75 protein-coding genes, 1 pseudogene and 2 riboswitches are annotated in these 87178 nt (G+C 57.6%); of the genes and pseudogenes, 40 read left to right on the top strand and 36 right to left on the bottom strand.

Going from position 1 to position 87178, the window contains the following annotated elements:
- Positions 1-148 precede the first annotated feature (148 nt).
- Positions 149-2173: a M10 family metallopeptidase C-terminal domain-containing protein gene (locus AUC61_RS17835; RefSeq protein WP_243247509.1), complete on the top strand. Its 2025-nt coding sequence runs from the start codon at positions 149-151 to the stop codon at positions 2171-2173.
- 345 nt (positions 2174-2518) lie between these two features.
- On the opposite strand, the gene AUC61_RS17830 is transcribed toward AUC61_RS17835, so the two are convergent.
- Positions 2519-3268: an SDR family NAD(P)-dependent oxidoreductase gene (locus AUC61_RS17830; RefSeq protein ID WP_122664456.1), complete on the bottom strand. Its 750-nt coding sequence runs from the start codon at positions 3266-3268 to the stop codon at positions 2519-2521.
- Positions 3269-3366: 98 nt separating this feature from the next.
- Here AUC61_RS17830 and AUC61_RS17825 point away from each other — a divergent pair, with 98 nt between their 5' ends.
- Positions 3367-3726 carry a winged helix-turn-helix transcriptional regulator gene (locus AUC61_RS17825; RefSeq protein ID WP_122664455.1) on the top strand — a complete coding sequence of 120 codons (360 nt, stop codon included), beginning with the start codon at positions 3367-3369 and terminating at the stop codon, positions 3724-3726.
- 107 nt (positions 3727-3833) lie between these two features.
- Here the strand turns inward: AUC61_RS17825 and AUC61_RS17820 are convergent, their stop codons facing one another.
- Positions 3834-5459 (bottom strand): methyl-accepting chemotaxis protein, encoded by a 1626-nt coding sequence (locus AUC61_RS17820; RefSeq protein ID WP_243247508.1) that lies wholly within the window; start codon positions 5457-5459, stop codon positions 3834-3836.
- Between the two features lie 414 nt (positions 5460-5873).
- On the opposite strand from AUC61_RS17820, the gene AUC61_RS17815 reads away from it, so the two are divergent.
- Complete coding sequence (locus AUC61_RS17815) at positions 5874-6311, top strand: hypothetical protein (protein ID WP_243247507.1); 438 nt, start codon at positions 5874-5876, stop codon at positions 6309-6311.
- Positions 6312-6498: 187 nt separating this feature from the next.
- On the opposite strand, the gene AUC61_RS26665 is transcribed toward AUC61_RS17815, so the two are convergent.
- Together AUC61_RS26665 and AUC61_RS26660 are read right to left on the bottom strand one after the other, a co-directional pair.
- The gene (locus tag AUC61_RS26665; protein WP_422765485.1) at positions 6499-7227 is read right to left on the bottom strand and encodes a methyl-accepting chemotaxis protein; all 729 of its coding nucleotides are present in this window, start codon (positions 7225-7227) and stop codon (positions 6499-6501) included.
- Positions 7228-7356: 129 nt separating this feature from the next.
- Positions 7357-8124, bottom strand: a pseudogene (locus tag AUC61_RS26660) (MCP four helix bundle domain-containing protein); the annotation flags it as partial.
- A 170-nt stretch (positions 8125-8294) separates the two neighbouring features.
- On the opposite strand from AUC61_RS26660, the gene AUC61_RS17805 reads away from it, so the two are divergent.
- Positions 8295-9305, top strand: a complete 1011-nt coding sequence (locus tag AUC61_RS17805; protein ID WP_243247506.1) for an AraC family transcriptional regulator — start codon at positions 8295-8297, stop codon at positions 9303-9305.
- Between the two features lie 225 nt (positions 9306-9530).
- Entirely contained in the window at positions 9531-9836 is a 306-nt protein-coding gene (locus AUC61_RS17800; RefSeq protein ID WP_243247505.1) for a hypothetical protein, read from the top strand.
- Positions 9837-9839: 3 nt separating this feature from the next.
- On the opposite strand, the gene AUC61_RS17795 is transcribed toward AUC61_RS17800, so the two are convergent.
- A complete protein-coding gene (locus tag AUC61_RS17795; RefSeq protein WP_243247504.1) occupies positions 9840-10766 on the bottom strand; it encodes a LysR family transcriptional regulator in 927 nt (308 codons plus the stop codon).
- 159 nt (positions 10767-10925) lie between these two features.
- The gene (locus AUC61_RS17790; RefSeq protein WP_205505096.1) at positions 10926-11615 is read right to left on the bottom strand and encodes a GntR family transcriptional regulator; all 690 of its coding nucleotides are present in this window, start codon (positions 11613-11615) and stop codon (positions 10926-10928) included.
- Between the two features lie 320 nt (positions 11616-11935).
- Between AUC61_RS17790 and AUC61_RS17785 the strand changes: the two genes are divergently transcribed.
- The 3 genes from AUC61_RS17785 to AUC61_RS17775 all read left to right on the top strand — a co-directional run bounded on the left by AUC61_RS17785 (position 11936) and on the right by AUC61_RS17775 (position 15390).
- Complete coding sequence (locus tag AUC61_RS17785; RefSeq protein ID WP_243247503.1) at positions 11936-12613, top strand: DUF2848 domain-containing protein; 678 nt, start codon at positions 11936-11938, stop codon at positions 12611-12613.
- Positions 12614-12618: 5 nt separating this feature from the next.
- Positions 12619-13959: an amidase gene (locus AUC61_RS17780; protein ID WP_243247502.1), complete on the top strand. Its 1341-nt coding sequence runs from the start codon at positions 12619-12621 to the stop codon at positions 13957-13959.
- A 99-nt stretch (positions 13960-14058) separates the two neighbouring features.
- A complete protein-coding gene (locus AUC61_RS17775; protein ID WP_243247501.1) occupies positions 14059-15390 on the top strand; it encodes an MFS transporter in 1332 nt (443 codons plus the stop codon).
- Positions 15391-15838: 448 nt separating this feature from the next.
- On the opposite strand, the gene AUC61_RS17770 is transcribed toward AUC61_RS17775, so the two are convergent.
- Both AUC61_RS17770 and AUC61_RS17765 read right to left on the bottom strand, forming a co-directional pair.
- Positions 15839-17179, bottom strand: a complete 1341-nt coding sequence (locus AUC61_RS17770; RefSeq protein WP_122664441.1) for an MFS transporter — start codon at positions 17177-17179, stop codon at positions 15839-15841.
- A 176-nt stretch (positions 17180-17355) separates the two neighbouring features.
- Positions 17356-18261, bottom strand: coding sequence for a LysR family transcriptional regulator (locus tag AUC61_RS17765; RefSeq protein WP_243247500.1), 906 nt, complete (start codon positions 18259-18261; stop codon positions 17356-17358).
- Positions 18262-18348: 87 nt separating this feature from the next.
- Here AUC61_RS17765 and AUC61_RS17760 point away from each other — a divergent pair, with 87 nt between their 5' ends.
- Positions 18349-18726 carry a carboxymuconolactone decarboxylase family protein gene (locus AUC61_RS17760; protein WP_243247499.1) on the top strand — a complete coding sequence of 126 codons (378 nt, stop codon included), beginning with the start codon at positions 18349-18351 and terminating at the stop codon, positions 18724-18726.
- 355 nt (positions 18727-19081) lie between these two features.
- Here AUC61_RS17760 and AUC61_RS17755 read toward each other — a convergent pair whose 3' ends face one another.
- Together AUC61_RS17755 and AUC61_RS17750 are read right to left on the bottom strand one after the other, a co-directional pair.
- On the bottom strand, positions 19082-20437 hold the full coding sequence (locus AUC61_RS17755) for a dicarboxylate/amino acid:cation symporter (protein WP_243247498.1): 1356 nt from the start codon (positions 20435-20437) through the stop codon (positions 19082-19084).
- A 93-nt stretch (positions 20438-20530) separates the two neighbouring features.
- Positions 20531-21586 carry a tartrate dehydrogenase gene (locus AUC61_RS17750; RefSeq protein ID WP_243247497.1) on the bottom strand — a complete coding sequence of 352 codons (1056 nt, stop codon included), beginning with the start codon at positions 21584-21586 and terminating at the stop codon, positions 20531-20533.
- 136 nt (positions 21587-21722) lie between these two features.
- Here AUC61_RS17750 and AUC61_RS17745 point away from each other — a divergent pair, with 136 nt between their 5' ends.
- Positions 21723-22631, top strand: a complete 909-nt coding sequence (locus AUC61_RS17745) for a LysR family transcriptional regulator (RefSeq protein ID WP_122664436.1) — start codon at positions 21723-21725, stop codon at positions 22629-22631.
- Here AUC61_RS17745 and AUC61_RS17740 read toward each other — a convergent pair.
- Both AUC61_RS17740 and AUC61_RS17735 read right to left on the bottom strand, forming a co-directional pair.
- On the bottom strand, positions 22628-23770 hold the full coding sequence (locus AUC61_RS17740) for a glycerate kinase (RefSeq protein WP_243247496.1): 1143 nt from the start codon (positions 23768-23770) through the stop codon (positions 22628-22630). The two genes, AUC61_RS17745 and AUC61_RS17740, sit on opposite strands and share 4 nt — an antisense overlap.
- A gap of 92 nt (positions 23771-23862) precedes the next feature.
- Complete coding sequence (locus AUC61_RS17735; RefSeq protein WP_243247495.1) at positions 23863-24984, bottom strand: sugar diacid recognition domain-containing protein; 1122 nt, start codon at positions 24982-24984, stop codon at positions 23863-23865.
- 323 nt (positions 24985-25307) lie between these two features.
- On the opposite strand from AUC61_RS17735, the gene AUC61_RS17730 reads away from it, so the two are divergent.
- The 3 genes from AUC61_RS17730 to AUC61_RS17720 all read left to right on the top strand — a co-directional run bounded on the left by AUC61_RS17730 (position 25308) and on the right by AUC61_RS17720 (position 28677).
- Positions 25308-26318, top strand: a complete 1011-nt coding sequence (locus AUC61_RS17730) for a zinc-binding alcohol dehydrogenase family protein (RefSeq protein ID WP_243247494.1) — start codon at positions 25308-25310, stop codon at positions 26316-26318.
- A gap of 23 nt (positions 26319-26341) precedes the next feature.
- Positions 26342-27865: a UxaA family hydrolase gene (locus AUC61_RS17725; protein ID WP_243247493.1), complete on the top strand. Its 1524-nt coding sequence runs from the start codon at positions 26342-26344 to the stop codon at positions 27863-27865.
- Positions 27866-27963: 98 nt separating this feature from the next.
- Entirely contained in the window at positions 27964-28677 is a 714-nt protein-coding gene (locus AUC61_RS17720; protein WP_243247492.1) for a FadR/GntR family transcriptional regulator, read from the top strand.
- 245 nt (positions 28678-28922) lie between these two features.
- Here AUC61_RS17720 and uxuA read toward each other — a convergent pair whose 3' ends face one another.
- The 6 genes from uxuA to kdgK form a co-directional block, all read right to left on the bottom strand.
- Positions 28923-30098 (bottom strand): mannonate dehydratase, encoded by a 1176-nt coding sequence (gene uxuA / locus AUC61_RS17715; protein WP_243247491.1) that lies wholly within the window; start codon positions 30096-30098, stop codon positions 28923-28925.
- A gap of 17 nt (positions 30099-30115) precedes the next feature.
- Positions 30116-31573 carry a mannitol dehydrogenase family protein gene (locus AUC61_RS17710; protein WP_243247490.1) on the bottom strand — a complete coding sequence of 486 codons (1458 nt, stop codon included), beginning with the start codon at positions 31571-31573 and terminating at the stop codon, positions 30116-30118.
- An 11-nt stretch (positions 31574-31584) separates the two neighbouring features.
- The gene (locus AUC61_RS17705) at positions 31585-32883 is read right to left on the bottom strand and encodes an MFS transporter (protein WP_243247489.1); all 1299 of its coding nucleotides are present in this window, start codon (positions 32881-32883) and stop codon (positions 31585-31587) included.
- Positions 32884-32950: 67 nt separating this feature from the next.
- Positions 32951-33982, bottom strand: a complete 1032-nt coding sequence (locus tag AUC61_RS17700; protein WP_243247488.1) for a Zn-dependent oxidoreductase — start codon at positions 33980-33982, stop codon at positions 32951-32953.
- Positions 33983-34042: 60 nt separating this feature from the next.
- Positions 34043-35254: a D-mannonate dehydratase ManD gene (manD, locus tag AUC61_RS17695; RefSeq protein ID WP_243247487.1), complete on the bottom strand. Its 1212-nt coding sequence runs from the start codon at positions 35252-35254 to the stop codon at positions 34043-34045.
- Positions 35254-36261, bottom strand: coding sequence for a 2-dehydro-3-deoxygluconokinase (gene kdgK, locus AUC61_RS17690; protein ID WP_243247486.1), 1008 nt, complete (start codon positions 36259-36261; stop codon positions 35254-35256). Before kdgK ends, manD begins: the two co-directional genes overlap by 1 nt.
- A 150-nt stretch (positions 36262-36411) precedes the next feature.
- On the opposite strand from kdgK, the gene kdgR reads away from it, so the two are divergent.
- The gene (gene kdgR, locus AUC61_RS17685; protein WP_243247485.1) at positions 36412-37194 is read left to right on the top strand and encodes a DNA-binding transcriptional regulator KdgR; all 783 of its coding nucleotides are present in this window, start codon (positions 36412-36414) and stop codon (positions 37192-37194) included.
- A gap of 6 nt (positions 37195-37200) precedes the next feature.
- Here the strand turns inward: kdgR and AUC61_RS17680 are convergent, their stop codons facing one another.
- Positions 37201-38166 carry a LysR family transcriptional regulator gene (locus tag AUC61_RS17680; protein WP_122664424.1) on the bottom strand — a complete coding sequence of 322 codons (966 nt, stop codon included), beginning with the start codon at positions 38164-38166 and terminating at the stop codon, positions 37201-37203.
- A gap of 153 nt (positions 38167-38319) precedes the next feature.
- Between AUC61_RS17680 and AUC61_RS17675 the strand changes: the two genes are divergently transcribed.
- Genes AUC61_RS17675 through AUC61_RS17660 form a run of 4 tightly spaced genes read left to right on the top strand, consistent with a single transcriptional unit; the run spans position 38320 to position 42560 of the window.
- Positions 38320-39630 carry an MFS transporter gene (locus tag AUC61_RS17675; RefSeq protein ID WP_243247484.1) on the top strand — a complete coding sequence of 437 codons (1311 nt, stop codon included), beginning with the start codon at positions 38320-38322 and terminating at the stop codon, positions 39628-39630.
- The gene (locus AUC61_RS17670; protein ID WP_243247483.1) at positions 39627-40382 is read left to right on the top strand and encodes a class II aldolase/adducin family protein; all 756 of its coding nucleotides are present in this window, start codon (positions 39627-39629) and stop codon (positions 40380-40382) included. Before AUC61_RS17675 ends, AUC61_RS17670 begins: the two co-directional genes overlap by 4 nt.
- Positions 40379-41308 carry a 2-hydroxyacid dehydrogenase gene (locus tag AUC61_RS17665; RefSeq protein ID WP_243247482.1) on the top strand — a complete coding sequence of 310 codons (930 nt, stop codon included), beginning with the start codon at positions 40379-40381 and terminating at the stop codon, positions 41306-41308. The genes AUC61_RS17670 and AUC61_RS17665 overlap by 4 nt, the downstream gene beginning before the upstream one ends.
- 22 nt (positions 41309-41330) lie before the next feature.
- On the top strand, positions 41331-42560 hold the full coding sequence (locus tag AUC61_RS17660) for a Zn-dependent hydrolase (protein WP_243247481.1): 1230 nt from the start codon (positions 41331-41333) through the stop codon (positions 42558-42560).
- Positions 42561-42656: 96 nt separating this feature from the next.
- Here AUC61_RS17660 and AUC61_RS17655 read toward each other — a convergent pair whose 3' ends face one another.
- A complete protein-coding gene (locus AUC61_RS17655) occupies positions 42657-43514 on the bottom strand; it encodes an SDR family oxidoreductase (protein ID WP_243247480.1) in 858 nt (285 codons plus the stop codon).
- 331 nt (positions 43515-43845) lie between these two features.
- Here AUC61_RS17655 and AUC61_RS17650 point away from each other — a divergent pair, with 331 nt between their 5' ends.
- From AUC61_RS17650 to AUC61_RS17640, 3 genes are all read left to right on the top strand, one after another.
- Positions 43846-44361: a DUF4142 domain-containing protein gene (locus tag AUC61_RS17650; protein ID WP_243247479.1), complete on the top strand. Its 516-nt coding sequence runs from the start codon at positions 43846-43848 to the stop codon at positions 44359-44361.
- A 69-nt stretch (positions 44362-44430) separates the two neighbouring features.
- Complete coding sequence (locus AUC61_RS17645) at positions 44431-44652, top strand: PLD nuclease N-terminal domain-containing protein (protein WP_243247478.1); 222 nt, start codon at positions 44431-44433, stop codon at positions 44650-44652.
- 399 nt (positions 44653-45051) lie between these two features.
- Entirely contained in the window at positions 45052-45729 is a 678-nt protein-coding gene (locus AUC61_RS17640) for a DUF3313 domain-containing protein (RefSeq protein WP_243247477.1), read from the top strand.
- Positions 45730-45927: 198 nt separating this feature from the next.
- Here the strand turns inward: AUC61_RS17640 and AUC61_RS17635 are convergent, their stop codons facing one another.
- A complete protein-coding gene (locus tag AUC61_RS17635; protein WP_243247476.1) occupies positions 45928-46845 on the bottom strand; it encodes a LysR substrate-binding domain-containing protein in 918 nt (305 codons plus the stop codon).
- A gap of 198 nt (positions 46846-47043) precedes the next feature.
- On the opposite strand from AUC61_RS17635, the gene AUC61_RS17630 reads away from it, so the two are divergent.
- The 4 genes from AUC61_RS17630 (at position 47044) to AUC61_RS17615 (ending at position 51056) form a co-directional block, all read left to right on the top strand.
- A complete protein-coding gene (locus AUC61_RS17630; RefSeq protein WP_243247475.1) occupies positions 47044-47793 on the top strand; it encodes an SDR family NAD(P)-dependent oxidoreductase in 750 nt (249 codons plus the stop codon).
- Positions 47794-47886: 93 nt separating this feature from the next.
- A complete protein-coding gene (locus AUC61_RS17625; RefSeq protein ID WP_243247474.1) occupies positions 47887-49191 on the top strand; it encodes an MFS transporter in 1305 nt (434 codons plus the stop codon).
- Between the two features lie 18 nt (positions 49192-49209).
- Positions 49210-50052 (top strand): transketolase, encoded by an 843-nt coding sequence (locus AUC61_RS17620; protein ID WP_243247473.1) that lies wholly within the window; start codon positions 49210-49212, stop codon positions 50050-50052.
- Positions 50049-51056: a transketolase family protein gene (locus AUC61_RS17615; RefSeq protein WP_243247472.1), complete on the top strand. Its 1008-nt coding sequence runs from the start codon at positions 50049-50051 to the stop codon at positions 51054-51056. Before AUC61_RS17620 ends, AUC61_RS17615 begins: the two co-directional genes overlap by 4 nt.
- 67 nt (positions 51057-51123) lie before the next feature.
- Here AUC61_RS17615 and AUC61_RS17610 read toward each other — a convergent pair whose 3' ends face one another.
- Positions 51124-52068 (bottom strand): LysR family transcriptional regulator, encoded by a 945-nt coding sequence (locus AUC61_RS17610; RefSeq protein WP_243247471.1) that lies wholly within the window; start codon positions 52066-52068, stop codon positions 51124-51126.
- A 128-nt stretch (positions 52069-52196) separates the two neighbouring features.
- Between AUC61_RS17610 and AUC61_RS17605 the strand changes: the two genes are divergently transcribed.
- The 6 genes from AUC61_RS17605 (at position 52197) to AUC61_RS17580 (ending at position 58768) form a co-directional block, all read left to right on the top strand.
- The gene (locus AUC61_RS17605) at positions 52197-52601 is read left to right on the top strand and encodes a RidA family protein (RefSeq protein WP_243247470.1); all 405 of its coding nucleotides are present in this window, start codon (positions 52197-52199) and stop codon (positions 52599-52601) included.
- A gap of 153 nt (positions 52602-52754) precedes the next feature.
- The gene (locus AUC61_RS17600; RefSeq protein ID WP_243247469.1) at positions 52755-55136 is read left to right on the top strand and encodes a TonB-dependent siderophore receptor; all 2382 of its coding nucleotides are present in this window, start codon (positions 52755-52757) and stop codon (positions 55134-55136) included.
- Positions 55133-56191, top strand: a complete 1059-nt coding sequence (locus tag AUC61_RS17595) for a FecCD family ABC transporter permease (protein ID WP_243247468.1) — start codon at positions 55133-55135, stop codon at positions 56189-56191. Before AUC61_RS17600 ends, AUC61_RS17595 begins: the two co-directional genes overlap by 4 nt.
- Positions 56188-56970: an ABC transporter ATP-binding protein gene (locus tag AUC61_RS17590; RefSeq protein ID WP_243247467.1), complete on the top strand. Its 783-nt coding sequence runs from the start codon at positions 56188-56190 to the stop codon at positions 56968-56970. The genes AUC61_RS17595 and AUC61_RS17590 overlap by 4 nt, the downstream gene beginning before the upstream one ends.
- A gap of 74 nt (positions 56971-57044) precedes the next feature.
- Positions 57045-58274 carry an ABC transporter substrate-binding protein gene (locus AUC61_RS17585; protein ID WP_243247466.1) on the top strand — a complete coding sequence of 410 codons (1230 nt, stop codon included), beginning with the start codon at positions 57045-57047 and terminating at the stop codon, positions 58272-58274.
- Positions 58275-58375: 101 nt separating this feature from the next.
- On the top strand, positions 58376-58768 hold the full coding sequence (locus tag AUC61_RS17580) for a YkvA family protein (RefSeq protein WP_243247465.1): 393 nt from the start codon (positions 58376-58378) through the stop codon (positions 58766-58768).
- Between the two features lie 11 nt (positions 58769-58779).
- Here the strand turns inward: AUC61_RS17580 and AUC61_RS17575 are convergent, their stop codons facing one another.
- The 4 genes from AUC61_RS17575 to AUC61_RS17560 all read right to left on the bottom strand — a co-directional run bounded on the left by AUC61_RS17575 (position 58780) and on the right by AUC61_RS17560 (position 63592).
- On the bottom strand, positions 58780-59205 hold the full coding sequence (locus AUC61_RS17575) for a DUF3830 family protein (RefSeq protein ID WP_243247464.1): 426 nt from the start codon (positions 59203-59205) through the stop codon (positions 58780-58782).
- A gap of 57 nt (positions 59206-59262) precedes the next feature.
- A complete protein-coding gene (locus tag AUC61_RS17570) occupies positions 59263-60597 on the bottom strand; it encodes a sensor histidine kinase (protein ID WP_243247463.1) in 1335 nt (444 codons plus the stop codon).
- Between the two features lie 94 nt (positions 60598-60691).
- Complete coding sequence (gene treS, locus AUC61_RS17565; RefSeq protein WP_243247462.1) at positions 60692-62758, bottom strand: maltose alpha-D-glucosyltransferase; 2067 nt, start codon at positions 62756-62758, stop codon at positions 60692-60694.
- Between the two features lie 222 nt (positions 62759-62980).
- Complete coding sequence (locus AUC61_RS17560) at positions 62981-63592, bottom strand: FMN-dependent NADH-azoreductase (protein ID WP_243247461.1); 612 nt, start codon at positions 63590-63592, stop codon at positions 62981-62983.
- A 129-nt stretch (positions 63593-63721) separates the two neighbouring features.
- Between AUC61_RS17560 and AUC61_RS17555 the strand changes: the two genes are divergently transcribed.
- Together AUC61_RS17555 and AUC61_RS17550 are read left to right on the top strand one after the other, a co-directional pair.
- Entirely contained in the window at positions 63722-64660 is a 939-nt protein-coding gene (locus tag AUC61_RS17555) for a LysR substrate-binding domain-containing protein (protein ID WP_243247460.1), read from the top strand.
- Positions 64661-64679: 19 nt separating this feature from the next.
- On the top strand, positions 64680-65024 hold the full coding sequence (locus tag AUC61_RS17550; RefSeq protein ID WP_243247625.1) for an MmcQ/YjbR family DNA-binding protein: 345 nt from the start codon (positions 64680-64682) through the stop codon (positions 65022-65024).
- Positions 65025-65028: 4 nt separating this feature from the next.
- On the opposite strand, the gene AUC61_RS17545 is transcribed toward AUC61_RS17550, so the two are convergent.
- Both AUC61_RS17545 and AUC61_RS17540 read right to left on the bottom strand, forming a co-directional pair.
- Positions 65029-65466 carry a DUF1294 domain-containing protein gene (locus AUC61_RS17545; protein ID WP_243247459.1) on the bottom strand — a complete coding sequence of 146 codons (438 nt, stop codon included), beginning with the start codon at positions 65464-65466 and terminating at the stop codon, positions 65029-65031.
- Positions 65466-66296 carry an undecaprenyl-diphosphate phosphatase gene (locus tag AUC61_RS17540; RefSeq protein WP_243247458.1) on the bottom strand — a complete coding sequence of 277 codons (831 nt, stop codon included), beginning with the start codon at positions 66294-66296 and terminating at the stop codon, positions 65466-65468. Before AUC61_RS17540 ends, AUC61_RS17545 begins: the two co-directional genes overlap by 1 nt.
- A gap of 380 nt (positions 66297-66676) precedes the next feature.
- On the opposite strand from AUC61_RS17540, the gene AUC61_RS17535 reads away from it, so the two are divergent.
- Positions 66677-67204, top strand: coding sequence for an AAA family ATPase (locus AUC61_RS17535; RefSeq protein WP_243247457.1), 528 nt, complete (start codon positions 66677-66679; stop codon positions 67202-67204).
- A gap of 13 nt (positions 67205-67217) precedes the next feature.
- On the opposite strand, the gene AUC61_RS17530 is transcribed toward AUC61_RS17535, so the two are convergent.
- Positions 67218-68546, bottom strand: a complete 1329-nt coding sequence (locus tag AUC61_RS17530; RefSeq protein ID WP_243247456.1) for a sigma-54 dependent transcriptional regulator — start codon at positions 68544-68546, stop codon at positions 67218-67220.
- A 376-nt stretch (positions 68547-68922) separates the two neighbouring features.
- On the opposite strand from AUC61_RS17530, the gene AUC61_RS17525 reads away from it, so the two are divergent.
- The gene (locus AUC61_RS17525) at positions 68923-69189 is read left to right on the top strand and encodes a hypothetical protein (RefSeq protein ID WP_027901210.1); all 267 of its coding nucleotides are present in this window, start codon (positions 68923-68925) and stop codon (positions 69187-69189) included.
- A gap of 171 nt (positions 69190-69360) precedes the next feature.
- On the opposite strand, the gene AUC61_RS17520 is transcribed toward AUC61_RS17525, so the two are convergent.
- The 4 genes from AUC61_RS17520 to cobW form a co-directional block, all read right to left on the bottom strand.
- A complete protein-coding gene (locus tag AUC61_RS17520) occupies positions 69361-69948 on the bottom strand; it encodes a vWA domain-containing protein (RefSeq protein ID WP_279291074.1) in 588 nt (195 codons plus the stop codon).
- 77 nt (positions 69949-70025) lie between these two features.
- A complete protein-coding gene (locus AUC61_RS17515) occupies positions 70026-71042 on the bottom strand; it encodes a magnesium chelatase ATPase subunit I (protein WP_243247623.1) in 1017 nt (338 codons plus the stop codon).
- Between the two features lie 20 nt (positions 71043-71062).
- Positions 71063-74824, bottom strand: coding sequence for a cobaltochelatase subunit CobN (gene cobN, locus AUC61_RS17510; protein ID WP_243247455.1), 3762 nt, complete (start codon positions 74822-74824; stop codon positions 71063-71065).
- Between the two features lie 3 nt (positions 74825-74827).
- Positions 74828-75892 (bottom strand): cobalamin biosynthesis protein CobW, encoded by a 1065-nt coding sequence (gene cobW, locus AUC61_RS17505; protein WP_243247454.1) that lies wholly within the window; start codon positions 75890-75892, stop codon positions 74828-74830.
- Between the two features lie 125 nt (positions 75893-76017).
- A riboswitch (cobalamin riboswitch) is annotated at positions 76018-76243 on the bottom strand.
- Positions 76244-76300: 57 nt separating this feature from the next.
- A riboswitch (cobalamin riboswitch) is annotated at positions 76301-76527 on the top strand.
- Positions 76528-76625: 98 nt separating this feature from the next.
- Between cobW and AUC61_RS17500 the strand changes: the two genes are divergently transcribed.
- The 4 genes from AUC61_RS17500 to cobM are packed head-to-tail and all read left to right on the top strand — an operon-like array spanning position 76626 to position 78722.
- Positions 76626-76811 carry a CbtB domain-containing protein gene (locus AUC61_RS17500; protein ID WP_243247453.1) on the top strand — a complete coding sequence of 62 codons (186 nt, stop codon included), beginning with the start codon at positions 76626-76628 and terminating at the stop codon, positions 76809-76811.
- 11 nt (positions 76812-76822) lie between these two features.
- The gene (locus tag AUC61_RS17495; protein WP_243247452.1) at positions 76823-77533 is read left to right on the top strand and encodes a CbtA family protein; all 711 of its coding nucleotides are present in this window, start codon (positions 76823-76825) and stop codon (positions 77531-77533) included.
- Positions 77517-77942, top strand: a complete 426-nt coding sequence (locus tag AUC61_RS17490) for a cobalamin biosynthesis protein (RefSeq protein WP_243247451.1) — start codon at positions 77517-77519, stop codon at positions 77940-77942. The genes AUC61_RS17495 and AUC61_RS17490 overlap by 17 nt, the downstream gene beginning before the upstream one ends.
- A 33-nt stretch (positions 77943-77975) precedes the next feature.
- Positions 77976-78722, top strand: coding sequence for a precorrin-4 C(11)-methyltransferase (gene cobM, locus AUC61_RS17485; protein WP_243247450.1), 747 nt, complete (start codon positions 77976-77978; stop codon positions 78720-78722).
- A 198-nt stretch (positions 78723-78920) separates the two neighbouring features.
- Here cobM and nfuA read toward each other — a convergent pair whose 3' ends face one another.
- The 3 genes from nfuA to AUC61_RS17470 all read right to left on the bottom strand — a co-directional run bounded on the left by nfuA (position 78921) and on the right by AUC61_RS17470 (position 83193).
- Positions 78921-79514 carry a Fe-S biogenesis protein NfuA gene (gene nfuA / locus AUC61_RS17480; RefSeq protein WP_243247449.1) on the bottom strand — a complete coding sequence of 198 codons (594 nt, stop codon included), beginning with the start codon at positions 79512-79514 and terminating at the stop codon, positions 78921-78923.
- A gap of 70 nt (positions 79515-79584) precedes the next feature.
- Complete coding sequence (locus AUC61_RS17475; RefSeq protein ID WP_340163301.1) at positions 79585-80610, bottom strand: acyltransferase family protein; 1026 nt, start codon at positions 80608-80610, stop codon at positions 79585-79587.
- Positions 80611-80889: 279 nt separating this feature from the next.
- On the bottom strand, positions 80890-83193 hold the full coding sequence (locus tag AUC61_RS17470; protein WP_243247447.1) for a fatty acid cis/trans isomerase: 2304 nt from the start codon (positions 83191-83193) through the stop codon (positions 80890-80892).
- A 165-nt stretch (positions 83194-83358) separates the two neighbouring features.
- On the opposite strand from AUC61_RS17470, the gene metH reads away from it, so the two are divergent.
- Positions 83359-87066 carry a methionine synthase gene (gene metH / locus AUC61_RS17465; protein WP_243247446.1) on the top strand — a complete coding sequence of 1236 codons (3708 nt, stop codon included), beginning with the start codon at positions 83359-83361 and terminating at the stop codon, positions 87064-87066.
- Positions 87067-87178 lie beyond the last annotated feature (112 nt).

Below are 87178 nucleotides of genomic sequence, written 5' to 3'. Positions count from 1 at the left end.
AGAAAATGCATTTCAAATCCACGCTGAACAGATTTCTGGCACATGTTGCGTCTATCGAGGTCAGAGTTTTGCTCGGTCGTCCGACATCTCGACGAGCGCCCTTATTCCACTTCGAGGTGGATCCCATGACGTTTAAAGGATTGGCAACATGGAAGAGCAACGCACGCATACCGTGATCACAGCGCCCGGGCAGGTTTCAGTAGATCCCTCAATCCTGGGTGATAAGGCCAACAGCGTCGCCATGCAGGCGGATGGCAAGATACTGGTTGCAGGCTTCAGTACCTATGTCCTTGGCCGTTTGGGCGATCCTTATGAAGAGCACGAAACACGCGACAATTACTCGGTGATCCGCCTCAATGCGGACGGCACGCTGGACACGACGTTTGGTGACGACGGTGTGTTAATGGTTCAGGCGACGGTAGACCAGGATCAGGGCATCTATATGACGGTGCAGCCGGACGGCCATATTCTGTCAGCCATCGCCGGGCCGATGGGCGTACGTGTTCAGCGATTCAGTGAGGATGGCACCGCGGATACCACCTTTGGTGGCACCGGGGTTGTTGACCTCGATATTCCGCCCGCCGACAACGGCGGACATATTACGGTAAACCCGGACGGGACCCTCTACATCACGGGCATGGAGGGTGACTACCCTGCTGTGGCCAAGCTCAACGCCGATGGTTCAATGGCCACTGAGTTTGGTGAGAATGGCAAGTTCACCTTCACCGGTGGAGGTGAGTTCATCGGGGTTTACAATTCGACGACAGTGCAACCGGACGGCAGCTTCCTGTTCGGTGGAAATTACTCGGCAATGAGTGACTACTCCTACAGCATTGTCAGAGTCACTGCTGACGGCGAACTGGACACCAGCTTTGCTGACAACGGCACCCTGGCGTTCGAAGCGTCGTTCGGGCTACAGGGGCAATCTGCGGTCACTGTGCAGCCCGATGGCAAAATCATCATTGCAGGCACCAGCACGACGTTCGACGCCGCTACCGTAGTGCGCCTCAACGCAGATGGCAGCTTTGATACCAGCTTCGGCGACAACGGCGTCGTTCACCCGGCATTAGGTGCTAATGAAGGCTACTCTGCGCGTGGCGTAACCGTGCAGGAAGACGGAAAAATCGTAGTCGTCGGCCAGGCTGGTTACGCCATTACCCGGCTTAATGCTGATGGCTCTCTGGACACTACATTCGGCAGCCAGGACGGCAATCGCCACATTGATGGCTGGACCGGCGCGGACAATCTGATGGGCAACGATCAGGCTGAAATCATAAAAGGTCTGGGCGGCGATGACGTATTGGAGGGCAACGGCGGGCGGGACGTCCTGATCGGCGGCACTGGCGCTGACATTTTCAGATTCGATGCGGTCAGCGACAGCTTCCGTACCAGCACCACCACTGGCAGCGACCGCATTATTGATTTCGACGCGACTCAAGATCGTATCGACCTGATTGGCCTTGGATTCACCGGCTTGGGCAATGGTCTGGACGGCACGCTTTCACTTCAGGTAAACGATGAAGGCACGCGTACGTACCTGAAAAGTTTTGAAGCCAACACTCAGGGTCAACGCTTCGAACTTGTGCTTGAGGGTAATTACCTCGATCAGTTGAACACCGACAACCTGGTGTTCGGACCTGTGAACATCAAAGGCACCGCAGGCGCTGACGTGATCAACGGCTCGGCTATTGCTGAAATAATCCAGGGCCTGGGGGGTAACGACCATATCAACGGAGGCGGGGGAGATGACGTTATCCAGAGTGGTGCCGGCCGTGACATTTTGGATGGCGGAGAGGGCGCAGACACTTTCCTTTACTCCTCCACCCGCGATAGCTACCGCACGGCCACGGACAGTTTTTCCGACGTCATCGAAAACTTCGACAAGCGGGTCGATCACATTGATGTCTCGGCGCTGGGCTTTACCGGGTTCGGAGATGGTCGCGGCGATACACTCAAACTGAGTTACAACGAAGAGTTGGGCCGCACTTACCTCAAGAACTACGAAACCAACGAGTTGGGACAGCGTTTCGAGCTGGCTCTGGACGAACACTGGCCGTTGACGGAGTTGCAAGATACCGTGATCTTTGCGCCGCAAAACGTCGCCGCCGTTTCTACAGAGGTAGAACTGATAGGCGCGCAACCTGCGCCAGCGCAGGATTGGGCCTTTACCTGAGTTTCTATTTTGGAGCTGCTGTTAGCTCTTGAGGGACATAGATCCCCGGTAGCTTTGCAGGCTGCCGGGGATTTTAGCGACGTGCGTGCGCACAGACGCAAGAAGAACAGATCATCCCAGCGAAGGCATCGCAGGTGCGAAATCCTTTATGGAGGCTCTAACAACGTAAATGTCCTAAGGGGGGCAGCATCCTTGTAGTCGGACCAGGTACTTTGGGGCTGGAGTGAATCAAGGTGTAAGGGAACCTATAATATGATTTAACATAATATACATTATGCGTACCTATATATTGTGTAGCCAGCAGCGATGCCAGCCAGATTTCAGCTGGCAAAACCTCTCCTCAATTCAAACCTGAGCAAAACCGCCATCTACAAACATTTCGCTGCCGGTCATGAAGCTGCTCTCATCCGACGCCAGGAACAATGCAGCTGCCGCAACGTCTTCGGGTTGTCCGATACGGCCTGCCGGTAACAACGCGACCATGCCTTCAACAATGGCATCTGCCTGGCCTGTGGGCGCCAGTGCCAGGTCCAGGCCTGGTGTCGAGATCGGCCCTGGGGAAAGTACGTTGACGCGAATGCCTGTGCCTTTCAGATCCAGTGCCCAGCTTCTTGCGAAATTACGGAGCGCCGCCTTGGTGGCGCTGTACACGCTGAACGCTGGCGTGCCCATGGTCCCTGTCGTCGAGCCAGTCAGGATGATCGATCCGCCGGCACCCATCAGTGGCAACGCTTTTTGCACGGTGAACAGCGAGCCTTTGACGTTGATGCCAAAGGTGCGATCAAAGGACTCCTCGGTAATCGATCCGAGTGGCTCGAAATCTCCCAGCCCGGCATTGGCGAACAGCACGTCAACCCGTCCTGTGTTGGCTTTGATTTGGGCGTAAGCCCTGTCAAGGTCGTCGAGGTTGGAGATATCAGCCTGAATGGCTAAAGCGTCATGACCAATCAACTGTAGAGCGGTGTCCAGCTGCTCCTGGCGTCGACCAATAATAACGACCTGTGCGCCCTCGGCTGCAAAACGTATGGCACTGGCCAAGCCGATTCCACTGTTGCCGCCGGTGATAACCGCCACTTTTCCGTTAAGCCTGCTCATGGTGATGCCCTCAGAATGTGAGGCACAACTGTAGATCCACGCTATTATTTTGAATAGTATGCACCTTTTGGTAAGTACCGCTGGGAGCGGCCCGAATAATGGCAAATGAAACCTTCAAATGCGGGCTAGAAGCCGCCCTGGCTGTGCTTGGCGGCAAATGGAAACCTCTGGTTCTTTATAATCTGACCAGGAATGTTCACCGCTATGGCGAATTGAAACGCGCCATCGGCGGCGTGACCGATAAGGTGCTGATCCAGCAGCTCAAGGAATTGGAGCGCGATGAAATCATTGCGCGTGTGGACTTTCAGGAAATACCGCCAAAGGTTGAATATTCGCTCACGCCTTTCGGGCAGTCCCTGGCAACGGCACTGGGAGCGCTCTGTGCCTGGGGTACAGAACATATGGAGACCGTGGAGCGCATCAGCGAACGACGTGCGTCCGCCCTCGCCCAGCCCTGAACACCCTCCCCGCTATCTATTTATAATGCGAAACGCGCTGAGCAGATTATCTGCCCAGCGCGCTCAAGGTTTTAACCGGCCAATACTTTGGTTCCAACGCTAGCAAATCAAATTACAAAGCGCGCCACCATACCGTTCAGGTCCACAGCCAGTCTCGACAGCTCATGGCTGGCGGCACTGGTCTGATTGGCCCCGGCCGCGGACTGAGTGGCCAGGTCCCGGATATTCACGAGGTTACGGTCCACCTCACGAGAAACCTGAGCCTGCTCTTCGGACGCGCTGGCAATCACCAGGTTGCGCTCGTTGATCTGCGAAATGGCCTCAGTGATCTGCTCCAGCGCCTCGCCTGCCGCCCGGGCGAGTTCCAGTGTGGTTTGGGTACGGCTCGTGTTCAACGCCATTGACTGCACTGCATTGCCGGTGCCGCTCTGAATACCGGCAACCATCTGTTCAATCTCTCGTGTTGACTCCGCGGTGCGATGTGCCAGCGCCCTGACCTCATCGGCAACCACAGCGAAACCGCGACCTGCCTCGCCAGCCCTTGCAGCCTCGATTGCTGCGTTCAATGCCAGCAAGTTGGTTTGCTCTGCGATTGAGCGAATGACGTCCAGTACTTTGCCAATATCCCGGCCCTGTTCGGCAAGGCCTTCGACCAAGTTGGACGTGGTCTGGACGTCCTGAGTCATGGTCTGAATCGCTTGTACGGTTTGCACGACTTTATCGCGCCCCTGACGGGCGGTGTCTGTGGATTGCTCTGAAGCCTGAGAGGTGGACACAGCATTGCGGGCAACTTCCTCTACTGCGGCCGTCATTTCATTCACGGCAGTCGCGGCTTGTTCTATTTCGTCGTTCTGCTGTTGCAAGCCGCGCGACGACTCTTCAGTCACGGCGCTCAACTCTTCTGCAGCGGATGCCAGCTGCGTAGCGGAGCCTGAGATCATTTCAATGGTTGTGCGCAAGTTCTGCTGCATGATCACCAGCGCTTCAAGCAAGCGTGCCGGTTCGTCCTTGCCATCAACTTCGATGTGTTTAGTCAGGTTGCCCGCAGCAATCTCCTGAGCGGCATTCACGGCCCTAGACAACGGCGCCACAATACTGCGCGTCAACAACCACGCCAGCAAGACCGTCATTAATGACGCAATAACCGCGACGGCAATAATGGCGACAGTTGCACCGTCGTACTGCTGGCCTGCTACTTTAGAACCCGCGATAGCGCTCGCCCTATTGATATCAACAAGGGCCTTGAGTTGTTGGGTCATCAAGTCTGAAGTCTGTCTCATGCCGGCGTTGATCATGGCGCGAGTCTCTTCAACTTTGTTATCGCGAGAAAGCTGCACGGCCTGGCTAAGTAAAATCAGGTATTGCCCCAGTGTTCCATCGAACTGCTGATAAACGGCTCTTTCGTCAGCTTCCGCAGGCAATGCACTGTAAGCAGACTTGGCGGTTTGCAACTGGCTGATGATTTCTGCAATGCGCTGATCGCTTTCCTGAAGCATTTCCGGTTCGCGGTTGACCAGCAGACGCAGTGAAAAAACCCTCAAGCGCAGGACGGATTCGTTAACGTTGCCTAACAGCGTGATGCTGGGCAAGGTGTTGGTCTCCATGTCGACTGTGGCCTGACGAATCAAGCTCATGCGATTCAGAGCGAAAAACCCTAACGCGACGACCAATAGAGCAATGAAAGCGAAGCCAAGAAACGCTCGAGGAGCGATGTTCATATTTCTTATCGTCATGGATGTCATCTCATTGAAGTCAATAGTATCGATAGCGCTCCATGCTCTAACCGTTACAAGGCACCCTGCGCTGTTTCTTAACGGAGGGGTGAACCAGAACCACCTTGTTACGACTATCGGCAGTGCATTCGTATTAGTTGAGGGGGAATTAAAATTTATTTTCTGACGCCAGTAGACCGTCTCGGCATGTTTATTACGACAGCCAAAACACGCATAAACGAAGGGTGATTTGTTGGTTATCACCAACTGATTAATACCTGTAAAACCAGTGCATGATTAGTGCATAGTTCATGTCTATCTAGTGCATAAAGGGCATTGCAAGATCGGAGTGCATGTCGTTACGAAGGAAAACTGAAGTGTCGCAGCCTTGCGCCGATAAACAGCACTCAGCCATCCATTCCAGGATTTTTAACGATGCACAAAAAACTCATGGCGGGCGTTTTCATGCTGCTCGGCGGATGCTCGCTGCATCCGTACACCAAGGACGAATTGCTGAGCAAAGGCGTGGCGAGCCCGGAATACTGTTTGGCGCAGGAGCGCAGTCTGGTTGAGGAGCGGGTTCAGCGCTATCTGAATCATTGCTACCACCCGAGAGTGATCGAAGTTTCAACGGGGGGAACGATCGTCAATGCCTTCCAACTGAAGGTCGACAAGCGAACGGAACAAAGCGAGATGTTGCTCTGGGCACCGACCCTCTACGGTAATCAGTACTACCTGGACGTCATCGTCTCGGAAAAGAACCCCGTGTGTAAGACAACCATGACCGCAACTGCCTCAGGCTGGAATTTCGGGCGCAGTTTCCCGAAGATGCTGGAAAGCGCCAATGGCGGGGATCCGTGGTGTCCTTTTTGAAGCCTGTTCACCGATCAGGTTTCACTGCCGAGCAAATGCCAATACTAGCGTCGGCGTCTGATGACGCCCATCGAGCTCTTCGAGCAGGCGACGCGAGAAAACCCGGGACTCGAAGCACCTACTGCCTTGTCAAGCACGAGAACCAGCAGTTGCACCCCATTGCGTGGGGGCAACTGCTGGTAAGCACTCAAAGCTGAAATTGCTGCAGTGATACCCGCAACTCACTGGCGAGCCGAGCGAGGGTTACACTCGCGCTCATGGTTTGATCGGAGCGCACTGCTGACTGCGCGGACAGATCCCTGATCCTGACCAGGTTATGGTCGACTTCCCGGGCAACCTGGGCCTGCTCCTCGGAGGCGCTGGCAATTACCAGATTGCGCTCATCAATACCCGCTACAGCAGAAGCGATCAAGGCCAGCGCCCGGCTGGCGGATTCTGCTTGTTGACGGGTATGGGATGCCTGCTCGGTGCTCGAAGAAAGCGCGCTCACAGTGTCGGCCGTACCCTGTTGAATTTTCCCGATCATGATTTCAATTTCCCGGGTCGATTCGCCGGTACGGTGTGCCAACGCTCGCACCTCATCAGCAACGACCGCGAAGCCGCGTCCAGCTTCCCCTGCCCTTGCTGCTTCAATCGCAGCATTAAGCGCCAGCAGGTTCGTCTGCTCCGACACTGCGCGAATGACTTCCAGCACCCGGCTGATATCTTTGGTGTATGAGGACAGCAGTTGAGCCTCAGTTGAAGCACTGGCAACGTGCTCAGCCAGCTCGGAAACCGATCTCACGGTGCTTTCAAGTTCCTCTTGCCCCTCGCGGGCAGCACGCGTCGACGATCGCGATTCTTCTGAGGTTGCCACCGCATTTCGAGCAACCTCTTCGACGGCGTGACTCATTTCTGTGACCGCAGTAGCCGCCATCTCTATTTCGCCGTTCTGGACGTTGAGATCGGCGTTACTGTCGCGCATCAATGCGTCCATTTCCTCAGCCGCAGAACCCAACTGGTCAGAAGCCCCGCCCACTTGAGAAAGAGTTGATTGCAAGCTTGCCCTCATGCGCTCCATTGACTGCAACAACATCGCCGCTTCGTCGGTCCCGCGGATGTCTTGCGCCAGGCTGCGCAAGTCGCCAGAAGAGACTTTTTCAGAAGCATTCAGAGCCTGACTAATAGGCCCGGCAATACTGCTGGTCAGGCGCCAGGCTAAAAGAATGGTGGCCAGAACCGCCAGTGCAATTACCCAGTAGATAATGATTTCAGCGTCATCGTAAGCGTCACTCGCACGGTCGCTGGCAATCGACTTTTCGTTATCGTTGAAAGCTTCCAGTTCTTTCAGGAGCCTGGTGACCTCCTGGGCGGTAATGGTCATCTCATCCGAGACCAGCCCACGTGCGGCGTCTCTTTGATGCGCTTTCAACAGCTCATACGCGCGGACCGCGCCCGCGCTGTATTGGCGGTACGACGAGGCGATGCCATCGATCAGATCGGCTTCGTTTTTCGAGCCTATCAGTGGCCGGTAAGCAGCTATCGCGGCATTGAATACTTCGAGTTGAGACTGCAGGTTTGCGTACGCAGCCTGCAGATGCTGATCATCAGCAGAAACCAGTTTGACCGCATCAATCCGGGTATTGGAGAACGCCAGCGCAATGTCATCCCCCAGAGCAATACCTGGAAGGGAGCTGTTTTCAATCACCAGGCCTTCATTACGCACGGTAGACATTTGATGAAGGCTAAACAGCCCTAGCGCACCGACGATCAATACAATCAATGCAAAACACGCCATGACACGATTGGCTATTTTCAACGTTCTTAGCAGCATGTGGAGAGACCTCGTTAATTCATATAAAAACCGTTCTACTTTGCTCACATCGTTGGCAGCTGCGAAGTACGCGAGCAACACAGTGCTGAGCAAATGAGTTAAATTCGCTCCCTGAAAAACCTTCATAACCACAATAAAAAAGGAACAATTTAATTTGACACGGGATAAAAATGCTCAGCCTCTCCCCCACCTTTGCTCAGGCGTGTATCGACGCAATAACGCCCTCCGCAAACAGCCGTCGTGATTTACAAGCCGGTTCTGCAAATACAGCGCCGTCGGGTGGCAATAAAAACATCCCGCTAAACACAATCATGCAACTTCTGGTGGCTGCGCAGCAGCGCGCCGGCAACGAGGACATTGGTTTGTTGGCCTATAACAAAGCACATCCGGGTAATCTGGGGCTTTTAGGTTATGCAATCATGTCCAGCGCAACAGTGCTTGATGCGCTCCGGCATATGGTCGAGTACCACGTCACTGTCGGCATCGGCTTTTGCATGTTTCTGGATGAATCGGCCACTACCGTTCGCATTGCGGGCGTTGCTGCTGACGCACAAGCCCCAGACCTGCCGAGGGCGTTCATTGATGCAGTCACGTCGATCACCCTGGGGCTCATACACTGGCTGGTACCCACCACCCGAATAATGCCTTTGGCCGCCGAGTTCACTTATTCCAGGCCCGCGGATACCCGACAACTGGAGGCACTTTTCGGCCGCCATATAACGTTCTCAGCACCGGTAAATGCCCTGACGTTTTTAAGGGCTGATTGTGGTTTATCCATACCGACCGGCGACACATCGCTGCAGTCGATTCATGGCAATCACTTGAAGATGCAGAAACAGCAACTGGAGATGGACAGTGCAGTAGCCCAGACCCGGCGCGTTATATTGCAGCATCTTCATCAGGGCAAATCGTTGGCAATGGAGTATGTGCTCAGCAGTCTGAATCTCACACAACGTCAACTTTCCCGTTTCCTGAACGCCGAAGGCATGTGCTTTCAACGCCTTGTCGACGACGTAAAACATCAGCAAGGCATTCACCTGCTGACCCATACCTCGATGGCGCTCAAGGAAGTTGCTTACCGTTTAGGATTCAAAAATCAAAGTGCATTCAACAAAGCGTGCGAGCGATGGTTCTGTATGTCACCGAGTAGCTACCGTATCAATGCCAGAGCAAAGGCTTGATGGGCTTTATCAAAAGGTGAGCAAGTTTAAACGGTTCGATGCGGTTGTGCCTTTCAGGACAGGTGTTTCCATTTGTCCTGAGGTGCCATGTGTTTATCCCCGGCATTACTCTCGACTCATCCAGTCCATACAGATGACCACAGCATTGATCGGGCTATTGGCGAACGCCCCCTCCACTATGACGGTCAGAACTGCGCCGACTCATCGCTCAGAAGGACCTTGCTCGTGAACCCACCCTCCCCGCGCTATCTGCTCGCCAACGTCCGCAACCCTGACGGAACCGGCGTGACCGCTCTGGTCGCGTTCGGTCTGGTTACCGATGACGCAGAATTCATCTACCTGGTGATTCGCTACATCGACTACACGCAGCCCAGGGTCGAGGGTGACCATGTTTACTTTTCTCTCGAAGAGGTCATCGCGGCTGCGCAAGACGAGTACGGCATAGAGCCGCAAGACTGGCGCCCTCTGTCAGAGGCGGAGATCCGCGCCATCGATGCGCGAATCGGACCGGGAATCAGCGATACCCAGTGACAACTACCTGGCCGAACTGAGAATCACCATGTCCGGCCCCATCTCTCTGGCGTATTGCTCAAGCGTGTGACGCGCAATGCTCACCACCTGCTCCGTGAGTTCCAGGCCGACCCCGGCGCGCCAGCAAGCAATGATATCCAGTGCCTGAGGCCGGGCTACGTTTTCAAGGATGAACAGCTTGCCATCGGCCAATTCTTTGCTCACCAACGAGGCCGGCAAGGCGCCGATGCCAAATCCGTCGCAGACCAGCCGGGTCATGGCAGCCACCGAGTTGACACAACTGATCCGCGGATTTTCGACGCCGCCTGCATGCAGCAGATTGAGGATGTCCTGATGCGGACGGGAATTACGGGAATAGGTGATGATCCGCTCACCCGCCAGGTCATCTATGGATGCATAGTTGCGCTGGTAGATGGAGCCTGCCGGAACAATCCACTCAACCGGAAATACGGCCAGATGCTGGTTGCGCACTGAATCACTGCGGACCATATCGGTCTGCACGATCAAATCCAGATAGCCTTTCTGTAGCTGGTCGCACAAGTTGAGCGATGTATCGACCGTAAGCTCGATTTCAACCGCCGGGTAGCATTCCATGAGGGTCGATATGAACGGGCTCAGCCACGTGTGAATGACCGTATCCATGATGCCGATCCGCAGGCATCCTTTCAGATCGCTGGTCGCGCTGATCGATTGCTGGAGCGCGTGCAGGGTGTCGATCATTTGTTCGGCATAGTCGAGCACCCGCTCGCCCTCGGGCGTCAGGGACACGCGTTTGGAGTCACGCAGGAATAGCTTGGCGCCGAGCTCTTCCTCCAGCGCGGCAATCCGGTTGGAAATGGAAGCCTGGGTGCTGAACATTTTTTCGGCGGTCAGGCGAAAGCTTTTCAGCCGTGCGACCCATACAAAGGTTTCCAGAAACTTCATGTTCATGCACAACAGCCCGTACAGAAAATAGTTGATCCACCCACACAAAAGGCGTCAGTACGCAGGATCCACACGCAAGTTGCACGCCAGAGTTTTCAAGGCGCCGGATGTGGGGGCAGATCGGCGCACACGCTGTACACGCGTCGATCAGTTATGCGGACCCTGTCAGAGGGTGCGCATGATGGCTCGGCGGAAGTCGTCGATATGATGATGGATGGCCTTAATGGCCGCCTCACTGTCACGGTTCTGCATCGCAGTCAGAATCTGCATGTGCTCGTCGTAGATACGTTCACTGTGGTGCATTTCGGACAGCGTCAGAAACCAGAAGCGCGCCTGTTTCTCATGCAACGTACGTAGCAGTTCGGCCAACACCCGGTTGCGCGCAGCGGCAGATATCGCCAGATGAAACTGCAGGTCGACTTCCATCAGGCCCTTTACATCGCGGCGCTCCAGCAGTGGCTGGGTACGCCCGATAATTTCGCGCATGCGCGTGAAGTCTTCTTCCTGAGCGCGTTCGACAGCCAGTCTCACGCACAACTCTTCGTTGGTTCTGCGCACTTCGATCATGTCGAGGATGTCGTTAAGCGAAATCGGCGTCACCATCACGCCCTTGCGCGGCAGGATAGTCACCATGCCTTCCATTTCCAGACGGTGCAGTGCCTGATGCACCGGGGTACGACCAAGCCCCAGCAACTGAGTCAGTTGCGCCTCATTGATAGCCTCGCCCGGCCGCAAGTGGCAGGAAATGATCCGTTGCTTGATCTGTACATACGCCAGTTCGCGCAGACTGGCCCCACTTTTAGCAGGTGATTTGCCAACTTCGTCGGCGTTCGGCAGGTCAGTTGAATCAAGCAATCGGTTAATCCTCAAGGCGGCGCTGATATATCACTGTATTTCATATCAGCTGGATTGTCGCTTTCTACGCCGCTGCCAGCCGGTAACAAAACGCGCCATTAGTGGGCACCAATCGCCCAAATGTGGTGCGACATGGGTAACAGGTAACGCTCCCTGGTGCCTGACGGAAGCCCTGAAAACCTCACAACCTATTGATAATAATCATTTTATGTGAAGGAAGAAGCGAGCTGGCATATCAATTGCGTATTGATAAACCTGTGATATATCAGTGTAACTTCACGACGCGCTGATGTTTTTCCTACTCAAACGAGGGCACCGCTTTGACTCAGCTAAATCTTCAGGTCGCTAACCATGGCGAAGTTGTTGTAGACATCGATCACTTGATCATCGCCGGTTGGGCCGGTCGCAACAGTGCCGCAGTGGAACACCATATTGCCGAGCTGGAAGCCCTTGGGGTTCGCCGCCCGACACAGATTCCTTGCTTCTATCGTGTCGCCGCCAGCCTGCTAAACCCATCTGAAACCATTCAGGTGCCTGGGAAAGACTCCTCCGGCGAAACCGAGTTCGTGCTCATCCCCAGCAGCCTTGGCCTGCTGGTCGGTTTGGGCTCGGACCACACAGACCGCAAGGTCGAGGCCTTCGACGTCACCGTTTCCAAGCAAATGTGTGACAAGCCGATTGCCGCTACTGCGTGGCTTTTCGATGAAGTCCAGGGGCATTGGGATCAACTGATCATGCGCACCTGGCGTACTCGCGACGGTGCTCGCACGCTCTATCAGGAAGGTACGGTCACCAGCCTGCTGGCCCCGGCAACCCTGCTGGCCAAACTCAATGACAGCGCGAGCCTAGAGCAAGGCACCGCAATGTTCTGCGGTACTCAACCCGTGATTGGTGAGTTGGGCTACGGCGAAACCTTCGAAATGGAGTTGTTCGACCCTGTACTTAACCGCAGCCTGCGCCATGCCTACAGCGTGGAACCTTTGCCAGTCGCGGAGTGATATCAATGAAGCCAATCAAAGAGCTTGCTGAAGATCTCGCCAGTGGCGCCACGACCAGTCAGGCGCTGGTCGCGGCGGCGCTGGAACGTATCAATGCACACCGCGCGCAAGGCGGTAGTGCCTATATAACGGTGGATGCTGACAGTGCCATGCAAGCCGCGCAGGCCAGTGACCTCGCCCGCGCCGCAGGCTATGTGCCCTCCCCGTTGGCTGGCCTGCCGGTTTCGGTCAAGGATTTGTTCGACGTGACCGGCCAGGTCACAGCCGCGGGTTCCAAAGTGTTGGCCGGTGGTGCCCCCGCTACCGCTGACGCTCCGGTCGTCGCTCGCTTGAAAGCTGCCGGTGCGATTCTGCTGGGTCGTACCAACATGAGCGAGTTCGCGTTCTCCGGTCTGGGGCTGAACCCGCATCACGGCTCACCTGTCAGCCCTGTCGCTGCCGGGCGCATCGCCGGTGGATCGAGTTCGGGCGCAGCGGTCAGCGTCGTCGAAGGCATGGCAGTGGCCGGGCTGGGTACTGACACCGGTGGATCGCTTCGCATCCCGGCGGCGTTCTGCTCACTGGTAGGGTTCAAGCCCACCGCCAGCCGTGTCTCTGCGCAAGGGGCGTTCCCGCTGGCAACGAGTCTGGACTCGATTGGCGCGCTGACCGCCAATGTCGACGACAGTATTTTGCTCGACAGCGTCCTGTCAGGCGAAAGCCTTAATACTCGCCCTGCCTCACTGCAAGGGCTGCGTCTGGCCGTCACCCGTGATTTCGTCATGGACAGTGTCGATGCAACCGTAGCCGCTGCGTTTGAACGGACCCTGCAACGCCTGACTGACGCCGGTGCATCGATTCGCTGGTTCGACTTTTCCGAATTGCACGAACTGCCGAAGATCAACGCTGCGGGTGGGCTGACGGCCGCTGAAGCCTGGTACCTGCATCAGGGCTGGCTCACCGGTGCGCACGCTGCAGACTACGACCCACGCGTGGCACAGCGCATTCGTCGCGGCGAGGCGTTGAGCGCCGCCGATTACCTGCACCTGCTGGCCCAGCGTCAGAAGATGATCGCACTGGCCAGCCAGAAGCTGGCGGATGCCGATGCATGGCTGATGCCCAGTGTTGCGGTGGTACCTCCGGAACTGGCGCCACTGGAGCAGGACGATGCTCATTTCTTCGCCACTAACGGCCTGGTTCTGCGCAACACCAGCGTGATCAATTTTCTCGACGGGTGCGCACTGGGTCTTCCGTGTCATAAAGCGGGTGAATTACCGGTGGGGTTGTCGATTGCCGGGCTGAACGGCCAGGACGCCCGTGTATTGCAAATCGCGCGCAGTGTCGAAGCCCTGTTGCGCGCCCCTTAAACGTAAGCGTGATTGTCGTTGCGCTCGTGGCCGATACCACGCGCGAACCGGTATGGCGGCCTCTGAAGGCCGCCAGCTCTTGATCGATGGAGATGCAACATGAACCACAATCCCGCCCTGCCCGCCAGTTCAGCTGAAAGTGCCTCTGACAAGGCCGCGACCGCTGCAACCTACCGCAAGATTGCCTGGCGCTTGCTTCCGTTTCTGGTGTTTCTGTTTGTGCTGGCCTGGATCGATCGGGTCAACGTCGGCTTCGCCAAGCTGGCCATGCTCGATGATCTGGGCTTCAGCGAGGCCGTCTACGGGCTTGGAGCCGGTATCTTTTTCATCGGCTATTTCCTGTTTGAGGTGCCCAGCAACCTCTTGCTGGAAAAGATCGGTGCACGTCGCACCCTGGCCCGGATCACGATCCTGTGGGGCCTGACGTCGATGGCGATGGCCTACGTCTCCAGCCCGATGTCGTTTTACATCTTGCGGTTCTTGCTGGGTGTGTTCGAAGCCGGGTTCTTTCCTGGCGTGGTGCTGTACCTGACTTACTGGTTCCCTGCCGCACAACGGGCACGCATCAACGGGATGTTCATGACCTCGTTCGCGATTGCCGGTGTCGTCGGTGGGCCGATTGCCGGCTTCATCATGAGCCGCATGGTGGGTGTCGGTAGCCTGGCGAACTGGCAGTGGCTGTTCATCCTCGAAGGCATACCTTCGGTGATCGCGGGCTTCGCCGTGCTGCGTTATTTGCCGGAAAAACCCGTCAACGCCAAATGGCTGAGCCCTGCTGAACAGCAAATGGTCAGCGCGGTGATTGCCCGCGAAGATGCGGAGCCGGAGAAACACAGCGACCTGAAAGCCCTGATCCGCAATCCCAAGGTCTGGCTGTGTACGCTGGTGTATTTCTGCATCGTTTCGGGAAACGCCACCATTGCCTTCTGGACGCCTTCGGTGATCAAGTCACTGGGCGTCAACGACACCATGAGCATCGGCTTGCTGGCGGCGATTCCCTTTATCGTCGGCACCCTGGCCATGCTGTGGAACGGTCATCACTCGGACAAAACCGCCGAGCGTCGCATTCATTGCGCCACTGCCGCCTTGCTGGCAGGTCTGGGTTTGATCGCCACCGGTCTTTGCCTGGGCAATGCGACCATGGCCCTGATTGCGTTGACCATTGCAGCAGCCGGCATCCTTGCTGCGTTTCCGGTGTTCTGGTCGATCCCGGGCGCGTTCCTCGCCGGTACCGCAGCGGCTGGCGGCATTGCACTGATCAACTGCATCGGTAACCTGGCAGGCTTCATCGCGCCTTACATGATCGGCTGGCTGCGCACACTGACTGGCAGCCTGGCAGCAGGTCTGTACTTCGTTGCTGTGCTGGAAATTCTGGCTGCTGTACTGGTGTTCTGCCTGTTCAAGGATGTGAAAGTCAGCCGTACGAAATGAGTTGTCTGATTGATTGATAAAGATCGGGGCATTGCGCTGTGTAATGCCCCGATCTTCACTCCCCTCCCCGCAAGCACACCCACCTGTCTTCTTTAAAAGCGCACGCGCGCCGACTACTGCCGGGGTCGTCATGACCTTCTTGTGCGCCTGTCTCTCTGACTTGAAATGCTTTTTTACCTGTAGGAGCGCGCTTGCCCGCGATCGCGTTAGCACAGGCAATTTATTCATCGACTGAATGACCGAATCGCGGGCAAGCGCGCTCCTACCGATAGAAAAACACTGCAGGTCCATCATCGATGTGATGCCCCCTCGTGCAGCAAGTGGGGTATCTAGCCTATCGAGGTCAAGAGACTCGTGACTCCGAGGGTTTATATCTATCGCACGCCGCCCACAAAAAAAGCCCCCGACCAAAGGCTCGGGGGCTTTCTCTATGCCTGAACCTTACAGGCTATTTCTCCAACGGCTTACCCGCTGTCTCTCTGGCGCAGATCAGCGCAATCAACGTAATGCTCAGCGCTGCACACACATACAACGAAACAGCCAGTGTCGAGTTGTAAGACTTGTAAAGGCTGGCGATGATCAGCGGAGCGAAGCCGCCGCCGATAATGCCTGCCAGGGTGTAGGCCAGCGACGAACCGGCGTAGCGCACCCGGGTCGGAAACTGTTCGGTTACGAACGCAGCTTGTGGGCCGTACATCGCGGCGTGAATGACCAGGCCCACGACGACTGCGATGCAAATCGACAGAGGCTCGGCAGTGTTCATCAGTTTGAAGAATACAAAAGCCCAGACCATCGCACACAGCGCGCCGCCGATGTACACGGGACGTCGGCCGATCTTGTCGGAGAGGATGCCGAACAGCGGCACACAAATCGCGTTCAGCCCCGCGCCAATCATCGTTGCGGTGAGCGCCAGAGGTCGCGGCAAATGCAAAACCGTCGTCACGTAGGTCAGCGTGAACACTACAACCAGCGCATAAAGAACGTCCGATCCGACACGCGCACCGCCTGCCAGCAGCAGTCGACGCCAGTGGTTACTGAAGACTTCCTTGATCGGCGTTTTTGCCGTTGCGTTGTGTGCTTCGATCTCCTTGAAAACCGGGGTTTCTTCCACCCCGCGACGCAGCCAGAGGCCAAAGATCACCAGTGCGACACTCGACAGGAACGGAATGCGCCAGCCCCACGACTGGAAGTCTTCCGGGCTCAGCCCCCAGGAAACCAACGCAATGAAGCCGGTGCCCAGCAACGTACCGCACGATGGGCCTACCTGGGTGAAAGACGCATTACGACCACGCTGATGCTGCGCACCATGCTCCATGGAGAGCAAAACCGCGCCCGCCCATTCACCGCCAATCGCCGCGCCCTGCACGAAGCGCAACGCCACCAGCAGAATCGGACTCCAGATGCCCCACGCGGCGTAGGTGGGCAACAAGCCCATCAGGCCTGTGGCCACGCCCATCAATACCAGCGTGGTGACCAGCACAAAACGACGGCCGAGCTTATCGCCCAGATGACCAAAGACAATGCCACCGAGAGGTCGTGAGATATAACCAACGGCATAGGTTGAAAACGCGAGAATGGTGCCGGTGAGCGGATCGAAAGAGGGAAAGAAGATCGCATTGAAGACCAGCGCCGCCATCAGGTTGTAGACCGTGAAGTCGTACCACTCCAGCGTCGTGCCGATCGTACTGGCAGCCGCCAGGCGGCTCATTTTCTTGCCCGAGGCAACAGGCGCTGAAGATGCAACAGGTGCCGAGTCGGACAGCGCCTGTGTAGTTTGCGTCGTACTCATCATGTTCTCCATTGATCAAGAATGAAGAAATGATCCGTCGACACGCCAAGGTGTGACAAACGGGTTTTTTACACCGCAACGATCAGTTTTTCTTGTGCAAAACGACCTGCGCACCAATCAAGTGCCAACGATGATCCACCCTGGCGCAAATGGGCAGATTCAGCGCCTGATCAGGCTCATTTCGGCTTCGCGTTGATCCGCACAAGTTCGAGTAAATAATCCAGAACTGCTGACGATTTGCGGGCGTTCCACACTACGGCGATCCCGCTGGACAGCTCGCTCGCCTGATTCCTGAGCGGGCGAAAGACCACACCGCGCCGTGTGACATTCTGGAGTGAGGCGGAAACGAACGCGATGCCCTGCCCCTCGGCAATCAGGCCGAGCAGGATGTGATGGTCGTCGGGTTCAGGAATCGTGCGCGGCTTGAAGTTGTGTCGCTCAAAAACCGTCAGACAATGATCATAAAACCCGGGGTTCAGTCGCCGCTCGAAGCGGAATATCGCCTCGTCAGCCAGGTCTGAAAAGCCCAGCCTGCGCTTGCGGGCAAGGGGGTGGCTGGCGGGCAGCGCAACCACCACTGGCTCTTCCAGCAGTGTCTCGACATTCAGGCCTTTGGTCTCGGTGTGCAAGCCGATGAAAGCCACATCCATTACGCCATTGCTGATGTCCCGCACGAGGCTGATCGAGTGCTTGCCCGCCATGGTCATTCGCACGCCCGGATAGCGCACGTTTAGCGGCCCGGACACATCGGGAATGACGCTGCGATCAAACACCGTGGTGTATCCCACACGCAGCTGATCGCACTCATCCTCAATCGTCGCTTGAGCAATCGCCACGGCTTTCGCGGCCTGTGCCAGTGTTCGTTTGACCTCTGGCACGAACGCCAGGCCCGCCTGGGTCAGGGTGACGCCGGTAGTGGTCCGCACGAACAAATCGACGCCGAGCAGGGTTTCCAGCTGGCGGATTTGTCGACTGAGCGGTGGCTGGGAAATATTCAGGCGCGTCGCGGCACGCCCAAAGTTGAGTTCCTCGCTGAGGGCAAGGAAGTACCGGAACTGCCGCAGATCGATGGCTTCATTCATACCGAAAAGGTATCACCTAAAGAGTATTGGATCAAAAGCCAAGGCCCCGCCTAAGGTGCCAGTCACAGTTCATCTCAGGAGATACCCATGGAAAACCAACGTTATGTCAGAGGCTTGGCGAAGCTTAAAGAGATTGATGGTCAGGCGGGGGAAAATGTCATTGAGAGCCTGAAGGATATTGCTCCTGATTTCGCACGACTGCTTATCGAGTTTCCGTTTGGCGATATTTACTCGAGGCCGGGTCTGGACCTCAAGACCCGAGAGCTTGCTGTTGTCGCGGCGCTCACGGCATTGGGCAATGCAGCACCACAGCTCAAGGTACACATCCACGGTGCACGTAATGTTGGCTGCTCCGAGCAGGAGATTGTCGAAGTCATCATGCAAATGGCTGTGTATGCCGGTTTCCCCGCCGCGCTTAACGGGCTGTTTGCGGCCAAGGAAGTGTTTTCGCAGATAGCTGAATGATTTGTCCATGACTGCGTGCTATGGCCCGGCCAACCCCTGACGTGTAGGAGCTCACCGAGGTTACGAGGCCGGCGATGGCGGTGTATGAGACAGGCCGCCATCGCGGCCTCGCGTTCCTCGAACAACTGCAATTCTCCAGATTAAACCCTGACCTGTAGGAGCTCACCGAGGTTACGAGGCCAGCGATCGCGGTGTATCAGGCAGGTCGCCATCGCGGCCTCGCGTTGCTCGTGCGCTCCTACAGATTCAGTGATTATTTCGCGACGGCGCGGGGCGATCGCCTGGAACATGCACCCTGGTTCAAGGGAGTGCATGTTGTTCGATAGAAGCCATACGCTTCTGGAATTACACAAACCTAGGACAGGCGCCTCGCCCTTTCGAGGCCGTCCACCAACGGACTGCTCTCCGTCGCGGGATAAGCCGCCACATTCTCAGGCTGTCTAACAGGCTTCGTGTCCTCGGGTTCACCATTAAGCGCTTTGTTCATCTTCACCGTGTCCAGCGCGCCTACCCATTTGGCGATGGCCATGGTGCCCACGCCGTTGCCAATGGTGTTGGTGATCGCCCGTGCTTCGGACATGAACCGATCAACACCCAGCAACAAGACCATCCCCGCCACCGGAATCGTGCCCAGCGAAGACAGCGTCGCCGCCAAAATGATGAAGCCAGAACCGGTAACCCCCGCAGATCCTTTGGAGGTAAACATCAATACGGCCAGGACAATCAACTGGTCGGTCAGCGTCAACGGCGTGTTGGTCGCCTGAGCAATAAAGATCGCCGCGATGGTGTAGTAGATCGCCTGTCCATCAGGGTTGAAGGTCAGGCTGGACGGGATGATCATCCCCGCAACCGGTTTGGACACACCAGCTTTTTCCATCTTCGAGATCATCTGCGGCAGCACCGACTCAGACGAACTGGTGCCCAGCACGGTGAACAGCTCCTCCTTGATGAACTTGAGAAACTTCCACAGGCTGAACCCGCTGTAGCGGCAGATAGGCCCCAGCACGAAGATCACGAACACGATGCAGGTCAGGTAAACACAGGCCATTAATTTGCCCAGCGAAAACAGCGAACCAAAACCGTATTTGCCAATGGTGAAGGCGATTGCACCAAACGCACCGATGGGTGCCAGACGCATGACCATGTTGACGATGCGAAACATGCCCTGCATCAGGCTGTCGAGCATGTCGACAAAGGGTTTGCCACGCGGCCCGACGTGAGCCAGCGCGACACCCAGCAATATTGAAAACAGCAGGATTTGCAGCACATTGCCTTTGGCAAACGCATCGACGATGGTGTCTGGAATGATGTTCATGAAGAAATCCATGAACGTCGTGTGTTTCGCCGCTGTGGTGTAGTTGGCCAGACTGGAGGCATCGAGTGTTGCCACATCGATGTTCATGCCGGCGCCTGGCTTGAACACGTCAACGACCACCAGGCCAACCACCAGCGCCAGGGTCGACACCACTTCAAAATAGATGAGCGCACGAAAACCGACGCGGCCCAGCTCTTTCATGTTTTCCATCTTGGCAATGCCTGTCACTACCGTGAGGAAGATCACCGGAGCCAGGAGCATTTTGATCAGTTTGATGAACGCATCACCCAACGGTTTGAGCGCGGTTCCGGTTTCCGGAACCAGCACGCCCACCAGCGCGCCGAGGATGACGGCGATGAGCACTTGCACGTACAGCTTGCCAAATATTCTTTTCATGACAGGGCCCTGATTTTTATTGTTGTCAGGAAATGCCGAGGGGTCAGCTCCAGTGAACTGCCCCTTGGCGTTGTGCCGCAGTACTACTTTGAATCAGCGCTTGATCAGCGCGATCACCGCATCGGTGATCTGCCGGGTAGTGGCGGTGCCGCCGAGGTCTGGAGTGTGCAAGCCACTTTCGGTTACCGCTTCGATGGCCGACATCAATTGCTTGGCGGCTGCGGGCTCACCCAGATGCTCAAGCATCATTGCGGCGGTCCAGAACGTCGCGATCGGGTTCGCCACGCCTTTACCCGTGATGTCGAATGCCGAGCCGTGAATCGGCTCGAACATTGACGGGAATTTGTGCGACGGGTTGAGGTTTGCAGTCGGTGCAATGCCCAGGCTGCCGGACAAGGCAGCGGCAAGGTCCGAGAGAATGTCGGCATGCAGATTGGTGGCGACGATGACGTCCAGCGTCGACGGTTTCAGCACCATTCGCGTGGTCACTGCGTCGACCAGTTCCTTATCGATTTTGACGTCCGGGAAGTCCTTGGCAACTTCATAGAAAATCTCGTCCCAGAGCACCATGCCATGTCGCTGGGCGTTGGACTTGGTGACCATGGTCAGGTGTTTGCGCGGTCGACTTTGCGCCAGTTCGAACGCAAAGCGATGAATGCGCTCTACCCCTGCACGGGTAAATACCGACACTTCAGTGGCGACTTCTTCAGGCAAACCACGGTGAACACGGCCACCGTTACCGGAGTATTCACCCTCCGAGTTTTCCCGCACCACCACCCAGTCGATCTGCTCGCCGTTATGCAGCGGGCTTTTAACGCCCGGCAGCACTCGCGCCGGACGTACGTTGGCGTACTGATCAAAGCCCTGACAGATGGGCAGACGCAGGCCCCAAAGGGAAATATGGTCTGGCACGTTGAGTGCGCCGACCGCACCGAAGAAAATCGCATCGAAGGTTTTCAGCTCTTCCAGGCCGCCCTCGGGAATGTAGTAACCGTTTTTAAGATAGTTGTCGGAATTCCAGTCGAAGTGTTTGAAATCCAGTTCGAACCCGGATTTTTCAGACAGGGCCTGCAGCACTTCAACGCCTGCCGCGATGACTTCTACACCGATGCCGTCACCTGGAACTGCAGCAATTTTGTATGCGCTCATCTTCAACTCCACTCTCGTCACGTTCTTGTTATTCCCGTCGAACCGGGCTGTCCAAAGGGGTGTGATCGGAGTATATGTAGTGAATAAAGAGGCATGAGTTACTCCAAATCACTACATAAATAACTTTGAGTTACGAATGAGCCAAACCCTGGATTTGTCTTTTTTCCACTTGTTGGCCAACAAGGGCAGCCTTGCTGCGACAGCGCGTGAGCTGGGCGTTACCCCGCCAGCAGTGAGTAAGCGGTTGACCGCACTGGAAGCGCGGCTAGGCATCCGCCTGGTCAACCGTACGACGCGATCAATGAGCCTGACCTCGGAGGGCGAACTGTATTTCTCTCATGCGGCGCGCATCCTGACCCAGATCGACGATCTTGAGCAGTTGATGAGCAGCAGCCGTGCGACGCCTAAAGGCTTGATCCGCGTCAACGCGTCTCTGGGCTTCGGCCGTCGGCATGTTGGCCCCGCCCTCGCGGCGTTCTTCGCCCTGTATCCCGAAGTCGAAATCCAGCTGGAGATCAGTGACCATCCTCTGGATCTGGCAGCACACGGTTTCGATTTGGGCATTCGTTTCGGAACCCTGCCGGACGCCGCCTTTCATGCACGAAAGATTGCCTCCAACCGGCGCCTGCTGTGTGCCTCGCCGCTGTACCTCGAGAAATACGGGACACCGCAGAAGCTCAGTGAACTGCAGAACCATAATTGCATTTTCATTCGCCAGAACGAGTCACCTTACGGGGTGTGGAGCTTTACCAATGGCGGGCGCACGGACAACGTGAAGGTGCATGGCGCACTGGGTTGTAATGACGGCGAAGTCGCCCTGAACTGGGCGCTGGAGGGGTTCGGCATACTGCTCAGGGCCGAATGGGACATAGCCCGTTATGTGCGCAGTGGCCGTCTGCGACTGGTGCTTGAGGACCAGACGCCAACCCGCGCTGACGTGTATGCGGTCTATCCGCAGCAACTGCATTTATCAGCGCGGGTGCGCAGCCTGATCGACTTTCTAATCGAGCGTTTCAAGCACATTGATAACGTCGAAGATAACTAGCGTCTCGTGTGCCCCAGTTGCCAGACGCGGGCGACATCCCTTGCGCTCTGCTGCAACAAGCGCGAGGCTTCCTGACAGGCATCAGTCAGACTCATGGGACCTGAAACCACCGAAAACGCGGCGGTAATGCCGTGCTGATAAAGGGCTTCGTAACCTTCACCCAGGGTTCCGGTGAGAATCAGCACCGGCACGTTATGCTTTTGCGCGATCCGGGCGACCCCCATAGGGGTTTTGCCTCTCAGGGTCTGGAAGTCGCAACTGCCCTCCCCACTGACAACAAAGTCTGCGCCCTGGACTTTGTCTGCCAGGCCGACCAACTCGGCAACCACTTCAACACCCGGTCGAAAACCCGCCTTCAGAAATGCTTTTGCGGCAAAGCCCATGCCTCCCGCAGCACCTGCGCCGGGCTCGTCCCGTACATCGTGCTCAAGCACGGCAGCGCAGCAGTCCGCATAGTGGGCCAGTGCATGGTCCAGTGATTGTATTTGCTCAGGGCTCGCGCCTTTTTGTCGGCCAAAGGTGAATGAGGCACCGTGGGGACCGCACAGCGGGTTATCGACATCAGCTGCAATTTCGAAACTGACGGCCTGCAAACGCGGGTCCAGCCCGTTCAGCTCGATGCGCGCCAGACCGGACAGCGCCAAACCTCCGGGCTGCACTTCGTTTTCTTGTGCATCATAAAAACGCACACCCAGCGCAGTGAGCATGCCCGCACCGCCGTCATTGGTTGCGCTGCCGCCGATGGTCAAGACGATTTTCTCAGCGCCAGCATCAAGGGCTTCAACGATCAGCTGGCCGGTCCCCACAGTGGAGGTGATACACGCATTCCGTTGCGCCACTGCCACCAGTTGCAAGCCACTGGCCTCGGCCATTTCAATGATTGCGGTACGCGACTCGGGTAACCACCCCCACTGGGCCGTGACTTCAGTCCCGAGTGGTCCGGTGACGACAGCCTGACGGCGTTCGCCGTCGAGTACCGCCAGGATCGCATCCACGGTGCCCTCGCCGCCATCGGCCATGGGGCATTGAACAAGTTCGGCCTGGGGAAAGACTTCCGCCAGCCCCAGCGCAATCGCTTCAGCAACACCGGCTGCGCTCAGGCTGTCTTTAAACGAATCAGGTGCTATGACGATCTTCATTGACGCTCTCCGGCGATCTATTTGTTGTGCCTTCAGGCTGACAGCCTATGCATCTAATACGCTTCGGTCTTCAGAACAATAAATTAACTGTTTTATTGGTCGCCCGCACAAGCCAGTGAAATTCCCGGAAGCAACTGCACACCGAGGTACAACGTCATCACGTCATCGATCCTGCTCAGGTCCAGGCCGGTGATTTCCGCGATACGGTCCATCCGATAGCGCAGGCTGTTGCGGTGCAAGCCCAACGCTGCTGCGCACTGTTGAACCTGTCCGCTATGTTCACACCAACTGCGCAGGGTCTGCATCAACTGGCCATTGCTGTCGCTGGCACGGACCTTCTCGATAATCGCCAGTAGTTCGTCCGTCGCGCCCTCTTCCCGATGCGCCCACAACATCACCGGCAAGCGATAGCGGGTCAGGTGCAAAACTTTTTCGTGTGTCATCACCGCCAGGCCATAAGCGGCGAGCGTCTTCACCCGGATGCAGACTTTGCGCAGTTGCACGATGTCCTGCGCAGGCACGCCGATTGCCAGGCGGTCTACGAGCCAACCCTGGGTTTGCATTTTCTGCTGGAGCTTGTCCGGGTCAATAACCGCTGTCGAGGGGGGGCACCAGAGCAGTGTTCTAGAAGAGTAACTCAGGCACCAACTGTCCGCCGCTCGTCCCTGCAGCCATTCACACACTGCTGCAATCGCCTGATCCGAGGCCAGCTCAATCCATATCGGTGTGCGTGCAAGCTGAGGTTTGAGGCCCAGTCGTTGCGCTTCATCCAGCAGCCGGGCCGGTTCGCCAGTTTCGTTCAGCAGCAGTGACAGGAGTTCATCAATACGCAGTTTGCGCCACTGGCGCTCATCCTCCCGATGGCGTTGAGCGACGAGCATTTCAGCGGTCATGCGCAACAACTGCGCGTAGGTGCCCAGCGCCTGCGGATCCCCCGTCAGCCCCAGTACGCCAATCAATCGCCCGTCATGCATGAGCGGTACATTGATACCCTGTTGAACGCCCTTGAGACCCGAGGCCTGATGAATGTCGATGGACAGGATTTGCTGCGTGGCCAAAACCTGCTGCGCCCCCTCGTGGCGGGTATTGATACGTCCGGTTTCACCGCTCCCCAGGATCAATCCCTGACTGTCCATGACGTTGACATTGCACGGCAGGATGGCCATCGCCCGGTCGACTATCTCCTGTGCCAGCGCGTAGTCCAGTTCAAACATCTTGTTGTCCTTTTGCCCTGCGAGTGTGCTTGAAAGTGCTCGGGCCCGGATGAATGCCCGCTGAGCATCATGAAGGTCACATCATCGGTTTTACAAGCAGGCGTCCGATGCCGCATTCACTTGTCTGAAAAATACGATTGGTCAGTCCAATCCAGATTGAGTTGATATTGGTCTTGCCAATGTAATGTGTGGCGTGTAGTTTTTCAGCCGTGATCATCCGAGCGGGCACCTGTCCGACTACAACAAAAAGAGATCCCACTGATGAATAGATCCCCCATCAGCAGCGCGTTCGGTGCCCTTCCCCATAAACAAGGAGCATCAGCATGCTGACTGTCATCTGTAATGAACCTGGATCGTTGACCGCCATTGAACGTGACAAACCGGTCCGGCAACCCGGAGAGGTCCTGATCCGTGTCAAACGAGTTGGCGTCTGCGGCACTGACCTGCATATCTACACCGGTAACCAGCCTTACCTCGATTACCCGCGCGTGATGGGCCATGAATTCTCCGGGGTGGTCGAAGACGCTGACGGCACCAGCGAGCTGGCTGTTGGCGATGTGGTTTACGTGATGCCTTACCTTTCCTGCGGGACCTGCAGTGCCTGCCGTCAGGGAAAAACCAACTGCTGCACCTGTATCCAGGTCCTGGGTGTTCACTGCGATGGGGCCTTCACCGTATACCTGAGTATCCCGCAGGCGTTCGTGCACAAAGCAATGGGGGTGTCCCTCGATCAGGCCGCCATGATCGAATTCCTGTCGATCGGCGCACACGCGGTGCGGCGCTCAAATGTGCAGGCCGACAAGCGCGTGCTGGTGGTCGGTACCGGCCCGATTGGCATGGCAGCGGCGATCTTCGCCAACCTGCGCGGGGCTCAGGTCACGGTGCTGGACACCCGGGATGACCGACTGGCGTTCTGTTCGCAGCATTTGAATATCCATGCGGCCGTAAAAATCGGCGAAGGCGACAAGCAGGCCCTGTCTGACCTCACAGGGGGTGATTTCTTCGATGTGGTGTTCGATGCCACCGGCAATGCCCGAGCGATGGAACGCGGCTTCGAGTTCATCGCGCACGGCGGCACTTACGTGATGATTTCGGTGGTCAGGGATTCCATTACCTTTTCCGACCCTGAATTTCACAAGCGTGAAGCCACGTTAATGGGCAGCCGTAACGCCACCAAAGAAGACTTTCACTACGTGGAAGAATGCTTGCGCAACGGCTTGATTCCAGACGCAGCGTTGAACACCCACCGGCTGACACTCAAGAATGTGGCCGAGTCGTTCACCACCTTGCTCGACCCGAAACAGGGCGTCGTCAAAGCAATCATCGAGTGCTGAAAAGCCGTTGAAGAGGACGCACCATGAACCAGCCCTCCTTGCTTGTTTTGACACCCGGAGATGATGTCGCTGTGGCCCGGGGCGACATCGCCGAAGGCCAGTCGTTGAGCGCTGACGGCATTGCCCTGGTTGCACGACAGCCGATACCGTCGGGTCACAAGATTGCCCTGCGCCGTGTGTCGATCGGGCAGCAGGTACTCAAATATGGCCAGACTATCGGCCAGGCTACCCAGAGCATCGAGCCAGGCGACTATGTGCACGTGCATAACCTCGCGATGCCGACCGTCACGACCGAACACAGCGTGCAAAACGCCTATGTGCCCACAACATTGAGCCATGAGCCGGTCACATTCGAAGGTTACCTGCGCGACGATGGACGCGTCGGTACCCGCAATTACATCGGGATCATTTCCAGCGTCAATTGCTCCGCGACTGTCTGCAAACACATCGCCCAGGCGTTCTCTGCCGAACGCCTGAAAGACTTCCCCAATGTCGACGGCGTGGTTGCCATCACCCATGGCAGCGGCTGCGGCATGGGCGCCAAAGGCGAAGGCATCGACATTCTTAAACGGACGCTAAGCGGCTACGCGAATCACGCCAACTTCGCCGGCGTGCTGTTGATCGGTCTGGGGTGTGAGGTTAATCAGCTCACGCCGCTACTGAATGAGCTGGATGATCGATCCGCACTGCTCAAGGCCAGTCTGATCATTCAGGACGCGGGCGGCACGCGCGAAACCGTGCAACGCGGCATCGCCCACATAGAAGCGATGTTGCCGGTCATTAACAGCTTCAAGCGCACAACCGTATCTGCCAGCCATCTGTGCGTCGGCCTGCAATGCGGCGGCTCGGATGGTTACTCAGGCATCACCGCCAACCCGGCACTGGGCGCAGCGGTGGATCTGCTGGTCAAACAAGGCGGCACCGCGATTCTTTCGGAAACCCCGGAGATTTATGGCGCTGAACACCTGCTGACGGCCCGCGCCGCCGCCCCCGACATCGCAGCTAAATTGATGGAGCGGATTCGCTGGTGGGAAGCCTACGTGCAGCACAACGACGGCGACATGAACAACAACCCCTCGCCTGGCAACAAGGCCGGTGGCATCACTACCATTCTGGAAAAATCCCTGGGCGCTGTGGCCAAGGCAGGCGCTACCGGCTTGATGGGGGTTTACCAATACGCGGAAAGCATTGAAGCCCGCGGGCTGGTGTTCATGGACACTCCCGGCTACGACCCGGTGTCTGCTACCGGCCAGGTCGCGGGCGGCGCGAACCTGATCTGTTTTACTACCGGCCGGGGTTCGACCTATGGCTGCAAGCCCACCCCATCGTTGAAGATCGCTACCAATACCGGGCTGTTCCAGCGCATGGAACTGGACATGGATTTCGATGCTGGCGGAATCGTGGACGGCCTGGAGTCTGTGGCCGAGTCCGGCCAGCGCTTGTTCCAGTTGATGCTCGATACCGCTTCCGGACGGCAAACCTGCAGTGAAGAAAATGGTTTGGGGGATAACGAGTTCTTGCCGTGGCAGATCGGCGCAGTGATGTGATGAAGCCCTTAACCTCTATTCCATGGACCGCTTCAGCAGCGGCGCCGTAATCGGTCGCTATGGTAGCCTTCGCCAACTTTCCGATGGACGCCGACGCCATGGTTTCACCGATCAACGCCGCTGACCGAAAGCCGTATCAGAAAATTGCCGATCAACTGCGCAATTACATCGCGCAGGCGGATTTTAAAACCGGCGCGAGGCTGCCTCCCGAACGGGATCTGACGCGTCTGCTGGGTGTGTCCAGACCCTCACTGCGCGAGGCGCTGATTGCGCTGGAAATCGAAGGTGCCGTTGAAATCAAGATGGGCTCGGGCGTTTATGTGCGAGCTAACCCCAAGGACGTTGGCGGTAAGGCTGTCACTTTGGGCGAGAGCCCATCGGAGCTGATGCAGGCCCGTGCGCTGATCGAAGGCGAGAGTGTGATTCTGGCCTGCTTGCATGGCAAGAAAAGCGATTACCGTTATTTGCAGGACTGCATCGACGCGATGCGCACAAGCATTGCCAACGGCCTGCCGCCCCTTGAGGACGACCGTAAGTTTCATCAGCGCCTGGCTAAAATGAGCGGCAACTCGGCCCTGGTACGGATCATTACGGCGCTGTTTGATGAGCGACATAATCCGATTTCAGCCCACCTCAGCAAGCATTCAGAGAATGCTTCGACCTGGGAGGCCGCGGTCATCGAGCATGAGGCGATTCTGCGCGCGGTTGCCACCAAGGACGTCCTCAGCGCCCAGACCTCGATGCGCCAGCATTTGAGTCGCTCCGAGGGGCGCTGGCTGCAGGCGCTGGGGCCGGAGGATGTGTTGACTTGATATCTGAGGCGCCTAAATCGTCCGGATGCGGCCCAGACCAAGCCCGGCTCCCACATGAGATCGCGGTTTGCTTTGGAGCGAGGCTTGCCCGCGAAGAACGATAATGCGGTTTTTCTGACAAATAGTGGCGACTGAATCGTCCGGATGCGGCCCAGACCAAGCCCAGCTCCCACAGGAGATCGCGGTCTCCTGTGGGAGCTGGGCTTGGTCTGGGCCGCATCCGGACGATCAGGCGCTAAGGTCTTTCAGCCCAACTGCTGCCGCACTGCCAACTCCACCCCGCGAATCTCTGCCAGCCCTTTGAGTCGACCAATCAGCGAGTATCCAGGGTTGCTCTTGCGGTGCTGGTCGTCCAGCAATTGATGGCCGTGATCCGGGCGCAGTGGCAGGCGTGGGCCGCCTTCGCGTTGGCGTCTGCGCTCCTCGGTGACTAGTTCACGGATGACGCCGACCATGTCCACGTCACCGTCCAGGTGGTGGGCTTCGTGGAAGCTGCGCGGGTCGGCTTCACGGCGGGTTGAGCGCAGGTGCGTGAAGTAGATGTACGGCGCAAAGTGCTTCGCCATCGCCACAAGATCGTTATCTTCGCGCACGCCATACGACCCGGTGCAGAACGTCAATCCATTGGCCTGACTAGGCGCAGCGTCCAGCAGCCATTGAGCGTCGGCGGCGGTAGAGAGAATACGCGGCAGACCGAGCAGCGCACGGGGCGGATCGTCCGGATGGATAGCCATGCGCACGCCGACTTCTTCTGCTACGGGAATCAATGCCCGCAGAAAATAGCCCAGATGCTCACGCAATCTGGCTTCGTCGATATCCGCGTAAGTGCGCAGCAAGGCGCGAAAATCTTCAAGGGTGTAATGCTCTTCAGCGCCTGGTAGGCCTGCGATCAGCGTATTCACCAGCGCCTGGGTCTGGCTGTGCGTGAGCCCGTCGAAATAAGCCTTGGCTTGCTGAACATCTGCGTCGCTGTACTCGGCTTCCGCCCCGGGACGCTTGAGAATGAACAGGTCGAACGCGGCAAAAGCAGTCTGATCAAAACGCAGCGCCCAGCCTCCATCCGCCAGTTCCCACGCAAGGTCGGTACGCGTCCAGTCCAGCACCGGCATGAAGTTGTAGCAGACGATATCGATGCCGCAACTCGCCAGATTACGCACACTCTGCTGATAGTTGGCGATGTACTCGTCACGACGACCACAACCGCGCTTGACGTCTTCGTGTACCGGAATACTCTCCACCACGGACCAGGTCAGCCCGGCGGCTTCAATCATCTGTTTACGCGCGGCGATGGCTTCTACTGGCCACACTTCGCCATTGGGAATTTCGTGCAGCGCAGTGACGATGCCGGTCGCGCCGGTTTGCCGCACGTCTGCCAGGGAAATCGGGTCTTTAGGGCCGAACCAGCGCCATGTCTGTTCCATGTGCGTCTCCTTTCTTGTTAGTTATGAGCAGCAAAGCGTTGCAAGACGCTGTTTATGCCGTCGTCAATCAGCGAGCTATAGGCCTGCTGCACGGCATCGCGAAACGCCGCGCGCTTCGACAGCTCGGTCGGGAAGACTTCATCCAGTTCCAGAAACGCGTCCACCAGTGATGCGCCTTCAAAGCGTCCCGCCAGATCAGCAAAGGTGGCATTCAACGGGTCGTCCACGACCTGCGTTATCGTTTGTGTGCAGTAACGAATCCAGGCTGCAATGCCCAGCGCGGAGCTGGAAATGTCGCGACCGTCATCGAGCAACTGCTGTGCACCGAGCAACCAGCGTTGCGGCAGTTTCTGCGAACCGTCCATGGCGATTTGTCGCAGCCGATGTTGCAGGCTGTCATTGGCAAAGCGCGCTTTAAGATCGCGGGCATAGAGTGCAAGGTCGATACCCGCTGGCATGTTCAGGGTGGGCGCCGCTTCTTGGGTCATATAGTGCTCGATAAGTCCCGCCAGGCGCGGGTCGCTGACCGCCTCGAATACCGTTTCATGACCTGCCAGCACGCCCACGTAAGCCAACAGCGAATGGCTGCCGTTGAGCATGCGCAGCTTCATCGTTTCGAAGGGCTGCACGTCGTCAACCATCTGCACGCCTTCCACTTCCCAGTCTGGGCGACCCAGCGGAAAGTTGTCCTCAATGACCCACTGGCTAAAGCTTTCACACACAATTGCAGCCGGATCATGGCAGTCCAGTTGCTGCTCCAGCCGACTGAAAGACTCGGCGGTCATGGCCGGGACAATCCGGTCGACCATACAGCTGGGAAACGCTACGTGCTGATCGATCCACTGCGCCAGTTCCTGGTCCAGCTCTGCTGCCAGTCCGCGTACTGCCTGCCGGGTACGCTGGCCGTTATCAGGCATGTTGTCGCAACACAGCACCGTGAACGCCGGAATCCCGGCAGCACGACGGCGGCGCAAGGCTTCAAGGACAATGCCCGGTGCCGAACGTGGCGTTTGCGGATGAGCAATGTCGTGGGCAATCGTCGGGTCCTCAAGGCGTAGTTGCCCTGTGGATGGGCTCAGGCAATAACCTTTTTCAGTGACGGTGAGCGTGACAATCCGCGTTTGCGGCGCGGCCATGCGCTGCAACAGCAACTCCAGCTCATCACCGCCCTCACCCGCATATAACGCTTCGCGCAGGACAGCAATTTCACGCAGCGTCACCTGTTCGCGGTCGCTGTACTCGGCAACGTGGTAACGAAAGTCCTGTTCACGCAAAAGATCAACCACCGCACGATTGGAGCGCAGGTTGGCGCTGCACAACCCCCAGTCGCTCTGGCCATGACGATTGAGGTGACGTTGCAGGTAGACCGCCTGATGAGCGCGATGAAACGCCCCCAGGCCAAGATGCACAATTCCAATGACCGCTTCTGGCGCTGACGCAGTGCCGGTAGCGGGCACGCGGTTCACAATAGGCATCGACACACTCCTTATGTTCTGGGATGGCTCAAGGCCGAATCATGTTGCGGTGCCTGCACAGCCGCTTCACCGGTGTCTGCAGCGCTTAGCGGTTTGACGTAGCGCGCCACACAGACCGCGCCGATGACGGTCAACAGCCCTGCCAGCAGGAATGCACTGGTAAACGAACCGGTGAATTGCACCAGAAAACCGGTCAAGGTCGGACCAATGATGCCCGAGGTGTTCGCCAGGAAATGCATGAAGCCGCTGACGCCACCAACCCGGGCAGCAGGCACGGTGTCCTGAATGATCGCCCAGTAGATGGCGCCGGTCAGGTACAGGAAGAACACCGCCAGTGCGACGAGAATGACCGCCGGATAAAGCGTTTTGACGATCCCCGCTACCGCAATGCAGGCCGCACACGCCAACAGGCAGGTCACCAGCACGACTTTGCGCGAGAACATCATCCGCCCGGTCTTCTTGAACACGAAGTCAGAGATGAAACCGCCCAGCGCCAGACCCAGGAAACCCAGCAGCCACGGAATGACGGTGGCAATGCTCATGTCCTTGACGTTCAAGCCGTGAGCCATGGTCAGGTAGCTTGGGAACCAGGTCAGGAAGAAGAACAGCGTGTAGTTATAGGAAAAGAACGCCAGTGAAGTGAACAACACAGTGGGTTGTTTAAGGTAATAACGCAGCGGATGCACCGGCAACGAAGCCACTTCGCTCGTGCCTTCGGCGCGCTGGATTTCCTCGGCAACCTTGCCTTCAGGTTTGTCCTTGACGAACTTGTACCAGACCGCAGCCCAGATCAGGCCCACGATCATGATGATAATGAATGAGACCTTCCAGCCGTAGCTGATGGCGATAAAGCCCACGACAGGCCCGGAGATCGCACCGCCAAGAGGCGTGCCGGACATCGACGAACCCAGCGCCCGAGCCCGCTGTTTTGGCGTGTACCAGTTGTTGACCATCTTGCTGGTGGTGACGCTCAGTGGCCCTTCCCCCATGCCGAACAGAATGCGGATCAGCACCAGAGAAGCAAAGCCTACGGTCAGCACAGTGAGGCCGCTGAACAGGGACCACAGCACCATCGCCAACAACAGCGTGGTTTTGGCGCCATAGCGGTCGGCGGCCCAGCCACCGATGAAGTTGAACGCCGCGTAGCCGACGAAAAAACTACTGAAGATCATGCCCATTTCACCCGTCGTCAGACCGTAGTCCTTCTGGATGAAAGGAGCAGCAACAGACAATGCCGAGCGATCCAGGTAGTTAATGACGCCTGCCAGGAACAGCATGATGATGATTAATGTACGACCTTGACCAAACATTGGAACCTCCCGCTTTTTATGTTTATTCGGTGAGGGTGCCCAAAGGGGCACTCGTATCTATATCGGACTAGTGACGCGCTTCACTCAACTGCACCAGCACCTTGCGGGTCTGTTCAGGATGGTTTTCGATCAGGTCGATGGCCGCTGGCATCTCGTCGAAAGACACTTGATGGCTGACCAGTTCCTGAACCTGCAATTTGCCGCTGGCGATCAGTTCGATCACCCTGGGAAACTTGCGGTTGTTCAGGCGCGAGCCCACCAGCGTCAACTCCTTCTTGATCATCTCCAGTTGCACCAGATCACTCGGCGTTGCATTGAAGCCCAGCAAGCCGATACGTCCTGCTGGTGAGGCCAAGCGGACCATTTGCGGCATCAAGGACGGAATGCACGCGGCGTCGACAATCAGCGGCACGCCTTCGCCTTGAGTCAACTCGCGCATCGTGGCTTCGACGTCGACATCCTGACCATTGAGCGTGCGACTGGCGCCCAGGGCTTTGGCGGTTTCCAGGCGCGCATCAATGACGTCGGTGACAGTGATGTCGGTCAAGCCCAGTGCCCGGGCCATCTGCACCAGGGTCAGGCCAATCACGCCAGCGCCGTAAATCAACAGACTGTCGCCCGGATGAACGTGCATGCGATCCAACACATTGAGCGCGATGGAATAAGGTTCCACCAGCGCCGCGTGACTCAGGGACATCGAGTCAGGCAGGCGATGGGCGTTACTGGCCGGGACGCAGACCTGCTCGCTGAAACCACCGTCACGGTGCACACCAATCACTTGCAGTTTTGTGCAGACGTTGGGGCGATTGATTCTGCACGGGTAGCACGTGCCGCAACTTATCACCGGATCGATGCACACGCGGTCGCCCGCCTTGAGGTGTTCAACGCCATCGCCCACTTCGCGTACCACGCCGGAGAACTCGTGGCCGGTGACTCGAGGGAAACGCACGAAAGCGTTCTGACCGTGAATGATGTGCATGTCCGAGCCGCAGATACCGGCGTAGGCGACGTCCACCTTGACTTCGCCGGGTGCGACTTGCGGCACCTCGACGTGGGCCAGGCCGAACTCAAAAGGTGCTCTTACTTGAAAGGCTTTCATCGGGTAACTCCTGTCAGGGCGGCCGCCGCCTGATGTTTTTGTTGTGATGATTCGATTGTCTTACCAATGCCAGAGCGTGCCGTCTTCCAGGCGGTTGACCGGCAGGCTGGCGCGTTTGTAGGGGTATTTCGCAGCGAGGTTCTCATCGATGTCGACGCCATGGCCCGGGGTTTCGCCAGGGGTGAAATGGCCGTCTTCAAAGCGATAAGCGTGAGGGAAGACTTCGTCGATGCGTTCGTCGTGGGGCATGTGTTCCTGAATACCGAAGTTGGGCACCCAGGTATCGAAATGCAGCGCGGCGCCCATGCACACTGGCGACAGGTCGGTGGCGCCGTGAAAGCCGGTGCGCACCTGAAACAGCGCCGCAAAATCGGCAATCCGTCGCACATGGGTAATGCCACCTGCATGCACCAGGGTGGCACGGATGTAGTCGATCAACTGCTCCTGAATCAGCTCGCGGCAGTCATGAATCGAGTTGAACACTTCACCCACTGCCAACGGCGTGGTGGTGTGCTGGCGGATCAGGCGAAACGCCTCCTGATTTTCAGCCGGGGTGCAGTCCTCAAGCCAGAACAGGTTGAAGGGCTCGACGGATTTGCCCAGCCGACCTGCTTCGATAGGCGTGAGGCGATGATGGACGTCATGAAGGATGTGCAGGTCATCACCAAAGCGCTCGCGAACGGCCGCAAACAGCTTGGGCACGTAGTTGAGGTACTTGGCGGTGTCCCACATGTGCTCGGCAGGCAGATCACTGTCGGCCGGTTCATAACGCTCGCCGCTGCGTTTGGCCACACCATAGGTGGTGGCGATGCCGGGAATCCCGCATTGCACGCGCACGGCTTTGTAACCCAGTTCTACATGGCGGGCGACTTCGTCGAGACAACCTTCGATGTCTTTACCCGTAGCGTGCCCGTAAACCATCACCCGCTCGCGGCTTTTGCCGCCCAGCAATTGATACAGCGGCATACTGGCGGCCTTGGCCTTGATGTCCCACAGTGCGATGTCCACTGCGGCAATCGCGGTCATGGTCACCGGGCCACGGCGCCAGTAAGCCCCGCGATACAGGTATTGCCAGATGTCTTCGATGCGATGGGCGTCGCGCCCGATCAGCGCGGGCAGCACATGCTCTTCAAGGTACGCGACCACTGCCAGTTCACGGCCGTTCAAGGTGGCGTCGCCGATGCCGTAAATGCCGGCGTCCGTGACGATTTTAAGGGTGATCAGGTTACGACCCGGGCAGGTCACGATCACGCGGGCTTCAATAATTTTCATCAGTTACGGGCCTCTGCAGCAAAAGAAAACGAAGGCATGTCCAGGCAAGGCATCGCGGCGCTGGGGATCAGTGCACCGCGGTGCTGGACGACTTGAGCGGCCAGGCGATGTCCGCACTGGGCGGCCAGATCCGGCTCGCCACCTTGTAGGCGACACGAGAGATAACCAGCGCTGAAGGAATCACCGGCCGCCGTTGTGTCGACGATGTTGTGTACCGCTTCGGCCGGTACCTCAAAGCGGTCACCGGCGCAGTCGATCAGGCAAGACGCCGCGCCGCGTTTGAGTACGACTTCGCCCACGCCGAAGCTGGCGTAGGCCCGAAACAAGGCCTCGACATCGGCATATCCAAACAGGGCTTCGTCGTCTTCCCAGGTAATCAGGGCCAGATCGGTCAGGCGCAGAATGTCGCTGTAGGCCTTGCGCGCTGCGTCAGCATCGGGCCACAGGTGAGGACGGAAGTTGTTATCGAAGACAATCCGAGTACCGGATTCGCGGGCCTGACCCACAGCCTGCAGAAGGCGCTCACGGCCTTGAGGCGTGAGGATCGCCAGGCTGATCCCGCTGAGGTAAAGCACATCGTAATTGGCCAGAGCTTGCAGCATTTCATCTGCTTCAGGCCCGTCGAACATGCGCCGCGCTGCAGCCTGACTGCGCCAATAGACAAAGCGCCGTTCGCCACGGGGATCAGTCTGGATAACGTACAAGCCTGGCAATGCATCCTTGATCACCCGCACATGCTGGTTGCCAACTCTCTCGTCACACCACAACTGGCGCATAGCGTCGCTGAAGCTGTCTGCACCGATGGCGGTCACGTACTCCACCGCAATGCGTGAGACTGGACTCAGCCGGGCCAGGTAGACAGCGGTATTGAGCGTGTCACCGCCAAAGGTCTGACTGAAGTCCGAGGCTGATTCGGCGCGCATCTCAATCATGCACTCACCCACCAGGGCGACCTTGACGGGTTCGTGTGAAACGGATTGCGGCGGTTGTCTTGAAATCACATTCATCATTACGCGCCTTATTATTTTTAAAACGGCGTTTCATTTGCAACTTGCGACGGAGTTTTGATCAGAATTTCCAGCTCGTCAAGCAAAATGAAACAGCGTTTTGATCCGCAAGCGTATATCCTTGGGTTTTCCGTTCCCGTTGGAGCCTTCATGGACAACAGCACTCTCCAGAACAATGAACTGGTCTCCGCAGTAGGCCGGACCATGGCGGTACTAGAGGCATTGGCAGAACATCCCGAGGAAAGCGGCGTATCGGAAATCGCGCAGAAACTGGATATGTCCAAAAGCACGGTTTACCGATTTTTGCAGTCACTCAAGGCCCGCGGTTATGTGGTTCAGGATGCCGAAGACCGCTACCGGCTCAGCGTTCGGCTGTTTGAACTGGGAGCACAAGCCCTGCCCCATCTGGACATCGTCCGCGAGGCTGAACCGGGTATGCGCCGTATCAACGAGCTGACCGGCGAGACCGTGCATTTGGGGATTCTTGACGAAGGCAGCATCGTTTACGTGCACAAGATCGATTCCAAATACAACCTGCGCATGTACTCGCGCATCGGTCGACGCGCACCGCTGTATTGCACCGGGATCGGTAAAGTGTTGATGGCCTGGCTGGAGCAGCCTGAGTTGCTGGCGCACTTGCAGGAGGAAAGTTTCGAACGCCGCACGGCCAATACCTTGACGACGGTCGACGCTTATTTGCAAGAGCTTCAAGTGGTTCGCGAACAGGGCTACGCCGAAGACCATGAGGAGTTCGAAGACAATATGCGCTGCCTGGCGGCGCCGATCCGCGACCGTTTTGGCCATGTGATCGGCGGGATGAGCGTGTCATTCCCCTGCTTCCGCTTTCGCGAAGAACTCAAGCAGGATTACGTCAAGCAGCTCGTGGCAGCCACCCAGCGTATTTCCAGGCAATTGGGCTGGCACGCCCAATAATCGTGATTAAACCGCCTCTTCGATGACTCGCCGAAACGACTCAAGAAAAACCGTCTCGGCGCGGTTCATGCGTTGGTCGCGGTTCCACATCAGGAACATGTCGACATCCACCACACCCTCCGCCGGTGGCAAACGCCAGATCAGACCGTTGTGCAAATCGTTGTCCACCAAGTGTTCTGGCAAACAACCAATACCGTAACCGGCGATGATCAATCGGCGGATCTCTTCGAAACTGGGCGATGAAGCAACGATTTTCCCGGTGAAGCCCTGCTGATCACGGAACACGGTCAAGGGCGAAAGATTGCCTCCGAGCTGGTCGCTGGTGAAGCTGACAAAGTTCTCACCCTGCAATGCATCGAGCGCCAACCCGCGTTTGCCGAACAGCCGATGTCGCTTGCCGCAGAAAAACGCATAGCGCTGGCGCATCAACAGCACACGCTCCAGTTTCGCCTGAGGGAAACGACACAGGCCAATCCCCAGACTGGCTGTTTTCTGGTTCAGAGAGCTCTGAATATCCGAGCTGCGCATGACCTCCAGTTCAAGTTCAACGCGCGGATGCAGCAAATGAAAGTCGGCAAGAAAGTCATCATAGAGGGGCGACTGCACATGGCTGATGGAGAGCACGCGGACCTTACCCACGACCTCCTCCTCGGCGTCTTCAACGGCCGTGCCCAAGCGTGAAACGTTGCCGTACATCTCTTGAGCAATACCAAACACTTCCTCTCCCGCGTGAGTCAGGTCGAAGCGCGGCCCTTTGCGAACGATCAACGCGCAATCGAGCTGTTCTTCAAGGCGTTTGAGTGACTGGCTGACCGCTGATTGCGTGACGAAAAGCCTCGCCGCCGCGCGGCTGATACTGCGCTCTTCTCCAATCGCCAGATAGGTACGCAGCAGATTCCAGTCGAGGCGGTCATTGAGAAAGCGCCGACCTTGCCATTTGCCTTGAGCCTCGCCCGATTCGATATCGCTCATTCCCACACCATTAGTAGCCTGACTAATACATGAAATAAGTATTAGCAAATTGATTAATTATAGGCTGCGAGCGATAAAGCATGTAAGCGCCCTTAGAGCGCCACGTAATCAGCCTCGACCCCTGCCATAACGCCAAAACCAAAAGGGCCTTGCATGCGAACCTCATCGAACCAGCCTCGCCGGGCGGCTGCCGCCGCATTCGTCGGGACGACCATCGAATTCTACGATTTCTACATCTATGCCACTGCCGCTGCGCTGATCCTTGGCCAGGTGTTTTTCCCCAGCGATACACCGGGCCTGAGCACCCTCGCCGCGTTTGGTACTTTTGCAGTCGGCTTTATCGCGCGGCCTATGGCCGGGATGGTCTTCGGTCACCTCGGTGATCGTCTTGGGCGCAAGAAGATGTTGTTGTTCACCATGCTCTTGATGGGCCTCGCGACGACAGGTATCGGCTTACTGCCGACCTACGCCACTGCCGGTATCTGGGCACCTATCGGCCTGGTAGTGCTGCGTATCGTTCAAGGTATTTCCGTAGGCGGCGAATGGGGCGGCGCGGTACTGATGGCCAGCGAGCATGCGCCGAAGGGCCGCAAAACCTTCTATGCCTCTTTCGCCCAGTTGGGGAGCCCGGCGGGTTTGCTGCTGGCGTTGATCGCCTTCAGGCTGGTGACGTCTTTAGAGCCAGCCGAATTCGCCGACTGGGGCTGGCGCCTGCCGTTTCTGGCCAGCGGTGTACTGATGATGATTGGCCTCGCCATTCGCTTTGGTGTTGAAGAGTCGCCGGAATTCAAAGACGTAGCCGCGAAAGGCGCAACCGCCAAGTACCCGGTACTAGACGTGCTGCGCACCTGCTGGCGGCAGATTTTCTTCGCCGCCTGCGCCGTAACCATCGGCTCTGCCGGCTTCTTTTTCACCAACACCTTCATGATTACTTACGTCACGCAGTACCAGGGCATCTCCCGCGCAACGATTCTGGATTGCCTGTTCATCGTGACCATCCTGCAATTCATTTCACAACCCATCAGCGCATTGCTGGCCGAGCGCATCGGTGAAGGCCGCTTCCTGATGCTGGCCGCCCTGCTCTCGATGGTCATGCCCTATCCAATGTTTTTGCTGGTGGGCACCCAGAACCTGGCATTGATGACGCTCGGCATTGCCATGGCCGTGATCACCCTTTCGGCGTTGTACGCGGTCATTGCCGGTTACATGGCGCAAGCCTTCCCGGCGCATCTGCGCTACAGCGGGATTTCCATCGCCTACCAGTTGATTTGCGCGATTGCCGGGGGCAGCACGCCGATCATCGGCACCTTGCTGGCTACCCACTACGCCGGGCAATGGTTGCCTCTGGCGATTTTCTTCAGCGTACTGGCAGGTATTTCACTGTTCGGCGTCTGTGGTCTGGCCCGTTTGCGAGGTGACACCAGCGCGGCGGCACAGCCAGCCTTCAACAAGGAGCTTTCATGAACACCCCTTACTCTATCGACGCCGTGGAATGGCAGGCACGCTGCGAGCTGGCGGCTCTGTACCGGTTGATTGCACACTTTCGCATGACCGACTTGATCGACACCCACATCAGCCTGCGCATTCCGGGTCCGGAGCATCACTTCCTGATCAACCGCTACGGCGTGATCTTCGACCGGATGAAAGCCAGTGATCTGGTGCGCATCGATGAGCATGGTCAGGTCGTCAATGGCGACACGGAAAACAGTCGGGTCAATGCTGCCGGGTTCATTGTTCACTCAGCGATCCACATGGCGCGTGAGGACCTCAACTGCGTGATTCATACCCATACGGCAGCCGGTATGGCAGTCGCGGCACAGGAGCACGGTTTGTTGCCGATCACCCAGCATGCGTTGAAGTTCTACGGCAAGCTCGGTTATCACACCTATGAAGGGATCGCCCTGTCGCTGGAAGAACGACAGCGACTGGTGGCCGATCTTGGCCCTCATAAAGCGATGATTCTGCGTAATCACGGTTTGTTGGCAGCGGGAGGCAGCGTGGCCCAGGCCTTTCACGAAATTCATTTTCTGGAGCGTGCCTGTCAGGCGCAGATTCAGGCCCTGGCCGGTAACAGCAAGCTGCTGCAACCTAGCGAAGAAGTCTGCCGCCTGACCGCGCAGCAATTTGATCGCGACGAAGCGGCGGAAATCATTCAGCTGAGCTGGCATGCCGCGCTGACCCTGATAGAAGACCAGCGCGAGTCGTACTGCTCATGACCACTGTCGTTCTGTTGAGTCGCGACACCGCCCTGCTCGGCCAACTGCAGGCGGCATTTGCCCGTCAGGCTCCGGAGCTACAGGTCGTACTGGCTGACGATCCGGCCGCTGCTCAGGCGCAAGTCGCCGCCTGCTGGTACCCACCGGCCAACAGCATGGCCCGGTTGCACAATCTGCAACTGGTGCATTCGGTGGCTGCGGGCGTCGATCATTTACAGACCGACCCAAGCCGCCCTGACGTGCCTGCTTGCCGGGTGGTCGACCCTGACCATCGTCAGGGCATGACCGAATACGTGCGCTGGGCAGTGCTGCATTTTCACCGGGACTTTGATCGCGTCATCACCCAGCAACGCGAGAATCACTGGCTGCGACACCCTCAACGGCCTGCCAGTCAGTTCAGGGTCGGCGTGATGGGCCTCGGTTCGCTGGGCGCGGCCATTGCGACTGATCTCACCGGAGCCGGTTACGCGGTACGCGGCTGGGCCCGCAGCCCGCGCCAGTTGCCGGGCGTAACCTGCCATTACGGTAACGAGCAATTCGCTACATTTCTCGACGGCCTGGACATGCTGATCAACCTGCTGCCACTGACCGACGCCACGCGCGGTATTTTGTGTGCAAACACCTTTGCCTCCCTGGCCCCTGGCGCCGTCATCGTAAACGCGGGTCGCGGCCAGCACTTGCGGGTTGATGACCTGCAGCAGGCATTGGCTTGCGGGCAACTGCGCGGCGCCGTGCTCGATGTATTCGAGCACGAACCGTTAACACGCGATGACCCTTTGTGGCAGTTGCCGGGCGTCATCATCACGCCCCACATGGCGTCCGCCGCCTCTCATGATTGCATCGCGCTACAGGTGGCGGAAAACGCGCGCCGCCTGATCAGTGGTGAACCCCTGAACAATCTGGTGGACCCGACGCTGGGTTACTGAAGAAACACGCAAGAGGTTGGTAATGAACGTATATCAATGCAACGGCGACCGCCTGTGGGGCAGCCTGATGGACATGGCCAAAATCGGCGCGACGGCCAAAGGTGGCAACTGCCGCCTTGCCTTGTCAGCAGAAGATAAAGCCGGTCGCGAACTGTTCATGAGTTGGTGCCGTGCAGAAGGCATGACCCTGAGCTTCGACGCCATCGGCAACCTGTTTGCACGACGTGCCGGGCTGGATGACAGCCTTGCCCCAGTCGTCATGGGCAGCCATTTGGACACCCAGCCCAAAGGCGGCCGCTTTGATGGGATCTATGGCGTATTAAGCGGACTGGAAGTGGTTCGCTGCCTTAATGAACAGGATATTCAAAGTCAGCGGCCCATCGAAATAGCAGTCTGGACCAATGAAGAAGGCGCGCGCTTCACCCCTGCCATGTTCGGTTCGGCCGTGTTCACCGGAAGCCTGGACTTACAGACCGCGCTGGACGCCTGCGATGCAGAGGGTATCAGTGTCGCCCAGGCGCTGGACGCCACGGGGCATGTGGGTGAGCAACCATTCAAGCGCCCTTTCGATGCGTATTTCGAAGCGCACATCGAACAAGGCCCGATTCTCGAAGATAACGGCATTCCGGTGGGCGTCGTGACAGGCGGCCAGGCCATTTGCTGGCTCGATGTGCAGGTCCAGGGCCAGAGCGCCCATGCCGGTACAACGCCGATGAAGCTGCGCAAGGACGCCTTGTTCGGCGTGGCGCAGATGGCCGCGCAGCTTGAAGCACTGGCCGAGGAGTTCGCCCCTCAGGGTCTGGTGACCATCGGCCAGGTGACCATCGCCAAATCATCGCGCAACACCATCGCTGGCAACGTGAGCTTTACCGTCGACCTGCGTCACCATCACGACGAGCAGATTGCTCTGATGGGGCAACAGGTACAGCAGCGCTTCCAGCAAATTGCCAATGCCCGGGGGCTGACGATGAACATCCAGCGTCACTGGCTTAGCCCGGCCACGCCGTTCGACAGTAATTGTGTAGCGGCTGTACGGCGCGCGGTCGAGGCACTCGGTTATCCACATCAGGACATCGTCAGTGGTGCCGGTCACGACGCAATCCTGCTGGCGCGGCACTGTCCGACCACCATGGTATTCATCCCCTGCGTCGGCGGGCTGAGCCACAACGAGGCCGAAGATGTATACCCCGAAGATGCACGCATGGGCTGTGACGTGTTGCTGAATGCGATTATTGAACGAATTCAGGCATAGAGGCTTCGGTAAGTCGGCCGGCGCTGAAACGGTGTCGCCACAGGGATACTGCGGCGACATCTGGATGTTATCGACCTGCTGGATGGCAGGTCGTCTTCATAAAATAGGCTTGCCACCGGTTACGGCATACCGCGAGCCGGAGATGTAGCTGCCTTCGTCGGAGGCTAGCAGTACGTAAATCGGCGCAACCTCAACAGGTTGCCCGGGGCGACCCAGCGGGGTTTGCGCGCCGAATTCTTTAACCTCCTCCTCGGGCATAGTCGACACGATCAGAGGCGTCCAGATGGGGCCTGGGGCTACGCTGTTCACGCGAATCCCGCGTTCGCCAAGCATTTGAGCCAGTCCCGCCGTAAAGTTGGCAATGGCGCCTTTGGTCGTTGCGTAGGCCAAAAGCGTGGGCTTGGGCATGTCTGAATTCACCGAACTGGTGTTGATGATCGAACTGCCCGCCGCCATGGAAGGCAGAGCCGCCTTGCAGATCCTGAACATGGCCGTGATGTTCAGATCAAAAGTCTTGACCCATTCTTCATCTGAAATCTCTTCCAGCGTCTCCCGGCTCATCTGGAACGCTGCGTTGTTCACCAGGATGTCGATGCGCCCGAACTTTTCGACCGTCTGGTCTACGATCGCGGAGCATTGAGCTTTTTGCGTGAGATCACCCGGCAACAACAGACACTGTCTGCCCGCCTCCTCCACCCAGCGTGCGGTTTCACGCGCGTCTTCGTGTTCGTCGAGGTAAGAGATCGCCACATCCGCGCCTTCCCTTGCAAATGCAATGGCGACCGCACGGCCGATACCGCTATCACCGCCAGTAATCAGTGCGATCTTGTTTGCCAAACGTCCCGAACCTTTGTAGCTGGTTTCACCACAATCAGGGATTGGCTGCATTTTTTGCTGGCTACCCGGCACGGTTTGCTGCTGGCCCGCAAAAGGTGGTGTTGGATAATCAGTCATTGTGGCCCCTCCAGTATCATTGAAAATTGATGCACTGAGGGTGGACTGCGACCCTTTCCGTGAGTTCGCACTTTCATACTCATGACAGGACGACCGTTATCGAGGTGGGGAATTATTACTTCTGTATTAACTATCGAGTATGGGCTGTCGCTGTTCTGGATTGAGGTGCTTAAACATTCAAACGCCATTGATGCAGACGATACCTGCGCGTCAGATTAATTCTAAAAAACGAACCCAAAAAAGGCTGAACCTTTAATCAGTCGATTACGTCACAGGTCCAGTAACAGGCGTGACAGTGCCTGATCATTAAAATGAACAGAAGGAATATAAAATGTCTCTATTAGTTCGTAATACTGCACTGGCTTTTATCCTGGCGGCTTCTAGCCATGGCGCTTTCGCCGCACAGGATAACGACGATTTTGTCGAAGACGCGTCAGCCAAAGGCGTCGCTGAAGTGGAGGCTGGCAAACTTGCGCAGGGAAAAAGCACCTCCGCCGATGTCAAAGCGTTCGCGGACATGATGGTCAAGGATCACACCAAAGCGAATGAAGAACTGGCAAAAATCGCGGCAAGCAAAAAACTTGAGGTGTCCGATCAGGCCATGCTGATGGATAAGGCCAAATCAATGATTCTCGAGCTGCGGGGCGCCAAGTCATTCGATCAGGCCTACGCCAACAATCAGGTCAAGGCACACGAACAGACCATCGAGTTGTTCGAGAAAGAAGCCAGCGATGGCAAAGATGCAGAGTTGAAGGCGTTCGCCAGCAAAACGCTGCCCGTGCTGAAAGAGCACTTGAAGCATGCACAGGCCCTCGCAGAAAAACATGGCGGCGACGCCGCTCACTAACATCGGTTGCTAAAGGGCAGCGCCGCGATACGCGGCGCGTCCGCTCTTTCAGCAATCAGGAGATCGATAATGGAGATGTCTCTGTTTTCAATCGGCGCGGTGTTAATTGTCCTGCTGTTAGATGTGTGGGCAATTGTCAGCGTATATCGCAGCACCAAACCGGCGGGCACCAAGTCAGGCTGGGCTATTTTGATTTTGGCATTGCCACTGGTGGGTTTAGTCATCTGGGGCGTTACAGGTCCGCGTGGAGTCGCTAACCCTCCCACTTCCTCGGAACACAGTAAGGGTTGAAAAAGCGCCGGAAAGTATCGATCGCCGTGAGCCTATGCCCACAGCGATCAACTTCCGGATGAGCGGCTGCTGTAAAACTGCAGTTACACCGTGCGGCTTAATATCAACTCACGTTATTAGCTCTGCTCAATCAGGGTGGCGCAATGTTGTCGGCGGTGCTGCACAAGTTGCGCGTGCTGTATGAGGACTGTTTTGCATCTTTACAGGTTTTCGGGCGTATTCACTGGCAGTCGTTGAGTGACCTGCTAGCGTTCTCAGGGTGCCGTCCAACGGCGTGGGCGTAAACGTCGATCAAGGGTCATACCCGCGCAAGGACGTATCGGGGCGCAGTTGTGTTTGCACGTGCAGATATGTCTGTTGAGCCCAAACAGGTTTCCCCAATACGCAGGGATTCACTCAATGAAAACTTCACTACTACAAGTGCTTCTGTGCTGCGCCGCTCTAGGCCTCGCAGGATGCGCCAGTTCGCGGGTCGATCCGAGTCAGTATTCAGGCTTTCTCAAGGACTACAGCCAGCTCAAACCGGCTGAAAGCGCGAGCGGAGCACCGGTCATGCGCTGGATTGACCCGGATATTCAGCTGAACAAATACACTCACGTCTATATCGAGCCCAGCCAGTTCTACCCGAAGCCGCAACCGACAGCGGTGATCAGTACGCAGACGTTGCAAGCAATCACGCGTTACTTTGATACAGCGCTGAAACGCGAGCTGGGCAAAAACCTGAGCATCGCCACGGCACCCGGGCCCAATACCATTATTGTCCGCCCCGCGATCACCGCCGTATCAACGTCCACCGAAGGCCTCAGGCCTTACGAAATAGTCCCGGTTGCGCTGCTTGCTGCAGCCGTGAATACCGCGGCTGGCGGTCGGGATCAGAACGTTGAAATTGCTACAGAAGCGGCCTTTCTTGATGCGGACAACAACAAAGTGCTCGCCCAGGTCGTGCGTAAAGGCAGCGGTGAGGCACTGGAAAACGATAAAACCCAATTGACGCTGGACAGCGTGAAACCAGTATTGGACGGCTGGGCCAACGACTTGCGCCTGAGCTACGAGAAACTCAGCGCTGGGAAAAAGTAAGGCTCTTGGCGCAAAGCCCTGCTTCTAGTATCACGAGGTCACCTATGAACTCCCATCAAACACCCCCCCCAAATTGAAATGAGCCTTCTGTAGGAGCTGCCGAAGGCTGCGAGGCACTTATCCTGACATGCCGCTATCGCAGCCTTCGGCAGCTCCTACAAATTGAATGTTTGCCGTGCAACAGCGTGCTGCAGGTATTCAATACACGAAGCCATGCCCCAACTCGGTTTCCATCCATTGCAGAAAACGCCTCACCCGGGGAAAGCTCGAATGGGCTTTTGGATAGACCAGGTGATGAGCCGCTACCGCTGCGCTCAGGGCTTGCGGTGCCACCTCGACCAAAGCGCCGGAAGTCAGGTATTTCTGCGCCAGCAGTGTGCTTTCCAAGGCAAAGCCCAATCCGTGACTGGCCGCTTCAAGGGTCATGTACGAGCGGTCGAAACTCAAAGCGTAGGGTTTTTCCGGTCTCGCCAAGCCATGCTGAGCGAACCATTCCGGCCACTTCAGCAAGGTTGCTTCCGAAAGGATCAGATCGCTTTCCAGCAACGTAGCTGCGCCATACACAGGCCGTTGAGCCAGGAGTTTAGGTGAAGCCAGCACCGAAAATGTTTCATTGCCGACCGTGCGCACTTCATAACTTGGCCAGTTGGGTTTGCCGTGCCGTATATCCACGTCGATCTTGTCGCGACTGAAATGCAGTGACTCGTAGGAGCACGACAGGTTGATCTGAATGTCCGGATGGCTTTGACGAAATGCTTCCAGGCGCGGCATCAGCCACAACAAGCCGAAGCTCGGCGCGGAGTGCAGTCGCAGACAGTCAAGGCTGACATCGCTGGCCGCCCGTTCGGTGGCCACCGCGAGGCTGTGCAACAACCCCGACACGTCTTTCAGGTATTGCTCGCCAACCGGCGTCAGGCTTACCCCTCGAGCGGCTCGCAGGAATAGCTGACGGCCAATCATCGCTTCCAGGTTGGCCAATTGATGACTCACCGCGGAGGGCGTCAGGTCCAGTGCTTCAGCCGCTCTGGCAACGTTGCCGAAGCGTGCGGTCTGTTCGAAGCACTGAATGGCTCTCAGGGGTGGGAGTACGGGGGTGGCATCGGCAGTGGAACGCATGGTCATACTCTTCGCTGTCGTTCTTGTATTCACGAGCGTTTGTATTCAAACACCTGCCTGGCGTATTGACGAGCGCTGAATTTTTTTCAGCATCCAATGATTTTTGCGTTATTGCTCACGGCATGTGTGCAGAACACTCTGAGTCATCGACGGGTTTCAGCGTCGACATCATAAAAACAATATTCAGAGGTAACTCCCATGCTTCTTCAAGGCAAAATCGCGATCATCACCGGCGCCGCATCAGAGCGTGGCATTGGTCGGGCAACCGCAATCACCTTTGCCAGCCACGGCGCAACAGTGGTCATCCTCGATCTGGATGAGTCCGCCGCACGGGACGCTGCGGCGTCTCTGGGCGAAGGTCATCTGGGGCTTGCCGCCAACGTCGCCGACCCGTCCCAGGTTCAGCAGGCGGTGGCAAAGATCATCGAACGTTTTGGCCGCATTGACGTGCTGGTCAACAACGCCGGGATTACCCAACCGATCAAAACCCTCGACATCAAGCCTTCGGACTACGACAAGGTAATGGACGTCAGTCTGCGCGGTACCTTGCTGATGTCTCAGGCCGTGATCCCAACCATGCGGGCGCAGTCATCCGGCAGCATCGTCTGCATGTCGTCGGTTTCCGCGCAGCGCGGCGGCGGTATTTTCGGCGGTCCGCATTACAGCGCCGCCAAAGCTGGTGTTCTGGGGCTCGGCAAAGCCATGGCCCGTGAGTTCGGCCCGGATAACATTCGGGTCAATTCCATTGCCCCAGGCTTGATTCATACCGACATCACCGGCGGCTTGATGCAGGACGAGCGCAGGCACGCGATTATCGAAGGCATCCCGCTCGGTCGACTGGGCGCCGCTCAGGACGTCGCGAATGCGGCGCTGTTTCTCGCCAGCGACCTGTCTGCATACCTCACCGGTATCACGCTGGACGTCAACGGCGGCATGCTGATTCACTGATATTGCATGAGCGGGTTGCCCGCGCTGTTCTGGATCGATGATACGTCGGGCCACACGGCCTGACGGTCTATAAAAACAAGAGATCAGACCATCATGATTACCACCACCATGAGCCTTGAAGCGGCTTCGGCCGTGCGCTCCAACGCTTATCGCAAAACCGCCTGGCGGCTGATGCCGTTCCTGATGCTGTGCTACCTGTGCGCTTACCTCGACCGGGTCAACGTCGGCTTCGCCAAGCTGCAAATGATGAACGACCTGGCGTTGAGCGAGGCTGTTTACGGTCTTGGCGCAGGCATGTTCTTCATTGGCTACTTTCTCTGCGAAGTCCCCAGCAACCTGATCCTGCATCGAGTCGGTGCCCGTCGCTGGATTGCGCGGATCATGATCTCGTGGGGAATCATTTCGGCCCTCTTCGCCTTTGTTGAAACCGCGTGGCAGTTTTACGGCCTGCGATTTCTGCTGGGCGTCGCAGAAGCGGGACTGGCACCGGGTCTGCTGCTGTACCTGACCTATTGGTTCCCCTCCTACCGCCGGGCAAAAATGACCGTGCTGTGGTTCATCGCGATCCCTCTTTCCGGAATGATCGGTGGCCCGCTGTCCGGCTGGATCATGAATGCATTCGCGGGTTTCCATGGCTGGGCGGGATGGCAGTGGATGTTCGTCATCGAAGCCATTCCTACGGTCATCGTCGGCTTCTTCGTATTGGGCTATCTCAAGGATGGCGTGCATGAAGCCACATGGCTGAGTGAAGAAGAAAAGCAACTGATCAACAAGGAACTGGCCGAGGACAACAGCCAGAAAGTGACACACGGCTCGGTGAATGATTTTCTGCGCGACCGCCGACTATGGATGCTGGCCTGCATTTACTTCTGTGTCGTCATGGGCCAATACGCAATCACTTTCTGGCTGCCGACGCTGATTCGCAACGCAGGTCTCACCAACGCACTGCACATCGGCCTGATGACCAGCGTGCCGTACATGTGCGCCATCGTCGCCATGCTGCTGATGGGCCGCAGCGGTGACAAACATCGCGAACGCCGCTGGCACCTGGTCATCCCCATGATCGCCGGTGCCTGTGGCCTCACATTAGCCGCGATCTTTGGCGGCAACCTGCTGTTGTCGGTGTTGAGTCTGTGCCTCGCGGCTGCGGGCGTGCTCTCTGCTTCCTCGCTGTTCTGGATGCTGCCTACCACCTTGCTCGGTGGGGTCTCGGCTGCGGCGGGCATCGCCGGTATCAACAGCTTCGCCAACCTTGCGGGCTTCTGCTCGCCCTACCTGATCGGCTGGATAACCAGCACAACTGGCTCCAGCGCCATCGGGATGTACCTGATCACCGGCGTGTTGCTGGTGGGTGCAGTGCTGGTGCTGCGCATCCCGGCCGCCTCGGTCAATCGTTGAGTTAACGGAGTATTTATCATGACTGCAGATTCTTCACCGGCTACGGCGCTGCTCGAACGCGCCTACAACATACGCCGTCACGCGCTGAAGATGGGACAAGTCCAGGGGCAAGGCTATGTCGGCCAGGCACTCGGTGCAGCCGACCTGCTTGCGGTGTCTTATTTCCACGCGCTGAACTACCGGGCTGATGATCCTGACTGGGAAGGACGGGACCGCTTTTATCTGTCCATCGGTCACTACGCAATTGCGCTTTACGCAGCGCTGATCGAGGCGCAAATCATCCCGCTTGACGAGCTCGACACCTACGGCTCGGATGACAGTCGTTTGCCGATGTCTGGCATGGCCGCTTATACCCCCGGCATGGAAATAACCGGCGGCTCACTGGGCCACGGCCTGGGGATCGCCGTCGGTGCCTGTCTGGGCCTGAAGCGCAAACAGTCCGCTTCATTCGTTTACAACCTGTTGTCGGACGGCGAACTCAACGAAGGCTCGACCTGGGAGGCCGTGATGTCGGCCTCCCACTGGAAACTCGACAACCTGATCGCAATTGTCGACGTCAATAACCAGCAGGCCGATGGGCATTCCAGCGAAGTGCTGGCCTTCGAGCCGATTGTGGATCGCTGGCAGGCGTTCGGCTGGTTCACCCAGCGTGTCGATGGCAATGACATCAATGCACTGGTCAGCGCCTTCGATGCGGCTCGCAGTCATCCCTCCCCCCAACCGAGGGTGATCATTTGTGACACCCGAATGGGCAAGGGTGTGGACTTCCTTGAAACCCGCGAGAAAACCCATTTCATTCGCGTCGATGAGAACGAGTGGGATCTGGCGCTGGACAACCTGCAGATCGGGAGAACCGTATGAGTCGCGAAAACAGCGCTGTAACCGGCAAAAAACGCCTGACGACGTCGGCGATGATTGCCTCCATAGCCTCTGAAGGTCAGGCAACACGCCCTGCTCCGTTTGGCCATGCATTGGCGAAACTGGCCGAGGAACGCAAAGACATTGTCGGGCTGTCAGCGGACCTCTCCAAATACACTGACCTGCATATATTTGCCAAAGCGCACCCCGAGCGTTTTTATCAAATGGGCATGGCTGAACAATTGCTCATGAGCGCTGCTGCGGGCATGGCGAGGGAAGGCTTTGTGCCCTTCGCAACCACTTACGCAGTATTTGCTTCACGCCGCGCATATGACTTCATCTGCATGGCGATCGCTGAAGAAAACCTCAATGTCAAAATTGTCTGCGGCTTGCCAGGCCTGACCACCGGTTACGGTCCCAGCCACCAGGCCACTGACGATCTGGCTATCTTCCGCGCCATGCCGAACCTGATGATTGTCGACCCGTGCGATGCATTGGAAATCGAGCAGGCGGTGCCCGCTATTGCCGCTCACCAAGGGCCGGTTTACATGCGCCTGCTGCGCGGCAATGTGCCGGTAGTGCTGGACGAGTACGGCTATACCTTCGAGATTGGCAAAGCCAAGACCCTGAGAACCGGCAACGACGTGCTGATCATCTCCACCGGACTGATGACCATGCGCGCCCTCGAAGCCGCAGAAAAACTCCGGGCCGACGGCGTGGATGTTGCGGTGCTGCACGTGCCGACCGTAAAACCGCTGGATGAGCAGACCATTCTCGCGGAAGCCCGCAAGCCGGGTCGGCTGGTGGTGACCGCAGAAAACCATTCAATCATGGGCGGGCTCGGCGAAGCGGTTGCCAGCGTTTTGCTCAGGAATGGCGTCACGCCGACGTTCAGGCAGATAGCCCTGCCGGATGCCTTCCTCGATGCTGGCGCGTTACCGACGCTGCATGACCGTTACGGGATTTCCACGGCCGCAGTGAGCGCTCAAATAAAAGCCTGGTTGTAGCGCTACTGCCGGTGAAATGAAAGCCGCCCTTGCCGGGCGGTTTTCAGTGGAACCTGAGCGCCTGCTGTCAGCGCTGGGTCATATCGTTTCCATCACGCAATTCGAGCACTGGGGCATGCTCTGCCATGAGTTCTGCAACCCAATCGATGAAAACTCTGACCTTGATGCTGACATGCCGGTTCGGTGGAAAGGCTACGTAGAGCGGCATGGATGCCATCCGCCACTCTTCGAACAACGGAACCAACTCGCCAGCTGCCACATGGTCCTTGGCCATGTAGTCCGGCAGCCATATCACACCTAACCCCGCCAGCCCCGCTGCCAGATAGGCGTTGCCATCGTCGACCGCCAGTACGTAGCGCCCGTGGATAAGCAGATTTTCTTCGTTGTTACGCATGGCGTATGGCAACGCTTTGCCGGTACGCGCCCAGAGAAAACCGACGATTCGATGTGACGAGTTTTCCAGATCACGCGGATGCAAGGGCGTGCCGAGGCGCTGCAGATAAGCTGGCGCCGCGTAGATTCCAAGCCGCAAGTCGCCTACCCGACGCGCCATTAACGACTGATCCGTGAGCTCGCCGCCGCGTACCACGCAGTCGACATTCTCACCAATGATGTCGACTACTCGATCGCTGACACCCATGTCGATCTGGATATCCGGGTATTGCGCATGAAAGGCGGGCAATGCGGGCATCAGGATCATTCTCGCCAGCGGGCTGGGCACGTCCACTCGCAGCCTGCCTCGCGGCAACGACGCTGCGCTGGACAAGCCAGTTTCAGCGTCATCCAGGTCAGCCAGCAGGCTGATCACCCGCTCGTAATACACGGCGCCATCGGCAGTCACGTTGACCTTGCGCGTGGTGCGGTTAAGCAATTTGACCCGCAGCCTCGCCTCCAGCTGTTGAACCAGCTGGGTGACGGTGGTTTTGCTCATGTGCAGCGTATCGGCAGCTTTGGTAAAGCTACCCGCCTCCACCACGCGGGCAAATGCCAGCATTGCGTCAAAACGATCCATGGGTGCCCCGATTAACCGTTGGATTGTTTGGAATTCGCAAACAGTGCTGGATAAGGTTGCTCGTTTATCGCGCGAGCGCAAGTGCCTAAAGTCAGTCGGGTTCGCTATCCAGACAAGGTAACCAGACCATGACCACACGTGACGTAGTTTTCCCGGCCGGCCGTCAAGCGCTTTACGAACGTAACCGCTACTCCCCGGCTATCCGCTCCAACGGTTTTCTGTTCGTTTCCGGCCAGGTTGGCAGCAACGAAGATGGCTCACCGGAGCCGGACCTCGAAACCCAGACCAGAAAGGCGTTCACCAATCTGAATGCGATTCTCCAGTCGGCAGGCTGTACATTCGATGATGTGATCGATGTGACAGTGTTCATGGTTGATCCCGCTTCTCGTTTCGAAACGATCTGGAAGGTCGTGCCGGAATTCTGGGGTGAAGCGCCGCACCCCACGCTTACCGCTGTGGGTGTTACCTGGCTGTACGGCTTTGACTTCGAGATCAAGGTCATCGCAAAACTTCCGGAAGCGTCTGCAAGCTGATCCAACCTGCGAGGACGGGTGTTTACAGTCGTCCTCGATTTTTTTTGCGATTTTTTTACCCGACGTTGAGAAAAATCCGCGAGCGTTACGTCTTTGATGATCAGTTTGAGAATTTTTCGCAAACGTAATCAAGACGTATGAAGGATCGTATTGATGTCGCGCCTACCTGCATTGCCGTCGCTCGCCCTGCTCATCATGCTGCCCATGGGGAACAGTTGGGCTGCCGAGGCTCCTGAAAGTCCTCGTACTGCCCGTTACAGCATGAATGCCCAGCCGCTGGCATCGGCGCTGGCACAATTCGCTCGACAGAATCAGTTGCAGTTGAGCTTCGACGCTGCGCTTGCAGCGGGCAAAACCGCACCAGCCCTCAGTGGAGAGCTCAGTGAGCGCGAAGCATTGACGCAGTTGCTCAGGGATTCAGGCCTGGGTTGGTCGCTGACGGATGACCGCACGTTGCTGCTGTTCGCGCAGCCCGCCAGCGGCGCAGTCAATCTCGCCCCTTCTACCATTACTTCCACCAGTTTTGTCGAGCGCGCGGACGGCCCGGTACAGGGTTATCGTGCGACTCGCAGCGCCACGGGCACTAAAACCGACAGCGCCCTGCGTGACATTCCACAATCCATTCAGGTGGTGTCGCGGCAAGTACTGCAGGATCAACAGGTCAATAATCTCGGCGATGCGCTGACCAACGTCAGCAGCGTGCAGCGTGGCAATAGCCACGGAGGCTCTTCAGAGAGCTTCATTATTCGTGGCTTCAAAGCCACGACTTATGCCGTGGACGGCATGCTGATCAACCCGCTGGTGTCGCGCCCCGAAGCGCTGCGTGACCTGGCCAACGTCGAACGTGTCGAGGTGCTCAAGGGTCCGGCCTCGGTGCTGTATGGCCGTGGCAACCCGGGCGGGTTGATCAATCTGGTCACCCGGCAGCCGAGCTTCACGCCCGAAGCGGAAGTCAAGGCGCAGGCCGGTTCCTATGACTTCTATCGCCTTGAGGCCAACGCCAGTGGTCCACTGGACGAAGCGAAGACACTGGCAGGACGCATGACGGTTGCCACGCAGACCGAGCGCGGGTTTCGTGACACTTTTCGCGACAGCAAGCGCACGTATATCGCCCCGACATTGCGCTGGGAGCCCAGCGATGTCACCCGCGTGGACGCCGGCCTGGAATACATCAACCAGACCAGCCCGTTCGACCGCGGGCTAATACCGGTAAACGGCAAGATCAATATGAGCGCCGACCGTTACTTGCACGAGCCTTGGTCCAGGGACAAAGCCGACAAGTTTTCGGCCTGGTACCGCGCCGAGCACGACGTGAATGACTGGCTGACCCTGCGCCAGATGACTCGCTGGGACGAGTCTCACAAAAACCGCTATGTGGTGGATTTACGCGACCTCGCTGCTGACGGCCGGACCCTGCGCCGCCGGGCGACCGATGGCGATGAACGTGTCAAGACGCTGGACATGCAGTTCGAAGCCATTGCCCGTTTTGCGACTGGCGGCCTGAACCACACAGCGCTGGCTGGTTTTGAATACATCGACGGCAAGCGCAATGTCGCCAGCGATCGGGCAACATTGGGCTCCATCGATATTTTCAATCCGGTTTACGGCGCCCAGCCAGGCGCGTTCGCCTTCAACGAGGAGACCGATTACAAGGTTGAGTCCTACAGCTTCTATCTTCAGGACCAGATTGACCTGAGCGAGCAATGGAAGCTGATCGTGGGCGCCCGCTACGACGACACTCGTCAGCGCAACACCACAACCGTTCCCGGTTCCGCTCCGGGCCAGGACCGTGTATCAACCCCGACTAACATGGACCCGACCAAGGTTTCGCCACGCTTGGGTCTGGTGTATCAGCCCACTCACTGGCTCGCGCTCTACGCCAGCTACAGCACCTCGTTTACACCTCAGAGCGATATTCAACGCAGCGGCAGCACGCTGGATCCAGAGGAAGGCGAACAATATGAGGTGGGCGCCAAGTTCGATCTGATCCCTGACCGCCTCAGTGCAACCCTGTCGATGTTCGAGATCACCCGACAGAACGTGGCTGCGCCCGACCCGACGGATGACAACTACTCCGTACAGACCGGCGAACAGCGGGTGCGTGGCGTAGAACTGGATGTCAGTGGTACGCCGCTGGAAGGCTGGGAAATCATCGGCAACGTCAGCGTCCTGGACGCCAAGGTCACCAAGGATACCGAAATAGAAACGGGCAACCGTCTGGATGGAGTGCCGATCCTCAGCGGGTCGATCTGGTCCAGCTATCAACTGCAGGATGGGCCGATGAAAGGCCTGGGCTTTGGCGCGGGTGTGATTGCCGTAGGTGAACGCCAGGGTGATATCAATAACAGCTATGACGTGGGTGGCTATGCCCGGGTCGATGCCAGCGTGTTCTACGACATCGATGAAAACATCCGTGTTGCCCTTAACGGCCGCAATCTGACTGACCGCAAGTACATCGAAACCGCAGCCGGTACCGATGGTAATTACGCAGGCGAGCCTGCCTCGTTCGTCGCCAGCGTGAGCGCCAGGTTTTGAGTCGTTCGCAGCCCACGCTGAACGCCGAAACACTGCATGTCGCCTACAGCAGAATCCTGCGTAAACGTCTGTGGATCTGCGCCGTACTCGTGGCGACGTTGCTGGCTTGTCTGGTGGCTGACATCACGCTGGGCACCACGCGCTTTGCCGCGAGCGATGTGCTGCTGGCGATATTCGCCCCCGCCAGTACTGACCCGGACACCCAGGTGATTGTCCGTGAGCTGCGCCTGCCGTTCGCGCTGATGGCGGTATTGGTCGGCGCTGCTCTGTCCCTGGCCGGGGCGGAAATGCAGACCATCCTCAACAATCCGCTGGCCAGCCCGTTCACCCTGGGCGTGTCATCGGCAGCCTCCTTCGGTGCGGCACTGGCTATCGTGCTCGACCTGGGTATCCCGGGCGTCCCCGGTAGCTGGTTGATCACCGCCAACGCGTTCATCTTCGCCTTTGCCTCGGTCTTGCTGTTGCAGGCGGTTGCGAGCCTCACGGGCGGCGTGCAGTCACTGGTGTTGTTCGGCATCGCGCTGGTCTTCAGCTTCAATGCCATGGTCGCGCTGCTGCAATACCTGGCCTCGGCGGATGCCTTGCAGCAATTGGTGTTCTGGAGCATGGGCAGCCTTAGCCGAGCCAGTTGGCCTGCGGTGCAAACGCTGGCCGCGGTGTTCTTTGTGGTATTGCCATTCAGTTTGCGTGCTTCCTGGCAGATGACCACCCTGCGCCTGGGCGACGAGCGTGCTGCAACGCTGGGCATTGACGTCGCTCGTTTGCGTCTGGGCGCCCTGCTGCGCATCAGTCTGCTGGCTGCCACTGCGGTGGCGTTTGTCGGCACGATCGGTTTTATCGGACTGGTAGGCCCACACATCGCCCGCATGCTGATCGGTGAAGATCACCGGTTCTTCCTGCCGGTCAGTGCATTGATGGGCGCATTGATCATGTCGCTGTCGGCGATTGTCAGCAAACAACTCATACCGGGCGTGGTCTTGCCTATCGGCATCGTGACCGCCGTGGTCGGCGTGCCGCTGTTCATGAGCCTGATTCTCAAGCGAGGCCGGACATGAGCCTGTTGCAGGTGCGTAATCTCACCGTCGGCTACAAGCACAGCACCGTCCTGCACGGCATCGATCTGCCCGACGTGGCTCCAGGCCAGGTCGTGGCGCTGGTCGGCCCCAATGGTGCAGGCAAGTCGACCCTGCTGCGCAGCCTTGCCGGGCTACTGTCTGCCACGGGCGAAATACGTCTCGGCGACCTCGACCTGCTGCGTTGCAAGCGTCGTGAACGTGCCGCTGTGCTGGGTTTCATGCCTCAGACCTTGCCCGATGGCATTGCCTTGAGTGTGCTCGAAACGTTGCTCGGCGCATTACGCGGTGGTGATTCGCTGGCCATGGTTGGCAGCGCAAGGGAGCAACAAGACAAAGCCTGTGCAGTACTGGAGCAACTGGGAATCATGCATCTGGCCCTGCAACCGCTGGAGAGTCTGTCCGGTGGTCAACGCCAGATGGTCAGCCTGGCTCAGGCGGTGATTCGTCAACCGCGCCTGCTGTTGCTCGACGAGCCCACCAGTGCGCTCGATCTGCGTTACCAGAATGACGTCATGAGCATGGTTCGACAGTTGGCCGATCAGGGTCGCATCGTCGTGGTTGTGCTCCATGACCTCGGGCTGGCGGCGCGTTGGGCCGACCAGATCATGGTCCTCGAACGCGGCCGCCTGAACGCCGCAGGCAGCCCGGCACAGACCCTGACCCCGGCCATGCTGGCACAGGTCTATCGGGTACACGCCCGGGTCGAACGCTGCAGCCAGGGCCGGGTGCAGATTCATGTCGACGGGTCGGTGGCATGATCTGCGCTTCAGGGCGCGGCCCTGTGGGAGCGGCGCTTGCCCGCGATGAACGATTAAACGGTGTAACTGATGGAATGCGGCGTCTGAATCGCGGGCAAGCCTCGCTCCCACAGGGGCAACGCGTTGTCTCGGGATGTCCGCGTAATCCCCTTAAAAACCTGGCATTGGCGGCATGCAAGGTAATTGCCGGGCTACTATTGTGCTGCACGACCAGCCAGGCCGCGAATTACCCACTCACAGTCGTCGATCTGGCCGGGCGCAGCGTCACACTGCCCCACGCCCCGCAACGTATCGTGCTGCAGGACAGTAACGTGCTCCTGTCATTGGCATTGCTGGAGCGTAAGTCACCGTTGGCCCGGGTCGTTGCGTGGGATAACAATCTGGCCAGCTCCGACCCTGGGCTGTGGAAGGTCGTGAGCCAGCGCTGGCCGCAGGCAAAGCAGGTCCAGGACCTGGACTTTCCCGACACCGGCCAGCTGGACATCGAAAGCCTGCTGCGCACCCACCCTGACCTGATCATCGCCCGCCTCAGTGGGCGCGCAGCCATAGAGAATACGGTACTCAACAGCGTGCTTGAGCGGCTGGGAATCCCCCTGATCTATGTCGACAATGAGCTGGATCCCTTGGTTAACGTACCCCGCAGTCTGGAGTTGCTGGGCCAGATATTGGGCCGGGAAGACAACGCAACTGCCTACTTGCAGGTCTACCGTCGGCAGTTGGCGCACATCCGCGAGAAAACTGCGGGTTTACCCGGCCCCAAAGTATTTGTCGAGGCGCGGGCCGGACAAGCGGGATCTGGCGGGTGCTGCCACACTCAGGCCCACGCTGGCTGGGGCTTGCTGATTGAAAACCTGGGAGCAATAAACCTGGGCTCGCGCTATCTGCGCAGCGAGTCAGCCGACGTAGCACTGGAAACACTGATTTTGAGTAAACCCGACGTGTACCTCATGACGGGCACCCAGCGTCAACGCAATGGAGTTACCGCCATCCCTTTTGGCTATGGCGCCGATGCCGAACGTATCAACAGCGAAATGAACCGTTTGATGTCCCGCCCGGGCTTTGCGGCCACTGCGAACTCAGCAGAAAACTGCGTACAAGGCCTCAATCATCAGTTCTATAACAGTGTTTTCAATGTGATCGGGGCGCAATGGCTGGCCAAGATATTCTGGCCAGAACAGTTCGCTGATCTGGACCCGGACGCCGAGTACCGGATGTTGATCCGGCAATTCACAGCGTTACCCGACGTGCCTTTTGTTTTCCATCAACAGGCGTGCTTCAAAGACCTGGGCGGCGCTTCCAGGTAAGCGCTGCGGAACAGACACAGGAGCTTGAATGAACGGATTTGTCTGGCACCACATTCCACTTTTACAGGGCGCCAACACGCGCCGCCTGACGAGTAGTCACAATGATCAGCAACACCGTAAAACAACTGAAGCTCTGGGCTCGCCGTCTTAAAGCCAATCTGATTCTGCTCTGGTTATGCTGCCGTCAACCGGACATGCCCTGGCTGCCGAAAATCATCGCATTGGTGACCGTGGCTTACGCCATCAGCCCGATTGATCTGATTCCCGATTTCATCCCGGTGCTGGGCTTTCTGGACGACGTGCTTCTGCTGCCGCTGGGTATCGCCCTCGCCCTGCGTCTGATCCCCGACGCGCTGCAGCAACGCTGTCGTCCCGAAGCACAAGCCATGGCAGGAGAGCGAATCAGCCTCAATGGACGCTGGTTGATGGTCGTCTGCATCGTGCTGATCTGGTTGATGATCGCCTGGGCGCTGTGGCGCGCATTGGCAACCTGAGCCTGAACCGGTCAGGCCAGCTCAAACAGTACATCCTGCGCACCTTCCCAAAGGGTTTTAACCCCGAGGGCGCGCAGGTTTTCCTTGCCCTGCACAATGGTCAGGAAGTGATTACCGGCCAATTGCCCCATTTTGCTGGCGAAGCTGCACGAACCATAGGCGATCAGGATCTCGGTCTCGCTGTAAGGCCCGGGGTAGAACAGAATGTCCCCTACCGATGGATGGCTGGTGTGGTTTTCAAAGCCGATGGGCTGATCGTTCAACAGCAGTTGGTACTCACCCAATGGTACCCAGCAAGCCTCACCGCTCCATCGAACGTGAATCGCTTTCTGTCGGTATGGCAACAGCGTGAGAAAAGCCGCAACGGTTTGCGGTGCGTCCGGATGGGTCTCAGCAAGAAACTCATACCCGCCCGAGGTAATTTTCAGGGTCGTCATTCAGGATCACTCTCAAGATAAACGGGTTGATCACATCGCATCACTGCAAGCACCTGTCTAAGCAGGCTGACTGACAGCGTTCGGTTTCCGGGTACTCTCAGGTTTATCTGCAGAAGCAGCGGATACCACCAGGCTCACTTCAAAACAGCACCCCTGTGGCACACGGCTTTCAAGATTGACCGACCACCCTTGATGCGTGCAGATGCGCTGCACCAGCGACAGGCCCAGACCGAGGCCTTCCCCTCGCTGCTCATCGCCGCGGACAAAAGGCTGGAACATGGCCTGCTGTTTCTCAATCGGTATACCGATTCCGCTGTCTTCAACCGTAAAGCGGTTACCGTGCAGGTTCAGGCTGATAAAGCCTTCGTCGGTGTAGTGCCAGGCATTGCGCAGCAGGTTGCTCATGACCGAATGCAGCAGCGTTGCGTTGTACAGGCGATCCGAACCGACGCCGGGCTCATAGCGCAAGGTCAGGCCTTTTTCTTCGATGGGTTTGCGCCAGATATCCACTAACTCATCCGCCACCGCCGTGAGCGTTGAGCGCGGGCCATGCCCTGGCACCTCGGTGTCGATACGGGCCAGTAGCAGGAAGGTTTCCACCAGTTGGCGCATGCCTTCGCTGGCGCGGGAGATGCGTAACACCTGATTACGTGATCGAGGGTCGACGGCGGGATTTTCCAACAACAACTCACAGGAACTCGCCAGCACCATCAACGGCGTGCGCAGTTCATGACTGACATCGCTGGTGAACATCTTCTCGCGACTCAGGGCGGCGCGCAGTCGGCCCAGGGTTTCATCGAAAGACACAGCAAGCTCACCCACTTCGTCATGCGCATAATCCGGTGCCAGCGCCGGGGCGGCGTCCATGACCTGATCACGGTGACGCACCTGGCCCGCCAGTTTTACAACGGGCGCCATGACCCGCTGTGCGAGGAGGCGCCCCAGCAACAACGCCAACAGAACGCTGAGCACAAACCCCACCAGAACAATGGCAAACAAGATGCGCTCGCGCTGAATCGTCGCGGACTGGTCCCGCAGCAAGACGTACTGACGACCATCCACTACGTCAACCATCGCGTAGTAACTGATGTTGTCTTTGGTGACTTTATGAAATCCGGGCCCAAGAGGCTTGAGAACATCAGGCATCGCAAACAGGCCCGACGCATCCTGCACGTAGAAAAACGAGTCTTTTTCCGGTCGATGGCTCCAGTTGGCGACGTCATCCATCAACAGCAGGCGGTGCAAGTCGCCGTTCATTGAAAGTGTGGTCAGCTTTTTACCCACCAGGTGCACAGTGACGACAATGCCTGCTGCAAAGATCAAGGCGACCAGAGTACTCATCAGCGTGAAGACGATGACGATGCGCTGTTTGAGACTGTGTTTGATATCCATGCAGCTTCCGTTGACGTTTACATCCGGACAGTATCAGGCCAGATATGTCGTCATTTCGTCAACGGAGCTACACAGTCGGTGTCGGGGACGGTGTTTAAAAACCTGGCAACGCACTGACTACGCGCAACGCCAACCCCTCATAAGCGTCGAGAGTAATCGTGAACTCACCCTGGTCTGTCAGGTCGCCTTCGACCCGTTCATTAATGATATCCACCACAGGACCCGGGGCTATGTCAGCCAGGTGCAGGGTTTCCACCACTGGCTCGTTGCTGAAGTTCAGCGCCGTGATCTGCGTGCCCTTTCCGGCAGGCAACTCGTGCACCATGATCAGCAGTCCTGGATGCTGCACATCCGGAATCAGGATCTGCTTGCTTGCAGCGATGTCGTAGGCACGGCGCACTGCGAGGATTTTCTTCAACTGCGAAGCAAATGAATCGGGACGTTGTAGCTGACTGACGAGGCTGCCGTACAGCGTTCTGGCGCGGGGCATGTTGCCCGCCGAAAAGTCGGCTTCAGGGTCCAGATCGACCAGATCGTAAGCACCGCGATGGATCCAGCGGGTATCGCCGTCCTGCATCAGATGCTGAACCTGATCAGCAGGCAATGGCAGCGCGCCGACCAAATCCCAGCCTGACAAGGCAAACACGCCGGGTTGCATGGCGTTGAACATCACCAACAGCAAGTGGATGTGCTGGATTTTCTGGACATCTTCGTCGGTGATCGCGTCCAGATCACGAATGCCCAATGCCGCTGTAATGATGCTTGCGGTGGTGCACGACACGCCATTGGTCACGAACTTCAGGTTATACGGGGCGTGCTCTCCCGCGAGCCGCTCGTACATTTCTTCACGGATATGCTCGCGAAGAATATTGCCGGGCAGCGTCTGGCCTTGATAGTGGTAGGTGTCATGGGCGTGCAGCGTCCAGAAGTGCACCAGCTCCAGGGTTAATTCGTCATGGTTCTGCAGCGCATGAATCAGCGACGCCGGGTCAATGCCAAAAGCATGTACCTGGCGCAGCATCAGCCGCAGAAACTCAGTGGTGCCGGTCAGCAGCGCATGCTGGTAAGCCGGGCGGGAAATGAAGTCGTAAGACAGATCTGCACCGCCATGAGACATCGAGGCGATGTCGTCCAGCGTCAGGTTCAATTCCTGAAAACTGAAACCGCCCGCCTTGCGGATCGCCCCGCCCAACAACTGATTGCCGGTGATCGACAGTGGATGACTTTCAGACCAGGCATTGCCTTCAGCCTTGCGCTCGACGCCCAGAAAACCATTGGCATCCAGACGTAAAACCCGCGCGCCCATGACGTCAATGGAATGTAGCGCATCGCCGATGATCATTTGCTGCGCCGCGAAACTTGGGTCCAGCCAGTTCAAGGATGGCTGACCTTCCTTGAAGTAATGCAGGTACACCCAACGCCGGGCCTTGCCGTCTACCCCCTGGACAATACCGGTAGCACTCCAGTCGGTTTCCTTGACGCCAGGCTCAAAGAAAATTACCCGTTGTAACTGACCGACGATGTAATGCTTGTCCTTCAACGCATCGACTACTTCGGGCATCAGGTTCACAGCGTCGCGGCCAGCCGGAATATCCGGCAGCAGCTGCCAGTCTTCCTCACGGATTTCGACCATGTGATACAGGCCCGGATAATCCTCATAGGCCATTTCGGCCAGTCGGAAGTCGGAACCTTTGCCGGTGTGCGACGGGATCACATCATCAATGACCACTGCGTTGTGCGCTGCAGCGATGCGGCTCAGGCTGAGCAACTGCGCATCGGTGCCCAGCTCAGGGTCGATACCGAAGCTGATCCGGTCAAAGTTACCGTCGATAGTAGGTGTGTGCTGCCGTCCCTGAAGGCCGCCGGAGGTTTTCAGCGGGCCGTTGTGAATGCCTTGAATACCAATCTCGGACATGGCGTGCCAGAGCGTTTCATCGCCCAGCGCTTCAAGGACCGATCCGCCCTGTCGGGTGATGATCGACGCCGGATAAGCAGTAAACCAGACCGATGCAATCGCCGATGCATCTCTGGGTCGGGACTCGGCGAATGGACGTTGCCAAAGCCTGCCTTGCCCTGAGTACAACTTGGCGCGCTGTCGTGCGGCATTGAGCATTGACTGTTCAACCAGCCACTCCACGTACTGCTTTTCCGGTGTCGTCATAAATTCCAGTCATCCGCTTCACGTCAGTCGAGTTGAAACGATCGGATTGATCTGAGCTATTCCGATTGAGTCTGCGTACCTTTTTCAAGGCCTCACCGGTTTTAAGAGCGTAACGGGCGACAAACGTTGCATTTATGTTTGATTGGCATACGCCAGACAGCAAAAAACTCCAGTGCCATGGGCACTGGAGTTCTCTCAACAGCGGTGTTCAGTAAGCCTGTTTCACGCTACCGCAAACAACTCTTCTGCAATCTGCTTTTGCGCCGCAGTCAGTGCATTGGCACGCGGCTCCTCGCCATAAGCCAGGCCGTGAGCGAAGACAAACTTCAAATCGGTCACACCAATGAAACCGAACAGAACCTTGAGGAAATCCTCATGGCCAACACTGGTCGGTTGACCGACGTGCAAACCACCAGCAGTGGAAACGATGATCACTTGTTTACCGCCAGCCAGGCCTTCCGGGCCTGTTTCGGTGTAACGGAAGGTACGCCCGGCAACGGTAATGCGGTCAATCCAGGCCTTGAGCTGGCTAGGAATAGTGAAGTTGTAGACTGGTGCACCAATCACAACCACGTCGGCATCGAGGAATTCTTGCAGGATTTGTTCATTGGTCGCCACTTCCTGCTTCTGCGCTGAATCACGACCTTCTTCGGGCGTGCCCGCTGCGGCAAGCGTTGCCGGGGAAAAGTGGTTCAGTGATTCGCTGGCCAGATCGCGGTAAATGACCTGTGCGTTTTGTTCAACAGCAGTAAAGGCTGAAACGACTTCGCGGCTGAGCTGGCGAGACGCAGAGTGATCGCCGAGGATGCTGGAATCGATGTGCAAAAGTTTCATAACGTGCTTCCCAAATGAAAAGTCGCCAGCTGGCGATCAAGTGGGGATAATCCTACAGCGCAATCCAATCGCTGATTAGTCGGCTTAAATGTGATAGTTCGTTCTACACACAGGACAATCGATCCCGGTATGCAAGACCTTAACGACCTTTACTATTTCGCCAAAGTCGTCGAATACGGTGGCTTTGCTGCCGCCGGACGCCTGCTGGGCATTCCCAAATCGCGTCTGTCACGGCGTATTGCCGAACTTGAAGAGCGTTTGGGCGCGAGCCTGCTGCAACGCACTACGCGCAAACTGGCACTGACGGCTGTGGGCGAGCGTTATCTGAGCCACTGCCAAGCGATGCTGCTTGAAGCGGAGATGGCCGATGAGGCAGTCGCGTCGTTGACAGCCGAGCCGCGTGGCAGATTGCGAGTGTCGTGCCCGATTGGCATGACGCACTGGAATCTGTCCGAAGTGGTCAACGAATTCCTCATCCGGCATCCGCAGGTGCAACTGGAGCTGATTCTGGTCAATCGTCGAGTCGATCTGGTCAACGAGGGCATCGACGTCGCGTTACGCGTCCGTGACGTTGGCGACGACGACCCAAGCCTGATCGTGCGTCAATTGTCTCCGGCCCGCGCCGCCATCGTGGCATCGCCGGCCTTGCTGAAAGGACACAACATCACCCATCCACAAGACCTGGCCGCGTTGCCAGTGCTGGGCGCTGCTGAGGCCGACCGCAAGGTGCACTTTCAACTGATGCACAGCAATGGCGAACGCTGCGAATTGGCACTCGATCCACGCCTGGTGGTGGATGACTTCCCGATTCGCAAAAATGCCGCTCTGCAAGGGCTAGGCCTGACCATGCTGCCTTTGATGAATTGTCACGAAGAGTTGGCCAATGGTCAGTTGATTCAGTTGTTGCCTGATTGGTCGCTGCCCAGTGGTAACTTGCAAGCGGCCTACACCCAGCGGCGCGGCATGTTGCCCGCCGTGCGCGCGTGGATTGAACATGTAAGCCAGGCGTTCAAATACGAACCCGTTACACCCAAAGCAAGCCATCAGGAGCAGACTCATGGCCATTGAGAAGACGGCTGACCAGCCAATGGACATTGAGCAAGTTGCCGCGTTTTGCCTGCAACTGCCGGGTGCCCGTGAGGACTACAAATGGGGCGGTACGCGAGTGTTTTCGATTGCTGGCAACAAGATGTTTGCGGTGATGGATCTGGCAGGCAAAGGCCTGTCTTTCAAAGTAGCGCCCGAATTATTCCTCGGTTATGTCGATCGCCCTGGCGTAAGACCCGCTCCGTATCTGGCGCGAGCGTACTGGATCAGCGTCGCCACGCCCTACTCCCTGAGTGACGAGGAGTTGCGAGACCTGTTGACCCGTTCGCATCAGTTGGTAGTCAGCAAATTGCCGAAGAAACAGCAGGTCGCACTGAAGTTGTGACGGCTTAGTAAAAGTGCCTGCTCAGGTAATTGCCACCCAGCAACACACGATCAATCCAGATCACCTCATGCAGCAGCACGATCAGCCAGAACAGCACTTGAAAGGACAGTTTGCGGGTTTTATGACGCAGCACTTGCTGCGCAAGCATCGCGCCCGGCCAGCCACCCAGCAGCTCCACGGCGTGGAGGATTTTCTCCGGAGTCCGCCAGCCGCCAGCTCTGGCCTGGCGCTTGTCGCGCCAGTAGAGAAAGAACACCAGCAGGCTCATCGTCAGGTAGACCGCAGCGGGCAACCACACGCCGTTGAGCAACAGCGACGTGAGGCCGATTACCGGCAGCAGACAAATGGCCAGGAAGATCGCCAGTTTGACTCGCGCGAAACGTAGCGGCTGCTGTTTTGGCGCTGCCGGTTTATGGGGTCTGATGCGTGATTCTGCGCCCATCAGCCTTGCACGCTGGTCCAGTCAATCCAGCCGAACTGCCAGGTCGCCAGAATCAGCAGGCCAAAGACAATGCGGTACCAGGCAAATACTGCGTAGCTGTGACTGGCAATGAACTTGAGCAGCCCGCGCACAGCTATCATGGCGAAGATAAAGGACACAACGAAACCCAGAGCAAACACCGGGAAGTCATCAGGCTGGAACAGATCGCGGTACTTGTAACCCGAGTAAACAGCAGCGCCGACCATGGTCGGCATGGCCAGAAAGAAGGAAAACTCGGTAGCGGTTTTGCGCGACAAGCCGAACAGCAGACCACCAATGATCGTCGAGCCAGAACGAGAAGTCCCCGGAATCATCGCCAGACACTGCGCGCAACCGACCTTCAGCGCGTCGCGCCAGGTCATATCATCAACGCTTTCGGCATGAACTACGTGGTCCCGACGCTCGGCCCACAGCATGATCACACCGCCGATGACCAGAGCCGTCGCGACCGTAATCGGGTTGAACAGGTATTCGTGGATCAAGTCTGCAAACATCACACCCAGCACAACGGCGGGCAGAAAAGCGATCAGCAGATTGAGCGTGAAGCGTTGCGCCTGACGTTGTTTGGGCAGCCCGATGACCACATCAATGACCTTGCGGCGAAACTCCCAGACCACGGCAAGTATCGCGCCGAGTTGAATGATGATGTTGAAGGCCATCGCCCTCTCGCCACCGAAGTCGATCAAGTCCGCGACAATGATCTGGTGCCCGGTGCTGGAAATGGGCAGGAACTCCGTCAGCCCCTCCACAATCCCGAGAATCAATGCCTGAGCGGCGGTCCAAAGATCCATCATTCCCCCAAGTGAAGCATTGCTCGAAGCAAGCCTCTTAAAATTGTCATGTCAAAACAGCGTGCAAATATGCCCGTCAAAAGGTGAAAACTCCGTTAAAAACGGACGCTTACAGCAACGGCCAAAGCAAGGCGTGGCGATGCTAACAGACCTTGAGGCACGACGCTGCCACTGAAGTTTGCCCCGTGACGTTTGACGCCCGGACCGAAGTTACAAGCAAGACGCCAGCCGCTGGTTTTTGCTTCGAATGACTGCGCGCAGCTTCATATACGCTTACAATCGGGACCGTTTCCGCCCTTCCGAGAATTAGCGATGCCTTCACCTTATTGCCTGGCAGCCCCCCGGCGCGCCATCTTAACGTGGTCCAAGGCAACCGCTTAATGAAAGTACTCGTACTCACCGGTCCCGAGTCGACTGGCAAAAGCTCGCTGGCAGCAGAAATACAGCGCTGCTTCGGTGGTGTGCTGGTGCGCGAGTATGTACGCAGCTTTATTGAGCAGCACCAGCGGGATACCTGTTACGCGGATATCCCCGCCATCGCTCAGGGCCAACTGGACCGAGAAGATGCTGCCCGCGCCGCCGCGCCCGAGCTGTTAATCCTCGATACTCACCTGTTGAGCAACAAGCTCTGGAGTGAAACGTTATTCGGGGATTGTCCTGCGTGGATTGAGCCCGCATTGCTGGCTCGACACTATGATTTGCATCTGTTGCTTGATCCGCGCGATATCAACTGGGTGGGCGACGGTCAGCGGTGCCAACCCGAGCTGGCGTCACGACAGGCATTCTTCCATGACACCTTGCACTGGCTTGAACAGCATCAGCAGAATTATCTGGTCATCGGCGGCACTTGGGCCCAACGACGCGAACGAGTCTTCGCGGCAGTCGAGCAACTACTCAAGTGCGCCTGAGCGACGGCACCGTTCAACGAATCTGATGCTTGTGCAGTAGACGATAAAACGTGGGCCGGGAAATCCCCAGCACCTTGGCGGCCACACTCAGGTTGTCGCTGTGACGCGTCAACACGTCACACAGTGCCTGGCGTTCAGCCCTGGACTTGTAGTCATCCAGAGTCCCCATGCTGCTGACTATATCGTCCTCGCCCAGCAGCCCCAGATCAGCCGCTTCAATCTGCCGCCCCTCCGCCAGGACCAATCCACGGCGCACACGATTGGCCAGCTCACGGACGTTACCCGGCCAGTCATGTTTGCCCATCGCGACCAGTGCGTCCTGACTGAAGTTGCGCACACGCCGACCGGTTTCCTGGCTATAGAAATGCGCGAAGTGATTGGCCAGTAACGCCAGGTCGCCGTGCCGTTCGCGCAGCGGCGCAGTACCGACCTGCAATACGTTCAAGCGGTAATACAAGTCCTCACGAAAGCGTTTCTTGCGGATCGCAGACTCAAGGTCAACGTGGGTAGCGGCCAGCACCCTGACGTCGACACCGATCGCCACTCTCCCGCCAATGCGTTCGATCTGTTTGTCCTGTAGGAAGCGCAGCAGACTGGCTTGAAGCTCCATGGGCAGGTCACCAATTTCATCGAGAAACAGCGTGCCGCCGTCAGCCGCCTCGATGCTGCCGATTTTCAGTTCGTTTGCGCCTTCGAAAGCGCCCTTCTCATAGCCAAACAGCTCACCCTGAAGCAAATGTTCAGGCGTGGTCGCGCAGTTGATGGCAACGAAAGGTTTATTTCGCCGGTGTGACTGAGAGTGCAGGTTGCGCGCGATCAGCTCTTTGCCAGTACCCGACTCGCCGCGGATCAACACCGGAGACTCAGTTGGCGCCAGCTTGCTCAGTAGCCTGCGAAGTTCACGAATCGGACGACTTTCGCCCAGCATTTCATGCTCCGGTCCCGACACGTAAGCCGCTCCCTGAGCACGCAGCCGAGCCATACCATAGGCGCGACCCAGCGTGACCTGCATACGTGCGACATCAAACGGCAAGGTATGAAAGTCAAAAAACCACTCGCAGACAAAGTCGCCGATTTTCTCTCGGCGCAAGTCATCCGGACTCAATACCGCGATCCATTCGGTATGGCTGCGCGTAATCAGGTCTTTAACCCCTTCTGGATGCTCAAAGTGATAAGGCATCAGACGGATCAGTCCCACATCGCAGCTGCGGTTGGCAGCGGCCTCAACGGTACTGCTATCGACATCCCAGCCTGCTGCGCGCAGGACAGGGATAAGCTGATGACAGTCGTCGCACGGATCAACAATTAACAGGCGTCGCGGTGGTGGTGCCGATTCATGCATAAGGAAGTCCTTGGCGCCATAATTGAAATCCAGTTAATAAAAACATTTTATAAACAGTTAGTTGGAGGCGGCGTTTTGAACGTTAGCAAATATTTGACAGTCGCTTGTACCGATTAACTATAGGGTTCAGATCGAAAGGTAATTAGCGCACTCCACGCGGACAGGCGCGGAAGGCGGAGCTGACAAAAGGAATTGGAAATCTGCAGACAACCGCTCTACAGCCCGCGAAAACCGGGCGATGTGTAAAAGAATTGAAAATAATTGATGTGCTGTGTGACTCGAATGGCACTCGGGATCATCAACACAAGTAACCAGCTGAACGGTAAGCCCAACCGGCAGCGATTACTTTTGATACGGGCACTTTGAGGAAATGACCATGAACGCCCCATTGCGCTTCAACGATGCACTTCTGATCGCTGGACACGCTTTTGAACCTTTCCAATGCGTAGCCTGGGCACCGCAAGACGGTAACGGCGAGCTGAGCCTGACGGTCATCGACCGCACCAGCAATCGCATTGGCCGCCGCCAGATCGCTCGTAGCACCTACTCGGATGCCAAGCGTCTGGCTAACGAGCTTGAACTGGCCCGCGCTGAAATCAGCAACGAAGGCCACCGCCTTGAGCCGTGGACCATGCCAGCCTGAGGCAATGTAGACGCGGCCCCTGTGGATGCTCACCCGGCATAAAAGATAACGCGGTGCGCCTTCAGGCGGCGTCTTATGTATCGCGATCAAGCTCGGCTCCTACAGATATCGATGATCCCTGTAGGAGCCGAGCTTGATCGCGATAAACGATGACACGACAGCCCGCCTTGTCTAGCGAACCTTCAGCCCATCAATGTGCTGATACTCGATCCCCAGACTCAACGCCATCTGTAGCGCTCTGCCCAACCGGATCGGGCCGCTTTCAATATCGATCAACAGGCCCGGACAGTTGAATACCGGCAACGCGCCTGAATCCTTCACTCGACCATCGGTCAGGACCAACAGACGCTGCTGTTCGGCTGGATGCTGTTTCTGACGTTTATCCAGCCATTGGCGTGCAAGATCAAACGCGGCTGTTAATGGTGTCCCACCTCCCGCACCCAGCTCATCCAGCCACGGTTGCAGCGCGCTGGAGGCCTTGAGACCCTGATGCTGCCAGCGCGGCGTGTTGCCATTAGCCGTCAGCAGCGCCAAACGCACACGGCGGCGATAAGCGTCATCAAACAATTCAGCCAATAGCCCTTTGGCGTGGCTCAGGGCCTGATAGCGCCTTGTGGAAGCCGACGCATCGACGATCACCAGCCATAACTCGGTAGCCTTTTGGCTGCGAGGCTTACGGATCAGATCACCCCGGAGCTTTGGTTTCCCGCGCAACAGTGTCGGCAGCCAGGCAATTGCTCCATCAGCACCACTGCGCAGCGCGCCAGTGCGGCCACCGGCAACTTTGCCTGGCCGGGGCCTGGCATCCGCCCCCGGAGAACAGCGAGGACGGATGCCTAAGGCTTTTTTGGCCAGCTCGGCACTTCGCGACGTACGCCTGTAGATATTGCCTGGGCGGGCAACTCGCCCCAACTGCCCTGACCTTGATCTGTGCCTGACGAGTCTTGATGCGGCGCAGGCTGCTGCGGCGCTTGCTCCTGAGGTGGCTGCTCCTGAGTTAGAGAGTCACGACGCCGGTGGCGCAAGGCAAACTCTGCGACAGCATCGATATCCTGCATTTCAATCGCAGACGCGCCACGCCAGGCCGCATGGGCGCGGGCAGCACGCAGCCAGACCAGATCAGCGCGCATGCCGTCGACGCCTGCGGCAAAACAACGCTCGGTAATAATGCTGAGAGACGTGTCATCCAGCGCGATATTACCGAGCGCGATGCGTGCCTGTTCGCAGCGTTGCTTGAGTGCCTGCTGCTCACCTTCCCACTGCTCGCAAAAAGAACGCGGATCGCTATCGAAATCCAGACGCCGACGAATGATCTGCCCCCGCTCTGCGGGCAATGTTTGACCGCTCAGCACCACGTTCAGGCCGAAACGGTCCAGCAACTGCGGCCGCAACTCCCCTTCTTCAGGATTCATCGTGCCAATCAGCACGAAACGCGCCTGATGGCGATGAGAGATGCCGTCGCGCTCCACCAGATTGACGCCGCTGGCAGCGACGTCCAGCAACAGGTCGACCAGGTGATCAGCCAATAGGTTGACTTCATCGACATACAAAACGCCGCCGTCAGCCTTTGCCAATACACCTGGAGAAAACTGCGCCCGGCCTTCGCCGAGGGCCGCGTCAAGATCAAGGGTACCGACCAGCCGTTCTTCGGTGGCCCCCAGTGGCAGCGTGATGAACTGCCCGCTGGCCAACAAGTCGGCCAGACCGCGAGCCAGCGTTGATTTGGCCATTCCCCTTGGCCCCTCGATCAGTACACCACCGATTTTCGGGTCGATGGCGCTCAGGCACAGCGCCAGTTTCAGCTCATCGGCGCCCACTACGGCCGCCAGAGGGAAGTGTGGGGTATCGCTCAAGGTCATATCGCGCAACGTCATCAGCTCTCTTCTATGTCCAGCAACAGGCTTTCCAGCGCGTCACGGTAATTGCCCGGTTCCTGCCATAACCCACGCTGCTGCGCTTCAAGCATGCGCTCGGTCATATCCCGCAAGGCATCGGGGTTGTGCTGCTGAATGAATTCACGGGTCGATGGATCAAGCAGATAAGCATCGGCCAGCAGCGCATATTGGTGATCGTCGATCAGTTCGGTGGTGGCGTCGAAGGCGAACAGAAAGTCCACGGTCGCGGCCATCTCGAATGCGCCTTTATAACCATGGCGCTTTGCGCCGTCGATCCATTTCGGGTTAGCGGCGCGTGAACGGATAACCCGGTTCAATTCTTCCTTCAGGGTGCGGATTTTTGGCAAATCCGGCTGGCTGTGATCGCCGTGATAGCTCGCGGTCTTCTGACCACTCAAGCTCTCAGCTGCCGCCAGCATGCCGCCCTGAAACTGGTAATAGTCGTTGGAGTCGAGCAAGTCGTGCTCTCGGTTGTCCTGATTCTGTACCACAGCCTGAACCTGGGACAGGCGACGGGCAAAACGCTCCCGGGCGGGCGTGCCTTCATCCGTCGCGCCATAAGCGTAGCCGCCCCAGTTCAGATAGACCTCGGCCAGGTCATCACGGCTTTGCCAGAGTCGACCGTCAATAGCGCCCTGAACACCGGCGCCATATGCACCGGGCTTGGCACCGAAGATACGCCAGCCGGCTTGACGTGCTGCCTCGTCACCAGCAACACCGTTCTCCAGCAACGCCGTGCGCTCTTCGCGAACTTTTGCAGCCAGCGGGTTCAGGTCGTCCGGTTCGTCCAGTGCAGCAACGGCCTGTACCGCTGCGTCAAACAACCGGATCAGATTGGCGAAGGCGTCGCGGAAGAAGCCGGACACTCGCAGCGTCACGTCAACCCGAGGCCGGTCCAGCAAGCTCAACGGCAGGATTTCAAAGTCATCGACCCGCTGACTGCCTGTTGCCCACACCGGTCGAACGCCCATCAGCGCCATGGCTTGAGCAATGTCATCACCACCGGTGCGCATTGTGGCGGTGCCCCACACCGATAAACCCAGTTGACGTAAATGATCACCATGATCTTGTAAGTGCCTCTCCAGCAACAAATTTGCTGACTGAAAGCCGATGCGCCAAGCGGTTGTGGTGGGCAGGTTTCGCACGTCAACGGAGAAGAAGTTTCGTCCGGTAGGCAGTACGTCTATGCGACCGCGGCTGGGCGCCCCGCTAGGACCTGCCGGTACGAACCGACCGCTCAAGGCATCCAGCAGTCCTTGAATCTCCGCTGGGCCACAGGCGTCAAGGCGCGGCGCTACAACTTCTTTCAAATTGTTAACTATTTCACGCAGATCATTGTTTTCAAATGGGATTTCATATTCGTCATTATTAACAACGTGATCAATAAGCCAGGCTGCGTACAGTTCAAGGCGCTCACGGGTGTCGCCCGCCGTACGCCAGGGGTCGCTACTGATCGCGGCCAGCGCTGACGGCTTTTTCTCCAGCCAGGGCTGCGCAAGGTCGCAGTCCAGCGGATCGAAATTCAATTCGAACGCTTTGCTCAAGGCCCGTAGCAGGCTCGATTGCGCCCCACGACCGTCGCCGCGAGGAATGCGCAGCAACGCCAACAAGGTGTCTATACGCAGGCGGCCGGTGGGAGATTCACCAAAAATATGCAAGCCATCGCGAATCTGAGACTCCTTCAAATCGCACAGGTACGTGTCCAGCCTTGGCAACCAGATCGCTGCATTGTCGTCTTTCAGAGAGGCATCCAGTGCCAGTTCCTGATCAATATTGGTTTCCCGGACCAGCTTGAGAATATCCCGCTGCAGTTCCAGCGCGCGACGTGGGTCCAGCAACTGCGCTTCGTAATACTCGTCCGCGAGCAACTCCAGGTTGCGCAACGGGCCGTAGGTTTCAGCACGCGTCAGTGGCGGCATCAGGTGATCGATAATCACCGCTTGGGTCCGGCGTTTGGCCTGAGCACCTTCGCCTGGGTCGTTGACGATAAAGGGATAGATGTTCGGCATTGCACCAAGAATTGCGTCTGGCCAGCAATTCTCCGACAACCCAACGCCCTTGCCCGGCAGCCACTCCAGATTGCCGTGTTTGCCGACGTGCACCACCGCGTGGGCGCCGTACGCTTTGCGCAGCCAGAAATAAAATGCCAGGTAGCCATGAGGCGGCACCAGGTCCGGATCGTGATAGACGGCGCTGGCGTCCACTTGATAGCCACGCGCAGGCTGGATGCCGACAAAGGTCAGGCCGTACCTGATTCCGGCGATCATCATTCGTCCGCTGCGAAACATCGGGTCGTTATGAGGCGCACCCCAGCGCGCAATGACCGCTTCACGGTTGGCCAAAGGCAAGTTTTCAAAGGCAGCGGTGTACTCGTCCAGCGCCATGCTTTGCTGGCAAGGCCGCAGGTCGATGCTGTCGAGATCGTTGGTCACGCCGCCGAGCAACTGGTGAATCAGGTCGGTACCGGTTTCCGGCAACTCGGCAACCGGATAGCCCTCATGCCGCATTGCACGGAGGATATTCAGCGCTGCTGCTGGTGTATCCAGACCGACCCCGTTGCCAATGCGCCCGTCGCGTGTGGGGTAATTGGCTAGAATCAACGCGACGCGTTTGTCGGCATTGGGCAGGCGTGCAAGCAGAACCCAGCGGCGTGCCAGCTCGGCGACGAAATCCATGCGCTCGGAGTGCGGGCGATAGCAAACCACATCCGATTGACTGCGCTCGCTGCGCCAGGCCAGATCCTTGAAGCTGATCGGCCGACTGATGATTCTGCCGTCCAGCTCGGGCAAGGCAATGTGCATGGCCAGATCCCGAGCACCGAGGCCCTGCTCACTGGCGCGCCAGCCAGGTTCGTTGTCCTGCGCGCAAATCGCCTGAATAACCGGGATATTGCGGCGAAACGGACGCACATGCGGCGCTTCAGGACTGGACTGAGCGAACCCGGTGGTATTGAGGATCAGTTCAGCGCCGACCTCGTCCAGCCAGTCCTCGACCACCGTCATACAGCCCGCTTCCTTCAGACTGGCCACGGCGATGGGCAAAGGGTTCAAGCCTTGCGCCTGCAGACGAGCGCAAAACACATCGATGAACGCGGTATTGGCGGCCTGCAAGTGGGAGCGATAGAAAAGAAGCGCCACGACCGGTTGATTCGGCAACCAGTCAGCGAACCAGCTTTCAGGGTTGGCGCTGACGCCCTGCGGATGATAAACCGCGGTGCGCGGCAAGGCCTGTGGCTCGGACCATGGATAGTCCCGACCGAGCAGGCGAGTCGCGAGACAACGATAGAAATCCAGCGCGTTATGCATACCGCCCTGACGCAGAAACTGCCATAACCGATGGCAGTCATCAGCGGGAGCGGTGCTGCGCTCCGTCAACTCGGGATCATGGCGGTCACACCCCGGAACCATGATCACTTGCACACCGCTTGCAGCAAGCTCCATGAGGCGCTCGACGCCATAACGCCAATAGCCGATCCCGCCGTGCAGGGAGATCAGAATCACCTTGGCGTGACGCAGGACCTCATCGAAATAGAGGTCCACTGACGCGTGGTTCTGAACCTGCATCGGGTTAGCCAGACGCAAGGTCGGATAATCCTCAGGGAGTTGCTGCGCCGCTTCGGCGAGCAACGCCAGGCTTGAATCACCGCTGCAGAGAATGACCAGCTCGGCGGGCGTTTGCCCGAGGTCGGCAATACTGTCGTCCGGTACAAAACCACCGGGCTGGGTTCTCAGCAGGTGCATGCATCAACCCGCAAGCGCAGCGCGCAGTTGAGCTTCGAGTGCAGCAGCATCAAGCTTCTGACCAATCAGGACCAATTGGGTCGCGCGCTCTTCGTCTGCGCCCCAGGCACGGTCGAAGTGCTTGTCGAAACGCGTACCGACGCCCTGAATCAATAAACGCATCGGTTTGCCTGGAATCGCCGCGAAACCCTTGACGCGCAGAATCCCGTGTTGCACCACCAGTTGGGTCAATGCGTCGAGCAGCAGGCTTTCGTCAGCTTGCGGCAACTTGATCGAGATGGAATCGAACGCGTCGTGATCGTGGTCATCATGATCATCGCCCTCGTGGTGATCGTGATGGGTCTTGCGACCATCGATGTGCTGCTCCGATTCGGCCCCCAGCCCCAACAGGACATTGATCGGCAGACGACCGCTGCTCGCTTCGATCACCTTGACCGCTGGCGGTAGCTCTTCGGAAACCTCGGCACGCACCGATGCCAGACCTGCGGCGTCGATCATGTCGGCTTTGTTGAGGATTACCAGATCGGCGCTGGCCAGTTGATCAGCGAACAGTTCGTGCAACGGCGACTCGTGATCGAGGTTCGGGTCCAGCTTGCGCTGAGCGTCTACCTGATCAGGGAATGCGGCGAAGGTGCCTGCCAGTACTGCCGGACTGTCTACCACGGTGATGACCGCATCGACCGTGCAGGCATTACGGATTTCGGGCCACTGGAAGGCTTGTACGAGCGGTTTTGGCAGAGCAAGGCCGGATGTTTCGATGAGGATGTGGTCCAGATCGCCGCGGCGCGCAACCAGTTCGCGCATCACCGGGAAAAACTCCTCCTGAACGGTGCAGCACAAGCAACCATTGGCCAGCTCATAGACACGGCCGGTCGCTTCTTCTTCGGTACAGCCAATGGTGCATTGCTTGAGGATTTCGCCATCGATACCCAGCTCGCCGAATTCATTGACGATCACGGCAATGCGTCGCCCCTCGGCGTTATCGAGCATGTGGCGCAGCAAGGTGGTTTTACCAGAGCCGAGAAAGCCGGTAACGATAGTGACGGGAAGTTTGGCCAGTGTTTTCATCGGATGCCCTTTGGCAATACGGCGGGCAAGCAGGACGAAAAACCTGTGTGGTCACAAGTATGTAACCACAGGGATACGATTCGCCACCGGATCACCCCGCCCGGTTGTAGTGAGAATTCGTCGGGCTCAAGGCCCGAATCGAGGCAGGTCTCCTGGCTTGCGGCGCACCCCGAAGATATCCGGGCAGTCATTGCGCCTTCCCGCGTGAAGCAGTGGCTATGCAATGGCTGTGCAGTAAATCATGACCGCTTACAGTTGCGGGGGCAGCCGCGGCATCGACCGCGTTCCCGTCTTAGCTCCCTGTGAACCCATGCCGGATCCAGCGGGAGAACCTCGAACCCGCAAGGCTACGCAGTGACCGCGGGCAGGTCAATCAACTGATTGACGTTCCACGCTGGCGCATGCTCTCCTACACGCCTTGTTACGGGTGCCCCTCACGGGGTGAAACGGGAAACCGGTGCGTTCAAGCCTTAGGGCTTGTGCAAGTCCGGCGCTGCCCCCGCAACGGTAAGCAAGTGAAGAATCAGATCCACTGTGCAGGTAACGGCATGGGAAGGCGATTCTTGCAGGTTGAGCGGCGCATAGCCCTACAGCCCCTTGCAAGCCCGGAGACCGGCCCGACATGAAATCAATAACGAACCCGCGGTGGGCGGGCGCAGTTGCACTCCCCTGACGATCGTCAGCGGGATCTTGCTGCGCATGCCTGCTTGCCGACATACAAGAGGGAAGCGCCATGTCGATCAGTACAACCAGCCATTCCGCCAGCAGTACAGCCACCCAGAGCCAGCGCCTGACCGCCGCGATCAGCGCAGCAATCCTCGGGGCCTGCCTGGTTTACTTCGCGGGTTTCTCGCACATCGAAGCGGTACACAACGCCGCTCACGATACTCGCCACAGCGCTGCCTTCCCCTGCCACTGAGACCTGACGCCATGTTCAAGCGAATTGCTCAAACGGCAGGATTCACCGGCTTGCTCGCCGCCCTGCTGCTGACCCTGCTGCAAAGCTTCTGGATCACTCCGTTGATTCTGCAGGCCGAAACCTACGAGAACTCGCTGGCCGAGCAGGTTCATGAACACGCCCACGGTGAAGCCGCACCGGCCGGACATAGTCATGACGAAGAAGCCTGGTCGCCGGAAGACGGCTGGCAGCGAATTGTTTCTACCACCGGCGGCAATCTGGTGGTTGCGGTAGGTTTCGCTTTGATGCTGGCCGCCCTGTACACCTTGAAGGCACCGGGCAAGACGTCCCAAGGCGTGTTCTGGGGGCTCGCGGGTTTTGCGGTGTTTACCCTCGCCCCGACCTTGGGCCTGCCACCCGAGCTGCCGGGTACTGCCGCAGCGGACCTTAACCAGCGGCAACTATGGTGGATTGGCACGGCGGCCTCCACTGCTGTCGCCCTGGCGTTGATCGTCTTTTCCCGCAGTTGGCTGCTGAAAGCCTTGGGCGTGGCGATTCTGGTCGTACCTCACGTGATTGGCGCTCCCCAGCCCGAAGTCCACGAGAGCCTTGCTCCAGAGGCGCTGGAATCGCAATTCGTGATTGCCTCGCTGCTGACCAATGCGCTGTTCTGGGTGGCGCTGGGCCTGATCAGCACCTGGCTTTTCCGTCGCAACAACCCCGCTCTTGATCAGGCCGTCTGATCAGATAAGGCCGACCCTGGTGGTCGGCCTTGGTTGCCAGCGCGGCTGTTCTACAGGCGCATTGCTGGAACTGATCGAACGCAGCCTTGAACGTCAGAACCTGCGCATCGAAGCCATCAGCGCCCTCGCCTCTATTGATCTGAAGAGCCGCGAACCCGGCCTGCTGGAGCTGGCGAAGCAGCTTGATTTACCTCTGCACTTCTTCACGGCCACTCAACTGAGCGTCCATGAGTCACAGCTCAGTCATCGATCACAGATCGCTTTCGAGCACACCGGTTGTTATGGAGTAGCAGAAAGTGCCGCCTTGGCATCGGCGAGCCAATCCGGTCCGGCCGAATTGCTCATCACTCGCCAGAAAACCCCGCAAGCCACTTTTGCCTTGGCCATTGCCCAACCGGTTAGCGGATAATCCACCTTTTCTACCCTTTGACCTGGAGTCTCCATGACGGTCTTTTTCATCGGCGCAGGCCCCGGCGATCCTGAGCTGATCACAGTCAAAGGCCAGCGACTGATCCGCACCTGTCCAGTGATCATCTACGCGGGCTCACTGGTGCCTGCCGCCGTTCTGGAAGGCCATCAGGCGGTTCAGGTGAGTAACAGTGCCGAGTTACACCTGGAACAAATCGTCGCCTTGATGAAATCTGCTCATGAACAAGGCCAGGATGTGGCTCGCGTACACTCTGGCGACCCGAGCCTGTACGGCGCGATCGGTGAGCAGATCCGCCACTTGCGCGAGCTGGGTATTCCATTCGAGATCATCCCGGGCGTGACGGCCACCGCGGCCTGCGCTGCGCTGCTGGAGTCCGAACTGACCCTGCCGGATATTTCCCAAACGGTGATCCTGACCCGTTATGCGGACAAGACGTCGATGCCGAAAGGTGAAGCCCTGGCCGACCTGGCGCGTCACCAGGCGACCATGGCGGTTCATCTGGGGGTCAATAATCTGCCAAAAATCGTCGCCGAACTGACGCCGCATTACGGTCCGGAATGCCCGATTGCCGTAGTTCATCGCGCCAGCTGGCCCGATCAGGACTGGGTCACAGGCACTCTGGCGGATATCGAAGCTAAAGTTGCGGAGAAGGGATTTCGCCGGACAGCACTGATCTTGGTCGGCCGTGTGTTATCCAGCGATGCATTCAGCGAGTCATCCCTGTACCGCGCAGGGCATGCGCATTTGTTCAGGCAGTAAAAGCACAATTTACTGTGGGAGCCGGACTTGCCCGCGATGAGGGTGGCGCGATCTAAAGTTAATCAACCTCATCGCGGGCAAGCCCAGCTCCCACAGAGGATGAGCATTCCAGCTTATAAGCGCGGGATGCTCAGGTATCCAGATCACACAAAAAACCCCGAACACGTCGGGGCTTTTTAACACGGAGCAGCAAACAGCTTAGTAGTAAGCGTTTTCTTTCTGCGTGTGGTCAGTCACATCACGTACGCCATTCAGCTCGGGAATGCGCTCAAGCAGGGTGCGCTCGATGCCTTCTTTCAGCGTCACGTCAGCCTGACCGCAACCCTGGCAACCACCGCCAAACTGCAACACTGCAATATGTTGCTCCTGCTCTTCAACCACATCGATCAGGGTGACCTGACCGCCATGGCTGGCCAGCCCCGGGTTGATCTCGGTTTGCAGGTAATAGTTGATACGGTCATTGATCGGACTGTCCGCACTGACCGTCGGCACTTTTGCGTTGGGTGCCTTGATCGTCAGTTGGCCGCCCATGCGGTCAGTCGCGTAATCGACAACGGCATCATCCAGAAATGCTTCGCTGAAACCATCAATCCAGGCGGTGAAGCTTTTCAGGCCAATGGCCTTGTCTTCTGGTTTCTCTTCGCCGGGCTTGCAGTAGGCAATGCAGGTTTCAGCGTACTGGGTGCCAGGCTGGGTAATAAACACGCGGATGCCAATGCCCGGGGTATTCTGCTTTTCCAGCAGATCGGCCAGGTAATCGTGGGCAGCATCGGTAATTGTAATAGCGGTCATGAAAATTCCTCGCAGACGTGCTGGCAGTTTACGCCAATCCCCGGCTTCGTACAAAGTCCTAGTATTTTTGTCAGGAAAGCGCCTGAGAAGCATTTCTGGCCCGTCGCTCGTCCAGCCAGCCCTTCATGCGACGATACAGGCCCTTCTCCAGCCACTCGTAACTGATCCATGCACCCAGCGCGATGACCGGCACACAAATCGCGAAGACCAGATAAGGGTTGAGGTTGTAATGCTGCGAGGCGAGCCAGCCGCCATATAGAACCAGAACGTGCAACAGATAAACCGAATAAGAACAATCGCCCAACACTTTGAGCAACTTGTTGCCCCGGAAAACCGGTTCCATGGCAATGCACGACAATACTATCAGCGCACTTGGAAGCCCCCAGTTAAGCAGGCGATCCTGATCGGCGCCCAAGTGATAGATAACGACCAGCCCCGTAGCGATCCCCAGTAACGGCAACCAGAAACCCTCCTTGATCCAGCCCCGGCGGTAAATGATGCCGATGCCGATGCCAAGCAAGAACTCATAGATGATGTCGTTGCCATAAAACCGGCTGATCAGCCCCGAGCGCGCCAGCACTTCACAGACCGCAAACAATGCGGCTGCGACGATCAACGGCCGATGCCGCTGTTTGAACAGGAATACCGTGGAAAACAGCAGATAGAAAAACATTTCGTAGTTAAGAGTCCAGCCCACATTCAAGGTGGGGTACAGCCCATAACCACCCGGGTTCTCCGCCGGGATGAAAAACAGCGACAGCATGAACGTCTGCCAGTTGATGACCTGATGCGGCAGCAATGGCGCCGCGAACACCAGCAACAAGCCCATCGCTGCGGTATAGAACCAGTAGGCAGGAACAATGCGGATAATGCGGTTCAGCATGAATCGTCTGGCGGGCATTTCGCTGTTCTGCGTGGACAGGAAAATCACCAGACCGCTGATCACGAAAAAGATATCAACGCCTACAGCACCCTTCGTCACGAAGAAGTCGCCAACAGGGCCACTGGCGTTAAAGTTGAAAAAAATCTGCATAAAGTGGTGACACACTACGACCCACGCGGCGAGTGCCCGCAGGGCTTGAACCGAAATCAACATCACGAACCTCATGGCACCTTTTGAACAACAATCCAGGGCTGCGAGAACAACGGCAGGCCCAAGGACACTCACGGGGTCGGACCGTGAGAGTTCACAAAAGGTCATGAAAAAATGACTTTTCCGGTCAGCGGTAGATGGCCGCAGGCCATGTGGCGCGTGGTGTGCGGCGGGTAAGAGGTCGATTCCGATCGCGAGCAAGCTCGGCTCCTACAGGAGAATACAGTCTCATGTGGGAGCCGAGCTTGCTCGCGATAGGGTCAATACAAAACCAAGGTCTTCCTACAGATTTTCATACCGATTCATATCCATCACCCCCGCCTCAACAGGATCGGTTTCCTGAATGTACCGGGTCAGGTCATGGAAGTACGTCCAGAACTGCGGATTGCTGCGCCGCACACCCCAACGTTCGACAATCTTCTCAAACTCTGGCTGATGCCTGGCCTGCTGCATCATCTGAACGAACTCGGGCACCTCATTGGCAGACACGTTGAACATGAAGTTCGGGTAACTCGCCAATACCCCAGGATAAATAGTCAGCGTATCCAGCCCCGGATCGTAGCGATAAGACTCACCCAGTAAAAACGCGACATTCGTATGCGCGCGGTTACGCAGCATGCTGTACATCATTCGCTTGCCCGTGCCGTCCTCGATACGCAGCATGGTCGCCTCGGGCAAATAATCGATCACCTTCAGGCCCGCTGCAGGCCGCGCCGTCAGATGGCTCAGCGACTGCTCAACCTGAGCAAAACTGTTACTGATACCGACTCGTGAACAGTAAGCACCCGAACAGCGATTGATCGGATCCGGGGCTGCATTCAGCGTACCGGCGCGCTCCACCAGCTTCAGGGCGAAATCACGTTTCGGATCCTTTTCATCCAGCTTCATGCCGCTCGGCGTGTCATTGTCGATGCTCTGATAATCCAGCCACATCTTGACTTTGCCGCCGTTGCGATACCAGTCGTTCAACAGATCATCGCGTTTGTCTGCGGGCATCAGGCGCAGGAAGTTAACCTCGGCGCCATTACGGATCAGATCAAAATACAAGCGTGTCTGAACCTGATGCGACAAGTTACCGTAAACGTCAAAATTCACTGCCAACTGGTAATACGTGCGTTCCAGCAGCGGATAGTCAAATAGCCAAAGGGTCTGGGGTACCTCTCCTATCAGGCCTTTATTCACCGATGCACTGTCAAAATGCCGAAAGACCGTCAGCAGCGCATTATCGTTACCTGCCCACAACGTTGCCCAGCCCGGTGGCGGCGTGTGGGCATAGCTGTCGCGGCGCAGGTCTTCATATTCGTTGCGCTTGTCGCGATAGCTGCGCCATAAACTCAGCACACTGCCCACGTCATCGTTTTGCCCCGGCATTGCAAGCAGCGGCGTTGCCAGACCGCGATATCGGGCATCGACGACGTAGCGATCAAAAGCGGGCTCCTGAAACATCACCCAGAACTGGTCACGAATCACATCAGTGGCGATCTGGCCGCGGCACACCGGTCCGCGAATGAACGTGCGGACGAAGTACTCGGCGTTATCCAGCATGAATTGATAGCGGGCTACTGCGGGAATGGCTTCAAAGGTTTCAAACGGATTGGCCCGACGACCCGGCCCATAGCCGGGCAGTGAATCGACATGCCACTGGTTGCCGTAGAACAGCTGCTTGACCCGCGCCATCTTCTGCGGACCGAGCGCATAGGTGATATGAGTCTTGTGGACGATCACGCCTTTGACTTGCTCAAGGCGGTAGTAAAAATCACTGCCCGGATCGTCGTTCGGCCTGCGCGTTGCTATCACGTCGATCGGCTGACCGCTCGGCGTACGCGAGCGCACCCAGTGAAAGAAGTGCCCTGGCTCACCACCAACAAAGTAGATGTGCGCGAGGAATAAATGCTCGTACAGCCACCGGCCCACCAGCGCTTGAGTAGACCCACGCTGGTTGAGTAACGCTTCCCACTCGGCAATCTGTGATATTTCGCTGATAGACGGATTCAGCGCCTTGTCGTCCGTAGGCGCGCCCGCTGCGAACCAGCGTTGCAAGGTCTGATACTCAGCGTCGGTAAGCCCGGCGACAGCCAGCGGCATGCCTTCCTTGGGATGCGCCTGAGCGTAAGCATTGAACTCACCGGGTTGAGCGCAAAGATTCTCGCGATTGAGCCCCAGTGCGATCTCAGGTGGAATCTTCGCATTGGGCTCCAGTGGCGCGTTACGCCCCAGGTCCAGCATTCTGCTCATCAGCGCGGCCTGACTGCCCTGAGCGTCGAGCACTGAATAAAAACCCTTGCTCTCCCAGGCTTTCGGCCCGCTGGCATCGATAAATAAACGAGTGGGTGCCTGCGCGACACTGCGATCCCCTTCATACACCGGGATTTTGCTGGCCCCACGGGCGACGCCCTCCCCAGCACCGAGATTCAGCTGGCACGGCGCGTCGTTACAGGCATGGCAGGCCACGCACTTTTCGGTAAGGATCGGCTGGATATCCCGTACATAGGAAATATTCGGCTGCACAGGCTGATCGCCCGCCTGAGCCTGGAACATGCCGCACATCGACAACACTGCGATGCTTACAACAAAGCGATACGGCATATCCAGCGTCCAAAAGATTCTAAGAGGAGAAAAAACGCAGCAATTCTACAGAGGATATCGCACACCAACATGAGCGATATTCATACCAAAGTGTTATCAACACTAAAACCGTTCGGGTTTGCTATCATTTCGACCTTTCTGTATCGATCTTTTCCAGGTAGCCCTATGTCTGATCGCAGCGCCCGTCTTCATGCTCTCCAGCAAGCTCTCCAGCAGAGGATCCTGATCCTCGACGGCGGCATGGGCACCATGATCCAGAGCTATCGCCTTGAGGAAGAAGACTATCGCGGCAAGCGCTTTGCCGATTGGCCAAGTGACGTCAAGGGCAACAACGATCTGCTGGTGCTGACGCGCCCGGACGTGATCGGCGCCATCGAGAAAGCTTATCTGGACGCTGGCGCTGACATTCTCGAAACCAACACCTTCAACGCCACACAGGTTTCCCAGGCTGATTACGGCATGGAAGAAATCGTCTACGAGCTGAACGTGGAAGGTGCTCGACTGGCTCGCAAAGTCGCTGACGCCAAGACGCTGGAAACCCCTGACAAGCCGCGCTTCGTCGCCGGTGTTCTCGGCCCGACCAGCCGTACCTGCTCACTGTCGCCAGACGTGAACAACCCCGGCTATCGCAACGTGACGTTCGATGAGCTGGTAGAAAACTACACGGAAGCGACTCGCGGTCTGATTGAAGGCGGCGCAGACCTGATCCTGATCGAAACCATTTTCGACACCCTCAATGCCAAGGCGGCGATCTTTGCCGTGCAGGGCGTCTTCGAAGAGATCGGTTTTGAATTGCCGATCATGATTTCCGGGACCATCACCGACGCCTCCGGCCGCACCCTCTCCGGCCAGACCACTGAAGCGTTCTGGAACTCGGTCAGCCATGCCAAGCCGATCTCGGTGGGCTTGAACTGCGCGCTGGGTGCCAGCGATCTGCGCCCGTACCTGCAAGAGCTGTCGAACAAGGCCAGCACTTACGTCTCCGCGCACCCTAACGCGGGCTTGCCGAACGAGTTTGGCGAATACGACGAACTGCCGAGCCAGACCGCAAAAATCATCGAGGAGTTCGCCCAAAGCGGCTTCCTGAACATCGTCGGTGGCTGCTGCGGCACGACGCCGGGCCACATCAAGGCAATCGCTGAGGCAGTCGCCGGTTATGCCCCACGGCAAATTCCGGACATCCCGAAAGCCTGTCGCCTGTCCGGCCTTGAGCCGTTCACCATTGATCGCAACTCGCTGTTCGTCAACGTCGGCGAGCGAACCAACATCACCGGTTCCGCCCGCTTTGCCCGTCTGATCCGTGAAGATAACTACACCGAAGCCCTGGAAGTCGCCCTGCAACAGGTCGAAGCCGGTGCCCAAGTGATCGACATCAACATGGACGAAGGGATGCTGGACTCGAAGAAGGCCATGGTGACCTTCCTCAACCTGATCGCAGGCGAGCCGGATATCTCCCGGGTGCCTATCATGATCGACTCCTCCAAGTGGGAAGTGATTGAAGCGGGCCTCAAGTGCATTCAGGGCAAGGGCATCGTCAACTCGATCAGCATGAAAGAAGGCGTCGAGCAGTTCATCCATCACGCAAAACTCTGCAAGCGTTACGGCGCCGCAGTTGTGGTGATGGCGTTCGACGAAGACGGCCAGGCCGACACCGAAGCGCGCAAAAAAGAAATCTGCAAACGCTCCTACGACATTCTGGTCAATGAGGTCGGCTTCCCGCCGGAAGACATCATTTTCGACCCGAACATCTTCGCCATTGCCACCGGCATCGAAGAGCACAACAACTATGCAGTCGACTTCATTAACGCCTGTGCCTACATCCGCGACGAACTGCCTTACGCGCTGACGTCGGGCGGTGTGTCCAATGTTTCGTTCTCGTTCCGCGGCAATAACCCGGTGCGGGAAGCGATTCACTCGGTGTTCTTGCTGTACGCGATCCGTAACGGCCTGAGCATGGGCATCGTCAACGCCGGGCAGCTGGAGATCTACGACCAGATACCGGCCGAGTTGCGTGACTGTGTGGAAGACGTAGTACTTAACCGCACAGCTGACGGCACCGATGCGTTGCTGGCGATTGCTGACAAGTTTAAGGGCGACGGCAGCGTCAAAGAAGCGGAAACCGAAGAATGGCGCGGCTGGCCGGTGAACAAGCGCCTGGAACATGCGCTGGTCAAGGGTATTACCACGCACATCGTTGAAGACACCGAAGAGTCCCGTCAGTCATTCGCCCGCCCGATCGAAGTGATCGAAGGCCCGCTGATGTCCGGCATGAACATCGTCGGCGACCTGTTCGGCTCGGGCAAAATGTTCCTCCCGCAAGTGGTCAAGTCCGCTCGCGTAATGAAGCAGGCCGTTGCCCACCTGATCCCGTTCATCGAACTGGAAAAAGGTGACAAGCCAGAAGCCAAGGGCAAGATCCTCATGGCTACGGTCAAGGGCGACGTGCACGATATCGGTAAAAACATTGTGGGTGTGGTGCTGGGTTGCAATGGCTATGACATTGTCGACCTCGGTGTGATGGTGCCTGCAGAGAAGATCCTGCAAGTCGCTAAAGAACAAAAGTGCGACATCATCGGCCTATCTGGCCTGATTACTCCGTCGCTGGATGAAATGGTCCACGTAGCCCGGGAAATGCAGCGCCAGGACTTTCATCTGCCACTGATGATCGGCGGCGCGACCACCTCCAAAGCGCACACGGCGGTGAAGATCGAACCCAAGTACAGCAACGATGCAGTGATTTACGTGACAGACGCCTCGCGCGCAGTGGGCGTGGCCACACAGTTGCTGTCCAAGGAACTGAAACCGGCGTTCATCGAGAAGACCCGTCTTGAATACATCGAAGTCCGCGAACGTACTTCGGCTCGCAGCGCTCGCACCGAGCGCCTGAGCTACGGCGCTGCGGTTGCCAAGAAACCGCAGTTTGACTGGGCGACCTACAACCCGGTGAAACCGACGTTTACGGGCGCCAAGGTGCTGGAAAACATCGATCTGGACGTGCTTGCCGAATACATCGACTGGACGCCGTTCTTTATTTCCTGGGATCTGGCCGGCAAATATCCGCGCATTCTCACTGACGAAGTAGTTGGCGAAGCGGCGACGTCACTGTTTGCCGATGCTCAGCAACTGCTGCGCAAGTTGATTGATGAAAAACTGATCAGCGCCCGCGCCGTGTTTGGTTTCTGGCCTGCCAATCAGGTGAATGACGACGATCTGGAAGTCTACGGCGACGATGGCCTGCCGCTGGCGAAGCTGCATCACCTGCGTCAGCAGATCATCAAGACCGATGGCAAACCAAACTTCTCGCTGGCTGACTTTGTTGCACCTAAAGACAGCGGCGTCACTGACTATATCGGCGGCTTCATTACTACCGCTGGTATCGGCGCCGAAGAGGTTTCCAAGGCTTATCAGGACGCGGGCGACGACTACAACGCGATTATGGTCAAAGCCTTGGCCGACCGCCTCGCGGAAGCCTGTGCCGAGTGGCTGCACCAACAAGTGCGTAAAGAGCACTGGGGCTATGCCAAGGATGAGCAACTGGACAATGACGCGCTGATCAAAGAGCAATACGCGGGTATCCGCCCTGCTCCCGGCTATCCAGCCTGCCCGGATCACACCGAGAAAGGCACGCTGTTCGAACTGCTGGACCCGATGCCGGACGGCAAACCAGGCAAAAGCGGCGTGTTCCTCACCGAACATTACGCCATGTTCCCGGCGGCGGCGGTCAGCGGCTGGTACTTCGCCCACCCACAGGCGCAATACTTCGCCGTGGGCAAGGTCGACAAGGATCAGGTGGAAAGTTACACCGCGCGTAAAGGTCAGGACTTGAATGTGACCGAGCGCTGGCTGGCGCCGAATCTGGGGTATGACGAGTAAGCTGCTGCTCTATATTGGAGGTTTCCTCCTGTAGGAGCCCGAGCTTGCTCGCGATGCGGTCGCCCTGGTTCTTCAGGGCCACCGTGTCATCGTTCATCGCGAGCAAGCTCGG

Origin of the sequence: Pseudomonas maioricensis, assembly GCF_022790535.1 — a bacterium.
In the GTDB taxonomy this organism is placed as follows: Bacteria; Pseudomonadota; Gammaproteobacteria; order Pseudomonadales; family Pseudomonadaceae; genus Aquipseudomonas; species Aquipseudomonas maioricensis.
The sequence above is the reverse complement of the archived record's forward strand: the minus strand, read 5'-3'. Positions and strand labels throughout refer to the sequence as shown.

What these genes read in the sequence shown, in the direction of transcription:
- AUC61_RS17655 (WP_243247480.1), bottom strand. Translation starts at nt 43,514, where the DNA reads ATGACTGATTATCCAACACCACCTTTTGCGGGCCAGCAGCAAACCGTG.
- AUC61_RS17590 (WP_243247467.1), top strand. Translation starts at nt 56,188, where the DNA reads ATGAGCCTGTTGCAGGTGCGTAATCTCACCGTCGGCTACAAGCACAGC.
- AUC61_RS17540 (WP_243247458.1), bottom strand. Translation starts at nt 66,296, where the DNA reads ATGGATCTTTGGACCGCCGCTCAGGCATTGATTCTCGGGATTGTGGAG.
- AUC61_RS17675 (WP_243247484.1), top strand. Translation starts at nt 38,320, where the DNA reads ATGCGAACCTCATCGAACCAGCCTCGCCGGGCGGCTGCCGCCGCATTC.
- AUC61_RS17745 (WP_122664436.1), top strand. Translation starts at nt 21,723, where the DNA reads ATGAGCCAAACCCTGGATTTGTCTTTTTTCCACTTGTTGGCCAACAAG.
- AUC61_RS17645 (WP_243247478.1), top strand. Translation starts at nt 44,431, where the DNA reads ATGGAGATGTCTCTGTTTTCAATCGGCGCGGTGTTAATTGTCCTGCTG.
- AUC61_RS17575 (WP_243247464.1), bottom strand. Translation starts at nt 59,205, where the DNA reads ATGACGACCCTGAAAATTACCTCGGGCGGGTATGAGTTTCTTGCTGAG.
- AUC61_RS17720 (WP_243247492.1), top strand. Translation starts at nt 27,964, where the DNA reads ATGGTTTCACCGATCAACGCCGCTGACCGAAAGCCGTATCAGAAAATT.
- AUC61_RS17610 (WP_243247471.1), bottom strand. Translation starts at nt 52,068, where the DNA reads ATGGATCGTTTTGACGCAATGCTGGCATTTGCCCGCGTGGTGGAGGCG.
- AUC61_RS17760 (WP_243247499.1), top strand. Translation starts at nt 18,349, where the DNA reads ATGGAAAACCAACGTTATGTCAGAGGCTTGGCGAAGCTTAAAGAGATT.
- AUC61_RS17625 (WP_243247474.1), top strand. Translation starts at nt 47,887, where the DNA reads ATGATTACCACCACCATGAGCCTTGAAGCGGCTTCGGCCGTGCGCTCC.
- metH (WP_243247446.1), top strand. Translation starts at nt 83,359, where the DNA reads ATGTCTGATCGCAGCGCCCGTCTTCATGCTCTCCAGCAAGCTCTCCAG.
- AUC61_RS17475 (WP_340163301.1), bottom strand. Translation starts at nt 80,610, where the DNA reads ATGTTGATTTCGGTTCAAGCCCTGCGGGCACTCGCCGCGTGGGTCGTA.
- AUC61_RS17545 (WP_243247459.1), bottom strand. Translation starts at nt 65,466, where the DNA reads ATGGGCGCAGAATCACGCATCAGACCCCATAAACCGGCAGCGCCAAAA.
- AUC61_RS17660 (WP_243247481.1), top strand. Translation starts at nt 41,331, where the DNA reads ATGAACGTATATCAATGCAACGGCGACCGCCTGTGGGGCAGCCTGATG.
- AUC61_RS17650 (WP_243247479.1), top strand. Translation starts at nt 43,846, where the DNA reads ATGTCTCTATTAGTTCGTAATACTGCACTGGCTTTTATCCTGGCGGCT.
- AUC61_RS17470 (WP_243247447.1), bottom strand. Translation starts at nt 83,193, where the DNA reads ATGCCGTATCGCTTTGTTGTAAGCATCGCAGTGTTGTCGATGTGCGGC.
- AUC61_RS17735 (WP_243247495.1), bottom strand. Translation starts at nt 24,984, where the DNA reads ATGTTTGAACTGGACTACGCGCTGGCACAGGAGATAGTCGACCGGGCG.
- AUC61_RS17770 (WP_122664441.1), bottom strand. Translation starts at nt 17,179, where the DNA reads ATGAGTACGACGCAAACTACACAGGCGCTGTCCGACTCGGCACCTGTT.
- AUC61_RS17495 (WP_243247452.1), top strand. Translation starts at nt 76,823, where the DNA reads ATGTTCAAGCGAATTGCTCAAACGGCAGGATTCACCGGCTTGCTCGCC.
- AUC61_RS17820 (WP_243247508.1), bottom strand. Translation starts at nt 5,459, where the DNA reads ATGACGATAAGAAATATGAACATCGCTCCTCGAGCGTTTCTTGGCTTC.
- AUC61_RS17765 (WP_243247500.1), bottom strand. Translation starts at nt 18,261, where the DNA reads ATGAATGAAGCCATCGATCTGCGGCAGTTCCGGTACTTCCTTGCCCTC.
- AUC61_RS17640 (WP_243247477.1), top strand. Translation starts at nt 45,052, where the DNA reads ATGAAAACTTCACTACTACAAGTGCTTCTGTGCTGCGCCGCTCTAGGC.
- AUC61_RS17780 (WP_243247502.1), top strand. Translation starts at nt 12,619, where the DNA reads ATGAAGCCAATCAAAGAGCTTGCTGAAGATCTCGCCAGTGGCGCCACG.
- AUC61_RS17550 (WP_243247625.1), top strand. Translation starts at nt 64,680, where the DNA reads ATGGACATTGAGCAAGTTGCCGCGTTTTGCCTGCAACTGCCGGGTGCC.
- AUC61_RS17665 (WP_243247482.1), top strand. Translation starts at nt 40,379, where the DNA reads ATGACCACTGTCGTTCTGTTGAGTCGCGACACCGCCCTGCTCGGCCAA.
- AUC61_RS17670 (WP_243247483.1), top strand. Translation starts at nt 39,627, where the DNA reads ATGAACACCCCTTACTCTATCGACGCCGTGGAATGGCAGGCACGCTGC.
- cobW (WP_243247454.1), bottom strand. Translation starts at nt 75,892, where the DNA reads ATGAAAACACTGGCCAAACTTCCCGTCACTATCGTTACCGGCTTTCTC.
- AUC61_RS17830 (WP_122664456.1), bottom strand. Translation starts at nt 3,268, where the DNA reads ATGAGCAGGCTTAACGGAAAAGTGGCGGTTATCACCGGCGGCAACAGT.
- AUC61_RS17680 (WP_122664424.1), bottom strand. Translation starts at nt 38,166, where the DNA reads ATGAGCGATATCGAATCGGGCGAGGCTCAAGGCAAATGGCAAGGTCGG.
- AUC61_RS17500 (WP_243247453.1), top strand. Translation starts at nt 76,626, where the DNA reads ATGTCGATCAGTACAACCAGCCATTCCGCCAGCAGTACAGCCACCCAG.
- AUC61_RS17805 (WP_243247506.1), top strand. Translation starts at nt 8,295, where the DNA reads ATGCTCAGCCTCTCCCCCACCTTTGCTCAGGCGTGTATCGACGCAATA.
- AUC61_RS17600 (WP_243247469.1), top strand. Translation starts at nt 52,755, where the DNA reads ATGTCGCGCCTACCTGCATTGCCGTCGCTCGCCCTGCTCATCATGCTG.
- AUC61_RS17750 (WP_243247497.1), bottom strand. Translation starts at nt 21,586, where the DNA reads ATGAGCGCATACAAAATTGCTGCAGTTCCAGGTGACGGCATCGGTGTA.
- manD (WP_243247487.1), bottom strand. Translation starts at nt 35,254, where the DNA reads ATGAAAATTATTGAAGCCCGCGTGATCGTGACCTGCCCGGGTCGTAAC.
- AUC61_RS17710 (WP_243247490.1), bottom strand. Translation starts at nt 31,573, where the DNA reads ATGCCTATTGTGAACCGCGTGCCCGCTACCGGCACTGCGTCAGCGCCA.
- AUC61_RS17825 (WP_122664455.1), top strand. Translation starts at nt 3,367, where the DNA reads ATGGCAAATGAAACCTTCAAATGCGGGCTAGAAGCCGCCCTGGCTGTG.
- AUC61_RS17740 (WP_243247496.1), bottom strand. Translation starts at nt 23,770, where the DNA reads ATGAAGATCGTCATAGCACCTGATTCGTTTAAAGACAGCCTGAGCGCA.
- AUC61_RS17815 (WP_243247507.1), top strand. Translation starts at nt 5,874, where the DNA reads ATGCACAAAAAACTCATGGCGGGCGTTTTCATGCTGCTCGGCGGATGC.
- kdgR (WP_243247485.1), top strand. Translation starts at nt 36,412, where the DNA reads ATGGACAACAGCACTCTCCAGAACAATGAACTGGTCTCCGCAGTAGGC.
- AUC61_RS17530 (WP_243247456.1), bottom strand. Translation starts at nt 68,546, where the DNA reads ATGCATGAATCGGCACCACCACCGCGACGCCTGTTAATTGTTGATCCG.
- cobN (WP_243247455.1), bottom strand. Translation starts at nt 74,824, where the DNA reads ATGCACCTGCTGAGAACCCAGCCCGGTGGTTTTGTACCGGACGACAGT.
- AUC61_RS17605 (WP_243247470.1), top strand. Translation starts at nt 52,197, where the DNA reads ATGACCACACGTGACGTAGTTTTCCCGGCCGGCCGTCAAGCGCTTTAC.
- AUC61_RS17535 (WP_243247457.1), top strand. Translation starts at nt 66,677, where the DNA reads ATGAAAGTACTCGTACTCACCGGTCCCGAGTCGACTGGCAAAAGCTCG.
- AUC61_RS17795 (WP_243247504.1), bottom strand. Translation starts at nt 10,766, where the DNA reads ATGAACATGAAGTTTCTGGAAACCTTTGTATGGGTCGCACGGCTGAAA.
- AUC61_RS17570 (WP_243247463.1), bottom strand. Translation starts at nt 60,597, where the DNA reads ATGGATATCAAACACAGTCTCAAACAGCGCATCGTCATCGTCTTCACG.
- AUC61_RS17835 (WP_243247509.1), top strand. Translation starts at nt 149, where the DNA reads ATGGAAGAGCAACGCACGCATACCGTGATCACAGCGCCCGGGCAGGTT.
- uxuA (WP_243247491.1), bottom strand. Translation starts at nt 30,098, where the DNA reads ATGGAACAGACATGGCGCTGGTTCGGCCCTAAAGACCCGATTTCCCTG.
- kdgK (WP_243247486.1), bottom strand. Translation starts at nt 36,261, where the DNA reads ATGAATGTGATTTCAAGACAACCGCCGCAATCCGTTTCACACGAACCC.
- AUC61_RS17700 (WP_243247488.1), bottom strand. Translation starts at nt 33,982, where the DNA reads ATGAAAGCCTTTCAAGTAAGAGCACCTTTTGAGTTCGGCCTGGCCCAC.
- AUC61_RS17730 (WP_243247494.1), top strand. Translation starts at nt 25,308, where the DNA reads ATGCTGACTGTCATCTGTAATGAACCTGGATCGTTGACCGCCATTGAA.
- AUC61_RS17705 (WP_243247489.1), bottom strand. Translation starts at nt 32,883, where the DNA reads ATGTTTGGTCAAGGTCGTACATTAATCATCATCATGCTGTTCCTGGCA.
- AUC61_RS17725 (WP_243247493.1), top strand. Translation starts at nt 26,342, where the DNA reads ATGAACCAGCCCTCCTTGCTTGTTTTGACACCCGGAGATGATGTCGCT.
- AUC61_RS17615 (WP_243247472.1), top strand. Translation starts at nt 50,049, where the DNA reads ATGAGTCGCGAAAACAGCGCTGTAACCGGCAAAAAACGCCTGACGACG.
- AUC61_RS17775 (WP_243247501.1), top strand. Translation starts at nt 14,059, where the DNA reads ATGAACCACAATCCCGCCCTGCCCGCCAGTTCAGCTGAAAGTGCCTCT.
- AUC61_RS17755 (WP_243247498.1), bottom strand. Translation starts at nt 20,437, where the DNA reads ATGAAAAGAATATTTGGCAAGCTGTACGTGCAAGTGCTCATCGCCGTC.
- treS (WP_243247462.1), bottom strand. Translation starts at nt 62,758, where the DNA reads ATGACGACACCGGAAAAGCAGTACGTGGAGTGGCTGGTTGAACAGTCA.
- cobM (WP_243247450.1), top strand. Translation starts at nt 77,976, where the DNA reads ATGACGGTCTTTTTCATCGGCGCAGGCCCCGGCGATCCTGAGCTGATC.
- AUC61_RS17585 (WP_243247466.1), top strand. Translation starts at nt 57,045, where the DNA reads ATGCGGCGTCTGAATCGCGGGCAAGCCTCGCTCCCACAGGGGCAACGC.
- AUC61_RS17620 (WP_243247473.1), top strand. Translation starts at nt 49,210, where the DNA reads ATGACTGCAGATTCTTCACCGGCTACGGCGCTGCTCGAACGCGCCTAC.
- AUC61_RS17580 (WP_243247465.1), top strand. Translation starts at nt 58,376, where the DNA reads ATGATCAGCAACACCGTAAAACAACTGAAGCTCTGGGCTCGCCGTCTT.
- AUC61_RS17630 (WP_243247475.1), top strand. Translation starts at nt 47,044, where the DNA reads ATGCTTCTTCAAGGCAAAATCGCGATCATCACCGGCGCCGCATCAGAG.
- AUC61_RS17525 (WP_027901210.1), top strand. Translation starts at nt 68,923, where the DNA reads ATGAACGCCCCATTGCGCTTCAACGATGCACTTCTGATCGCTGGACAC.
- AUC61_RS17560 (WP_243247461.1), bottom strand. Translation starts at nt 63,592, where the DNA reads ATGAAACTTTTGCACATCGATTCCAGCATCCTCGGCGATCACTCTGCG.
- nfuA (WP_243247449.1), bottom strand. Translation starts at nt 79,514, where the DNA reads ATGACCGCTATTACAATTACCGATGCTGCCCACGATTACCTGGCCGAT.
- AUC61_RS17635 (WP_243247476.1), bottom strand. Translation starts at nt 46,845, where the DNA reads ATGCGTTCCACTGCCGATGCCACCCCCGTACTCCCACCCCTGAGAGCC.
- AUC61_RS26665 (WP_422765485.1), bottom strand. Translation starts at nt 7,227, where the DNA reads ATGGCGGCTACTGCGGTCACAGAAATGAGTCACGCCGTCGAAGAGGTT.
- AUC61_RS17555 (WP_243247460.1), top strand. Translation starts at nt 63,722, where the DNA reads ATGCAAGACCTTAACGACCTTTACTATTTCGCCAAAGTCGTCGAATAC.